Origin of the sequence: Pseudomonas sp. R5-89-07 (assembly GCF_003851685.1) — a bacterium.
In the GTDB taxonomy this organism is placed as follows: domain Bacteria; phylum Pseudomonadota; class Gammaproteobacteria; order Pseudomonadales; family Pseudomonadaceae; genus Aquipseudomonas.
In genome coordinates this window covers 2,972,492-3,084,913 of the sequence record NZ_CP027727.1, presented here as the reverse complement: position 1 = coordinate 3,084,913, position 112,422 = coordinate 2,972,492, and the positions used below count along the sequence as shown (strand labels likewise).

Annotated in this window: 110 protein-coding genes and 1 pseudogene (2 of these 111 only partly in view); 52 read left to right on the top strand and 59 right to left on the bottom strand. The window is 60.3% G+C overall.

The window, feature by feature from the left end; genetic code table 11:
* The 6 genes from modA to C4J94_RS13965 all read right to left on the bottom strand — a co-directional run.
* Positions 1-276, bottom strand: partial view of a molybdate ABC transporter substrate-binding protein gene (gene modA / locus C4J94_RS13985; RefSeq protein WP_124386708.1) — the start only. The gene continues 477 nt to the left of window position 1, outside the view; the window shows 276 of its 753 coding nt (coding positions 1-276); it begins with the start codon at positions 274-276; the stop codon falls past the left edge of the window.
* A gap of 105 nt (positions 277-381) precedes the next feature.
* Positions 382-1,440: a nitronate monooxygenase family protein gene (locus tag C4J94_RS13980; RefSeq protein ID WP_124386707.1), complete on the bottom strand. Its 1,059-nt coding sequence runs from the start codon at positions 1,438-1,440 to the stop codon at positions 382-384.
* 109 nt (positions 1,441-1,549) lie between these two features.
* Positions 1,550-2,596 carry a bifunctional DNA-binding transcriptional regulator/O6-methylguanine-DNA methyltransferase Ada gene (ada, locus tag C4J94_RS13975; protein WP_124386706.1) on the bottom strand — a complete coding sequence of 349 codons (1,047 nt, stop codon included), beginning with the start codon at positions 2,594-2,596 and terminating at the stop codon, positions 1,550-1,552.
* 75 nt (positions 2,597-2,671) lie between these two features.
* A complete protein-coding gene (gene alkB, locus C4J94_RS13970; protein ID WP_124386705.1) occupies positions 2,672-3,337 on the bottom strand; it encodes a DNA oxidative demethylase AlkB in 666 nt (221 codons plus the stop codon).
* Between the two features lie 3 nt (positions 3,338-3,340).
* A complete protein-coding gene (locus C4J94_RS27620; protein WP_164485581.1) occupies positions 3,341-3,508 on the bottom strand; it encodes a hypothetical protein in 168 nt (55 codons plus the stop codon).
* Positions 3,509-3,532: 24 nt separating this feature from the next.
* Positions 3,533-3,835, bottom strand: coding sequence for a DUF1883 domain-containing protein (locus C4J94_RS13965; protein WP_003173824.1), 303 nt, complete (start codon positions 3,833-3,835; stop codon positions 3,533-3,535).
* A 213-nt stretch (positions 3,836-4,048) separates the two neighbouring features.
* Between C4J94_RS13965 and C4J94_RS13960 the strand changes: the two genes are divergently transcribed.
* From C4J94_RS13960 to C4J94_RS13945, 4 genes are all read left to right on the top strand, one after another.
* Positions 4,049-4,399, top strand: a complete 351-nt coding sequence (locus tag C4J94_RS13960; RefSeq protein WP_124386704.1) for a hypothetical protein — start codon at positions 4,049-4,051, stop codon at positions 4,397-4,399.
* 190 nt (positions 4,400-4,589) lie between these two features.
* Positions 4,590-5,237: a c-type cytochrome gene (locus C4J94_RS13955; RefSeq protein ID WP_124386703.1), complete on the top strand. Its 648-nt coding sequence runs from the start codon at positions 4,590-4,592 to the stop codon at positions 5,235-5,237.
* Positions 5,234-6,145 carry a c-type cytochrome gene (locus tag C4J94_RS13950; RefSeq protein ID WP_124386702.1) on the top strand — a complete coding sequence of 304 codons (912 nt, stop codon included), beginning with the start codon at positions 5,234-5,236 and terminating at the stop codon, positions 6,143-6,145. The genes C4J94_RS13955 and C4J94_RS13950 overlap by 4 nt, the downstream gene beginning before the upstream one ends.
* 78 nt (positions 6,146-6,223) lie before the next feature.
* Complete coding sequence (locus tag C4J94_RS13945; RefSeq protein WP_124386701.1) at positions 6,224-6,454, top strand: hypothetical protein; 231 nt, start codon at positions 6,224-6,226, stop codon at positions 6,452-6,454.
* A 9-nt stretch (positions 6,455-6,463) separates the two neighbouring features.
* Here the strand turns inward: C4J94_RS13945 and C4J94_RS13940 are convergent, their stop codons facing one another.
* Together C4J94_RS13940 and C4J94_RS13935 are read right to left on the bottom strand one after the other, a co-directional pair.
* Positions 6,464-6,745, bottom strand: a complete 282-nt coding sequence (locus tag C4J94_RS13940; RefSeq protein WP_124386700.1) for a hypothetical protein — start codon at positions 6,743-6,745, stop codon at positions 6,464-6,466.
* Positions 6,746-6,884: 139 nt separating this feature from the next.
* Entirely contained in the window at positions 6,885-7,070 is a 186-nt protein-coding gene (locus C4J94_RS13935) for a hypothetical protein (RefSeq protein WP_017528082.1), read from the bottom strand.
* A gap of 300 nt (positions 7,071-7,370) precedes the next feature.
* On the opposite strand from C4J94_RS13935, the gene galU reads away from it, so the two are divergent.
* Both galU and gorA read left to right on the top strand, forming a co-directional pair.
* Positions 7,371-8,210, top strand: a complete 840-nt coding sequence (galU, locus tag C4J94_RS13930) for a UTP--glucose-1-phosphate uridylyltransferase GalU (protein ID WP_003173830.1) — start codon at positions 7,371-7,373, stop codon at positions 8,208-8,210.
* A gap of 105 nt (positions 8,211-8,315) precedes the next feature.
* A complete protein-coding gene (gorA, locus tag C4J94_RS13925; protein WP_124386699.1) occupies positions 8,316-9,674 on the top strand; it encodes a glutathione-disulfide reductase in 1,359 nt (452 codons plus the stop codon).
* On the opposite strand, the gene C4J94_RS13920 is transcribed toward gorA, so the two are convergent.
* Positions 9,675-10,682, bottom strand: coding sequence for a DNA-binding protein (locus C4J94_RS13920; protein WP_124386698.1), 1,008 nt, complete (start codon positions 10,680-10,682; stop codon positions 9,675-9,677).
* Positions 10,683-10,853: 171 nt separating this feature from the next.
* On the opposite strand from C4J94_RS13920, the gene C4J94_RS13915 reads away from it, so the two are divergent.
* The 3 genes from C4J94_RS13915 to ahpF all read left to right on the top strand — a co-directional run bounded on the left by C4J94_RS13915 (position 10,854) and on the right by ahpF (position 14,172).
* Entirely contained in the window at positions 10,854-11,786 is a 933-nt protein-coding gene (locus C4J94_RS13915; protein WP_124386697.1) for a site-specific integrase, read from the top strand.
* Between the two features lie 133 nt (positions 11,787-11,919).
* Positions 11,920-12,483, top strand: a complete 564-nt coding sequence (gene ahpC / locus C4J94_RS13910; RefSeq protein WP_003191303.1) for an alkyl hydroperoxide reductase subunit C — start codon at positions 11,920-11,922, stop codon at positions 12,481-12,483.
* 123 nt (positions 12,484-12,606) lie between these two features.
* The gene (gene ahpF / locus C4J94_RS13905) at positions 12,607-14,172 is read left to right on the top strand and encodes an alkyl hydroperoxide reductase subunit F (RefSeq protein ID WP_124386696.1); all 1,566 of its coding nucleotides are present in this window, start codon (positions 12,607-12,609) and stop codon (positions 14,170-14,172) included.
* Between the two features lie 51 nt (positions 14,173-14,223).
* Here the strand turns inward: ahpF and gloA are convergent, their stop codons facing one another.
* The gene (gene gloA / locus C4J94_RS13900; RefSeq protein WP_124362964.1) at positions 14,224-14,745 is read right to left on the bottom strand and encodes a lactoylglutathione lyase; all 522 of its coding nucleotides are present in this window, start codon (positions 14,743-14,745) and stop codon (positions 14,224-14,226) included.
* A 179-nt stretch (positions 14,746-14,924) separates the two neighbouring features.
* On the opposite strand from gloA, the gene C4J94_RS13895 reads away from it, so the two are divergent.
* A complete protein-coding gene (locus tag C4J94_RS13895) occupies positions 14,925-15,461 on the top strand; it encodes a DUF4946 domain-containing protein (protein WP_124388980.1) in 537 nt (178 codons plus the stop codon).
* A 103-nt stretch (positions 15,462-15,564) separates the two neighbouring features.
* Here C4J94_RS13895 and C4J94_RS13890 read toward each other — a convergent pair whose 3' ends face one another.
* Together C4J94_RS13890 and C4J94_RS13885 are read right to left on the bottom strand one after the other, a co-directional pair.
* On the bottom strand, positions 15,565-15,930 hold the full coding sequence (locus C4J94_RS13890) for a histone-like nucleoid-structuring protein, MvaT/MvaU family (RefSeq protein ID WP_124386695.1): 366 nt from the start codon (positions 15,928-15,930) through the stop codon (positions 15,565-15,567).
* 198 nt (positions 15,931-16,128) lie between these two features.
* The gene (locus C4J94_RS13885; RefSeq protein ID WP_124386694.1) at positions 16,129-17,670 is read right to left on the bottom strand and encodes an EAL domain-containing protein; all 1,542 of its coding nucleotides are present in this window, start codon (positions 17,668-17,670) and stop codon (positions 16,129-16,131) included.
* Positions 17,671-18,049: 379 nt separating this feature from the next.
* On the opposite strand from C4J94_RS13885, the gene hppD reads away from it, so the two are divergent.
* Positions 18,050-19,126 carry a 4-hydroxyphenylpyruvate dioxygenase gene (gene hppD, locus C4J94_RS13880; RefSeq protein ID WP_124386693.1) on the top strand — a complete coding sequence of 359 codons (1,077 nt, stop codon included), beginning with the start codon at positions 18,050-18,052 and terminating at the stop codon, positions 19,124-19,126.
* Positions 19,127-19,197: 71 nt separating this feature from the next.
* Here hppD and rarD read toward each other — a convergent pair whose 3' ends face one another.
* The 3 genes from rarD to C4J94_RS13865 all read right to left on the bottom strand — a co-directional run bounded on the left by rarD (position 19,198) and on the right by C4J94_RS13865 (position 22,214).
* Positions 19,198-20,079, bottom strand: coding sequence for an EamA family transporter RarD (gene rarD / locus C4J94_RS13875; RefSeq protein ID WP_124386692.1), 882 nt, complete (start codon positions 20,077-20,079; stop codon positions 19,198-19,200).
* Positions 20,080-20,213: 134 nt separating this feature from the next.
* Positions 20,214-21,230: an aldo/keto reductase gene (locus C4J94_RS13870; protein ID WP_124386691.1), complete on the bottom strand. Its 1,017-nt coding sequence runs from the start codon at positions 21,228-21,230 to the stop codon at positions 20,214-20,216.
* A gap of 84 nt (positions 21,231-21,314) precedes the next feature.
* Complete coding sequence (locus tag C4J94_RS13865) at positions 21,315-22,214, bottom strand: LysR family transcriptional regulator (RefSeq protein WP_124386690.1); 900 nt, start codon at positions 22,212-22,214, stop codon at positions 21,315-21,317.
* A gap of 100 nt (positions 22,215-22,314) precedes the next feature.
* Here C4J94_RS13865 and C4J94_RS13860 point away from each other — a divergent pair, with 100 nt between their 5' ends.
* Positions 22,315-23,019 carry an SDR family oxidoreductase gene (locus tag C4J94_RS13860; protein ID WP_124386689.1) on the top strand — a complete coding sequence of 235 codons (705 nt, stop codon included), beginning with the start codon at positions 22,315-22,317 and terminating at the stop codon, positions 23,017-23,019.
* A gap of 60 nt (positions 23,020-23,079) precedes the next feature.
* On the opposite strand, the gene C4J94_RS13855 is transcribed toward C4J94_RS13860, so the two are convergent.
* Positions 23,080-24,390, bottom strand: coding sequence for an MFS transporter (locus C4J94_RS13855; protein ID WP_124386688.1), 1,311 nt, complete (start codon positions 24,388-24,390; stop codon positions 23,080-23,082).
* A 160-nt stretch (positions 24,391-24,550) separates the two neighbouring features.
* Here C4J94_RS13855 and C4J94_RS13850 point away from each other — a divergent pair, with 160 nt between their 5' ends.
* Positions 24,551-25,651 carry a sugar diacid recognition domain-containing protein gene (locus C4J94_RS13850; RefSeq protein ID WP_124386687.1) on the top strand — a complete coding sequence of 367 codons (1,101 nt, stop codon included), beginning with the start codon at positions 24,551-24,553 and terminating at the stop codon, positions 25,649-25,651.
* A 97-nt stretch (positions 25,652-25,748) separates the two neighbouring features.
* The gene (locus C4J94_RS13845; protein WP_124386686.1) at positions 25,749-26,891 is read left to right on the top strand and encodes a glycerate kinase; all 1,143 of its coding nucleotides are present in this window, start codon (positions 25,749-25,751) and stop codon (positions 26,889-26,891) included.
* Here the strand turns inward: C4J94_RS13845 and C4J94_RS13840 are convergent.
* The 4 genes from C4J94_RS13840 to C4J94_RS13825 all read right to left on the bottom strand — a co-directional run bounded on the left by C4J94_RS13840 (position 26,888) and on the right by C4J94_RS13825 (position 31,138).
* Complete coding sequence (locus tag C4J94_RS13840; RefSeq protein ID WP_124386685.1) at positions 26,888-28,000, bottom strand: class II histone deacetylase; 1,113 nt, start codon at positions 27,998-28,000, stop codon at positions 26,888-26,890. The two genes, C4J94_RS13845 and C4J94_RS13840, sit on opposite strands and share 4 nt — an antisense overlap.
* Positions 27,997-29,166 carry an MFS transporter gene (locus C4J94_RS13835; protein WP_124386684.1) on the bottom strand — a complete coding sequence of 390 codons (1,170 nt, stop codon included), beginning with the start codon at positions 29,164-29,166 and terminating at the stop codon, positions 27,997-27,999. Before C4J94_RS13835 ends, C4J94_RS13840 begins: the two co-directional genes overlap by 4 nt.
* 20 nt (positions 29,167-29,186) lie before the next feature.
* A complete protein-coding gene (locus C4J94_RS13830; protein WP_124386683.1) occupies positions 29,187-30,062 on the bottom strand; it encodes a transporter in 876 nt (291 codons plus the stop codon).
* Between the two features lie 104 nt (positions 30,063-30,166).
* Positions 30,167-31,138, bottom strand: coding sequence for a helix-turn-helix transcriptional regulator (locus C4J94_RS13825; protein WP_124386682.1), 972 nt, complete (start codon positions 31,136-31,138; stop codon positions 30,167-30,169).
* A gap of 229 nt (positions 31,139-31,367) precedes the next feature.
* Here C4J94_RS13825 and C4J94_RS13820 point away from each other — a divergent pair, with 229 nt between their 5' ends.
* Positions 31,368-31,880 (top strand): GNAT family N-acetyltransferase, encoded by a 513-nt coding sequence (locus C4J94_RS13820; protein ID WP_124386681.1) that lies wholly within the window; start codon positions 31,368-31,370, stop codon positions 31,878-31,880.
* Here C4J94_RS13820 and C4J94_RS13815 read toward each other — a convergent pair.
* A complete protein-coding gene (locus tag C4J94_RS13815) occupies positions 31,877-32,569 on the bottom strand; it encodes an aspartate/glutamate racemase family protein (RefSeq protein WP_124386680.1) in 693 nt (230 codons plus the stop codon). The genes C4J94_RS13820 and C4J94_RS13815 overlap by 4 nt on opposite strands.
* A gap of 333 nt (positions 32,570-32,902) precedes the next feature.
* Here C4J94_RS13815 and C4J94_RS13810 point away from each other — a divergent pair, with 333 nt between their 5' ends.
* The 4 genes from C4J94_RS13810 (at position 32,903) to C4J94_RS13795 (ending at position 37,299) form a co-directional block, all read left to right on the top strand.
* Entirely contained in the window at positions 32,903-35,134 is a 2,232-nt protein-coding gene (locus C4J94_RS13810; protein ID WP_124386679.1) for a cytochrome P450, read from the top strand.
* Positions 35,131-35,928, top strand: a complete 798-nt coding sequence (locus C4J94_RS13805) for a trans-aconitate 2-methyltransferase (RefSeq protein WP_124386678.1) — start codon at positions 35,131-35,133, stop codon at positions 35,926-35,928. Before C4J94_RS13810 ends, C4J94_RS13805 begins: the two co-directional genes overlap by 4 nt.
* 75 nt (positions 35,929-36,003) lie before the next feature.
* Complete coding sequence (idi, locus tag C4J94_RS13800) at positions 36,004-36,537, top strand: isopentenyl-diphosphate Delta-isomerase (RefSeq protein WP_124386677.1); 534 nt, start codon at positions 36,004-36,006, stop codon at positions 36,535-36,537.
* A gap of 90 nt (positions 36,538-36,627) precedes the next feature.
* Positions 36,628-37,299: a DUF3313 domain-containing protein gene (locus C4J94_RS13795; RefSeq protein WP_124386676.1), complete on the top strand. Its 672-nt coding sequence runs from the start codon at positions 36,628-36,630 to the stop codon at positions 37,297-37,299.
* 65 nt (positions 37,300-37,364) lie between these two features.
* Here the strand turns inward: C4J94_RS13795 and C4J94_RS13790 are convergent, their stop codons facing one another.
* A complete protein-coding gene (locus tag C4J94_RS13790) occupies positions 37,365-38,765 on the bottom strand; it encodes a DUF1254 domain-containing protein (RefSeq protein ID WP_124386675.1) in 1,401 nt (466 codons plus the stop codon).
* Between the two features lie 107 nt (positions 38,766-38,872).
* On the bottom strand, positions 38,873-39,229 hold the full coding sequence (locus C4J94_RS13785) for a response regulator (protein WP_124386674.1): 357 nt from the start codon (positions 39,227-39,229) through the stop codon (positions 38,873-38,875).
* Between the two features lie 235 nt (positions 39,230-39,464).
* On the opposite strand from C4J94_RS13785, the gene C4J94_RS13780 reads away from it, so the two are divergent.
* The 5 genes from C4J94_RS13780 (at position 39,465) to C4J94_RS13760 (ending at position 46,032) form a co-directional block, all read left to right on the top strand.
* On the top strand, positions 39,465-42,962 hold the full coding sequence (locus C4J94_RS13780) for a response regulator (protein WP_124386673.1): 3,498 nt from the start codon (positions 39,465-39,467) through the stop codon (positions 42,960-42,962).
* Positions 42,963-43,793 carry a protein-glutamate O-methyltransferase CheR gene (locus tag C4J94_RS13775; RefSeq protein ID WP_372240830.1) on the top strand — a complete coding sequence of 277 codons (831 nt, stop codon included), beginning with the start codon at positions 42,963-42,965 and terminating at the stop codon, positions 43,791-43,793.
* Positions 43,790-44,389 carry a chemotaxis protein CheB gene (locus C4J94_RS13770; RefSeq protein ID WP_124386671.1) on the top strand — a complete coding sequence of 200 codons (600 nt, stop codon included), beginning with the start codon at positions 43,790-43,792 and terminating at the stop codon, positions 44,387-44,389. Before C4J94_RS13775 ends, C4J94_RS13770 begins: the two co-directional genes overlap by 4 nt.
* Positions 44,383-45,576 carry a hybrid sensor histidine kinase/response regulator gene (locus tag C4J94_RS13765; protein ID WP_124386670.1) on the top strand — a complete coding sequence of 398 codons (1,194 nt, stop codon included), beginning with the start codon at positions 44,383-44,385 and terminating at the stop codon, positions 45,574-45,576. Before C4J94_RS13770 ends, C4J94_RS13765 begins: the two co-directional genes overlap by 7 nt.
* A gap of 78 nt (positions 45,577-45,654) precedes the next feature.
* Positions 45,655-46,032: a response regulator gene (locus C4J94_RS13760; RefSeq protein WP_124386669.1), complete on the top strand. Its 378-nt coding sequence runs from the start codon at positions 45,655-45,657 to the stop codon at positions 46,030-46,032.
* Positions 46,033-46,177: 145 nt separating this feature from the next.
* Here the strand turns inward: C4J94_RS13760 and C4J94_RS13755 are convergent, their stop codons facing one another.
* The 3 genes from C4J94_RS13755 to C4J94_RS13745 all read right to left on the bottom strand — a co-directional run bounded on the left by C4J94_RS13755 (position 46,178) and on the right by C4J94_RS13745 (position 50,547).
* Positions 46,178-47,848 carry a response regulator gene (locus C4J94_RS13755; RefSeq protein WP_124386668.1) on the bottom strand — a complete coding sequence of 557 codons (1,671 nt, stop codon included), beginning with the start codon at positions 47,846-47,848 and terminating at the stop codon, positions 46,178-46,180.
* On the bottom strand, positions 47,845-49,347 hold the full coding sequence (locus C4J94_RS13750) for an ATPase domain-containing protein (protein WP_124386667.1): 1,503 nt from the start codon (positions 49,345-49,347) through the stop codon (positions 47,845-47,847). Before C4J94_RS13750 ends, C4J94_RS13755 begins: the two co-directional genes overlap by 4 nt.
* 141 nt (positions 49,348-49,488) lie before the next feature.
* Positions 49,489-50,547, bottom strand: a complete 1,059-nt coding sequence (locus C4J94_RS13745) for a HEAT repeat domain-containing protein (RefSeq protein ID WP_124386666.1) — start codon at positions 50,545-50,547, stop codon at positions 49,489-49,491.
* 203 nt (positions 50,548-50,750) lie between these two features.
* Here C4J94_RS13745 and C4J94_RS13740 point away from each other — a divergent pair, with 203 nt between their 5' ends.
* The 5 genes from C4J94_RS13740 to C4J94_RS13720 are packed head-to-tail and all read left to right on the top strand — an operon-like array spanning position 50,751 to position 56,307.
* Positions 50,751-52,400 carry an AMP-binding protein gene (locus tag C4J94_RS13740; RefSeq protein WP_124386665.1) on the top strand — a complete coding sequence of 550 codons (1,650 nt, stop codon included), beginning with the start codon at positions 50,751-50,753 and terminating at the stop codon, positions 52,398-52,400.
* A 21-nt stretch (positions 52,401-52,421) separates the two neighbouring features.
* Positions 52,422-53,189: an SDR family NAD(P)-dependent oxidoreductase gene (locus C4J94_RS13735; protein ID WP_124386664.1), complete on the top strand. Its 768-nt coding sequence runs from the start codon at positions 52,422-52,424 to the stop codon at positions 53,187-53,189.
* Positions 53,190-53,200: 11 nt separating this feature from the next.
* Positions 53,201-54,385, top strand: a complete 1,185-nt coding sequence (locus tag C4J94_RS13730; RefSeq protein WP_124386663.1) for an acetyl-CoA C-acyltransferase — start codon at positions 53,201-53,203, stop codon at positions 54,383-54,385.
* 9 nt (positions 54,386-54,394) lie between these two features.
* Positions 54,395-55,522, top strand: coding sequence for an acyl-CoA dehydrogenase (locus tag C4J94_RS13725; protein ID WP_124386662.1), 1,128 nt, complete (start codon positions 54,395-54,397; stop codon positions 55,520-55,522).
* 11 nt (positions 55,523-55,533) lie between these two features.
* The gene (locus tag C4J94_RS13720; RefSeq protein WP_124386661.1) at positions 55,534-56,307 is read left to right on the top strand and encodes an enoyl-CoA hydratase; all 774 of its coding nucleotides are present in this window, start codon (positions 55,534-55,536) and stop codon (positions 56,305-56,307) included.
* A 320-nt stretch (positions 56,308-56,627) separates the two neighbouring features.
* Here C4J94_RS13720 and C4J94_RS13715 read toward each other — a convergent pair whose 3' ends face one another.
* From C4J94_RS13715 to arnC, 12 genes are all read right to left on the bottom strand, one after another.
* On the bottom strand, positions 56,628-57,779 hold the full coding sequence (locus C4J94_RS13715) for an acyl-CoA dehydrogenase family protein (RefSeq protein WP_124386660.1): 1,152 nt from the start codon (positions 57,777-57,779) through the stop codon (positions 56,628-56,630).
* 3 nt (positions 57,780-57,782) lie between these two features.
* A complete protein-coding gene (locus C4J94_RS13710) occupies positions 57,783-58,886 on the bottom strand; it encodes an enoyl-CoA hydratase/isomerase family protein (RefSeq protein WP_124386659.1) in 1,104 nt (367 codons plus the stop codon).
* A gap of 131 nt (positions 58,887-59,017) precedes the next feature.
* The gene (locus C4J94_RS13705; RefSeq protein WP_124386658.1) at positions 59,018-59,725 is read right to left on the bottom strand and encodes an HPP family protein; all 708 of its coding nucleotides are present in this window, start codon (positions 59,723-59,725) and stop codon (positions 59,018-59,020) included.
* A gap of 165 nt (positions 59,726-59,890) precedes the next feature.
* Positions 59,891-60,106 (bottom strand): type VI secretion system contractile sheath small subunit, encoded by a 216-nt coding sequence (locus C4J94_RS13700; RefSeq protein WP_372240829.1) that lies wholly within the window; start codon positions 60,104-60,106, stop codon positions 59,891-59,893.
* A 243-nt stretch (positions 60,107-60,349) separates the two neighbouring features.
* A complete protein-coding gene (locus C4J94_RS13695) occupies positions 60,350-61,972 on the bottom strand; it encodes a glycosyltransferase family 39 protein (protein ID WP_124386657.1) in 1,623 nt (540 codons plus the stop codon).
* A 3-nt stretch (positions 61,973-61,975) separates the two neighbouring features.
* Positions 61,976-63,355: a UDP-glucose/GDP-mannose dehydrogenase family protein gene (locus C4J94_RS13690; RefSeq protein WP_124386656.1), complete on the bottom strand. Its 1,380-nt coding sequence runs from the start codon at positions 63,353-63,355 to the stop codon at positions 61,976-61,978.
* Complete coding sequence (gene arnF / locus C4J94_RS13685) at positions 63,352-63,765, bottom strand: 4-amino-4-deoxy-L-arabinose-phosphoundecaprenol flippase subunit ArnF (RefSeq protein WP_124386655.1); 414 nt, start codon at positions 63,763-63,765, stop codon at positions 63,352-63,354. Before arnF ends, C4J94_RS13690 begins: the two co-directional genes overlap by 4 nt.
* A complete protein-coding gene (arnE, locus tag C4J94_RS13680; RefSeq protein ID WP_124386654.1) occupies positions 63,762-64,109 on the bottom strand; it encodes a 4-amino-4-deoxy-L-arabinose-phosphoundecaprenol flippase subunit ArnE in 348 nt (115 codons plus the stop codon). The genes arnF and arnE overlap by 4 nt, the downstream gene beginning before the upstream one ends.
* Positions 64,106-65,761 (bottom strand): lipid IV(A) 4-amino-4-deoxy-L-arabinosyltransferase, encoded by a 1,656-nt coding sequence (arnT, locus tag C4J94_RS13675; protein WP_124386653.1) that lies wholly within the window; start codon positions 65,759-65,761, stop codon positions 64,106-64,108. Before arnT ends, arnE begins: the two co-directional genes overlap by 4 nt.
* Positions 65,758-66,642 (bottom strand): 4-deoxy-4-formamido-L-arabinose-phosphoundecaprenol deformylase, encoded by an 885-nt coding sequence (gene arnD, locus C4J94_RS13670; RefSeq protein WP_124386652.1) that lies wholly within the window; start codon positions 66,640-66,642, stop codon positions 65,758-65,760. The genes arnT and arnD overlap by 4 nt, the downstream gene beginning before the upstream one ends.
* A complete protein-coding gene (arnA, locus tag C4J94_RS13665; RefSeq protein ID WP_124386651.1) occupies positions 66,642-68,633 on the bottom strand; it encodes a bifunctional UDP-4-amino-4-deoxy-L-arabinose formyltransferase/UDP-glucuronic acid oxidase ArnA in 1,992 nt (663 codons plus the stop codon). Before arnA ends, arnD begins: the two co-directional genes overlap by 1 nt.
* On the bottom strand, positions 68,630-69,664 hold the full coding sequence (gene arnC, locus C4J94_RS13660) for an undecaprenyl-phosphate 4-deoxy-4-formamido-L-arabinose transferase (RefSeq protein ID WP_124386650.1): 1,035 nt from the start codon (positions 69,662-69,664) through the stop codon (positions 68,630-68,632). Before arnC ends, arnA begins: the two co-directional genes overlap by 4 nt.
* A 412-nt stretch (positions 69,665-70,076) precedes the next feature.
* Here arnC and C4J94_RS13655 point away from each other — a divergent pair, with 412 nt between their 5' ends.
* The gene (locus C4J94_RS13655) at positions 70,077-70,889 is read left to right on the top strand and encodes a M949_RS01915 family surface polysaccharide biosynthesis protein (RefSeq protein WP_124386649.1); all 813 of its coding nucleotides are present in this window, start codon (positions 70,077-70,079) and stop codon (positions 70,887-70,889) included.
* A 108-nt stretch (positions 70,890-70,997) separates the two neighbouring features.
* Entirely contained in the window at positions 70,998-71,912 is a 915-nt protein-coding gene (xerC, locus tag C4J94_RS13650) for a tyrosine recombinase XerC (protein WP_124386648.1), read from the top strand.
* A gap of 3 nt (positions 71,913-71,915) precedes the next feature.
* Here xerC and C4J94_RS13645 read toward each other — a convergent pair whose 3' ends face one another.
* Positions 71,916-73,112, bottom strand: a complete 1,197-nt coding sequence (locus C4J94_RS13645; RefSeq protein WP_124386647.1) for a multidrug effflux MFS transporter — start codon at positions 73,110-73,112, stop codon at positions 71,916-71,918.
* A 106-nt stretch (positions 73,113-73,218) separates the two neighbouring features.
* On the opposite strand from C4J94_RS13645, the pseudogene C4J94_RS28155 reads away from it, so the two are divergent.
* A pseudogene (locus C4J94_RS28155) lies at positions 73,219-74,028 on the top strand (MCP four helix bundle domain-containing protein); the annotation flags it as partial.
* On the top strand, positions 74,023-74,886 hold the full coding sequence (locus C4J94_RS28150) for a methyl-accepting chemotaxis protein (RefSeq protein ID WP_372240898.1): 864 nt from the start codon (positions 74,023-74,025) through the stop codon (positions 74,884-74,886). The pseudogene C4J94_RS28155 and the gene C4J94_RS28150, both read left to right, overlap by 6 nt.
* 73 nt (positions 74,887-74,959) lie before the next feature.
* On the opposite strand, the gene C4J94_RS13635 is transcribed toward C4J94_RS28150, so the two are convergent.
* Both C4J94_RS13635 and C4J94_RS13630 read right to left on the bottom strand, forming a co-directional pair.
* Positions 74,960-75,820: a hypothetical protein gene (locus C4J94_RS13635; protein WP_124386645.1), complete on the bottom strand. Its 861-nt coding sequence runs from the start codon at positions 75,818-75,820 to the stop codon at positions 74,960-74,962.
* Positions 75,813-76,457: a hypothetical protein gene (locus C4J94_RS13630; protein WP_124386644.1), complete on the bottom strand. Its 645-nt coding sequence runs from the start codon at positions 76,455-76,457 to the stop codon at positions 75,813-75,815. The genes C4J94_RS13635 and C4J94_RS13630 overlap by 8 nt, the downstream gene beginning before the upstream one ends.
* 151 nt (positions 76,458-76,608) lie before the next feature.
* Between C4J94_RS13630 and C4J94_RS13625 the strand changes: the two genes are divergently transcribed.
* Positions 76,609-77,670 carry an SDR family oxidoreductase gene (locus C4J94_RS13625; RefSeq protein WP_124386643.1) on the top strand — a complete coding sequence of 354 codons (1,062 nt, stop codon included), beginning with the start codon at positions 76,609-76,611 and terminating at the stop codon, positions 77,668-77,670.
* A gap of 42 nt (positions 77,671-77,712) precedes the next feature.
* Here C4J94_RS13625 and C4J94_RS13620 read toward each other — a convergent pair whose 3' ends face one another.
* Entirely contained in the window at positions 77,713-78,072 is a 360-nt protein-coding gene (locus C4J94_RS13620) for a response regulator (RefSeq protein WP_124386642.1), read from the bottom strand.
* Positions 78,069-80,252, bottom strand: a complete 2,184-nt coding sequence (locus C4J94_RS13615; protein ID WP_124386641.1) for a PAS domain S-box protein — start codon at positions 80,250-80,252, stop codon at positions 78,069-78,071. Before C4J94_RS13615 ends, C4J94_RS13620 begins: the two co-directional genes overlap by 4 nt.
* A 254-nt stretch (positions 80,253-80,506) precedes the next feature.
* Between C4J94_RS13615 and C4J94_RS13610 the strand changes: the two genes are divergently transcribed.
* Positions 80,507-81,094, top strand: coding sequence for an acyl-homoserine-lactone synthase (locus C4J94_RS13610; RefSeq protein ID WP_124386640.1), 588 nt, complete (start codon positions 80,507-80,509; stop codon positions 81,092-81,094).
* Between the two features lie 47 nt (positions 81,095-81,141).
* On the opposite strand, the gene C4J94_RS13605 is transcribed toward C4J94_RS13610, so the two are convergent.
* Positions 81,142-81,867 (bottom strand): autoinducer binding domain-containing protein, encoded by a 726-nt coding sequence (locus tag C4J94_RS13605; protein ID WP_124386639.1) that lies wholly within the window; start codon positions 81,865-81,867, stop codon positions 81,142-81,144.
* A 405-nt stretch (positions 81,868-82,272) separates the two neighbouring features.
* Between C4J94_RS13605 and C4J94_RS13600 the strand changes: the two genes are divergently transcribed.
* The 7 genes from C4J94_RS13600 to phzG are packed head-to-tail and all read left to right on the top strand — an operon-like array spanning position 82,273 to position 88,557.
* Positions 82,273-82,764 (top strand): PhzA/PhzB family protein, encoded by a 492-nt coding sequence (locus C4J94_RS13600; protein ID WP_124386638.1) that lies wholly within the window; start codon positions 82,273-82,275, stop codon positions 82,762-82,764.
* 25 nt (positions 82,765-82,789) lie between these two features.
* Entirely contained in the window at positions 82,790-83,278 is a 489-nt protein-coding gene (locus C4J94_RS13595; RefSeq protein WP_124386637.1) for a PhzA/PhzB family protein, read from the top strand.
* 23 nt (positions 83,279-83,301) lie between these two features.
* Positions 83,302-84,504 (top strand): 3-deoxy-7-phosphoheptulonate synthase, encoded by a 1,203-nt coding sequence (locus C4J94_RS13590; protein WP_124386636.1) that lies wholly within the window; start codon positions 83,302-83,304, stop codon positions 84,502-84,504.
* Positions 84,505-84,519: 15 nt separating this feature from the next.
* A complete protein-coding gene (locus C4J94_RS13585) occupies positions 84,520-85,143 on the top strand; it encodes an isochorismatase family protein (protein ID WP_124386635.1) in 624 nt (207 codons plus the stop codon).
* A 20-nt stretch (positions 85,144-85,163) separates the two neighbouring features.
* A complete protein-coding gene (locus C4J94_RS13580) occupies positions 85,164-87,053 on the top strand; it encodes an anthranilate synthase family protein (RefSeq protein WP_372240897.1) in 1,890 nt (629 codons plus the stop codon).
* A gap of 2 nt (positions 87,054-87,055) precedes the next feature.
* Complete coding sequence (locus C4J94_RS13575) at positions 87,056-87,892, top strand: PhzF family phenazine biosynthesis protein (RefSeq protein WP_124386633.1); 837 nt, start codon at positions 87,056-87,058, stop codon at positions 87,890-87,892.
* Positions 87,889-88,557 carry a phenazine biosynthesis FMN-dependent oxidase PhzG gene (phzG, locus tag C4J94_RS13570; RefSeq protein WP_124386632.1) on the top strand — a complete coding sequence of 223 codons (669 nt, stop codon included), beginning with the start codon at positions 87,889-87,891 and terminating at the stop codon, positions 88,555-88,557. Before C4J94_RS13575 ends, phzG begins: the two co-directional genes overlap by 4 nt.
* Before the next feature lie 47 nt (positions 88,558-88,604).
* Here the strand turns inward: phzG and C4J94_RS13565 are convergent, their stop codons facing one another.
* Both C4J94_RS13565 and C4J94_RS13560 read right to left on the bottom strand, forming a co-directional pair.
* Positions 88,605-88,820, bottom strand: a complete 216-nt coding sequence (locus C4J94_RS13565) for a 2-hydroxymuconate tautomerase family protein (protein ID WP_124386631.1) — start codon at positions 88,818-88,820, stop codon at positions 88,605-88,607.
* A 19-nt stretch (positions 88,821-88,839) separates the two neighbouring features.
* A complete protein-coding gene (locus C4J94_RS13560) occupies positions 88,840-89,580 on the bottom strand; it encodes an SDR family NAD(P)-dependent oxidoreductase (protein WP_124386630.1) in 741 nt (246 codons plus the stop codon).
* Positions 89,581-89,701: 121 nt separating this feature from the next.
* On the opposite strand from C4J94_RS13560, the gene C4J94_RS13555 reads away from it, so the two are divergent.
* Complete coding sequence (locus C4J94_RS13555; RefSeq protein WP_124388978.1) at positions 89,702-90,613, top strand: LysR family transcriptional regulator; 912 nt, start codon at positions 89,702-89,704, stop codon at positions 90,611-90,613.
* Between the two features lie 62 nt (positions 90,614-90,675).
* Here the strand turns inward: C4J94_RS13555 and C4J94_RS13550 are convergent, their stop codons facing one another.
* Positions 90,676-91,833 carry a cytochrome P450 gene (locus C4J94_RS13550; RefSeq protein ID WP_164485580.1) on the bottom strand — a complete coding sequence of 386 codons (1,158 nt, stop codon included), beginning with the start codon at positions 91,831-91,833 and terminating at the stop codon, positions 90,676-90,678.
* Positions 91,834-91,907: 74 nt separating this feature from the next.
* Here C4J94_RS13550 and C4J94_RS13545 point away from each other — a divergent pair, with 74 nt between their 5' ends.
* Positions 91,908-92,618: a helix-turn-helix transcriptional regulator gene (locus C4J94_RS13545; RefSeq protein ID WP_124386629.1), complete on the top strand. Its 711-nt coding sequence runs from the start codon at positions 91,908-91,910 to the stop codon at positions 92,616-92,618.
* Between the two features lie 15 nt (positions 92,619-92,633).
* Here the strand turns inward: C4J94_RS13545 and C4J94_RS13540 are convergent, their stop codons facing one another.
* Genes C4J94_RS13540 through C4J94_RS13520 form a run of 5 tightly spaced genes read right to left on the bottom strand, consistent with a single transcriptional unit; the run spans position 92,634 to position 97,872 of the window.
* Positions 92,634-94,052 carry an aldehyde dehydrogenase family protein gene (locus C4J94_RS13540; RefSeq protein ID WP_124386628.1) on the bottom strand — a complete coding sequence of 473 codons (1,419 nt, stop codon included), beginning with the start codon at positions 94,050-94,052 and terminating at the stop codon, positions 92,634-92,636.
* Between the two features lie 41 nt (positions 94,053-94,093).
* Entirely contained in the window at positions 94,094-94,870 is a 777-nt protein-coding gene (locus C4J94_RS13535) for an alpha/beta fold hydrolase (protein ID WP_124386627.1), read from the bottom strand.
* 22 nt (positions 94,871-94,892) lie between these two features.
* A complete protein-coding gene (locus tag C4J94_RS13530; RefSeq protein WP_124386626.1) occupies positions 94,893-95,402 on the bottom strand; it encodes a cytochrome P460 family protein in 510 nt (169 codons plus the stop codon).
* 14 nt (positions 95,403-95,416) lie between these two features.
* Positions 95,417-96,490, bottom strand: a complete 1,074-nt coding sequence (locus C4J94_RS13525) for an alpha/beta fold hydrolase (protein ID WP_124386625.1) — start codon at positions 96,488-96,490, stop codon at positions 95,417-95,419.
* 59 nt (positions 96,491-96,549) lie between these two features.
* The gene (locus C4J94_RS13520; RefSeq protein ID WP_372240884.1) at positions 96,550-97,872 is read right to left on the bottom strand and encodes an epoxide hydrolase family protein; all 1,323 of its coding nucleotides are present in this window, start codon (positions 97,870-97,872) and stop codon (positions 96,550-96,552) included.
* A gap of 303 nt (positions 97,873-98,175) precedes the next feature.
* Between C4J94_RS13520 and C4J94_RS13515 the strand changes: the two genes are divergently transcribed.
* The gene (locus C4J94_RS13515) at positions 98,176-98,916 is read left to right on the top strand and encodes a response regulator (protein WP_124386623.1); all 741 of its coding nucleotides are present in this window, start codon (positions 98,176-98,178) and stop codon (positions 98,914-98,916) included.
* Complete coding sequence (locus tag C4J94_RS13510; protein ID WP_124386622.1) at positions 98,913-100,256, top strand: HAMP domain-containing sensor histidine kinase; 1,344 nt, start codon at positions 98,913-98,915, stop codon at positions 100,254-100,256. Before C4J94_RS13515 ends, C4J94_RS13510 begins: the two co-directional genes overlap by 4 nt.
* Here C4J94_RS13510 and C4J94_RS13505 read toward each other — a convergent pair whose 3' ends face one another.
* On the bottom strand, positions 100,257-101,468 hold the full coding sequence (locus tag C4J94_RS13505; RefSeq protein ID WP_124386621.1) for a cytochrome c biogenesis protein DipZ: 1,212 nt from the start codon (positions 101,466-101,468) through the stop codon (positions 100,257-100,259).
* 145 nt (positions 101,469-101,613) lie between these two features.
* A complete protein-coding gene (locus C4J94_RS13500) occupies positions 101,614-102,231 on the bottom strand; it encodes a dTMP kinase (protein WP_124386620.1) in 618 nt (205 codons plus the stop codon).
* 159 nt (positions 102,232-102,390) lie between these two features.
* On the opposite strand from C4J94_RS13500, the gene C4J94_RS13495 reads away from it, so the two are divergent.
* Positions 102,391-102,618 (top strand): hypothetical protein, encoded by a 228-nt coding sequence (locus C4J94_RS13495; protein ID WP_124386619.1) that lies wholly within the window; start codon positions 102,391-102,393, stop codon positions 102,616-102,618.
* Positions 102,619-102,639: 21 nt separating this feature from the next.
* Here C4J94_RS13495 and C4J94_RS13490 read toward each other — a convergent pair whose 3' ends face one another.
* A complete protein-coding gene (locus C4J94_RS13490; protein WP_124386618.1) occupies positions 102,640-102,870 on the bottom strand; it encodes a hypothetical protein in 231 nt (76 codons plus the stop codon).
* A gap of 195 nt (positions 102,871-103,065) precedes the next feature.
* Between C4J94_RS13490 and C4J94_RS13485 the strand changes: the two genes are divergently transcribed.
* Together C4J94_RS13485 and C4J94_RS13480 are read left to right on the top strand one after the other, a co-directional pair.
* Complete coding sequence (locus C4J94_RS13485; protein ID WP_124386617.1) at positions 103,066-103,326, top strand: metallothionein; 261 nt, start codon at positions 103,066-103,068, stop codon at positions 103,324-103,326.
* A gap of 118 nt (positions 103,327-103,444) precedes the next feature.
* Positions 103,445-104,350 carry a LysR family transcriptional regulator gene (locus tag C4J94_RS13480; protein WP_124386616.1) on the top strand — a complete coding sequence of 302 codons (906 nt, stop codon included), beginning with the start codon at positions 103,445-103,447 and terminating at the stop codon, positions 104,348-104,350.
* Between the two features lies 1 nt (position 104,351).
* Here the strand turns inward: C4J94_RS13480 and C4J94_RS13475 are convergent, their stop codons facing one another.
* The 3 genes from C4J94_RS13475 to C4J94_RS13465 form a co-directional block, all read right to left on the bottom strand.
* On the bottom strand, positions 104,352-105,284 hold the full coding sequence (locus tag C4J94_RS13475) for a cupin (protein WP_124386615.1): 933 nt from the start codon (positions 105,282-105,284) through the stop codon (positions 104,352-104,354).
* A gap of 144 nt (positions 105,285-105,428) precedes the next feature.
* Complete coding sequence (locus tag C4J94_RS13470) at positions 105,429-106,751, bottom strand: LLM class flavin-dependent oxidoreductase (protein ID WP_124386614.1); 1,323 nt, start codon at positions 106,749-106,751, stop codon at positions 105,429-105,431.
* Between the two features lie 23 nt (positions 106,752-106,774).
* Entirely contained in the window at positions 106,775-107,731 is a 957-nt protein-coding gene (locus C4J94_RS13465; RefSeq protein WP_124386613.1) for an ABC transporter substrate-binding protein, read from the bottom strand.
* Between the two features lie 286 nt (positions 107,732-108,017).
* Between C4J94_RS13465 and C4J94_RS13460 the strand changes: the two genes are divergently transcribed.
* From C4J94_RS13460 to C4J94_RS13450, 3 genes are all read left to right on the top strand, one after another.
* Complete coding sequence (locus C4J94_RS13460; protein WP_124386612.1) at positions 108,018-108,887, top strand: oxaloacetate decarboxylase; 870 nt, start codon at positions 108,018-108,020, stop codon at positions 108,885-108,887.
* Between the two features lie 71 nt (positions 108,888-108,958).
* On the top strand, positions 108,959-109,339 hold the full coding sequence (locus C4J94_RS13455) for a RidA family protein (protein WP_124386611.1): 381 nt from the start codon (positions 108,959-108,961) through the stop codon (positions 109,337-109,339).
* A gap of 194 nt (positions 109,340-109,533) precedes the next feature.
* Positions 109,534-111,513 carry a U32 family peptidase gene (locus C4J94_RS13450; RefSeq protein WP_124386610.1) on the top strand — a complete coding sequence of 660 codons (1,980 nt, stop codon included), beginning with the start codon at positions 109,534-109,536 and terminating at the stop codon, positions 111,511-111,513.
* Between the two features lie 73 nt (positions 111,514-111,586).
* Here the strand turns inward: C4J94_RS13450 and C4J94_RS13445 are convergent, their stop codons facing one another.
* Positions 111,587-112,422: the 3' portion of a DMT family transporter gene (locus tag C4J94_RS13445; protein ID WP_124386609.1), read on the bottom strand. 73 nt of this gene lie beyond the right edge of the window; the window shows 836 of its 909 coding nt (coding positions 74-909); the start codon falls outside the window, past its right edge; its stop codon occupies positions 111,587-111,589.

The following is a 112,422-nucleotide window of genomic DNA, read 5'->3' as shown; positions in this document are numbered from 1 at the left end:
GGTCTCGCCTTCGGTTTCGAGTTTTTGCGGGGTGGTGTCGTCGGCACTGAGGAACACTTCGAACGGCGCGCCATTCTTGATCTGGGTATAGAACTGCCCGGTAGCGCCGTACGCCGCGATCAGCTTATGGCCGGTGTCTTTCTCGAAGTCGGCGGCAATGGCCTGGATCGGCGCGGTAAAGTTGGCGGCAACGGCTACCTGCACCTCATCGGCATGCGCCGAACCCAAGGCAAAGACAGCGAGCAGGGGGGCCAGGCGTGAGGCGCGGATCATCATGAAGCAACTCCTTGAGGGTGTACGGCTTAGTACCGCTATGTAGGAGAATATATAGCGGTTGTGTGTTGCCGGTACAGTGCCATGTTGCTGAAAACGCTGATGCTCCTAGCGCAGTTTGGCTAACGTCTGTTCAGCCAGCTGGCGGGTCAGGTCATAAGTTGAACGTTCCTTACCCAGGCGCAGGGCCTGGCCTGCCCACAGGTTGCTGAAACCCGCTTCGTCCTTGGCCTTGAGGGGCATCAATGCGCCTCCCGCCCTTGGAAACGCCGGTGCAGCGGGGTGGATCGCACCCAGCTCACGCATTACGCGATTGATAATGCCCCGCGCCGGGCGCCCGGTGAACAGGTTGGTAAGCGCCGTTTCACTGGCCTGGGCATGTCGCAACGCATGGTGATGGGAAGCGCTGACGCTGGCTTCGGGGGTAAACAGATACGCCGTGCCGATCTGCACCGCCGAGGCCCCCAGGGCAAAGGCTGCGGCCATCCCGCGTGCATCAGCGATACCACCGGCCGCGATCACCGGCACGCTGACGGCATCGACGATTTGCGGCAGCAGCGCCATCAAGCCGATCTGGCTGTTGAGGTCGTCACTGAGAAACATCCCGCGGTGCCCACCGGCTTCAATGCCCATTGCAATCACGGCGTCACAACCGTTTTCTTCCAGCCAGATTGCTTCCTCCACTGTCGTGGCCGATGACAGCACCTTGGCACCGGTGGCTTTTACCCGGTCCAGCAAGGACTTTTCCGGCAGACCAAAGTGGAAACTGACCACCTCAGGGCGAAAGGTTTCAACCACTTCACACGCCGCCTCATTGAAGGGGGCACGATTGGATAGAGGGGTTGGCGCATCAAAATCGGCGCCCAGTTCGCGGTAGTAGGGTTCCAGCAAGGCTTTCCAGCGGCGGTCGCGCTCTTCATCGGCTCCCGGCGCCTGATGACAGAAAAAGTTGACGTTGAGTGGCCCTGTGCTGGCTTGGCGGATGACGGTCAACGCCTCGCGCAGTTGCTCGATGCTCAGCGCCGCTGCGGGCATGGAGCCCAGCGCGCCGGCCTGGCTGGCGGCGATGACCATGGCGGTGGTGGTGGCTCCCGCCATGGGGGCCTGGATGATGGGCAGGTCGATGCCCAGCAGGTCGAGAATGCGCGTGTCTGGCCAGGTGCTCATGGGATGCGTCTCCAGCGTCAGTAAGGCTTTTCGCTGTTTTAGCAGGGCACTGGGCACCCGGCCAGTCTGTTTTATTCACTGGACGAGGGCAGTGCTTTGTGCAACGGGTTCAACCCGGTGTTTCGCGCTCCAGCAACGTACGCTTGCGCTCTACGCCCCAGCGGTAGCCAGACAGGGCGCCATCGCTGCGCACCACGCGGTGGCAAGGGATTGCCACCGCCAGGCGGTTGGCGCCACAGGCCTGGGCCACGGCGCGCGAAGAGCCGGGCGCGCCGATACGCTGGGCAATCTGCGCGTAGCTGGCGGTGCTGCCCACCGGAATCTCCCGTAGCGCCAGCCATACCCGCTGCTGGAAGGCCGTACCGCGCAAATCCAGCGGCAAATCCAGGCCCAGGCCGGGGGCTTCGATAAAACCCACGACCTGGGCGATCAGGTGTTCGAAATTGCGATCTGCGCCCACCAGTTCGGCTTTGGGGAACTGGTCCTGCAGGTCCTGCACCAGGGTTTCCGGGTCATCACCCAGCAAAATTGCACACACGCCGCGCTGACTCTGTGCCACCAGAATCGCCCCGAGCGAGCATTGGCCTACGGCAAAACGTATCAGGTTATTGGCGCCGCCGGCCTTGTAATCGCGCGGTTTCATGCCGAGCAATTGCTCAGCCGCTTCATAAAAGCGGCTGTTGGAATTGAAGCCGGCGTCGTATAGCGTCGCGGTGACCGACTGCGCGCCCTTGAGGCCATCACGTACCTTGCGCGAGCGCAGGGCGCTGGCGTAACCCTTGGGCGTGAGGCCAGTGACGGCTTTGAACACGCGATGGAAATGGAACGGGCTCAGGCCGGCCTGGCGGGCGAGGGCCGCAAGGGCAGGGGGTGTTTCGGCCTGTTCTATCTGGCGGCACGCATCGGCTACCAGCTGGCCATGGTGCGCGGCCAGTTGGGTCTGGTCGCCGGTGGCGCGGCGGCTGGGGCGATAACCCGCCGCCTCGGCTTGTGCCGGGGTGTCGAAGAATTCGATGTTTTCCGGGCGCGGCAAACGTGAAGCGCTGCTGGGGCGGCAATACACACCGGTGGTTTTCACGCCGTAGACAAACAGGCCATCGGCCTTGGCATCCCGGGCGACAATGGCGGCCCAGCGCGGGTCTAGTGGGTTGTTCATGGCCAGCACTCCTGAACGGACATCGACAGGTTAACCCTGCGGGCCACTCTCGACACTCCGAAGCTTGCGGTCAAATCAGCCGGCGGTGCGAAAGGTCAAGTTGATGCGTTGCGGCCCCATGACCGGGTGCACGCCTTCCTGAATGGGCATTACCCCATGGTAGCGCAGGCGATCCACACCGCCCCAGACCACCACATCACCGTGGAACAGCGAAATTTTTTGCGCCTTGTCACTGCGCTGGTGGCCGCCGAACAGGAAGATCGCCGGCAGGCCGAGGGACACCGAGACCACTGGCGCGTCGTAGCGCCGCTCGTTCTTGTCCTGGTGCAAAGACATTTTCGCGGCGGGCACATAGCGGTTGATCAGGCAGGCGTCCGGCGAGAAATCGCTGAAACCTGCAGCGGTTGCCGCAGCGATGGCCAATTCGCGTAACGCGTCCGGCATCTGCGGCCAAGGTTGCTGGCTACGCGGATCAAGGGGACTGTAGCGATAGCCTGCCGCGTCGGTCGTCCAGCCCAGCGCGCCGCAACTGCTCAGCGCGGCCGACATGGTAAAGCCGCCGGGCGTGACCATCTGCCGAAACGGCGATTGGGCCAGGACGCGGCGCAACTCAGGCAGTAAACGCTCAATCCAGGGCAGGGCGAAGCCCCTCAGAACGTAGGACTCTTCGCCTATCTGTTCGCGCCTTGCCGGCTGTTGCAGTGCGTCAGCGGAGAACAGATCAGCAGTAGTGCCCGGCATGACTTACAGGGCCTTGCTCACGTTGATATCGGTAATTTCGTCGCTGGCATCGTGGATTTTCGCCAGCGCTTGCTTGGCTTCCTCGATGCTGTTGCTGGTCAACTGGGCAAATTCGAAGCGACGTTCGCCGTTGAGCTTGTACTTGATGACGTATTTGGTCGTGGTATTCACAGCTTTTTCCTTGCGGGATCCGGGTCAGCTCAGCTTGGTGCTGGTGCGACGAACGATGCGAATCTTGTGGGACAGTGCAGGTTTGCGGGTAACGCTGATGGCGCGGCGCGTGACCACATCCAACGTAATGTTCCAGAAACCGGTGCTGGGTGCGGTGATCTTGGCCGGGAATTTGTCGAACGCGCCGCCGTGGTAGGTATGGCGGCCGCCGTTCTTGAAACTACGAAAATTCGCATCGCTCATCAGACGAATATTACAGGTCTGCGAGCATTCGATGACAACAATGTCTCCCTCGTTAAGGTGCTCACGCTGGTGGATAAATTTCATGGGGGTGTCTCCAGAAGGGCTTTTTCTGAAAAATCAGAACGATACGTAGGTTAAGATGGAGTTTATCAGCCCCAGCGCGTTTATTATCGGGTCGTCGTCAACGACATCGACAATTTAAAACAGTTATTTACCCTGTAATCAGAGATAAATCCTACATTGGCGGGAGAAATTTCCTGTGCCCGCTGTCGTAGGGTCTTTATCGGAGGTTTTAGTATGAAGTGGAGTGTGTTGGTGCTGGCCTTGGCGATAGGTGGGTGTGCTTCGGTTGCAGATATCAAGCAGACCCCACCCACGTTGGTGGTCATTTCCGGGAAAAAGCCGCAGGAATATGCTGCGTGCGTAGTGCGCAAACTGGAGGCGACACGTCGTCCGCCACAGATCGAACCTCATAAAGACGGTATTCAAGTGATCGTGCCGCAGAAGTTCTCGGCAGATCCGTCGGCAATCTTTGAAATCGAAGACCGCTCCAGTGGCAGCAGCATCAAACTCTATGAAAGCATGTCCAACGTGCCGATCCGGCCGGGCGATGTGAAGAAAGCCGGGGAAGACTGCATTTCCGGCTAAGCCAAGGCGTAGGCCTCACGCACTGCATCCGATAAAAGCCCCACCCTGTAGGAACGAGCATCTTCGCTCCTGCAGGGTGGGGCTTTTTTTTGACAGTTTTTTGGGTGTTGTAGCGAGTAGCTAATTCCCATACCATTCGCATGGTTATGCTTTTATTGCCTAAGCTTATAACTATAAACATGGAGCTGTGATGAAGTCTCTGGAACGAGCACTGGTGGGAGGCGCGTTATGGTTGTTGTTGGGTAACGCCTATGCACTCGATGGCAACAAGATTTTTACTGATGGCGGTTCGCGGCCCGGTGCAATGCCCTGTGTTGCCTGCCATGGCGCTGATGGACTGGGGCTTGCCGCAGCAGGCTTTCCCAGGCTGGCGGGTTTATCGGCGCAATACGTAAGCAAGCAATTGGCAGACTTTGCCAGTGGAGCGCGAAGTAATGCGGTGATGCAGCCGTTGGCCAAGGCGCTCACTGAGGCAGAAATCGCAGCGCTCAGCGACGCCGTCGCCGTAATGCCTGCACCACTTACCGCTAAGGCTCCCCGCAGCTTAATGCCTGAAAATCCGGTCGAAAAGCTGGCCCTGCAAGGCGCATGGGAACGACAGATTCCCGCGTGCGCCAGTTGCCACGGCCCCGGCGGTGTCGGCGTGGGGGATGCATTTCCACCGCTGGCCGGCCAGCCGGCTGCCTATCTGGCAGCGCAATTGAACGCCTGGCAGAACGGCGCGCGGCGCAATGACCCCAATGACCTGATGGGGCATATCGCCAAATCCATGACTGCGGATGAGGTGCAGGCCGTGGCCCGCTACTTCGCCTCATTGCCCGTGGAGGCCAAGCCATGAAAGCGATCATATTGATGACGATACTGATTGCATTGCCCACCCATGCGGCAACGATCACCATGGAAGACCAATCGCAATTGCACGCCGCGCCGCATCCCGATGCTTCTGCCTTCGAGCCCCCTCAAGAAAGTGAGTTGCCGGACAATGCCTACGGCAAGATGGTCAGGCAGGGTTACGCGCTGTTCGTGGACACCAAGCGCCTGGCACCGCAGTTTGTGGGCAACGGCCTCAACTGCAGCAACTGCCACTTGGATCAAGGCCGCATGGCCAACTCGGCGCCATTGTGGGGCGCGTACCCCATGTACCCGGCGTATCGCAAGAAAAACGACAAGGTCAATACCTTTGCCGAGCGCTTGCAGGGCTGTTTCCAGTTCAGCATGAATGGCGGTACACCTCCGGCGGCGGACAGCCCCGAGATAACGGCGCTGTCGGTGTATGCCTACTGGCTCTCAAGTAAAGCGCCCTTGGGGGTCGAGTTGCCGGGGCGTGGCTATCCCGAGGTAACGCAACCGGCCAAGGGTTACGACCTGGCCCAGGGCGCGCAGGTGTACACAGGGCAATGTGCGGTATGCCATGGCGCTGAAGGGCAGGGCCAGAAAGTCGGAGAGGCGTATGTCATGCCGCCGTTGTGGGGCAAGGATTCCTACAACTGGGGCGCCGGCATGCATCGGATCAACACGGCCGCCTCCTTCATCAAGCACAAGATGCCATTGGGCAAGATCGGCAGCTTGAGCGATCAGCAGGCGTGGGACGTTGCGGCGTACATCAACAGTCACGAGCGACCACAGGACCCGAGGCTGGTTGAGGGGTCGATAGAGAAGACCCGCATCAAGTTTCACGCCAATGATGGGGTCAATCTCTATGGCCAGACGGTAGACGGCGTGTTGATTGGGCAAGGCATCCGCTAAACTGTCGGTCATTGCCTACAAAAATGCCGCTCAAACCCTTGAGTCTGAGCGGCATTGCCCTGCCTGGAACAGCCGATTATGAAGCGAGAACATGTCAAAGCCCGCCATGCTGAAGGCCAGATCACGGCGACCCACGTCATCCAGAACCCTGCCGACTTGGGCGAGTGGATCGTTTTTTTCAAGAAGAGTGGCGGTCGCAGTTACTTCCTGGTGGACGATCAGGACGAAGTCGAGTCATTCCCGCGCCTGGACGATTTGATCGAAACCCTGCGCAGCCTGGGGATCAAGTTCGCCGAAGTTCATCTGTAGCGTCACGCCTTACTTGCACACCACCACGACGCTGCGGCTTTTGAAGTTACCCACGTCCTTGCCCAGCGTCTGTTCGCTTTCCTTGAGTGCCGGGGTTCCGTCAGTACCGACGATACGGTAGCCGGTACCTGCACAGGAGGCATCGGCTTTCTCGTAGCAACTGGCCCATGAGTTGGCTTCGCCCGAGCAGTCGATGGTCAGGCCTTGTTCGCCGTTTTTCAGGTAAGTGTCCGACGTGGTGGTGCAGCCGGCCAGCGCCAGAACCGCAGTGAGTGCCAGGATCTTGTTCATAGAGTCGTCTTCGATGGTGTTGAGGGGAGCGCTGACACTGTCGTGGGGCGTTGGCTGAAGATTATAGCGAACTGCCATCTAGGTACAGACAAACACAAAAAAGCCCCGCTTGACGGGGCTCTAGGCCGGGCGGTGTGGCTTACTTGCCCTTGGGCCGCTTGCTCGACGCATGGCCTGCTTCATCCACAAACACTTCGGCCACGGCAATCGCCATGCTTTCGGTCTCGAAGACGCCTGCAACGCTGTCGCCGTGGAAGTTGATCAGGTGCCAACCGTCTGCACGTTTGGTGATCAGGTAGCCGTTTACGCCTTTTGGTTCTGACATCTAATTAGCAATCTCGTAAGCTGATTCAAGGGTGCAATGATAGCCCCAAATACCTGGGGTTTGCCCAAGTAATTCAAGCCCGGTGCCGTGCTTTGAAAAGCGTGCTACAAAGGATCAAGGTCTTTGAAACATCAAGACGCGAGCGCCGGTGAGTCTGCCTGTTGAAAGATCAGCGGAACTTACGCCGACAATTTTTCTCTATGATGACATCGCGGCGCCAGCAGGACCCCATTGTAAGGTGACTGCGGCCTGATTAGACTGCGCCGAATTCCGTACGCACAGCCCTTTGTAAGGACTCATATGATCAAGAAATGCTTGTTCCCAGCAGCCGGTTACGGCACTCGCTTCCTGCCAGCGACCAAAGCCATGCCCAAAGAGATGCTGCCGGTGGTGAACAAGCCACTGATTCAGTACGGCGTCGAAGAGGCACTGGATGCCGGCCTGAACGAAATTTCCATCGTGACCGGCCGTGGCAAGCGCGCGCTGGAAGACCACTTCGACATCAGCTATGAGCTGGAAAACCAGATCAAGGGCACCGACAAGGAAAAATACCTGGTCGGCATTCGCAAGCTGCTGGACGAATGCTCGTTCTCCTATACCCGTCAGACTCAGATGAAAGGCCTCGGCCACGCCATCCTGACCGGTCGCCCGCTGATCGGCGACGAACCGTTCGCCGTGGTACTGGCCGATGACCTGTGTGTGAACCTGGAAGGCGACGGTGTGCTGACCCAGATGGTCAAGCTCTACCAGAAATACCGCTGCACCATCGTCGCGGTGATGGAAGTCAACCCGACAGAAACCAATAAGTACGGCGTGATCGCCGGCGACGACATTGGTGATGGCCTGATCCGCGTGCGTGACATGGTCGAGAAACCTGCGCCGGAAGATGCACCGTCGAACCTGGCGATCATCGGTCGTTACATCCTGACCCCGGACATCTTCAAGCTGATCGAAGAAACCGAGCCAGGCAAAGGCGGCGAGATCCAGATCACCGACGCCCTGCTCAAGCAAGCCAAAGACGGTTGCGTGATTGCCTACAAGTTCAAAGGCCAGCGTTTCGACTGCGGTGGTGCTGAAGGCTACATCGAAGCCACCAACTTCTGCTACGAGCACTTCTACAAGACTGGCAAGGCTTACTGATTCAACCCTGCTGCTCTGTTTCAAGCGAAAGCCACCTTCGGGTGGCTTTTTCGTTTTTCAGCCCCATGTAAGTCGGTATGCTGGTGTCCTGCCGAGGAGAGTGAAATGGCCTACGATTTTGACCTGTATGTAATTGGCGCCGGTTCCGGCGGTGTTCGGGCGGCGCGCTTTGCCGCAGGCTTTGGTGCCAAGGTGGCCGTGGCGGAAAGCCGCTACCTGGGCGGTACCTGTGTGAACGTCGGCTGCGTGCCGAAGAAGTTGCTGGTGTACGGCGCGCATTTTGCCGAAGACTTCGAGCAGGCCAGCGGATTTGGCTGGTCGTTGGGCGAGTCGAATTTCGACTGGGCAACCTTGATCGCCAACAAAGACCGCGAGATCAACCGTCTTAACGGCATCTATCGCAACCTGCTGGTCAACAGCGGCGTGACCCTGCACGAAGGGCATGCGCGCCTGGTGGATCCTCATCAGGTAGAAATCAACGGCGAGCGCTTCACCGCCAAACATATCCTGATCGCCACTGGCGGCTGGCCGCAGATCCCCGAGATTCCAGGGCGGGAACACGCCATCGGCTCAAACGAGGCGTTCTTTCTCAAAGAGTTGCCCAAGCGCGTGCTGGTGGTGGGCGGTGGTTACATTGCCGTTGAGTTCGCGGGTATTTTCCATGGCCTGGGCGCGCAAACTTCCTTGCTGTATCGCGGTGACCTGTTCCTGCGCGGGTTCGATGGCGCGGTGCGCAAGCATTTGCAGGAAGAGCTGACCAAGCGTGGCCTGGACCTGCAATTCAACGCCGATATCGAACGCATCGACAAGCAAGCCGATGGGAGCCTCAAGGCCACGTTGAAAGATGGTCGTGTGCTGGAAGCCGACTGCGTGTTCTACGCCACTGGCCGCCGTCCAATGCTGGACAACCTGGGATTGGAAAATACCGGCGTCACCCTCGACGAACGCGGCTTTGTCAGCGTGGATGAGTTGTACCAGACCGCCGAGCCGTCGATCCTGGCTATCGGTGATGTGATCGGCCGCGTGCAACTGACCCCGGTGGCCCTGGCCGAGGGCATGGCGGTGGCGCGTCGTCTGTTCAAGCCCGAGCAGTATCGCCCCGTGGATTACGCGATGATCCCGACCGCAGTGTTCAGCCTGCCCAATATCGGCACGGTCGGCCTCACGGAGGAAGAGGCGAAGAAGAATGGCCACAAGGTACAGATCTTCGAAAGCCGTTTCCGGCCGATGAAGCTGACCCTGACGGACTGCCAGGAAAAGACCCTGATGAAGCTGGTGGTCGACGCCGACACCGACAAGGTGCTGGGCTGCCACATGGTGGGGCCAGACGCCGGTGAAATCGTGCAGGGCCTGGCGATCGCGCTCAAGGCTGGCGCGACCAAGCAGCATTTTGACGAGACCATTGGCGTGCATCCTACGGCGGCGGAAGAGTTCGTCACCATGCGCACGCCTGTGTCGAGCTGATCAGGTCTCGGCCGTTGCCTCTGGCGCCGTTGCAACGACGGCGGCCAGACGCAACGCTTCAATGTGCGCCTGGGCCTTGATCAGGTCCAGTTCCAGCGCTTTGTTGGCCTGTTGATGTTCAGCCAACGCCGTCTGGCGTGTCTGGCTTTCCAATAGCGCAACCCGCAGGCGCTCCTGCAGCAGCGTGCGCTCGCTGTCGACCTGGCTGATCTTCTCGTTCAACTCGATGCGCAAGGCCTGATCTTTGCGCACTTGCTCCTGCAGTGCGTTCAGCTCCTTCGCAGTTACCCGATGCTCGATCAACAAGCGTTCGTTGTCTCGATGCAGCTGGGTGATCTCATCCTGACGCGCCAGTGCGCTCTGCTGGGCCTGGCGCAGTTCGGCCTGCACCTGCTGCAACTGACCTTCATGGCGACGCTGTTCCTGCTCGCGCTGATCCTTGACTGCATTGCGGTAGTGCTCAAGCGCATCGCGGGCGTGCAGGTGCTTGTCTTCCAGGGAGCGGATCTGTTCGTCCTTGTCGCTGATCCTCAGTTCGTAATCACTGCACGCCTGGCTTAGCCCGGCATTGCGCGTTTGCTCGGTCTGCAGACTGGTGCTGGCGGTTTGCAGGGCGGCGCTTTCCTCGGCGAGGGCGCTGGCCTGGATATCGAACTGCTGCTGCAACAGGTCATGGGTTTCCTGCAGCGCTTGAAGCTGGGTGAGCAGGGCGCTTTTCTGCTGCTCAAACTGCGCCAGGGCGAGGTCGATGGGCTCCTGGGCCTTTTCTTTCAGGCGCTGTGCGAGCCGTGCCACCAGTTCACCCAGCTCATCGTCGATGGGCGCTTCGGTGATGGTTTGCCGGGTTTCGCTTTCGTCCAGCTCCTTCAGGTAGCGATGAATGGTGGTTTTCGAGCCGGTATTGCCCATCTCAATGCGTACGGCATCGATGCTGGGGTTTTCGCCACGAGCGAGGATCGCCAGGCGTGCCGTCTGAACTACTGCTTTGTTTATGCCGCCGCGAGCCATGGGGTCTCCGTCGATTTAGTACTGTGGTACATGGTATGTATATACATACTATATCACAGCTAAATATTCCTTTAAATTCATCATTTAACAGATGGGATATTGGCGTATTATCCCGTGTCATGAGCGTTTTTAGCGTCGCCGCAGGCGTGCGCAGTACGAATGGGCCCTGTCATGAGTGAACTCGATCGCTACCTTAATGCCGCCACCCGCGATAACACGCGCCGCAGCTACCGCGCGGCTATCGAGCACTTCGAAGTCAGTTGGGGCGGGTTCCTGCCTGCCACTGCCGATAGCGTGGCGCGCTATCTGGTGGCCCACGCGGGCGTCCTGGCCGTCAACACGCTGAAGTTGCGGCTCTCTGCGCTGGCGCAGTGGCACATCAGCCAGGGGTTTGCCGACCCGACCAAGGCACCGGTGGTACGCAAGGTGCTCAAAGGCATTCGCGCCGTGCACCCGGCGCGGGAACGCCAGGCAGAGCCATTGCAGCTTCAGCACCTGGAGCAGGTGGTTGCGTCTCTTGAGAATGAAGCCAGTCAAGCCGCTGAAAACCAGGACCAGCCCCGATTGCTGCGCGCCAAGCGCGACACCGCGCTGATCCTGTTGGGGTTCTGGCGAGGCTTTCGCAGTGATGAGCTCTGTCGCTTAAGCATCGAGCATGTCCAGGCCGTGCCGGGTGCCGGCATCAGTCTGTACTTGCCGCGCAGCAAGAGTGACCGCGACAACCTCGGCAAGACCTACCAGACCCCGGCACTGCTGCGCCTGTGCCCGGTGCAGGCCTATAGCGAATGGCTCAGCGCCTCGGCATTGGTGCGGGGCCCGGTGTTTCGCGGGATCGACCGCTGGGGCAACCTGGGGGAGGACGGGTTGCACCCCAATAGTGTGATTCCCTTGCTGCGTCAGGCACTCGAGCGCGCCGGCATCCCCGCCGAGCAGTACACCAGCCATTCCCTGCGCCGAGGCTTCGCAACCTGGGCCCATCGCAGCGGCTGGGATTTGAAGTCGCTGATGAGTTACGTCGGTTGGAGCGACATCAAATCGGCCATGCGCTATGTTGAAGCGACGCCCTTTCTCGGCATGACCTTGGCGACCCAACCGCTGTTGTGAGATTTCTTCTATTAATACAGCGACCTGATAGTGAAAACCAATCGTCAGCATCAGGTTTGCCAATGAGCCATCGCCGGGAAGAGTGGGTAGGATTCATCTCATCAACTTCTTAACCCCTGACGGAGAGTCAACGATGCCTATCATCAACAGCCAAGTAAAACCGTTTAAAGCCACCGCTTTCAAGAACGGCAGCTTCGTCGATGTGACTGACGCTGACCTGAAAGGCAAGTGGTCGGTAGTGTTCTTCTACCCAGCCGACTTCACCTTCGTTTGCCCAACCGAACTGGAAGACCTGGCTGACAACTACGCCGAATTCCAGAAGCTGGGCGTCGAAATCTACAGCGTTTCCACCGACACTCACTTTGCCCACGCGGCCTGGCACAACACTTCGCCAGCCATCGGCAAGATCCAGTACACCATGATCGGCGACCCAACCCTGACTATCTCGCGCAACTTCGACGTGCTGATCGAAGAAGCCGGCCTGGCAGACCGCGGTACGTTCGTGATCAACCCGGAAGGCCAGATCAAGATCGTTGAACTGAACGACGGCGGTGTTGGCCGTGATGCTTCCGAGCTGCTGCGCAAGATCAAGGCTGCTCAGTACGTGGCTGCCCACCCAGGCGAAGTGTGCCCAGCCAAGTGGAAAGAAGGCGAGGCCACCCTGGCTCCGTCCCTGGACCTGGTCGGCAAGATCTAAGTCTGTGAAGTCTCAAGGGCGGGTATCCGCACCTACTCAGTAAGCTGCAACCGCCCTCAAAAACGCCCGGGCGAGATTCGCTCGGGCGTTTTTTTATACCCGCAATTATAGGAAATCGCCCGTATGTTGGACGCCAATCTTAAAGCTCAGTTGAAATCTTACCTGGAGCGGGTCACCCAGCCGATCGAGATCGTTGCCTCCCTCGACGACGGTGCGAAATCCCAGGAAATGCTCGCTCTTTTGCAGGATGTAACCAGCCTCACCACGCTGATTACCCTGAACACCGATGGCAATGATGCGCGCAAGCCGTCGTTCTCCATCAACCGCCCGGGTGCCGATATCAGCCTGCGTTTCGCCGGTATCCCCATGGGGCATGAATTCACTTCGCTGGTGTTGGCCCTGCTGCAAGTCGGTGGCCACCCGTCGAAGGCCAGTGTCGAAGTGATTGAACAGATCCGCGCCTTGAAAGGCGAGTTCAGCTTCGAGACGTACTTCTCGCTGTCGTGCCAGAACTGCCCGGACGTGGTCCAGGCGCTGAACCTGATGGCCGTGCTCAACCCCAACATCCGCCACGTAGCCATCGACGGTGCGCTGTTCCAGGCCGAGGTCGATGAGCGCCAGATCATGGCGGTGCCCAGTGTCTACCTCAACGGTGTGAACTTCGGTCAGGGCCGCATGGGCCTGGAAGAAATCCTCGCCAAGCTCGACACCAGCGGTATCGAAAAAGCCGCTGAGAAAATCAGTGCCAAAGACGCCTTTGATGTACTGGTTGTCGGCGGTGGCCCGGCCGGTTCGTCGGCCGCGATCTACGCTGCGCGCAAAGGCATCCGTACCGGTGTGGCCGCCGAGCGTTTTGGTGGCCAGGTTCTGGATACCATGTCCATCGAGAACTTTATCTCGGTACAGGAAACCGAAGGCCCGAAACTGGCCAGCGCCCTGGAAGCCCATGTGCGTCAGTACGACGTCGACATCATGAACCTGCAGCGTGCCAGTAGCCTGGTGCCGGCCAAAAATACCGGTGAGCTGCACGAAATTCGCTTCGAAAGCGGTGCGACGCTCAAGTCCAAGACGGTAATCCTGGCGACCGGCGCGCGCTGGCGAGAAATGGGTGTGCCAGGCGAGCAGGAATACAAGGCCAAGGGCGTATGCTTCTGCCCCCACTGCGATGGCCCGCTGTTCAAGGGCAAGCGCGTGGCGGTGATCGGTGGCGGCAACTCCGGCGTCGAAGCAGCCATCGACCTGGCCGGCATTGTCAGCCATGTGACCTTGCTCGAGTTCGACAGCAAGCTGCGCGCCGACGCTGTGTTGCAGCGCAAGCTCCATAGCCTGGCAAACGTTGATGTGATCACCAGCGCGTTGACCAGTGAAGTCAAGGGCGATGGCCAGAAAGTCACCGGTCTTGCCTACAAGGATCGCGACAGCGGCGAGTTCAAGACCATCGACCTGGAAGGCATTTTCGTGCAGATCGGTTTGCTGCCGAACACCGACTGGCTCAAAGGCACCGTGGAACTGACACCGCGCGGCGAGATCATCGTCGATGCGCGTGGCGAGACCTCACTGCCGGGTGTGTTCGCCGCCGGTGATGTGACGACCGTGCCGTACAAGCAGATCGTCATCGCCGTGGGCGAGGGCGCCAAGGCTTCCTTGAGTGCGTTCGACCACCTGATCCGCACTTCCGCGCCAGCGTAAAATCCAGCGCGCACATGAAAAACCCCATGAGCGATCATGGGGTTTTTTGTTTTACAGCGGTGCTGGCTGAATGATCTCAACCCAGTACGCGTCCGGGTCCTTGATAAAGGCCAGGCTTTTCATGCGGCCATCGCTCAGGCGCTTCTGGAAATCGCAGCCCAGGGCCTCGAAGCGTTCGCACGCGGCGACGATATCCGGCACCGAAATGCAGATATGGCCAAAACCACGTGGGTCGGTGTTGCCATTGTGGTAGGCGAAGTCGGCGTCGTTTTCGGTGCCGTGGTTGTGAGTCAGTTCCAGGATGCCTGGGATCGACTTCATCCATTGGGTGCGCTCGGCAGCGTCAGCCGGGATCTGGGCCTTGTCCACCAAGGCCAGGAAATACAGGCTGAATTCGGCTTCCGGGAAGTCGCGTTTTTCAACCAGGGAAAAACCCAGTACGCGCGTGTAGAAATCCAGGGACTTGGTGATGTCCTTGACCCGCAGCATGGTGTGGTTGAACACGAAGTTCGTGGTGGCGGTGTCAGGTTGGGCGGTGACGCCGGGGAAGGTGTTCAGTTCGTGCAGGCTCATGGGCCCTCCAGAAAAAAATGGGGCAAAGCGGTCCCTTGGCTTGCGGCAAGCATCCGTGCAGCCGAGCCATGATACGCAAGGCCTGGTGATCGCGCCAAATGAAAAAGCGCATGCAGCCCTTGCGAGCTGTGGGTCTCGGGCCGCAAACTTTGGTGCTGGAACCTTGGATGCTTTTTGCAATGATCGAGTTTCGTAAACCGCTGTTGACTACGTTGTGCTTAGTGCTTGGCAGCCCGTTCGTACTGGCGGCCGACCCCGAGATTCATTGGCCCAGCGGCTGGCAGGTCGAGGAGGTTGAGTCCGATGGCAATGCGCCCGACAAACCCCAAACTGTGTCGCGGCAGCGCGCGATCAAAAATGATGAAAATGGCAAGACGCTAATGGTGATGGAATTGACCGGTACACCCATCGAGGCCGGCCATAATGTCAATCTTCAAGGCGTCTTGCTGGAAATGCGTAAATCCATCCAGAAAGATTTCGCCCAGGGTGGTTATCAAAGTGTATGCACCAAAATGCATCCCGCTAAATTGAGCCGCCTTGAGGCGCTGGAAACTACTTGTGTAATTACCGAGAACGGCCGGCATGTGCTATCGCAGACACTAGTGGGGGCGGTGGATACGGATAAAGCCTACGTGTTTTCATATGCAGGACAGGCGCAAGCGTACGAGGCCAGCCAGGATGAAGTCAGTTCGGTGCGTGACAGCCTCAAACTTTGAATGGGTGTATGTGAACAAATGTGAACTTAAATTTAAGTTCGTTTACGAATCCAGATACGAAAAAAGCCCCGTCTAAGCGGGGCTTTCAGTTAGTGCATGTTTATCAACCGCGAAGCCAGGAATCTACAGTGTCTGCGCCGTACTCTTCTTTCCAGGCTTTCAGGCCGCGGTGGTTGCCGCCTTTGGTCTCGATGAGTTCGCCGGTGTGCGGGTTCTGGTAGACCTTGACCACGCGTGCGCGGCGCTGTTTTGGCGCGGCGGCGGCTGAGGCACCCGACTTGCCCGGGTTTGGATCAAGGATGGAGATCACATCGCGCAGGCTTTTGTCATAGCTGCCCATCAGCTTTTTGAGCTTTTCCTCGAATTCGATTTCTTTCTTCAGCCCGGCGTCGTTTTTCAGGGATTCCAGCTGGGCAAGCTGCTCTTGAAGGGCTTTTTCTGCTGCGCGAAATTCGGCGAGTCTGGACAAAATCTGTACTCCAATGGTGTAGTTAGCTGATATCTACTGCGGAGAAAGCCTTAAACCAAGAGGATTAAGCTAACTCAACGAAAACACCGCTCAATGCGTGTATCGCCAGCAGGAAAAATTGTAGTAGTTAATCCACTTCGAGTAAATCATGTCTTTTGTCTAAATAACATTCTTTCATCTGCGCGAGTACACGGCTGTTCAATGGCGGGTCAGCGACTTAATGAACTCATCGCACGGTAAAGGACGGCCAAACAGGTAGCCTTGCAAAAAGCCCACGCCTTGGGCGACAAGGTAATCGCACTGTTGGGCTGTTTCCACGCCCTCTGCCACGATACCCAGGTCGAGCTTGGCGGACAGTTCAATGATGCTGTCGAGAATATGCCGTGAAAGCGCATCCGCGCCGATCATGGCGACGAAGCTTTGATCGATCTTCAAGTAATCCACATTGAAGTTGCGCAAGTAACCCAGGCTGGAATGCCCGGTACCGAAGTCGTCTATTGCAATCATCACACCCAGTTCGTGCAGCGCGTCGAACAAGCGGCGTGTGATATCGGTGGGTTCGATCAGCTCACGCTCGGTCAACTCCAGTACCAGGGTGACCTGGCCGGGCGGGAAGGCCGCAAGGAACTCCCGGCAGTCGTCCACCAGGTCCAGATCCTGGCAATGACGCGCGGTGATGTTCACACCGATATGAAAGCCCGGGCTGAAGCGCTCGGCATGTGGCGCCAATTGCGCGGCGGTTTGGCGCAGCAAAGCGCGCGTCATGGGCACAATCAGTCCCGAGTGCTCGGCCAGGGGGATGAACAGATCCGGCCGCACCAGGCCCTCTTTTGGGTGTTTCCAGCGCATCAGTACTTCGCAGCCCGCCCATTGGCGAGTGTCACCGCGCACTACCGGTTGGAAATACGGAATGAATTCGTTGGCGCCCAGGGCACGTTGCAACTCGTGGGTAGGCGCCGAGGAGCGCATCTGCAGCCAATGGGCCAGGAGACCGGCGAGCACGCCAAAAAACACCACCAGACTGAACACCGCCGGATAACGCGCCTGCATATAACGCCAGACCTCACCCTCGGGCATGCCCACGTCAACGCTGTACGGATAGCGGCTGGAGGTCAAAAAGTGATGGGCCACGTCAAACGCCGGCGGCGTGCCGGTATGGACCTTCCCTTCGGCGTCCAGCCAATGAGGGCCTACTTTCAGCACCAGGAATGCGTAGCGGCTGATCAGGCGCAAGGCATTGGTGAGGTGATAGCCGTCAATGGAGGCGAACGCGGCCCGATCACCGTCGACCAAACGGTAAACCAGCAGCGCGGTATCCGGCGTGACGGGGTTGCCGTTCATCAACCACAGATTGCCGTCAACGTAGTCGTCCGGGTTGACCGGCGACTGATAACTGCTGCCAAACAACGAACTGCAATAAATGTTTTTCTGCCAGGACAAGGTGGTCGCGCGCACGAACGGCCGACGGGTGACCTGCTCACGCAGTGCCAGCTTCGCGGATTTATCACACGGCAAGCCGGCCAGCGGTAATAGGGCTCGGGCGGCGAGGGCGGTGTTATCGAGCATCAAGTCGAACTGACGCACTGCCTCCTGTGCGGTTTGAGCGGTACTTTGCTCAAGCGTGCGCTCGGCCTGCCAATAAAGAATCACAACCCCCAGTAAAACCGGGAGCAGGCCGCAGATTGTGCTGAAAAAATAGCGGGCGACTCGGCTTCTTTGGCCTTTGGTGGTCAGGGGCATCGAGGGGGCAGCCATGCAGAAAAGAGGGGACTATGCCGATGATAGATGGCATTGCGAAAAGGCGCTCGGCAAAACGTAACAACATCTACCTGTCTGACAAATCCCTTGCGCGAGGCAAGCCAATGGGGATTTGATAAGAGTACGGACAAACAGTGTTACGCTGTGTAGAATCGATTTACGCATACAAGAATATGACTTGCGCTCACGCAAGCCTCGGCCGTCAGAGACTGATGACACCATGAAGCAACTCGGTTCGCCCCTCATCTTTGGTGACTTCCTCGCCCGCAGTGTGCGAGGCCTTTCCTGTGCGCCACCTGCTGACCTCATCCCTGCTCGCAAATAACTATTTGTTTACTCCAAGCATGATGAGGCACCGAACATGACCGACCAATACGAAAACCCGATGGGCCTGATGGGCTTTGAGTTCATTGAATTCGCCTCGCCGACCCCGGGCACCCTGGAGCCGATCTTCGAGATCATGGGCTTCACCAAGGTGGCGACCCACCGTTCCAAGAACGTACACCTGTACCGCCAGGGCGAGATCAACCTGATCCTCAATAATGAGCCCAACAGCCTGGCCTCCTACTTTGCGGCGGAACACGGCCCGTCGGTGTGCGGCATGGCGTTTCGCGTGAAGAACTCCCAGGAAGCCTACCAGCGTGCGCTGGAACTGGGCGCCCAGCCGATTCATATCGAAACCGGCCCGATGGAGTTGAACCTGCCGGCGATCAAAGGCATCGGCGGGGCACCGCTGTACCTGATCGACCGTTTTGGCGAGGGCAGTTCGATCTATGACATCGACTTCGTCTACCTCGAAGGCGTAGAGCGCAACCCGCAAGGTGCCGGCCTTAAGGTCATTGACCACCTGACCCACAACGTCTACCGCGGGCGCATGGCTTATTGGGCCAACTTCTACGAGAAACTGTTCAACTTCCGTGAAGCGCGCTACTTCGATATCAAGGGCGAATACACCGGCCTGACTTCCAAGGCCATGAGCGCGCCGGATGGCATGATCCGCATCCCGTTGAACGAAGAGTCGTCCAAGGGCGCAGGCCAGATCGAAGAGTTCCTGATGCAGTTCAACGGCGAGGGCATCCAGCACGTGGCGTTCCTCACCGACGACCTGGTCAAGACCTGGGACGCGTTGAAGAAGATCGGCATGCGCTTCATGACCGCGCCGCCGGACACCTATTACGAGATGCTCGAAGGCCGTCTGCCGAACCACGGCGAACCGGTGGATCAACTGCAGGCACGCGGCATTTTGCTGGATGGCTCCTCGATCGAGGGCGACAAGCGCCTGCTGCTGCAGATTTTCTCGGAAACCCTGATGGGCCCGGTGTTCTTCGAATTCATTCAGCGTAAAGGCGACGATGGGTTTGGTGAAGGCAACTTCAAGGCGTTGTTCGAGTCCATCGAGCGCGACCAGGTACGTCGCGGTGTATTGACCACCGACTAAGCAATAATCCCTGACACAACAGCGATCAAATGTGGGAGGGGCAAGCCCCCTCCCACATTTTTGCCTGCGATTCAGGCCTTGCGCTGACGCACCAAGTGCTTGAACCCTTCATACACCAGCACCATCACCGCCAACCAGATCGGGATATAGGTCAGCCATTGCCCGCCCTTGATGCCCTCGCCCAGCAGTAGCGCCACTGCCAGCAGCAACACCGGCTCCACATAACTGAGCAGGCCGAACAGGCTGAAGGCCAGCAAACGACTGGCGATGATATAGCTCACCAGCGCCGATGCGCTGATCAAGCCCAGCATGGGAATCAACGCGTAGAGCCTGGGCTGCGCATCCAGTACCGCAACGCCCTGTTCGCCGCTTTGCACAAACCACCAGGCCACTGGCAGCATTAACGCCATGTCCAGCCACAAGCCGCCCAGATGGTCGGTGCCCAGGTATTTACGCACCACGAAATACACCGGGTAACCGATGATCACCACCAGCGTCGCCCAGGAAAAACCGCCGGCCTGGTACAACTCGTTGAGCACCCCTAACGCTGCAAATACCACGGCGATCTGCTGCAAGCGCGACAAGCGTTCGCCATAGACCAGGCGCCCGGTCAGCACCATGGTCAGCGGCAACAGGAAATACCCCACCGACACATCCAGGCTGCGCCCGTTCAGCGGCGCCCACATGAACAGCCACAACTGCACGCCGAGCAGGGCGGACGACAGCAGCACGCCACCGATCACGCGCGGATTGGCCGCCAGCATCCGCAGCAACTCCCACACCCGCCGCCATTCGCCGCTGACCGCCATGAACACGGTCATGCAGGGCACGGTCAGCAACATGCGCCAGCCGAAAATTTCCAGGCCACTCAGGGGGGTGAGCAGAGACGTGAAGTAATACATCACGGCAAACAACACCGAGGCCAATACTGATAACACAACACCTTTAGACACGCTGTCCTCGCGAAAGCCGATTCATATCCCATTTCAGCAGGATTATGGTGCTTTTAGCGTTAAAGCGCTGCGCTGTTTTGGGGCGGGTTTGCCTAATGCACGGTTGACGCGTTCCAGCGGGCAGCGAGAACGCTTCATTGCGACGAACGCATCACTCGGCCCGATACGAAATGCCCTATGTCGTTGAACCCCGGTGTGGACGAATGTCCCGGCGTCACCAGTGAATCTATGAACGCTTCATCCTGCGCCGTGATCTCTACGGCCAACGCCCCGGTATACGCATCCCACTGCGCCTCGGTGCGCGGGCCAACGATCGCCGAACTCACCGCCGCGTTGTTCAGCACCCAGGCAATCGCGAACTCGACCATTCCCACGCCACGGCCCTGGGTGTATTGCTGGATCTGCTGGGCAATGCGCAGCGATTCCACCCGCCATTCGGTTTCCAGGATGCGTTTGTCCTGGCGTGCCGCACGACTGCCGGGTTCTGGGGTGAGGTCGGGAGCATACTTGCCGCTGAGCACGCCGCGCGCCAACGGGCTGTACGGCACCACGCCCAGGCCATAGGCGGCAGCGGCGGTGATCTGCTCGACTTCAGCCTGGCGATTGACGATGTTGTACAACGGTTGGCTGATGATGGGCCGATCCACGCCCAGGCGCTCGGCCACGCGAATGACCTCGGCGATACGCCAGCCGCGATAGTTGGACAACCCCCAATAGCGCACTTTGCCCTGGCGGATCAGGTCGCCCATCGCCGATACCGTGACCTCCAGCGGCGTGTCGTGGTCCTCGCGGTGCAGGTAATAGATGTCCAGGTAGTCGGTGTCCAATCTAGCCAGGCTGGCATCCAGCGCATTGAACATGCGTTTGCGGCTCAGGCCACTGCGGTTGGGCACGCCATCCGCCGGGCCGAACCCGACCTTCGAAGCCACCACCCAGTCCTGGCGGTTGCGCGCGATGGCCTCGCCGACGATCTCTTCGGAACGCCCGCCGGTGTAGACGTCGGCCGTGTCGATAAAGTTGATGCCCTGGCCCCAGGCCTTGTCGATGATACGTAGCGAGTCTTCGGTGCTGGTCTGTTCGCCAAACATCATGGTGCCCAGCGTCAGTGCGCTGACCTTCAATCCGGACTGGCCCAATGTGCGGTAAATCATGCAAAGCTCCTCATGGCAGGCAAACGTATGTCATGCAATACCAGACACGACCGCTCTGGAACAAGCCCTGTGCGTGTTTCTTCATCAACTCAGCAACGTCTGGCAGCGCTCCTGCAAAAAACGCTGCAGCGCTTTTACCCGTTCCGATACCTGCAGGCGGTGCGGGCACATCAGGTTGAACGGCGCCGGTTCGCCTTGCCACCCCTCAAACAAGGCCACCAGTCGGCCGGCGGCAAGGTCGCCCACTACATCGAGTCGGGCTTTATAGGCGATGCCGTGGCCGGCCAGGGCCCAACGGCGCACCACTTCGCCGTCGTCGCTGAGAAAATCTCCACTGACCTCGACCTCTTCAACCTGCGCGCCCCGGCAAAAGCGCCAGGTTTTGCTGACTTGGCCCTGGCGCATGTAACGCAATGCGCTGTGCCCTGACAGCTGCATCGGCTGCTGCGGCGTACCGTGGCGCGAGAGATAGGCCGGGCTTGCGCAGGCGACGCGATGGTGGTCCGAGGCGATGGGCAGGGCGACCAGGCTTGAGTCCCGCGGCACGCCAAAACGCAGGGCAATGTCGACCGTGTCCCGAAACAGGTCGGCGTTGCTGTCGTTGAGCATCAGTTGCAGGCGGATGTTCGGGTGTTCGGCCTTGAATGCGTCCAGCCAGCCCAGCAGCACATTGCGCCCGAAATCCGAGGGCGCCGCCACTTGCAGCAAACCGGTCAGGCCCTGGCTTTGCTGCTTGAGCGCCTGCTCACCCTCGTTCAATGCGGCCAGCGCAACGCGCACGCTGTCCAGATAACGCCGGCCTTCCTCTGTCAGGCGCATGCTGCGGGTGGAGCGGGCGAACAAGCGCAGGCCGAGGCGGGTTTCCAGGCGCTTGAGGGCGATGCTGGCGGCGGCCGGGGTCAAGCCAAGCCCGCGTGCCGCGCCAGACAGGCTGCCCGTATCGGCGGTGCGCACGAACACTTCAAGGTCCAGGATCGAACTCATTTGTAAAATTCCTTTAAAGATCTTGTCGTTTTACCCGGATTTTTCTCCGATTACCAAGCGTGGAAGATGAACGCTCACTTTCTCACCCAGGAAACCTTCCATGACGACGTCTCTCAACGGCAAAACCATCATCGTGATCGGTGGCAGCAGCGGCATCGGCGCGGCCGTCGCCAAGGCCGCGGCAGAGCGCGGTGCAAACGTGGTGGTGGCGGGGCGCCGCCTGACCTCGGCGCTGCACGACGGCATCCGCAGCGAGCCGGTGGATGTCAGCGACAGCGCATCCTTGCAACGCCTGTTCGAAACAGTGGGGCGCTTTGATCATCTGGTTTACACATCAGGTCCTTCGGTCAACGCCAAAACTCTGATCGACACCGATCTGGACGAAGCCCAGGCCAACTTCAACGTAAAACTCTGGGGCGCGTTGCGCACAATTCAACAGGCATTGCCGTTCCTGCATGAGCGCGGCAGCATCAGCCTGACCTCCGGCCAGTTGGGGCGCAAATTGGTGCCGGGGCAGTTCATCAAGATTGGCATCAACGCCTCCACTGAAGCGCTGGGCAAGCAGTTGGCCAAGGAACTGGCGCCGCGCCGCGTTAACGTAATCAGCCCTGGGGTGATCGACACACCGGCTTATGCCGGGCTTGGTGAAGAGCAACGCTTGGCGATGTTTGCCAAGGCGGGCGCAGCCTTGCCGGTCGGGCGCGTCGGGCAGGCGCAGGAAGTGGCGGCGGGCTATGTGCTAGCGATGGAGAACGGCTACATGACCGGTGCCGTGATTGATATCGACGGCGGCGGCCTGTTGTAACAACACCCAGTTGTAGGGAGGGAGCCCCTCCCTACAGCAAGCCCGCTCAGCTGGGCCGCTTTATACTTTCAGGGTGCGCGTCATCCGCAACGCCAGCACACTGCCGGCGACGATAACCGCTGCCAGCAAGTACAGCGCCACGTCCGTGGAGCCCGTCGTATCTTTCACGAACCCGACGATGTACGGGCTGAGAAACCCGGCCATCTGGCCCATGGAATTGATCAAGGCCAGTCCGCCAGCCGCTGCACCCGCGCTGAGCATCGCGGTGGGCACCGGCCAGAACATCGGCAGGCCGGTGAGGGCGCCCATGGTGGCGATGGTCAGTCCGAGAATGGCGATCGCTGGGGTGGTGGCGAAATTCACCGCGATCACCAGGCCAATCGCGCCCATCAACATCGGCACCACCAAGTGCCAGCGACGCTCCTTGCGCAAGTCTGCGGAGCGGCCCACCAGCAACATGAACACCGCGGCCAGCAGGTACGGGATCGCACTGAGCCAGCCAATCACCAGGTTATCGCTGAAACCCAGGTTCTTGATGATCGACGGCAGCCAGAAGTTGATCGCGTAGACGCCGCTCTGAATGCAGAAATAGATCAGGCCGAACGCCCAGATCGCCGGGTTCTTGAACACCTCGGCCAGGGAGTCGGTGGTGGTTTTTGGTTTGTTCGCAAGGTCCGTGGCCTGGTCAGCTTCCAGCACCGCGCGTTCGTGGGGCTTGAGCCATTTGGCGTTGGCGAAGCTGTCGCTGAGCAGGAAGTAGGCGAGGGCGCCGAGGATCACGGTGGGGATGCCTTGCAACAGGAACATCCACTGCCAGCCGGCGAGGCCGCCTTGCCCTGCCGCAAAGTGGTTGAGAATCCAGCCGGAGAACGGGCTGCCGAGCAGGCCGGAGACCGGAATCGCCGACATGAACAGCGCCATGATGCGGCCCCTGCGGAATGTCGGGAACCACTGCGAGAGGTACAGCACCACACCGGGAAAGAAGCCCGCTTCGGCGGCACCGGTAAACAGGCGCAAGGTGTAGAAATGCGTCGGCGTGGTCACGAACAGCAGGCACGTGGACAAGGTGCCCCACACAATCATCATCAGCGCAATCCAGCGCCTGGGCCCGAACCGGGTCAGTGCCAGGTTGCTCGGCACGCCACACAACACGTAGCCGATAAAGAATATCCCGGCACCGAGGCCGTACACGGTTTCACTGAATTTCAACGCGTCGAGCATCTGCAACTTAGCAAAGCCAACGTTCACCCGGTCAAGGTAGTTGAACAGGTAGCAGATAAAGATGAAGGGGATCAGGCGCAGGGTAACGCGCTTGTAGATGGCGTTTTTATCGTCATCGGTGGCCAGTGCTGCAGCGGCGCTCTGTGACATGGGGAGTCTCTCTTTATTATGATTTTTCGCGATGCGAGGGTAACGTTGATCGCCCAAACAGTCTCGGTGACGCGATGGGCGACTGTCTTTGTGCTTGCGCACAGCCAAGCCCGCTTTGCGCTGTGCCGGCGACCAACTGTCTTCGAAGGAAAAGAGCGCCATGTTCGAGCTGGATCATGAGTTGGCACAGGATATCGTCGATCGCACCATGGCGATCCTGCCCTACAACGTCAACGTCATGGACAGCCAGGGCCTGATCCTCGGCAGCGGCGAGCCGGAGCGCATCAACACCCGGCACGAAGGCGCCCAACTGGTGCTGGCGAACGGGCGTGTGGTTGAAATCGATGGGCAGACCGCCAAGCACCTCAAGGGCGTGTTGCCGGGCATCAATTTGCCGCTGATGCATGATCAGCGCCTGATCGGTGTGCTGGGTATCACCGGCGAGCCGGAGGGCCTGCGCACCTACGCGGAGCTTGTGCGCATGACCGCCGAGATGCTGGTCAGCCATCGGCATCAGCAGGCCGAGCAGCAGTGGCGCCGCCAGCGCTGCGATGACTTGCTGGCATTGCTGTTGGCCGATGCGGGGGACTCGCCGCGCCTCGTCGACGAAGCCCAGCAACTGGGGCTCAAGCCGCAACTGGCGCGTACGCCTTACCTGTTCGAACTGGGCGCGGGGCAGTCGGCCGAGGCCCTGAGCGCCTGGCTGACGTCGCGTTACCCCGACAGCTGGTGCGTGAGTTCGGCGCAGTTTTCGCTGTTGTGGTGTCGCCCGACGTCCGTGCAGGTCGATAACCTGCGCCTGCTGGAAAAGCTCGATGGCCTGGGCTGGAATGTATTGCGGGTCGCCGTGGGCGGGCAGGCGGACGGGTTGGCCGGGTTGCGTCGTTGCTATCGGCGTGTCAGTGATTTGCTCGCCTACGGTCGCGATATCCTGCCGCACTCGCGCCTGTTGATCCTCAACCGCTATCGTCTGCCGGTCATGCTCTGGCGCCATCGCAACGACGATGCCCTGGACGAATTGCTCAACCCGTTGCGCAAAGTCCTCGCCAGGGACAGTAATGGCCAACTATTGGCCACGCTGCGCAGTTGGTGCGAACACGACGGGCAAAGCCAGGCCTGTGCCGACGCGCTAGGGATCCACCGCAACAGCCTGCGTTACCGCATGGAAAGAATCGCCGAACTGAGCGGCGTCGACCCGCTGACCCTGGACGGCATGCTGGCGTTGTACCTGGGTGTGCAGCTGTTGCCCCAGGCTTTGTAAAAATGAACAACAATCCTCAGCCGCACTTGTGCATCGGACCGGCGTCATCGGCAGTGCCAACTGGCAGCATGGGCGTTATAAAAACCGGAGAAAACCCATGAAAATCATCATCGCCCCCGACTCGTTCAAGGACAGCCTGAGTGCCGAAGGGGTTGCCCAGGCCATTGCGCAAGGGCTGGCTCAGGTCTGGCCGGACGCACAGCTGGTGCAGTGCCCGATGGCGGACGGCGGTGAAGGTACGGTCGAGGCGGTGCTCGCTGCGTGTAACGGCCAGTTGCGCGGCCAAACCGTGCAGGGGCCCCTGGGCGATACGGTGCAGGCCCACTGGGGCTGGTTGGCCGACAGCCATACCGCGATCATCGAAATGGCCGAGGCCAGTGGCTTGCAACTCGTTGCGCCGGGCCAGCGCGATGCCTGCTCCAGCAGCACGTTTGGCACCGGTGAGCTGATCCGCGCCGCGCTGGATCAAGGCGCCCGGCGCATTATCCTGGCGATTGGTGGCAGTGCTACCAACGATGGCGGGGCCGGCGCGATGCAAGCGCTGGGCGTGCAACTGTTCGATGCCCAAGACCAGCCCCTGGCACTCGGTGGCTTGGCGCTCGGCGGCCTGGCGCGGGTTAGCCTGGACAACCTTGACCCACGCCTGGCGCGGGTCAGCTTCGAGATCGCGGCGGATGTGAACAACCCGCTGTGCGGCCCCCATGGCGCCTCGGCGATATTCGGCCCGCAAAAAGGCGCCAATCCTGATCAGGTTCACCAACTGGACACGGCGCTTGGGCATTTTGCCGACCACTGCGCCAAGGTGTTGCCCAGGGACGTTCGCGACGAACCCGGCAGCGGCGCGGCCGGCGGCCTGGGTTTCGCAGCCAAGGCGTTCCTCGGCGCACAGTTTCGCGCCGGCGTTGACGTGGTGGCCGAACTGGTGGGCCTAGACGCTGCCGTGCGCGGCGCCGACCTGGTCATCACCGGCGAAGGCCGCTTCGACGCCCAGACCCTGCGCGGTAAAACCCCGTTTGGCGTGGCGCGTATCGCTCGACGGCACAAGGTCCCGGTGATCGTGCTCGCCGGAACCCTGGGCGAAGGCTACGAGCAGATGTACGCCCACGGCGTGGATGCCGCGTTTGCGTTGCCCTCGGGGCCGATGAGCCTGGAACAGGCATGCAGCGAGGCTCCGCGCTTGTTGCGTGAGCGGGCCTCGGATATTGCGCGGGTATGGCGCCTGGCACGGCCTGCCGCTTAATCGATAACCTGCTGCGCCAACTGTTCGACCCATTGTTTCTGGAACGCCAGCAGCGCCGCCGTGGGCTGCTGCAACTGGACAAACTCAAGCATAGGGTCCACGACCGCCGTGCGCACGCCGCTCAATTCCTCGACCGTCGCCAACCCGCAAAACGGCACATAGGCTTCGCTGTAGCCGCCCTCATGCACCAGCACCAGGCGGCCTTGGCAGAGACGTTCGGCAGCCTGGCGCAACGCGCGGGTCATCAGTCGGAAGGAATCACTGTGCAGCAGCATGCGCGCCAGTGGGTCGACGGCGTTGGCGTCATAGCCGCAGGCGACGATGATCAACTCCGGCTGGAAACGTTCGAGCGCCGGCACCACGATGCGCGCCACGGCATGCAGGTAAGCCGCGTGTCCACTGCCCGGTAGCAAGGGAATATTGATGTTGGCCCCCAGGCCGGCACCTACGCCACGCTCCTGCGCGCCGCTGTAGCCCGGCGGGTAGCAACCGTCCTGGTGCAGCGAAATCGTCAGCACATCGCCACGCGCTTCGAAAATCGATTGGGTGCCATTGCCGTGGTGCACGTCCCAGTCAATCACCGCGATCTTGCCCAATCCGCTTCGAGCCTTGGCGGCTTCAATGGCGATGGCAATGTTGGCGAGAAAACAGAAGCCCATCGCGCCGTCCGCCAGGCAGTGGTGCCCCGGTGGGCGCGACAGCGAGTAGGCATTGTGCGCCTGGTCGCTGAGCACCTGGTTAACGGCGGCAATGGCCAGGCCGGCCGAGAGCCGGGCAATTTCGAAACTGCCCGGCCCTATCGGGGCCTGGGGACCCAGCTCACCACCGCCGGCATCGCTTAACGCTTTGAAACGTTGCAGATAGGCGCGGCCATGCACCCGCAGCAGGTCTTCCTCACTGGCGGGGCCAGCGCTGTGCAGCTGCAACTGGCGGCTCAACCCGGACACATCCAGCAGGCTTTTGAACCGTCGCTTGGTCTCCGGTGACTCGGCATGCCCAGCGCCGGCAGGCGGCTGCACCCAGCCGCCGACGGGCAGGGTCAGCGCATGCGCACCGGCGCTGTGCCACAGGGTCATTTCATCAAAGAAAAACGCGGTGGTTGGGTTCATACGGGCTCCAGTTCAGCGGGGTGTCGAGGGCGACTGCCCAGGATCATCGTCAGCGATAACAGGGTGGTAACCGCGCCACCGAGCAGCAGCGCGCTGAACCCGGCGCTGGCTTCGATCAGCCGGCCAGCGATGGCGGGGCCGATGGCCAGGCCACCGCCGATCACCAGGTTGGATGTGTTCATCAGCTTGCCGCTGTGATCCAGGTCTGCCAGGCAAGCGAGGATCAGCGGCAGGATGAAGGTCCAGGCGAACTTGAACAGCAGCGCCGCCAGGGCAAACCGCAGCAGCCCCGGCTGCCCGAGCAGAAGCAGCACCGCCGCGGCCATCAGTGCGTAGCCGGCGAGCAACAGCACCATGCGCGACAGGCGCGCCCCCACCAGCGAGGCACTCGCGGCGCCGGCAATGCCCATCACGGTCGCGATGGCGAGCACCTCGCCGCTGTGTTGCGCTGAGATGCCGGCACTGGCGCCGAGCGCGCCGATAAACGTCCAGACACCGCCGAGGCTGATGTAGAACGCCAGCACCGCGCCGATCCCCAGGGCAGCTTTCCAGCGTGAGCCTGGCCACCCTGCGCCTGCGCGGGTGTGTGGCGACGGGCTGGCGCTGGGGAAGGCGCGGGCCAGGGGTAATAACAGCGTCATCAGCCCGGCCAGGATCAAATAGCAGGCATTCAGCCCAAAGCGCTCGAACAAGGCAGGAAGCACGGCTAGGCCGACGGCACCGACCACCAGTTGGCCCATCACCCATAACCCGTAGACCCGACTGGGGTTGGCGGTAGTGGCGGCACTGGCCAGGCAGAGGATCATCAGGGAACCGCCCGCCAGCGCACTGGCAAAGCGCAAAGCCAGCAACAGCGGGTAGGTGTCGGCGAGCATCGACGTCCCGTTGGCCGCGATGAACAGTAGCGCGGCAACCCGTGCCGCCATGCGCCAGTCGATGCGTTTGAGCCACCAGAAGGCGGGCAGGGTCGCCAGGCTCATGGCGCCCAGTTCGACGAAAAACAAATCGCCGATCTGTGTCGGGCTCAGTTGCCACTGGCTGGCCAACTGCGCGGCCACGGCGGGAGCGGTCATCAGGAGGGTTGGCGTGATGGCGGCGAACAGCACGATAGCGGCCAGGCGTTGCCAGGACAGCGATGAGGTTGGGGTATCGGTTTGAGTAGGCATTTTCAAGCTCCGCGAAAGGATCAGAACACATGCACCAGGCGCAGCAGCGCGTCAGTCCCGGCATAGCCGTTGGACGTGGCAACGTTTTGCGAAAGGCTGAACATCAGTTGGTTCTGCTGATCGAGCCAATGCCCGACTTCAAAACCGACCTGGGTGTAGCGCTTGTGGGTGTCATCGATCTGCCGATCGTTGATGCGCAGCGCGCCGCCATCAGCCTGGATCAGGCGCAGCGCGCCGTAGGTTGAAGGGCTGAAGTCATAGGAGGCGAACGCTTGCAGGCGATACAAGGGCGCTTGTTTGAGTTCGCTGCCAAAGTAGTCGTCATTGCGTGCATGGAACTGGGCTTCCAGGTTCGCTTCCACCACCCAGTTTTCACCCAGACCACGGGTGTAGTTGTAGACAAACGTGGCGCCCCAGCGATTGGCACCGGGGGACACGTCCGGGTTCTGCGGGTGGTACTCGCCCACCGGCACCGTGATCAAACTCAAGAGCCCGCTGTAGGTGCGCGAAGCCGGGTCGTTGACGAAAAACACCGTGCCGCCCACTTGCGGATCACCCAACCCCCTTTCGCCGGTGCGCTGGCTGGCGCCGGGCAAGCGTGCGCGGATGTCGGCGAAAGGCAGGATCAATTGCGGCGTGCACAGGGTGGCGCAGGCATCGGTGAAAAATACCTGGCGGTAGGCCATGGCGTTGACGCGCAGGTCGGCCTTGCCGGTGCGGTCGGCCGGGCCATGGAAATCTCCGGCGCGGGTGGCAGGCAGGTACAGCACGCCCAGGGTGGTACCCGGCGGTGCGCCAAAAAAATCCCGTGCGTTGAGGTCGGCAGCCTGGCTGTCCAGGCATAACAGTGTTCCACCGAGCAACACCGTCAGGTTACGTAGACTTGTTGGAGTCATGGCAAGGCGCCTCTTGTAATGGGCGAAGGGCAGAAAAATGCGCAAACGCAGCCCGTGACCGTCAAAACGACAGGCTGCAACACGTAGCGGGATAACGAGGGGGATCAGTCGGGCGGAGCGTGCATCAAGTGCGCGATGCGCGCCTTGTCCTTGACCCCGAGCTTGGAGTAAATAACGCGAAGGTGATGGCGCACGGTGTTGGGTGACAGGCCCAGGTCGCGGGCGACTTCCTTGTAGGTCTTGCCCTCGCCGAAGCCCTGGGCGACGTCGTTTTCCCGCGGGCTGAGCTGGGGCAGGGCACGATTGACACGTGCCGCCAACAGTAACTGATCGCCCACCGTCGACACCTGGAGGTGGATCTGTTTGCCCTCATGCCCACGCTCATCCAGCGGTACCGGCAGGGTAGGGCCGCTCCAGTGTGGCCATTCACTGAGCAGCAGATCGATGAAGCCGCGCTCGGCACATTGCAGCACGCCGCGTGAATCACAGACTGCGAGGGCCAGGTTACGCGGGCTGGTAAGGGTTTCGCGCATGGCCACCAGGGTACGGATATGGTTCGCCGACACCGCAGTGACCAGGTGTAGCATCAGATTGTTGAGCAGCAGGCAGTCCTGGGCATTGAACCTGGGCGCAGTGGGTGTGCGGTAGAGCGTGAGGTGGTCGCTCAGGCGGGTGTGCGGGTCGATATGAATCACACACAGCAACTCGCCCAGGCCGTAACGCTCGCCCAGCCAATTCAAACCGGCCCCGCTGGCGGGGTCGCGCATGTCAACGATCACTGCCTGGCCAGGGGTCGCATGCACCCGCCCGACAGTCACGTCGATGTGCCGGATTGACTGCCAGTCGCGCAAATAGTCCGATGGCAGTTGGTACAGGCAGCTGCTGTGTTCTTCCGGCAGGCCGTCGATCAGCGCTGCGCGGCCCCACCAGGCGTAATCGAAGGCCAGCAACTGGCTGACGCGCCGCAACGCGTGGTGCTGGAAATGTTCGATGTCCTGCTGGCGGGCCAGGCGTTGCACGTCGAGGGTCAGGGTGCTGAAGGCCTGCAGCAGGCCCAAGGGATCAACACGGCTCATGGGGGTTCCTCTGTGGGACCTTTTTTGTTGTTCTGGTCACAGGGTTAAAGGCCGGAATGTGGGTTAGACGGAGCAGGGCCTGGGCTCAGTATCCGCGCTGATAAGCCTGATCGCTATCGTTCAGATGCAGGATGGTGCCGGTGGTTACGTGGGAAAGATCCGGGCTCGTCAGATCAACGGCTTTGCTCCTACACTGGGCGGCCATTTGTCTTTCAAAGGATGAAATACGATGCACACGCCTGAATCCTCTATCGTGATCCAGCGTTTCACCGAGGCCCATCTTGAGGGCGTCGCGGCGCTCTATAACGAACCGGCCGTATGCCGTCAGGTGCTGCAAATGCCTTTCCAGTCAGTAGAGGCGTGGCGCAAGCGCCTGGTGATGGATAACGAGCGCCGACTGCAGCTGGTGGCGGTGCACGGCGGCCAAGTGGTGGGTCAACTAGGGTTGGAACAGTACTTGCGCGTGCGCCAGGCGCATGTGGGCTCGTTCGGCATGGGGGTGGCGACGGCCTGGCAGGGCAAGGGCGTCGGTTCGAAGTTGCTGACGGCCGCGCTGGACGTAGCCGATAACTGGATGAACCTGCACCGTGTAGAACTCACGGTGTATGCCGACAACGAAGCCGCGCACAACCTGTACCGCAAATTCGGCTTTGAGGTCGAAGGCCGCTTGCGCGACTACGCGCTGCGTGACGGAGTGTTCGTCGACACCCTAGGCATGGCGCGGCTGCGCAAGCCCGTTTAATCCTCCAGCGCAAACGCCACCGCAGCCCGCGCATGCAGCTCGGTGGTGTCCAGCAGCGGCAGGTCGCTGTGCTCGGGCTTGATCAGCAGGCTGATTTCCGTGCAACCGAGAATCACCGCCTGGGCGCCGCGTGCGGCCAGGGATTCGATCACCCTTTGATAAATCGCGCGTGATTCGGCGCTGATCATTCCCACACATAACTCCTCATAGATGATCCGGTGCACGTCCTTGCGTTCGCCCGCGTCCGGCACCAGCACGGTCAGGCCCTGTGCCTCCAGGCGAGACTTGAGGAAGTCCTGTTCCATGGTAAACGCGGTCCCGAGCAAACCGACAGTCAGAGTGCCGGCTTCCAGGGCGGCGGCTGCGGCGGCGTCGGCGATATGCAGGAAGGGAACCGATACCGCCGCCTCAATACGTGGCGCCACCTTATGCATGGTGTTGGTACACAACACCACACAGTCGGCACCTGCGGCTTGCAGGCGGCGTGCGGCATCTTCGAGAATCAGCGCGGCATCGTCCCAACGCCCGGCATGCTGGGCCTGCTCCACCGGGCCGAAGTCCACGCTGTACATCAACAGTTGCGCCGAACGCAGCGGGCCGAGCCGGTCGCGCACATGCTGGTTGATGATGCGGTAATACTCGGCGCTGGACTCCCAGCTCATGCCGCCGATAAGGCCGATGGTGCGCATGCGATGCTCCGGACAAGGAAATATGACTTCACCTTAGCCACCGAAGGCGGAAGAGTCATTGGCAGTTGCCAGGCAATTGACCAGCACAGTTCAAACGCGGTTGCTGACCGGACTCGTTCATACCTGTAAGAAGCGACAGTATTTTTTGAACTTGATGATCTCTAATCTGTGCCAACGATCGATCACTGCCTGAGTGCCCACAAGGGTGATAGACCTTTGCCTACTCTGCAGGTCTATCGTGGCTGTGTGATGGTCAGACACCCCTCACATCCTGAGTGTCTGGTTTTCGATAAGGTCCGGTCTTATTGAAAGTTCATTCAAGAGGAGCCCATCATGGCACCGCCACACCGCGAGGGCGATCCCGCCCCCAGCCAGAAAGATCGTCCACCGCCGCCGCCTTTTACCCTCCCCGAAATCGAGTTTCCTTTCGCCGCTGCGCCACCGCGTTCCGACAGTGAACAGTTGCGCGCGAATGCCCTCGCATGGGCGCAGCGATACGGCTTGATCGGACGCCGCGGTGCGCAGCGGTTGAGCACCACTGCGCTGCTCGATCTGGGGATGGCGTTATGCGGCAAGGCGCCCACGCACCGAGCGGAGATTCTGGTGTGCTGGTACCTGTGGGCGCTTACGCTGGATGACCGTATCGATGACGGACCCTGGGCGGAAAACGGCGCGTTGGATCGTTTCATCAGCTCGGTGCAGGCGTTGACCGAGAGCGATGGTGCCGATACATCAGCTCAAAACAGTCGATTCGAAGACCCGATGCTCGCCGTTCTGGTCGATGATCTTTGGCCTCGGACCCGGTGCTGGGGCGGTGAACATTGGCGGGGCAGGCTGGTGCAGCATCTGATCGAGCATTTGCGTGCGCAGGCGACTCTGGTGCGCCTGCGGGAAAACGACACGGCGCTCACCCTGGCCGAATACCTGCCGCTGCGCCGGGATTCGTTCGGCGCCCTGTTCTTCTTTGACCTCATCGATGGGGCCGAAACCCTCGACCCGTACGAGGCGCCAGCGGATGCTCAAGCATGGAACAGGTTACGTGAGCACGCCGCCGATATGATTGCCTGGACGAACGATATCCATTCGGTTGCCAAAGATGTGGTATGTGGTGAGCGCTTCAACCTGGTGTCGATACTCGCGGACGCCGCTGGCATGGATTGGCCGGTCGCGCTCGAATCCGCCCATCAGATGGTAAACACGGCAGTTGTGCAGTTCACTGCGGTCGCGGTCGCTGCCGAGCCGGCGAGCCACCAGCCGGGCGCGGCGACCGACCCGGACCGGCTGCGTCAGGTTGTGCGAGCGGCAGGCGACTGGCACCGTAGCGTCTCTCGCTATCACCTGCATACCGCCGACTCTGCGGCCCCGAGCAAGCGGCAAGTGGACCTGAAACTTACTGCGCCGACGCTGAAGTCCCGGCAGTTCGAAATCGACCCATACCCGCTGTATGAGCAGTTGCGTACCACACTGCCGATCGCTTACGACGAGCCCACCGATGTGTGGCTGGTCAGCCGGCATGTCGACGTCAAAGCCGCCTTGACCCATCCGGGTGCAAGCAACAATAACTACAGTTGGCAGATCGGACCGCTGCTGGGCCACACCATTGTCACCATGGACGGGTGTGAACACGCCCAGCACCGAGCGCTGCTGAGTCCTGCGTTTCGTGGCAAGGCCCTCGCGATACTTGAAGCCTCCATCACCTCGGTCACCAAGGACCTGCTGGCGCGCATGCACGGGCGAGGGCAGGTTGACCTTATCGCCGATTTCACCGCAGCACTGCCGGTGCGCGTGATGGCTCATGCCCTGGGGCTGCCGGCCCACACCCGGGAAGAGGTGGAGCAGTTGAAGCGCTGGTGCGCCATCGGCTTCGCGTACATGGGCAACTATCGTCAGGACCCAACGCTGCTGAGCGGTGGATTATCCAACCGAGACAGTTTCTACGACTTCATTCAGCCACACATCGACGCGCGCCGGGCCAACCCCGCAGACGATCTGATCTCGCAGCTCCTGGCCGCACGGCTTGACGGTCAGCCGTTGTCCGAGACGTTCGTGCGTGCTTACTGCGCGATCCTGATGACGGCGGGCAGCGAGACCAGCCACGGCGCGCTGGCAAACCTCATTGTCAACCTGCTGAGCGAACCTGGCGTCAAAGAGGCGGTGATCGCCAATCCAGGCCTGATGGATAACGCCCTCACCGAAACCCTGCGACGCAACCCGCCTTTGCAGCTCGTCCTTCGAGAGGCCCGTGAATCGCTGCAACTGCCCTCGGGAACGATACCGGCCGGCGCGACCCTGGCTTGCCTTATCGGTTCGGCCAACCGTGATCCGGCCCAATTCAGCGACCCGGATACGTTTGATCTGTGCCGCGCCGAACAGGCGACCAGTCATTTTGCCTTCGGTGCGGGACGCCATTTTTGCCTGGGCTCGATGCTGGCGCGGATGGAGATCACGATCGGCGCTCGCCTGCTGCTGCTGGCCTTTCCAAACCTGCGCTGGGCGCCGGGGTTCAAGCCGATCGAGCGCGGGTTCCTCAATCGCTGTCCCGAGCGGCTGGAGGTCGTACTATGACCAGCATTGTCGACGTCCAGCCGCCCGGCTACACCAGCAGCTATCTGGCCGACCAGCACGCTGGCCAATTGGCACGGCTGCGCACCCTGGAACGTGCGTTTGATCCGTTGAGTCATGCGGTTTTTGATCAATTGGCGCTTGCTGGCAAGCCCGCCATCCTCGATCTCGGCGCCGGTGCCGGATCGCTCGCCGGCTGGCTGAGCCGGCGATATCCGCAAGCGACCATTACCGCCACGGACATCGACGCCCGATTTCTTACCGATATCCCCGGTATTCAAGTGCTTACCCATAATGCCGTGACTGATGAGTTTCCTCCTGCCGCCTTTGACGTGGTGCATGCCCGGGCGCTTCTGTGTCACCTCGCCGACCGCGAGGAAGTATTGACGCGAGCCATCACCTGGCTGCGCCCGGGTGGCTGGCTAGTGATCGAGGACGTAAGCCTGGAACCCAGCCTGAGAACGGCGAACCCGCTGTTTCGAAAAGTGGCCCAGGCCGGGATCACCCTTTTGGAGCAATCCATTGGGTCCGACATGCTTTGGGCCTCGACGCTTGCGGACCGATTGCGTGATCGCGGGCTCGCCAACGTGAGGCATCGCACGCTTGAAGGCCGTATAGGCGACAACAGCCCCGCCGACACCTTTTGGGCCTCCACCACGGCACAAGCCGGGCCGGCGTTACTGAAGCTCGGATTACTCACACAAGAGGACCTGGATGAGATGACTCATCTACGTGCCGATCCAGCGTTCACCGACGCAGCGTTGACCTTCGTCAGCGCCTGGGGGCAAGTCCTTTGACGTCGAATAAAGCGCGCCCTTGTACCGGGAAGGCGGTATGGGGCGTGCGTAGCATGCCATCGAAGGAAATACGCAATGACCAATGAAGTCGTGTTAGTCGATGCACAAGACTTACCAATCGGCGTGTGTGACAAACGCGAAGCGCACCTGGGAGCGGGGCAACTGCATCGCGCATTTTCGGTGCATTTGATCGACAGTCGCGGGCGTCATCTACTTCAGCGTAGTGCGCAGGGGAAAATGCTTTGGCCAGGTTTCTGGTCGAATGCTTGCTGCAGTCATCCGGCCCCTGGCGAGACTATCGTGGAGGCCGGGTCTCGCCGGTTGCGCGAAGAGTTGGGCGTTCAGGCTTCCTGTCGCGCGCTCTACAGTTTTGAATACCATGCCTGCTTCGGTTCGATCGGCGCAGAGCATGAATTCTGTCATGTGCTGGTGGCTCGATCTGACGCTGGGGTCTTACCCGATCCTGACGAAGTCAGCGATATCGAATGGCTGACGCGCGCCGAAATATCAGCCCGGCTTGTTGAGCCGCAAGCGCAGTTCACGCCCTGGTTTCGACTGCAATGGCGTCGTCTTTTATTGGAGCATCCTTCGTTCGATACACACCAATAGTTGCTGACACCGCGTTAATTAGGTGTATTCCCCAGAATTGTCTATACCTACAGCTCATTCTTACGATGATGGTCGCCAGGGAGTTCACTGATGAAACTTAGGCTAATGGTCAGCGCGCTGTGCATTGCCTCCATCGGCATGGCCGGTTGCGCCAGCAAGGTCACGCAACCGGACGAGTATTCGGGCTTTCTGTCGGACTACAGCCGACTCAAGCAAGCCAAATCGCCCTCCGGCGCCGAAGTGATGCGCTGGGTCGACCCCAAACTGGACCTGAGCCGCTACAGCGCGGTGTACATCGAACCCACGCAGTTCTATCCCAAGCCTCAAGCGACCACGCGGATTCCAGACAGCACCCTGCGTGGCATCAATGACTATTACACCCAGGCGCTCAAGCGTGAGCTGGCCGGCTCACTGCCGCTGGCCAACGGCCCGGGCCCAGGGGTGATTGTGGTGCGCGCGGCGATTACGGCCGTCAGCAGTAAAACCGAAGGTCTCAAGCCCTACGAATACATCCCTGTGGCGTTCGTCGCTGCGGCAGTGAGTACCGGCACCGGGATTCGCGACCAGGAAACCACCTTGGGCACGGAAGCGCAGTTCCTCGATGGCGCCAACGGAAAAGTGATTGCCCAGGTGGTGCGCAAAGGCACAGGAAAGCCGTTGGCAAACGACAGCCAGGTGATGAAGGCTGACGATGTAAAAAGCGTCATCGATGGATGGGCGTCCGACCTGCATCAGTCTTATCTCAAGCTGAAAAAGCACTGACATATGCGCGGCGCGGCGGGAGACCGGTGTGAGCCGTCACCCGCCGCGCATGGGCTTCCGTGCGATTACTTGAGCGGCGTCAACGGCGGCAACTGCCATTGGCCGTTACTGACTTCAGGCTTGGGCAGGTAGATGCGCAGCACCGCGAAGAACGGACCGGTCGGAGCGGGCAACCAGTTGCTCTGTTCGGCTTTCGGTGGCTCGTGATGTTGCAGCGCCAAGGTCAGCCCGCCGTCGGCGTCCAGCTTCAAGTCAGGCAGCATCCGGGAATTGATCAGGTAGCGTTTCTTGTGGTTCGGCACCAGCAACTTGGTCTTGGCGTCGTACATGGTCAGCGACCAGAACGCATCGGCCGGCGGCAGTTGACCCTTGGCAAAATGTACGGTGTAGCTGCGGCGCGCGCCGTTGGCCGGTTTGCCTTCGCTATCATCGAAGTAGGTGAAGTAAGCGGCTTCGTCGGTGGAATTGCCGAAAATACCCAGGTTGGCGCCGGCATACCGGTACAGGTAGTTGTTTTTCAGGCGGTCACGGCTGCCGAACAGCTCCCCGCTGGACACTTGGTGGGTGTCGATCCTGTCTTTCTTGAACGTGGCGAACTCCGCCTTGCCGTCAGCAATGCCATCTTCCAACGCTTTGCGCTGTTCGACAGTCAACTGGCTCAGCTTGAACGGCGCGCCGGGAGCGATGCCGATTTTGGCGAAGCGTGCGAGCAGGTCTTTTTCACTGTCCTGCGGCGCAGCAAAAGCCAGCATGAAGTTCAAGTAGCGGAACAACTGTGGGCTGTCGCTCATGTTCGCCATCGGCTTGGGCCACTCCACCTTCGGCACTTTGGCCGGGGCCGCCTGTTTTACATAGCTGCTCAGCGGCTGCACTTTATAGCCGCTCTGGATTTGCTTGACCTTGCCCAGGTCTTTTTCGTCGAACAACTGGGTGCGATACAGTGCGTAGGCGATATTGCTTTCGCTGTAGACCACGCGGTCGATGTCGACCGGCTGCTGCCCCTTCCAGTCAGGCCCTGCGATCATGTAGTGACCGCCATTGTTGCCGGTGCTGCGGGTGCCCAGGTAGGCGATGTTCTGGGTATAGAGGTCGATCAACTGCACCGAGTAGTAGCGGTTGTCTTCGACCTTGGGCAGGGTCAGCACCAAGGGCTCCTTGCGCAGGTCCATCCAGACGAAGGAGTAGGGCGTGTCCGAGTTCGGGGTCACGAACGCGGTGTCCTTGGGGGTAAAGACCTGCGCGGTATTGCCGATGTGATTGAACCCTGCCTTGAAGTTGGCCCCACCTTTATCAACGGCTTGGGTGTAGAGCGTCTTGTACATCTCCACCACGGGATAGCCGTATAAATAGGCTTCCTTGGCGATGGCCCGTGCTTCAGTCGGGGTCGCCGTGAAGTCGGCCCAGGCGCCGGTGCTCATGAGTATCGAGAGGCTCGCCAACACCAGGCGCGCAGGTTGTCCAATCATGTTGTTGCGTCCTTCCAGAGTTCGTTTGACTGACGGGGAGATGAAGGCGATGAGTTTCCAGTTTTATTTCCCGGACGTCACGTTAAAACCTGCAAAAGGACAAGGGATTACGCGGGCAACATTGATTTGACCTTATCGCGCAACTGATCGATCGAGAATGGCTTGGCAATGACCTGCATGCCGGCGGGAACGTCGATGTTTTCGGCATAGCCGCTAGCGAACAGGATGGGCAGCGCAGGGCGCAGTTCGCGCACCTTGGTTGCCAGTTGCTTACCGTCCATATCCGGCAGGCCGACGTCGGTCATCATCAGATCGATCACCGTGTCTTGGGCTTCGACGATCTTCAGCGCTTCTTCGGCATCGGCGGCCTCAAGCACGGTGAACTCCAACTCCTCAAGCACATCGACGATCAGCATGCGCACGATAGCGTCATCTTCGACAACAAGGATGGTGGAGGTAGACATAATAAGGCGTTCCCAAAAAAGACGAGTTTTTACCAGTGGCCATTCTGACCGACCTGTTACTTGAGTAAGCGCAGGCTATCGACAAGTTCCGTCGGACGGTAAAAACGATAGAAAAGACCAGCCAGAATAGCCTGTTATTTCGTAGGAATCTGTACCAAATCACTTCAGAAAAATGGTCTTGATCGTTACTTTGGGGCAAACTCGCGATTTTTCCGCACTTGGCCAAGGCATGCCCATGACTCCCGCGTCGTCAGTTGATGAAAAGAGCTTCCGTAAACTCCTGAGCCGTAACGTGGCGCTGCCATTGGGGGTAGGCGTGCTCAGCGCGGTGTTTTTCGTGTTCCTGATCACTTATTTACTGTCGGTGATCCAATGGGTGGAACACACCGACCGGGTCATCAACAACCTCAATGAATCGTCCAAGCTGACGGTCGACCTGGAAACCGGCATGCGCGGCTTCCTGATTACCGGTGACGAACATTTTCTCGACCCCTATGAAGTGGCCAAGCCGCGGATCATTGCCGACCTGCGCAATCTGCAGGAACTGGTCGCCGACAACCCGCAGCAGGTCGACCGCCTCAAGCGTCTTGAAGCGCTGCAGGTGGAGTGGAACAACTATGCGCAGTCGATGATTGAATTGCAGCGCAGCAGCGGAGACTTCCGCGGTGCGGTCAAGGCGGGCCGGGGTAAGCGCCTGACCGATGAAATTCGCAAGGAATATGAAGACGCGGTGGCGATGGAACAACAGTTCCGTATCACCCGCAATGAAGAAGTGACCCGCACCACGGTGGTCAGCGTTACGCTATACCTGACGTTCGTACTCGGGCTCAGTGGTTTTCTGGCGTATGTTGGCCGAAAAAATTTGCTCGAACTTTCAAATAGTTACAGCGCAACCCTCGCGTCACAAAAGAAGATCGCCAAACGCTTGGAGCAGCAGGCCTGGCTACGCAACGGCCAGACCGAACTGGCCGAACAAGTGCTGGGCCAACTGACCTTGAACCTGTTGGGCCGCAACATCCTGCAGTTTTTTGCCCAGTACATGGGCTCGGCCGTTTCTGCGCTGTATGTACGCGAAGAACACGGTGGGCTCAAACGCGTGGCCACCTACGGCTTTTCCCGTGAGCAGGCACAGCTGGAGCAGGCGATCTACAGCGACGAAGGCATTGTCGGGCAGGCCGCCCAGCTCGATCGCCTGATCCGCCTGGATGACGTACCGGTGGACTATTTCAAGGTCAGCTCGGGGCTGGGCGAGGGCAGTGCCCGCAGTGTATTGGTGGTGCCAACCAGCGATGACGACCGCGTCAACGGCGTGATCGAGCTGGGCTTCCTGCGCCCACTGGAGGAACGCGATGTCGAACTGCTGGAGCTGATCGCGGGCAATATCGGTACGTCCATCGAAGCTGCGCGTTATCGCCAGCGCTTGCAGGAAGTCCTGGCCGAAACCCAGCAGCTCAACGAAGAGCTACAAGTGCAGCAGGAAGAGCTCAAGACTGCCAACGAAGAGCTGGAAGAACAGTCACGCATCCTCAAGGAATCGCAGGCCCACCTGGAAACCCAGCAAGCGGAGCTGGAGCAGACCAACGAGCAGTTGGCCGAACAGACCCAGACCCTGGCCGAACAGCGCGATGCCATGGACCGCAAGAATATCGAACTCAACAAGGTCCAGCTGGAACTCGAAGACCGCGCCGATGAGCTGCAGCGCTCCAGCAAATACAAGTCCGAATTCCTCGCCAACATGTCCCACGAGCTGCGCACGCCGCTGAACAGTTCGCTGATCCTGGCCAAGCTGCTGGCCGAGAACCCCCAGGAAAACCTCAGTGCCGAACAGGTCAAATTTGCCGAGTCGATCTACTCGGCCGGCAATGACCTGCTCAACCTGATCAACGACATCCTCGATATTTCCAAGGTAGAAGCCGGCAAACTGGAAGTGGTTCCAGAAAATTCCAGCGTCGAGCGCCTGGTAGACGGCCTGCGCGGCATGTTCGAGCCGCTGGCCAAAGATCGCAAGCTGGGCTTTCAGATCGACGTGCAGCAAGGCGCGCCGTCCTTGCTGTTCACCGATCGCCAGCGTCTGGAGCAAATCCTCAAGAACCTGCTGTCTAACGCGATCAAGTTCACCGAGCAGGGCGACGTCAGCCTGTCGGTGTCCCGCGCGCCGGGGGAGGGCGTTGCCTTCACGGTGCGTGACTCGGGTATCGGTATTGCCCAGGATCAACAGGAAAGCATCTTTGAAGCCTTCCGCCAGGCCGATGGCACCACCAATCGCCGTTACGGAGGTACCGGCCTGGGCCTGTCCATCTCCCGTGACCTGGCTACCCTTCTGGGTGGCTACATCAGTGTGACCAGCGAACCGGGCAAGGGCAGCATTTTCACGCTGGTATTGCCGGAGCAGTACGTCGAACGCGCCGAAGATGCCGCGCCGATCCAGGCCCCACGCCAGGCCGTGGCGGCGCCGGCCCCTGAGCCAGTCAAGGTTGCGCCGCTGCCAGTGGCCGATGCCGAGCCGATCCCACGCTTTGCAGATGACCGTGACAAAGCCCCGTTCACCACCCGCTGCATCCTGGTGGTGGAAGATGAGCCGAATTTTGCACGCATCCTCTTCGACCTGGCCCACGAGCTGGGCTACAACTGCCTGGTCGCCCACGGCGCCGACGAAGGCTACAGCCTGGCCGAAGAGTTCATCCCCGATGCTATCCTGCTCGATATGCGCCTGCCGGACCACTCAGGGTTGACGGTGCTGCAGCGTCTCAAGGAGCACGCCAACACCCGCCACATCCCGGTGCATGTGATTTCCGTGGAAGACCGCGTCGAAGCCGCCATGCACATGGGTGCCATCGGTTATGCGGTGAAACCCACCACCCGTGAAGAACTCAAGGACGTGTTCGCGCGCCTGGAAGCCAAGCTCACGCAAAAGGTCAAGCGGGTGCTGCTGGTGGAAGACGACGACCTGCAGCGCGACAGCATTGCCCGCCTGATCGGCGATGACGACATCGAGATCACCGATGTCGGCTACGCCCAGGCCGCATTGGACCTGCTGCGCACCCATGTCTACGACTGCATGATCATCGACCTCAAGCTGCCGGACATGCTCGGTAACGAGCTGCTCAAGCGCATGGCCACCGAAGATATCTGCTCGTTCCCGCCGGTGATCGTCTACACCGGGCGCAACCTGACTCGCGATGAAGAAGCCGAACTGCGCAAGTATTCGCGCTCGATCATCATCAAGGGCGCCCGTTCTCCGGAGCGCCTGCTGGATGAAGTCACGCTCTTTTTGCACAAAGTCGAATCCCAGCTGTCCCATGACCGCCAGAAGATGCTCAAGACCGCCCGCAGCCGCGACAAGGTGTTCGAGGGGCGCAAGATCTTGCTGGTGGACGACGACGTGCGCAATATCTTTGCCCTGACCAGCGCTCTGGAGCATAAAGGCGCCGTGGTGGTGATCGGGCGTAACGGCCGCGAAGCCATCGACAAGCTCAATGAGGTCGATGATATCGACCTGGTATTGATGGACGTGATGATGCCGGAGATGGACGGCTACGAAGCGACGGCGCTGATCCGTCAGGACCCGCGCTGGAAAAAGCTGCCGATCATTGCCGTGACCGCCAAAGCCATGAAAGACGACCAGGAGCGTTGCCTGGCCGCAGGTTCCAACGATTACCTGGCCAAACCGATTGATCTGGACCGTCTGTTCTCATTGATTCGTGTATGGCTACCGAAGATGGAACGCATTTAAGTGGAGCGAAGTTTCTTGGACAAAAGCAGCGACATCGAGCTGCGCCTGTTGATCGAGGCGATTTACCTCAAGTACAGCTACGACTTTCGCGACTACTCCGGTGCGTCGGTCAAGCGGCGGGTGGCCCATGCCTTGCGCCAGTTCGACTGCGCGACCATTTCCGCGCTGCAGGAGCGGGTGCTGCATGACCCGGCCGCGTTCATGCAATTGCTGCAGTTCCTGACGATTCCCGTGAGCGAGATGTTTCGCGACCCCTCGCACTTCCTCGCGATTCGCCAGGAAGTGGTGCCGCTGCTCAAGACCTATCCGTCGATCAAGATCTGGATCGCCGGCTGCAGCACCGGTGAGGAGGTTTACTCCATGGCGATCCTGCTGCGTGAAGAAGGCTTGCTCGAACGCACCATCATCTATGCCACCGACATCAACCCGGCATCGCTGGACAAGGCCAAGCAGGGCATCTTCTCCCTGGAGAACGTGCGCGCCTATACGGCGAACTATCAGCAGGCCGGTGGCCAACGTTCATTTGCCGACTACTACACCGCGGCTTACGATAACGCGATCTTCGACAAGACCCTGCGCGAGAACGTCACGTTCGCCGACCATAGCCTGGCCACCGACAGCGTATTCTCAGAAACTCAATTAATTTCATGTCGCAACGTATTAATTTATTTCAATAAAAAGTTGCAAGACAGGGCGTTTGGGTTGTTTCATGAGTCGCTGTGCCATCGCGGCTTCCTGGTGCTGGGCAGCAAGGAAACCCTGGATTTTTCCGCCTACAGCAAGCAATTCGAACCCTTGGTCAAACAGGAACGGATCTACCGCAAATCATGAGCGACGCTGCAATCACCCCGCTTGTCGGGATTGAAGCCATCGTCGTCGGCGCCTCCGCCGGCGGTGTGGAGGCGTTGCTGAGTATTTTTAGCGGGTTGCCGGACACGTTCGGCCTGCCGATCATTGCCGTGCTGCACCTGCCCGATGAACGTCGCAGCCAACTGGCGGACGTCTTCGCGCGGCGCTTGCGCATTCCGGTGAAGGAGGCGCGGGACAAGGAGTCGATTGAGGCGGGCACCTTGTATTTCGCCGGTCCCGGCTATCATCTGTCAGTGGAACAAGACCGCAGCCTGTCCCTGAGCCAGGAGGACCGCGTGCACCATTCCCGACCCTCCATCGATTTTCTCTTCGCTTCGGCCGCTGACGCCTATGGGCAAGGCCTGCTGGCGATCCTGCTGACCGGGGCCAACCAGGACGGCGCACGCGGGCTGGCCCACGTCAAGCAATCGGGCGGCACCACCCTCGTACAAGACCCCGCAGAGGCCCGGATTGCCGTGATGCCCCTGGCAGCCTTGGCGCTGCACACACCTGACCATATTCTTTCCTTGAGCCAGATTGGCTCATTGCTGGCTTCCCTGGAACCTTCCCCATGTTAAGTACTGTCCAGGCCAAACTGCTGATCGTCGACGATCTGCCGGAAAACCTGCTGGCCCTCGAAGCGCTGATCAAGCGCGAAGACCGCCAGGTATTCAAGGCATTGAGTGCCGACGAAGCGTTGTCCCTGTTGCTGGAACATGAATTCGCCATGGCGATCCTCGACGTGCAGATGCCTGGCATGAACGGTTTCGAGCTGGCCGAACTGATGCGCGGCACCGAAAAGACCAAGAACATCCCGATCGTCTTCGTCAGCGCCGCCGGCCGCGAACTCAATTACGCCTTCAAGGGCTATGAGAGCGGCGCGGTGGACTTCCTGCACAAGCCGCTGGATATCCACGCGGTGAAGAGCAAGGTCAATGTATTCGTTGACCTGTACCGCCAGAGCAAGGCGATGAAGCTGCAGGTCGAAGCCCTGGAGCGCAGCCGCCGCGAGCAGGAACTGCTGCTGACGCGTCTGCAGGCCACCCAGGCCGAACTCGAGCAGGCCGTGCGCATGCGCGATGACTTCATGTCGATCGTCGCCCACGAAGTGCGTACGCCGCTGAACGGGCTGATCCTGGAAACCCAGCTGCGCAAGATGCACCTGGCCCGTGACAACGCCTCGGCGTTCACGCTGGACAAGATGCACGCGATGGTCGACCGCGACGAGCGCCAGATCAAGAGCCTGATCCGTCTGATCGAGGACATGCTCGACGTGTCGCGTATTCGCACCGGCAAACTGTCGATACGCCCGGCGCGCTTTGACCTCACGCAGTTGGTGCGCAACCTGGTGCATAACTTCGAACCGCAGGTCGCGGCCGCCGAATCGTCGATGCAATTGGTGGCAGATGAGCCGGTGGAAGGCCATTGGGACGAGTTCCGCATCGAGCAGGTGGTCACCAATCTGCTGACCAACGCCTTGCGCTACGGCGCCAAGAGCCCGGTCGAAGTGCGGGTTTACGCCGAGCACGGCGAAGCGCGCATAGAGGTACGTGACCACGGCATCGGTATCAGTGAGGAGAACCAGAAGCGCATTTTTCAACAGTTCGAGCGGGTTTCCGCCAACCATGCGGCAGCAGGCCTGGGCCTGGGGCTGTTCATCTCCGAACAGATCGTCGCTGCCCATGGCGGTACCATCGAGGTTGAAAGCCAGATAGGCGAGGGCGCGTTATTCCGGGTTTGTCTGCCGCTTCAGGCGACGGCATGAAATCAATCGTCACCTGGACGCAACCTCTACGTGACCCGATGGTCGTAACACCAGCAATTGACCGGACAAAGGCTTCCCATGAGTGAAGATGCGCAAGATGTCGTACTGATCGTCGAAGACGACGAATCCATTATGTTTGTGCTGGGCGAATACCTGGCTGGCCTGGGCTATCGGGTGTTGAAAGCGATCAATGGCAAAGAAGCCTTTGAAATCCTCGCGAGCAAACCGCACCTGGACCTGATGGTCACCGATTATCGCCTGCCAGGCGGCATTTCCGGTGTGCAGATCGCTGAGCCTGCGCTCAAGGTGAGGCCGGAATTGAAGGTGATCTTTATCAGCGGCTACCCGCAGGAAATTCTCGACTGCAACAGCCCGATCACGCGCAATGCGCCGATCCTGGCCAAGCCGTTCGATCTTGACAGTTTGCAGGAGCACATCCAACGGTTGCTGGCCTGATACGTTACAGGCATGGCTCTCACTTCGTGTTCACGCCCAGCAGCACCTTGAGTGCCAATGTACAACGGCTGGCCCCTGAGCGAGGAGCTAGCCTGCGTGCAATGAACCAAGGCAAGGAACGCCTTCGTTCATCTGAGTAACAGCATCAGGAACCCACCATCTCGCGCACTTTCGCCGTCAATAAATCAAAGGTGAAAGGCTTGGTGATCAACTGCATGCCAGGCTCCAGGAAACCACCCCGCACGGCTGCGTGTTCGGCATAGCCGGTAATGAATAACACCTTGAGGTCCGGGCGTATCTGGCGACCGATCTCCGCCAGTTGCCGGCCGTTCATACCGGGCAAGCCCACATCGCTGATCATCAGGTCGATGCGCTGCTCGGATTCGATAATCGGTACGGCGGTGTCGGCATCGCCCGCCTCGACGAAGGCATAGCCCAACTCTGTCAGCACGGCACTGACCAGCACCCGCACCGCCGGGTCGTCCTCCACGATCAGTACGGTTTCTCCGTCATTGGCGAACGGCAATTGGGCGGGGTTAACGGCTTCAGCCGCGACCATTTCCCCGATAAACCGCGGCAGGAACAGACTCACGGTGGTGCCCTTGTCGACAATGCTATGGATGGTGACATGCCCGCGGGATTGGCGGGCAAACCCGTAGATCATCGAAAGCCCCAGGCCTGTACCCTGGCCGATGGGCTTGGTGGTGAAGAAAGGGTCGAATACGCGGCCCAGCAGATGCTCGGGAATACCGCAACCGGTATCGCTGACGCTCAGCTCGACGTAGTCGCCTGGTATCAGGGTGCCGTAGGCGGCGGTAAATACGGTGTCGAGGTGACGATTGCTGGTCTCCACGATAAGGCGGCCGCCTCCAGGCATCGCATCCCGCGCGTTGATCACCAAGTTGAGGAGGGCGCTTTCCAGTTGGTTGGGGTCAGCTTCGGCGGTCCAGAGGGAATCGGTCAGGCGCATGTCCAGGGTGATACTTTCATTGATACTGCGCTGCAGCAGCTCGCCCATGGATACCACCAAGCGGTTGATCTCGACGGGTTTGGGGTCCAGGGATTGACGCCGGGAAAACGCCAGCAGGCGATGCGTGAGCCCGGCGGCGCGGTTGGCCGAGGTGACGCCCAGGTCGATCAGGCTGTCCAGATCGTCCAGCCTGCCCCGCGCAACACGTCTGCGCAGCAGTTCCAGGCTGCCGATGATCCCGGTCAGCATATTGTTGAAGTCATGGGCGATGCCGCCGGTCAACTGGCCGACAGCTTCCATTTTCTGTGACTGGCGCAGGGCCTCTTCATTACTGCGCAATTGCGCGGTACGTTCTTCCACTTGCTGCTCGAGGGTTTCCAGGGTGCGTTGCAGACGCAGTTCGCTGGCACTCAGATCGATCAGGCGGTCGCGTGCATCGTACTGCCGTCGTCGTCCACGCAGGGCGGTACTGACCAGGCTGATCAGGGTCACGGGATGAAAGGGGCGCTCAAGGAAGGTGACGTTACCTAACAGCCCGCTCAGGTGCGACGAGCCATTTTGCTCGCTACCACCGTGGTGGGTCATCAGCACGATGGGCAAGTCGGACCAGGCCGGTTGTTGGTGCAAATACTCCAGCAAAGGCTCCATGTCCACGCCGCGCAACGCTTCAGCCGCAATGATGAGCACGCCGGCGCCCTCGTGCAACGCTTCGCACAAGTGGGTGAGGCTACCGGCAACCACGCCATGGTAGCCGGCCTCATTGAGCATCATCAGCGCCAACGAGCTGTCGCGGCCCAACGGCGCAAGAATGATGGCCCGTTCATTGACTGGGGAGAGCAGCGTCACACTTCCTCTTCCTTGAGCAGAGGCGAGCCGGCGCCCATGTAGATTGGAATGCCGCGCAGCACGCCCTGGAAATTATCCAGGGGTTCGCCAACGGTCATGCCGCGACTGCTGATGCGGTACTCGCGGATCGTCGACTCATGGGTGCCGGTGCGTTTCTTGATGATCGAAATGGCCCGCCGTACCTTGCCCAGCGCTTCGAAATAGCGCAGCAGAATCACGGTATCGGCCAGGTAGGTGATGTCCACGGGGGTCTGCATATCGCCGACCAGGCCATGCTGGGCGACGGTCATGAACGTCGCGGCGCCACGCCGGTTGAGATACAGCAGCAGTTCGTGCATATGCAGGATCAGCGCGTTCTCTTCCGGCATCGCCGCCTGGTAGCCGTTAATGCTGTCGATGACCACGGTTTTGATGCCGCCTTCGTCCACGCAACGCCGTACCCGGTGCGAAAATTCGCCAGGAGACAGCTCGGCCGCGTCGACCTGTTCGATCAACAGGTTGCCGGTGGCTTGCATTGCAGCCAGGTCGATGCCCATGTTCTTCATGCGCTCGAACAGCAGGCCCATCTCTTCATCGAAGATGAACAGCGCAGCTTTTTCGCCTCGCTCTACGGCGGCGGCGGCGAAGATCATTGAAATCAGCGATTTGCCGGTACCCGCCGGGCCAAGGATCAGGCTGCTGGAGCCGGTTTCGACGCCGCCGCCCATCAGGGCATCGAGTTCGGGGATGCCGCTGCTCATGGTCTGGCGCGTATAACCGCCGCGATGTTCGGCGGCCACCAGGCGAGGGAACACGTGGACACCGTCTGCCATGATGGTGAAATCGTGGAAGCCACCCCGGTACTTCTGGCCGCGGTACTTCACTACACGCACACGGCGGCGTTCGGCACCGTAGTTGGGCGTCAGTTCTTCCAGGCGGATCACGCCGTGGGCCACGCTGTGCACGGTTTTGTCGAGGGATTCGGTGGTCAGGTCGTCAAGCAGCAGCACCGTGGCGTCATACCGCACGAAGTAGTGCTTGATCGCCAGGATCTGCCGGCGATAGCGCAGCGAGCTCTGCGCCAGCAGGCGGATTTCCGACAGGCTGTCGACCACTACCCGGGTCGGCTTGACCCGTTCCACCACTTCGAAGATCTGCCGCGTGGCTTCGCCCAACTCCAGGTCGGAGGAATACAGCAGGCTCTGCTGGTGCTCTGCGTTGAGCAGGCTTTCCGGCGGGGTCAGCTCAAAGATATGGATGTTGTCGTCCAAGTCCCAACCATGAGACGTGGCGCCTTGGCGCAGTTCATGTTCGGTCTCGGACAAGGTGATATACAGCGATTTTTCACCGCTTTTCGCTCCCGCCTGCAAGAAGTGCAGGGCGACGGTAGTTTTACCCGTACCCGGCTCGCCTTCGAGAAGGAACAAATGGCTGCGCGATAGCCCCCCGGAAAGAATGTCGTCAAGACCATCGATGCCAGTGGCTGCCTTTTCACTTAAAAGCGAATTAGATGTAGACAAGAAGTGCCCTCAGGTCACGTACAAGTTCAGTGCGCGCCGCTGGGCGCGCCATATTCACTTGACCATCTCGACCTGTGGCGGTTCAACGTTTTGGAGTATTTGTACGAAACCTGTCGACTTTTACAGGTTTTAGAAGCGTGGTTATAAACCCTGTTGCAGCGCCGGATCGTCCGGGTTCTGTTGCTCAAGTTGTGCCAGCAGCACTTGGACGTTCTGCAATTGGCCGCTCTCTTTCCAGTAATTGACCAGCAGCACGCGCGCCTTCCGATTGGCTGGGTGGCGCTGGACGATTTCTTCCAATTGCCGCTGGGCGGCTTCGAGTTCGTCCTGATCGTGCAGCGTGGTGGCCAGGTCGAAGCGGTAATCCTGATTGTCCGGCTCAAGCTCCACCGCCTTGGACAGGCCGAGCAGGGCATAGGCGCGCTCGCCATGGTGCAGCAGCCACATGCCCAGGGCGTGTTGCAGGTAGGCCGATTCCGGATGCGCCGCCAATTGCTGCGCCAGCAGTTGGCGCGATTCGTCGGTCTTGCCCTGTTTATCCAGCAGCTCGATCTGCGCCACTACCGCCTGCAGGTTGTCCGGTTGCAGGCGCATGGCCTGCTGCAGTGCATGTTGCGCATCCGGCAACAGGGCGCTATGGATATCCAGGCGCGCCAATTGAATCCAGCCTTCGGCGGTCTCGGGCTGGGCCTTGAGGGTTTTCGCGAATTCGTCGAGCACTTGTTGCAGCGGGCCGAAGTACAGGCCCAGGGTGTCCGGCGACAGGCCGAGCAAAGCATTGGCGGCAGCAAAGCGCACCTCCTGCTCGGGATCATCCAGCACCGGGCCCAGCAGCAAGGTGCGCTGGCCGGTAGGCACCAGGCCGACAATGCTGTGGATCGCCGCTTCACGCACCAAGGGCGACTCATCGGCCAGGTCTTTGTCTGCCAGTTTCAACGCCTGGGGGCTGGGGTAGTTAGGCAGCTCGGCATGCAGCGCAGCACGCCGCTCGGGTGAAAGGTCCGGCCGCCCCAATTGCTGATACAACACTCGCGCCGCGCCCGGCTCCCCGTTGCGCGCCTGCTTCAAGGCCTTTGAATAACCGTGGGCAATCGCCGGGGGCACGGCTACTGGCGTTGCGCGGGAAAAAAACCAGGTGATCAATAGGATCGACAGCAGGGCGCACAGGCCGATGATGGAGTAACGGCGTGACTTTGACATGCGGGTGTCCGAAGGCAGGGTACGGGTACAAAGTCTCAAGCTTCGGCCAGTGCAGGGCCAGTGTCAAACCGGATTGGCCAAACCAGTCAGCCATATTGGCGGCTTAGACCATTGCTGGCGACAGGGCTCCAGAGCGACTATTTGAGCGCGATTGACCTCCTGAAAAGTGTCCTTAAAACAAAAACACACAAGGAACTGAAGCGATGCGTGATTATTTGGCCGTTACCACCGAGTTCGATTACCAGCACACCGTCGAGGCCACCCTGGCCGGCAACCTGCAGGCGCTCAACGCGTGCGTGGAATGCTGTGATCGCTACGCATTGCCTGGGCGTATCGCGCTGTTCTGGGAGGGCAAGGATGGTCGCAGCGCCACAGCCACCTTTACCGACTTGCAGGACCAGGCGTCACGTTTCGCCAACTTCCTGCTGGCCCAGGGCGTCAAGCGCGGTGATAAGGTCGCCGGGCTGTTGCCGCGTACGGCCGAACTGCTGGTGGTGGTTTTAGCCACCTGGCGTATCGGCGCGGTCTATCAACCGTTGTTTACTGCGTTCGGGCCCAAGGCCATCGAGCATCGCCTGAACAGCTCCGGTGCCGCGCTGGTCGTCACCGATGCCGTGAACCGGCCCAAGCTCGCCGAGGTGGAGGGCTGCCCGACCATCGTGACGGTCAGCGGGGCCAAGGGCGAAGGCCTGGTGCGCGGCGATTTCAGCTTCTGGGCCGAACTGCCCAACTACTCGAACGTCTGCGAGCCGGTGCTGCTGGGGGGCGACGAGCCGTTCCTGCTGATGTTCACCTCGGGCACCACCGGGCCATCCAAAGCCCTGTCGGTACCGCTCAAGGCGATTGTTGCGTTCCAGAGCTATACCCGCGACGCGGTGGACCTGCGCCCGGAAGACGCATTCTGGAACGTGGCCGATCCGGGCTGGGCCTACGGGATCTATTTCGGCGTGACCGGGCCGCTGTCCATGGGGCATCCGATCACCTTCTACGACGGCCCCTTTACCCTGGAAAGTACCTGCCGGGTCATCAATAAATACGGCATCACCAACCTGACCGGCTCTCCCACGGCCTATCGCTTGTTGATTGCCGGTGGCGAGCAGTTTGCCCGCTCGATCAAGGGCAGGCTGCGCATCGTCAGCAGCGCCGGCGAGCCGTTGAACCCCGAGGTAATTCGCTGGTTTGCCGACAACCTCGGCGTGACCATTCACGATCACTACGGGCAGACCGAACTGGGCATGGTGCTGTGCAACCACCATGGCCTGGGGCATCCAGTGCACGTCGGCTCGGCGGGGTTCGCTTCGCCCGGGCATCGCATCGTGGTACTGGACGACAATCACCAGGAGTTGCCGGCCGGTCAGCCTGGCATCCTCGCCATTGACCGCGAGCAGTCGCCGATGTGCTGGTTCGCGGGGTATGACGGCGTGAAAACCAAAGCCTTTGTCGGCAAGTACTACCTCAGTGGCGACACCGTGGAGCTCAACCCGGACGGCAGCATCAGTTTTGTCGGGCGCAGTGATGACGTGATTACCACCTCCGGCTACCGCGTGGGCCCGTTCGACGTGGAAAGTGCCCTGGTCGAACACCCGGCGGTGGTCGAAGCCGCTGTGGTCGGCAAGCCCTGCCCGGAGCGCACCGAACTGGTGAAAGCCTTTGTGGTGATCAATGAGCAATACCGTGCGACCCCGGAACTGGCCGAAGAGTTGCGCCTGCATGTGCGCAAGCGTCTGGCAGCCCATGCGTACCCGCGGGAAATCGAATTCGTCAGCGACTTGCCCAAGACCCCCAGCGGCAAGCTGCAACGCTTTATTTTGCGTAATCAGGAAATCGCCAAGGCCCAGGCGGCCGTGGCGTGACCCGTTCAAAAGGAAACAGTGATGCAGATTGAAAACAAGGTATTCCTCATCAGCGGCGGCGCTTCGGGCCTCGGTGCAGCCACCGCCGACATGCTGGTCGCGGCGGGCGCCAAGGTCATGCTGGTGGACCTCAACGCCGAGGCCGTTGCCGCAAAAGCCACGCAGCTGGGCGACAACGCCCGCAGCGCCGTGGCCGATATCAGCCAGGAAGCGGCTGCCGAAGCGGCGGTGCAAGCCACCGTTGCTGCCTTTGGCGGTTTGCATGGGTTGGTCAACTGTGCCGGCGTGGTGCGAGGCGAGAAAATCCTCGGCAAAAACGGCCCGCATGCCCTGGCCAGCTTCGCCCAGGTGATCAACGTCAACCTGATCGGCAGCTTCAACCTGTTGCGCCTGGCTGCTGCGGCTATCGCTGAAACCGAAGCGAATGCCGAGGGTGAACGCGGTGTGATCATCAATACCGCCTCGGTGGCGGCGTTTGACGGGCAGATCGGCCAGGCTGCGTACGCCGCATCCAAGGGCGCGATTGCCAGCCTCACGTTGCCGGCCGCCCGTGAACTGGCGCGTTTTGGTATCCGGGTGATGACCATCGCCCCGGGCATTTTCGAAACCCCGATGATGGCCGGCATGACCCCTGAAGTACGCGAATCCCTCGCCGCTGGCGTGCCGTTCCCGCCACGCCTGGGCAAACCCGCCGAATATGCGGCGCTGGTGCGGCACATCATTGAAAACAGCATGCTCAATGGCGAGGTGATCCGGCTTGACGGCGCCTTGCGCATGGCGGCCAAGTAAGGAGGAATTTCATGAACGATCCTATTGTTATCGTCAGCGCCGTGCGCACGCCCATGGGCGGGTTCCAGGGCGACCTCAAGGGCCTGACCGCGCCGCAACTGGGCGCCGCCGCGATCCGTGCGGCGGTCGAGCGGGCCGGTATCGCCACCGACGCCGTGGATGAGGTGCTGTTTGGCTGTGTGCTGCCCGCGGGCCTCGGCCAGGCGCCGGCTCGCCAGGCCGCGCTAGGCGCCGGGCTAGATAAGTCGACTCGCTGCACCACCCTCAACAAGATGTGCGGCTCCGGCATGGAGGCGACGATTCTGGCGCACGATGCGTTGCGCGCCGGCAGCGTCGACGTGGTGATCGCCGGCGGCATGGAAAGCATGTCCAATGCGCCGTACCTGCTCGACCGCGCCCGCAGCGGCTATCGCATGGGCCACGGCAAGGTGCTCGACCATATGTTCCTCGACGGCCTGGAAGACGCTTACGACAAAGGCCGCCTGATGGGTACCTTTGCCGAGGACTGCGCTGAGCACAACGGTTTTACCCGGCAAGCCCAGGACGATTTTGCGATTGCCTCCCTGACGCGCGCCCAGGAAGCCATCACCCACGGCAGTTTTGCCGCCGAGATTGTCCCGGTACAGGTCACCGTCGGCAAAGAGCAAAAAACTATCCTGCATGACGAACAGCCGCCCAAGGCCCGGCTGGACAAGATCGCGAGCCTGAAACCAGCGTTCCGCGAAGGCGGCACGGTAACCGCAGCCAACTCCAGCTCGATCTCCGATGGCGCCGCGGCGCTGCTGTTGATGCGTGAGTCCGAGGCGCGGCAGCGCGGCCTCAAGCCCCTGGCGGTGATTCATGGGCATGCGGCGTTTGCCGATGAGCCGGGGCTGTTTCCGGTGGCACCTGTCGGGGCGATCCGCAAGCTGATGAGCAAAACCGGCTGGAACCTGGAGCAGGTCGACCTGTTCGAGATCAACGAAGCCTTCGCGGTGGTCAGCCTGGTTACCATGAGCAAGTTGGAGATTCCCCACAGCAAGGTCAACGTGCACGGCGGCGCCTGTGCCCTGGGCCACCCGATCGGCGCCTCGGGGGCGCGCATCCTGGTGACCCTGCTCTCGGCGCTGCGCCAGAAAGGCCTGAAGCGTGGCGTCGCCGCGATCTGTATCGGCGGTGGTGAAGCCACGGCCATGGCCGTTGAATGCCTGTATTAAGGACTGACCATGCTGCCTAATGACGAACACCTGCAAATCAGCGACGCGGCCCGGCAGTTTGCCCAGGAACGTTTGAAACCGTTCGCCGCCGAATGGGACCGCGAGCATCGCTTTCCCAGAGAAGCCATCGGTGAGATGGCCGAACTGGGCTTTTTCGGCATGCTCGTGCCGGAACAATGGGGCGGCTGCGACACGGGTTACCTGGCCTACGCCATGGCCCTGGAAGAAATTGCTGCCGGCGACGGGGCATGCTCCACCATCATGAGCGTGCACAACTCGGTGGGTTGCGTGCCGATCCTCAAGTTCGGCAATGACCAGCAGAAGGAACAATTCCTCGAGCCGCTGGCCAGCGGGGCCATGCTCGGCGCCTTTGCGCTGACCGAGCCCCAGGCCGGTTCCGATGCCAGCAGCCTTAAAACCCGTGCGCGCCTTGAGGGTGACCATTACGTGCTCAACGGCTGCAAACAATTCATCACCTCCGGGCAAAACGCCGGCGTGGTGATTGTGTTTGCGGTCACTGACCCGACGGCGGGCAAGCGCGGCATCAGTGCGTTTATCGTTCCCACCGATTCACCGGGCTATACCGTGGCGCGGGTCGAGGACAAGCTGGGGCAGCACGCCTCGGATACCTGTCAGATCCTGTTTGAAGACGTGAAGGTGCCGCTCGCCAACCGTCTGGGCGAGGAGGGCGAGGGCTACCGGATCGCCCTGGCCAACCTTGAAGGCGGGCGCGTGGGCATTGCCGCGCAATCGGTGGGCATGGCCCGCGCCGCGTTTGAAGCGGCCCGCGACTACGCCCGCGAGCGGGAAAGCTTCGGCAAGGCCCTGATCGAACACCAGGCCGTGGCCTTTCGCCTGGCGGACATGGCCACGCAAATTGCCGTGGCCCGGCAAATGGTCCATTACGCGGCCGCCCTGCGCGACAGCGGCAAACCGGCGCTGGTCGAGGCCTCCATGGCCAAGCTGTTCGCGTCGGAAATGGCCGAGAAAGTCTGCTCGGCCGCCTTGCAAACCCTGGGCGGTTACGGTTACCTGAGCGACTTCCCGTTGGAGCGGATCTACCGCGATGTGCGGGTCTGCCAGATTTACGAAGGCACCAGCGATATCCAGCGCATGGTCATCTCACGCAATCTTTAAGGAGCCGATACATGAGTTACGAAACCATTTTGCTCGAAGTCCAAGGCCGCGTCGGGCTGATTACCCTCAACCGCCCGCAGGCGCTGAACGCCTTGAACGCCCAACTGGTCAGCGAGTTGAACCAGGCGCTGGACGGCCTGGAAGCCAACCCGCAGATCGGTTGCATCGTGCTGACCGGCTCGAAGAAAGCCTTCGCCGCCGGTGCCGACATCAAGGAAATGGCCGATCTGACCTACCCGCAGATCTACCTGGACGACCTGTTCAGCGACAGCGACCGCGTGGCCAACCGCCGCAAGCCGATCATTGCGGCAGTCAACGGCTTTGCCCTCGGTGGCGGCTGCGAACTGGCCTTGATGTGCGATTTTATCCTGGCCGGTGACAGCGCCAGGTTCGGTCAGCCGGAAGTCAACCTGGGCGTATTGCCAGGCATGGGCGGCACTCAGCGCCTTACCCGTGCGGTAGGCAAGGCCAAGGCCATGGAAATGTGCCTGACCGGGCGCTTTATCGACGCGGTAGAAGCAGAACGTTGCGGGATCGTCGCGCGTATCGTGCCGGCGGACGAACTGCTGGACGAAGCGTTGAAAGTGGCCACCCTGATCGCCAGTAAATCGGTACCGATCAGCATGATGGTCAAGGAAAGCGTGAACCGCGCGTTCGAAGTGAGCCTGTCCGAAGGCGTGCGTTTTGAACGTCGTGTGTTCCATGCAGCGTTCGCGACCCAGGATCAGAAGGAAGGCATGGCCGCGTTCGTGGCCAAGCGGGCACCGGAGTTCAAGGACAAGTAAGCAGGTCCTTCACAACACTGAGATCCAAATGTGGGAGGGGGCTTGCCCCCGATGGCGGTGTGACAGTCGACAGAAATATTGACTGATCTACCGCCATCGGGGGCAAGCCCCCTCCCACAGTTACTTATGGTGTGTCAGTTAGAGCGGGCAATGCTTCAACCAGTTGGATCAGCAGGTCGGCCTCTAGCACCAACCGCACTGAAGTTCCAAATGTGGGAGGGGGCTTGCCCCCGATAGCGGTGTGACAGTCGACAGAAATATTGACTGATCCAGCGCCATCGGGGGCAAGCCCCCTCCCACAGTTACTGACGGTGTGTCAGTCAGAGCTGGTAGTGCTTCAGCTCCCTGGCAATCACCATTCGCTGGATCTCGCTAGTGCCCTCGTAAATCTGGGTGATCCGGGCATCCCGGTAGTAACGCTCCACCGGATAGTCTTCCAGGTAGCCATACCCACCATGTATCTGCATCGCCTTCGAGCAGACCTTTTCGGCCATTTCCGAGGCAAACAGCTTGGCCTGGGACGCTTCCGACAGGCACGGCTTGCCGGCGCTGCGCAGGCGGGCGGCGTGCAGGATCAGCAGGCGCGCCGCGTTCAGCTGGGTTTGCATATCGGCCAGCAGGTTAGCCACGCTCTGGTGTTCGATGATGGCTTTGTCAAACTGCACCCGGTCACGGGCATAGGCCAACGCCGCTTCAAAGGCGGCCCGGGCGATGCCAAGGGCCTGGGCGGCGATACCGATACGCCCGCCCTCCAGGTTGGACAGCGCGATGGCCAGGCCTTTGCCGCGCTCGCCCAGCAGGTTGGCTTCGGGCACCGTGCATTGGTTGAACGTCACGGCGCAGGTGTCGGAGGCCCGAATGCCCATTTTGTGTTCGGTGCGGTCGACCACGAAGCCCTGCGTATCCGTGGGTACCAGGAATGCCGAAATGCCTTTCTTGCCCAGCTCCGGGTCGGTCACCGCGAACACAATGGCCAACTGCGCGCGCTTGCCATTGCTGACAAACTGCTTGGCGCCGTTGATCACCCACTGGCCGTCTTGCAGTTCGGCACGGGTGCGCAGGTTATGAGCTTCGGAACCGGCCTGGGGCTCGGTCAGGCAAAAGCAGCCGATGGCCTGGCCGCTGGCAAGCGCGCCCAGCCAGGTGTGTTTCTGCGCTTCTGTGCCGTAGTTGAGGATCGGGCCGCAACCCACTGAATTGTGGATACTCATCAGTGCGCCCGTGGCGCCGTCGCCAGCGGAAATTTCCTCTACGGCCAGGGCATAGGCCACGTAGTCAACGTAAGTGCCGCCCCATTCTTCCGGCACCACCATGCCAAGCAGGCCCAGTTCGCCCATTTTGGCCACCAGCGCGTCGTCGATCCAGCCGGCCTTTTCCCAGGCTTGGGCATGGGGCGCGATTTCGCCACGGGCAAAATCACGGGCCATGTCGCGGATCATTACTTGTTCTTCTGTGTATTCAAGATCTTGCATGGCTTAGTTCTCAATCTGCGCGAAGTCGCGAAAAAAGCTTTCGACATGGTCGGCGTCCAGTCTCTGCAGAGTGGGTGGGTTCCACTGCGGGTTCTTGTCTTTATCGATGATCAGCGCGCGAACCCCTTCGATCAGGTCTCCGCGGGCAAACCATTGGCGGTCCAGGTGCAGCTCCAGGGCAAAGCATTGTTCAAGCGGCAGGTGGCGACCACGGCGCAGCATGTGCAGGGTGACGGCCATGGCCAGGGGCGAGCGGGTCTGCATCAGGTTGGCGGTGGTCAGTGCCCATTCGTGGCTGTCGGCGACGGTGACCTGCTGCAGTTGCTCGACAATGCTCGGTACGTCCGGGAGGGCGAAGAAATGGTCGATGGCCGGGCGCAAGGCCGCCAGCGGGGCATCGGGCAATTGCTGTACGGCCAGCTTGGCGAGCACACCTTGCAGGTCCTTGAGGGGAGAATCGCCCCATGACAGGCTATCAAGCTTGTGCGCAAGTTCTGTCAGCTTGGCGCTGTCGAGGTACCAATCCGCCAGACCGCAGTAGAGGGCATCCGCCGCGCGGATCTGCACCCCGGTGACGCCAAGGTAAATCCCCAATTCCCCAGGGATACGCGGCAGGAAATAGCTGCCGCCCACGTCCGGAAAATACCCGATGGCCACTTCCGGCATCGCCAGTCGACTGCGCTCGGTGACCACACGCAGGTCGGCGCCTTGTACCAGGCCCATGCCGCCGCCAAGCACGAAGCCGTCCATCAAGGCCAGGACCGGCTTAGGGTAATGGTGAATGGCCAGGTCAAGGGCATATTCCTCGACGAAGAAGTCTTCATGCAGGGTGTGGCCACCCTTGAAACTGTCGTACAGGGAACGAATATCGCCGCCTGCACAGAAGGCCTTGTCGCCGGCACCGCGCAGCACAACGGCGTAGACCTGCGGATCATCGGCCCAGGCCTGTAGCTGCGCGGTCATCGAGCGCACCATGTCCAGCGTGATGGCATTCAAACCGGCGGGCCGATTGAGGGTGAGGTGACCGATGTGGTTACGCACCTCACTCAGTATTTCTTGCTGCTGAATATCGGCGTGGCTTGCTTCGGAGGACACCTGAGCAGTCATCACTAACTCCCTGCTTTTATTGTTCTTTATCAAGATGTTCGCGCACGAACCATCGCGTGATCGTACCAGTGCAAATTTGCCGCATACAACCCGGAAACCTGCAGGTCGTTGTTGCATTTATGCAGAGTAGGTCAAACCACGCGGCTGGCCAGGACCTCACCGATACTGCGACGCCGCGCGTGGCCTTCGGCGGCATGAATCAATTGCTCCAGTGCCGTGGGCTCGACGTCGAAGAACTGCTCCATGTCGGCCAATGCCAGCTTGAGGTCGGCGGCGGTGATGGCTGGATCGGTTACGGGCGCAGCGCCGATCACGACCGGCGTCGGCTCGGCCAACCCCTTGGGATAACGGGTGCGGGTGGCGTTGTTATAAGCCAAGGCGCTGGTCAGCAGCACGCCGGCACCCAGCATGACCGGGGCCAGCGCGTGCCAGCCGAGGGCAATGGAGGCGGGATCGGCCAGTACCAGCGTCATGGCCAGGCCACCGGCCGGTGGGTGCAGGCAGCGTAGCCAGCAGATCAGCACCACCGTCATGCCCGCCGCCAGGCAAGCGCTGCCCAGGGTGCGCCCCAACACCCGCGCCACGAGCAATGCCACTACGCCGGCGCACAGGTAACTGCCGATAATCGACCACGGCTGTGCCAGTGCTCCCGACGATACCGCGAACAGCAGCACCGCCGAAGCTCCCAGCGGGCCAAGCAGATGGAGGGCGACTTCCATGCCAAACACCTGGGCACACACCCAGACGCTGAGCATTGTGCCTAACGCCATGCCGATAGCGGCGCGGCTCCATTCAGTGGGGCGGGTATTGATGGCAGCGGGTAACCAGCGAGCGAGCATTGAAAAGCGGTCCTTAAACGGGAGACGAAAAAAAAGGCCTGCCTGGTTGCCCGGAAAAGCCCTCTGAAGATTCCAACATTGGGGGAAGGAACGCGTGCAGTGTGCCAACTGGTTTGGAACAACACCAATGCATATTAATGAAGTTTGAATGCAGATTTTATGTATTCAAGCCGACGGAATATGCCCGGCGCTATGGGGGGCCGGGGTGCTGAGCTTGCCCAGTACAAGCGTGTCGACCTCTTCGTTGATCAGGCGTTTTTGCAGGTTCTCCTGCATGCCTGGCTCCTCGGCCAGCGGGCCCTTCAGCGCCACCAGTGCATCGCGCAGCCCCATCAACCGATCAAGTCTTGGCACCGCCACAGGTAATCCATTCTCTGGCACGGCATTGCCCTCCTTGTTGTTATGCAGGGTCGCTGACCGAAACTGGCCCAGACAGAACCTGATGTGGGTGGTAAATAATTAATGCAGTTGGCAACGAGTCTACAGTTGGGTTCCAGGCGTCGGAAGGCAAAGTGCACTGGTCCTTACGCAAAGTACTGTAGGTGTTTTCTCGATGATTATGATGAAAAACGCCCACGGGATTATGCGTGGGCGCTTTTTCGTACAGGGCAGCTGGAAACACATTCAAGGAGGTGGAATTTTCTCCAAATGCAGCAACACGTACGGGTTCTTGTCGAACGCTCCAGTGAGCGTCGGCGTGAGCGAACGCAAGCGTGGGTCAGTCAGGTTCTCGAAATCTGCCTGGCTCATCACCAGCCAGGCCGGCGCCTGTATAGGCTGGAGTTCGGCGGGTAACTGGGTAAACAGCGGGACCTTGTCACAATCGAAGTTGACCATGAACTTGATGGCTTTCGCGTCTTTGCCCAAGGCGTGCAGTACCAGCGGCGCCGGTTGTTGCTGGGTCTGGGCCTTGACTGCGAGGGTAAAGGTGCGCGTGTCGTAAAGGCTGCGCTCCAGGGGTTCGACCACCATGATGTAAGTCGTCCAGACCGCCACCACCGCAGCGAATGCCGGACCAACCCAGCGCAGTCGAGCGCTGAACAGTGCCAGTACCGCCAGCACTTGGAGCAGCGTCAATACGCCGAAGATCACCCCGAGATCGGCCAGCGGTTCCGGGTAGCGTCGCCGCGCAACGATCAGCCCGACCACCAGCAGCGTGGGCAACAGCGTCCACACCACCAGCATCAGACCGCGCAGCAGGCCGAATAGACGACCCTGGGCCACCTGAAACGGATACGCAGCGATGATTGCGGCCATCGGCAGCATCGGCAGGATATACCGCGCCTTTTTCGCTTGGGGCACCGACAGGCCAAGCATCACCAGTACCGCCGCCGCCGCGCAATACAGCACCAGCTTCAATGCCGGATCGGGCGCTCGGCGGCCGCCGCTGATCACGGCCAGCAGCACCAGAAGCGCTACTGGATAGGCCAGCGCATAGTTGCCGAGGGAGCTGGTGAAGTAATACAGCACGCCGCCAGAGCCTTCGCTGCCATCCATGCGCCCGAGAAACTGCATGCGGATCACGTCCTGCATGAAGTCTTCGCCACCGCTGAGCTTGGCCAGCAGCAACAGCAGGCCGATACACGCCGCCAGCAAGGCCAGCGCCAGCAGCCCGAAGCTGAACAACTGGCGCCATTGACGGTTGATCAGGTAATAGCTGCACAGCACCCCGGTAGGAATCACCAGGCCAATCGGCCCGCGAATCGCAAACCCGAGGATTAACAGCGCAAACACCCAGTGCATCCGCTTGGCCGCAGCAAAGTGTTCATGGGCATAAGCCAGGTAAAACACCGCCAGGGTCACGGCCGCGAGCATCTGGTCCAGGGAGACGGCGCGGGTTTCGCTGATAAAGGTGCTGCTGAGCAACAGCATTGCAATGCTCAGCAAGCCCCAGCGTGGGGAATAGGGCGCGGTAAGTCGATACACCAGCACCACGATGGACGCCGAAGCGATAGCGGTGGGCAGCCAGGCCGTGAGGCTGTTGACCTGGCCAAATGGCAGAGACAACAGCCAGGTCAGCAGGGTCGAGGTGGCCAGGTAGTCGGCATACGGCTGGCCGTAGGTGGTGGGAAAGAAACTCGGCCCGTGGCGCAGCATTTCCTGGGCAAACAGCACGAAGCGCGAGTCGAAGCCGATAATTGCCTGGTGCCAGTTACCGGTGATAAACAGCAGCAGAGCCAAAAGCCCCAAACCCAGTGACTGTCGACGGATCGTTGGGCTGAGCAGGGGCGGGTGAGCCTTGTTCACTGATCAGCCTGCCTTGGCCTGCGGCACCCAGTTTTGCTGGGGGATCGGCAACTCGCAGGAATCGCCACGGCCGATCGGGAAATATTTGAAGCCTTTGCGCGTCAGGCGCTCGCCGTCGTACAGGTTGCGACCGTCGAAGATCACCGGAGTTTTCAGGCGCTGGTGGATCAGGTCGAAATCCGGTGCCTTGAATTGCTGCCACTCGGTGCAGACGATCAGCGCGTCGGCACCGCCCAGGGTGGACTCCGGCGTGCCCATCAGCATCAAGCGTGGGTCGTCGCCGTAGATGCGCTGGGTTTCCTGCATGGCTTCGGGGTCGAACGCACGTACGTTCGCGCCGGCGGCCCACAATGCCTCCATCAGCACGCGGCTCGGTGCGTCGCGCATGTCGTCGGTGTTGGGCTTGAACGCCAGGCCCCACAAGGCGAAGGTCTTGCCGCGCAGGTCACCCCTGAAGAACGCGTTGATGCGCTCGAACAGCTTGCTTTTCTGCCGCTGGTTGATGGCTTCCACGGCTTCCAGAAGGTCGCTGGAGCAGTTGGCCTGCTTGGCGCTGTGGATGAGCGCGCGCATGTCCTTGGGGAAGCACGAGCCGCCGTAGCCGCAACCTGGATAAATGAAGTGATAGCCGATGCGCGAGTCGGCACCAATCCCCAGGCGGACGGCTTCGATGTCGGCACCCAGGTGTTCGGCCAGCTCGGCGATCTGGTTGATGAAGCTGATCTTGGTGGCGAGCATGCAGTTGGCGGCGTACTTGGTCAGCTCGGCGCTGCGCACGTCCATGAAGATGATGCGGTCATGGTTGCGGTTGAACGGGGCGTACAGGTCGCGCATCACTTCACGCACTTCTTCGCGCTCGCAGCCGATGATGATGCGGTCCGGGCGGCGGCAGTCGGTTACAGCCGAGCCTTCCTTGAGGAATTCCGGGTTGGAGACGATATCGAATTGCAGTTCACGGCCCGCTGCGTGCAGCTTTTTCTGCATGTGATCGCGCAGGGTGTCGCCGGTGCCCACAGGCACGGTGGATTTTTCCACCAGGATCACCGGCGCCACGCGATGGCGGGCTACCGCATCACCCACCGACAGCACGTATTTGAGATCGGCCGAACCGTCTTCGTCCGACGGTGTGCCCACTGCAATGAACAGCACTTCACCATGTTCGACGGCGAGTTTTTCGTCATAGGTGAAACGCAGGCGCCCGCTTTCCAGGTTTTCCTTGACCATGGCCGCCAGGCCCGGCTCGAAGATCGTCACGTGGCCCTTTTGCAGCGACTCGACCTTGTGTCGGTCAACGTCCATGCAAATAACATCGTGACCGACTTCGGCTAATACGGTGGCCTGTACCAGGCCGACGTAACCACTACCAAATACACTGATTTTCATGGGGTATTCCTGGGACTTGAGGTGCTAGCACGACGAGAGTTGATAACCAGTACGCCGAGGATGACCAAGGCCACCCCCAGGGTTTTTGAGAACGAAAAATGTTCGTTGAAGACCGGCAGGCAGGCCGCCAGCAGGTACACCAGCGCGTAGCTGATGCTGAGCAGCGAGTAAGCGCGCCCAAGGGGCAAGTGCTTCAGCGCGCCGAGCCAGCAGAGCATCGACAGTGCGTAGGCGAGGATCGCCAAGCTCACCACGCCCAGCGCGCTCAGGTCGATGCTGCCGGCACTCACGGCGCTCAGCCATTCATTCGGCAACGGCAGGCGCGTCATGCTCCAGCGCATGCCCAACTGGGCGGCGCTGACCAGGCCGACGCTGCCCAGGGCCAGGGCGAAACCGCGCATCCGGCTCATACCTGGCGCCCCAACAGCACAACGCCAGCAATCACCAGCGCCACGCCCAGCCAGTGACGGCCATCGATGTGTTCAGCAAACACGAAGCGCGCCACCAGCGTGACCAATACGAAGTTCAGGCTGAGCATGGGGTAGGCAATGCCCACTTCCAGGCGCTGCAGCACCAGCAGCCATACCAGCAAGCCGAGGCCCAGGCACACCAGCGCTGACCATAACCACGGTGAGCGCAGTTTCAGCGCCCAGCAGCCGGGCAACTCGCGCCAGCTTTCCACGGCGAACTTCTGCGAGACTTGCCCCATGCACGTGAGCAAGCAGGCCGTGAGCAATAGAAGCAGGGTGATCATTGCGCGACCTGCGGGAAAATCAGGATCACGATATTGCCTTGGGCGTACCGCTTGCCATCCGGGGGCAGCAGGGCGAGTTCTTCCTTCTCGCCCTGGCTATTGACCCGCAGCACTACGCCTACGGCGCCGCTGCGGCGGGTTTCTGCCATCCAGGCCTGGATACCATTGCGGTCGACCAGACGCTGGGTGGTATCGGCATACGCCAGGCCGTATTTCACCTCGCCAGAGGTGTTGTACAGCGTGATGTCGGGCCGTTTCAGGCGCCATGACAGCGCTGCGGATGCGCCCAGGTCGTTGCTCAGCAACGCGACGGAGGGCTTGAGTTCCTCGGCATGATCGATGATGAACTGATCCGGGGTTTTGTTATAAACCACTGAATGAGGCAGCGCGGCGGGCACCAGGGCAACCAGCAAGCCGCTGCCGATCATCGGTGCGGCCCAGGCTTTCAACGGGCGCAGCGCCGGCAGCAGGTTGGCCAGGATCCAGCCGAACAGACAGGTCAATAGCAGCACCAGGCTAAGGGTTTCTTCGCCGGGTTCGTACACCGGTTTCTTCAACTGGAACCAGATAAGTGCCACCAGGGCGAGCACGCCGATCACCAGGTTCAGCCAACCGTTGATGCGCAGCACGCGGCCACGCCCTTGAGCGAGCTTGTCACTCAGGGTCGAACCCATCAGCAAGGCCAGAGGCAGCAGGCACGGCATGATGTAGGAGGGCAGCTTGCCTTTGGCCAGGCTGAAAAACGCCAGGGGCATCAGTAACCACAGCAGCAGGAACCCGCTCTTCGGCAGGCGTCTGTCCAGCCACGCCTGCTTCAGGCTGGACGGCAGCAGCGCAACCCAGGGCAGCGCGAATGCCACCAGCAACGGCAGGTAATACCAGAACGGTTCGGCGTGCTGGGCATCCTCACCGGCAAAGCGCTGGATATGCTCATGCCAGAAGAAGAAGTGCCAGTAATCCGGCTCCTGCAGGTGGACCGCCAACGCCCATGGCAGGCTGACGAGGATCGCCACAGCCACAGCCACCGGGCCGAACTTGAACAATTCAACCGAACGTTTCTGCCAGAGGGCGTAGGGCAGGGCGATCAGCACCGGCAGCAACCAGGCCAGAAAGCCCTTGGTCATGAACCCCATGCCACAGGCCAGGCCCAGCAGGGCCCAGGACCACAACCGCGCACGGCGTGTATTGCTGTCGAAGCAGAACCACAAGGCGACGCCGGTCAAGTTGACCCAGAAGGTAAATTGCGGGTCCAGGTTGGCGTAGCCGCCGAGCATCGCCACGCTGACGAAACTCATGTACAGCACGCTGCTGACCAGGCTTTTCTGCGGGTCGTTCCACAGCCTGCGGGACATCAGGTATACCAGCAGGATGCTCAAGCCGGTGCTCAAGGCCGACGCAAAGCGCACGCCGAACAGGTTCTGGCCGAAGATCGCCTGGCCCAGCGCGATCATCCAGTAGCCCGCTGCCGGTTTTTCGAAGTAGCGAATGCCCATGAAGTGCGGCGAGGCCCACTTGCCGGTCAGCAGCATCTCCTGGCTGATTTGTGCGTAGCGGGTTTCATCGGGAATCCACAGGCCGTGGGTCGCCAGCGGTAACAGGTAAAACACGCCGAACGCCAACAGGAGCAGGGGCAATGCCCAGCGCCGGATCATGCCTGCTGCACTCCGAGCCAACCCTCGCGGCCGCTCAACGCGCCGCGCACCAGCTGTTGCTGGGGCAGGGTGGTCACATCGGCGGGCAGCAGCTTGCCCAACGGGGTGAAATCGATGCCGCGCTGCCCTGCCTGGGCGAGCAACTGGCGAAAATCATTGGCCATCAGAATCCCTTCTACTTCTGCGTGGATGGTGTAGACGTTCAGCTTCGACGCGTTGAACCGGTCAAGGATGAAGGTGTTGAAGTCTTTGGCAGCCACTACCGGCCCGACGACTTCGTCGAAGGTCGGCAGGTCTACCGGAATTTGTGGGGTCCCCGCGCTGCCATCGGCCAGGGTCGGTCGAAACAGGCTGGTGCCCCGGCAATCGCTGTTGTAGCGAAAGTTGAAGGCTTGCTTGGCTTGCACCACGCGTTCATCGGCGCGCCAGCCGGCCGCCGCTGAACAGTCGATACGCTCACCGAGGATGTCGCTCAAGGTGTCTACGCCGCGACGGATCTGCTCGACCAGCTGTGCGTCACTCCAACGCCCGGTGTTGGCCTGCCAGCCGTGGTGATCCCACGCGTGCAGGCCCACTTCATGCCCGGCAGCCTTGGCCTGGCGCATCAAATGCCCCAGGTCGCGGCCAATCGGCTTGCCCGGCCAGGCGGTGCCGGCCAGCAGGATGTCCCAGCCATACAGGCCGGCGGCGTTGGAGCGCAGCATTTTCCACAGGAACTGCGGGCGGATCAGGCGCCACAGGTGGCGCCCCATGTTGTCCGGCCCGACGCTGAAGAAGAACGTCGCTTTGATCCCGGCTTCGTCCAGGGACTCGAGCAGCCGCGGCACACCTTCACGGGTGCCACGGTAGGTGTCGACGTCGATGCGCAGGCCTGCCTTCATTACTTTTTGTCCGCGATTTCAAGCATCGCTTCACGCAGGAAGAAATCCAGCGTGTTGCCGATGGTCTCGCTCATCTGCACGCTCGGCTCCCAGTTCAGCAGGCGCTTGGCGTTTTCGATACTCGGCTTGCGGTGTGCCACGTCCTGGTAACCGGTGCCGTAGAAGGCCTTGCTTTCCACGTCGCGGAAACCGGCGAACGGCGGGAAGTTGCCGCGCAGCGGGTGAGCTTCGAACTGACGCAGCAGCTCTTCGCCCAACTGACGGATGCTGGCTTCGTTTTCCGGGTTGCCGATGTTGATGATCTGGCCGTCACAGACGCCCTTGTCGTTATCGATGATGCGCGCCAGGGCTTCGATGCCGTCGGCGATGTCAGTGAAGCAACGCTTCTGCTCGCCACCGTCGAACAAGCGGATTGGCGTGCCTTCCACCAGGTTCAGGATCAGCTGGGTGATTGCCCGGGAACTGCCGATGCGCGCCGAGTCCAGGCGGTCCAGGCGTGGCCCCATCCAGTTGAACGGGCGGAACAGGGTGAATTTCAGGCCCTTGTCGCCGTAGGCCCAGATCACGCGGTCGAGCAGCTGCTTGGAGACCGAGTAGATCCAGCGTTGCTTGTTGACCGGGCCCACCACCAGGTTGGAGGTGTCTTCGTCGAAGTACTGGTCCTGGCACATGCCGTAGACTTCGGAGGTGGATGGGAAGATCACGCGCTTGTTGTACTTGACGCAGTAGCGCACCAGCTTGAGGTTTTCTTCGAAGTCCAGCTCGAACACGCGCAGCGGGTTGCGGGTGTATTCGATTGGCGTGGCGATGGCCACCAGCGGCAGCACCACGTCGCATTTCTTGATGTGGTACTCGATCCACTCGGTGTGGATGCTGATATCGCCTTCCACGTAGTGGAAGTTAGGGTGGCTGCGCAGACGCTCGATGGCGTCGGAGCCGATATCCAGGCCGTAGACTTCATAGCGGTCGTCGCGCAACAGGCGCTCGGACAGGTGGTTACCGATAAAGCCGTTCACCCCCAGGATCAGCACGCGGGTACGGCGCGGCTTGCGGCCCGACTCGGCGCCGCGCAGCACGGAGCCGTCCACCAGGCCCAGTTCATCGGCCAGGGAGGGACCGGCCAGGTACAGGCCGTTGTCGTTGCGCTGGCCGAACTTGACCACCAGCGAGTCTTCACCACACGCGATGCGCAGCGGGTTGACGCTGATCACGCGGCCAGGCGCCAGGCCTTCGTTGCCCTTGACCACGTCGGCCTGCCAAACGATGAGCTTGTGCTCGCCCACGGCGCAAAAGGCGCCCGGGTAGGGCTGAGTCACGGCACGCACCAGGTTGAACAGCTCTTCTGCGGGCTTTTTCCAGTCGATCTTGCCATCGGCGGCGGTGCGGCGGCCGAAGCAGGTGGCCTGGCTTTCATCCTGGGCTACTTCAGCCAGTTTGCCCTGGGCCAGTTGCGGCAGGGCGTCGCGCAGCAGGTGGCTGGCGGCCTCACGCAGTTTGGCGTGCAGGCTCAGGCCGGTGTCGCTGCGCTCGATGCTGACTGTGTGCTGGGCCAGGATCGCGCCGGCATCAGCACGCTTGACCATGCGGTGCAGGGTCACGCCGGTTTCGGTTTCACCGTTGACCAGCACCCAGTTGGCCGGGGCGCGGCCACGGTATTTGGGCAGCAGCGAACCGTGCAGGTTGTAGGCACCTTGGCGGGCCAGGGCCAGCAAAGGTTCGCTCAGCAGGTTGCGGTAGTAGAACGAGAAGATGAAATCCGGGTTCAGCTTGGCGATGCGCTCGACCCACAGCGGGTGGTTGGCGTCTTCCGGGGCGTGCACCGGGATGCCGTTGCGGGCGCACAGTTGGGCGACGGAGCCGTAGAAGTTGTTTTCCTTGGGGTCATCGGCATGGGTGAACACGGCGGCAATGTCGTAGCCGGCCGCGAGCAGGGCTTCAATACCTGCACAGCCAATATCGTGGTAGGCGAATACAACGGCTTTTGAACTCATGACTGAACCTGATCGGAAGAGGAAGTAGACGAATGGGAAGAGGCCAGGCCATCAACGATGACCACGGGAGCCGGTGCTGTCGGTTGGTTGCGCAGCACTTTTTCAATGAAGAAACGCGGGCGGGCGCGCACATCGCTGTACATGCGCCCCAGGTATTCACCGAGCAGGCCCATGCCAATGAACTGGCCGCCGGTAAATACGAACAGCACCGCAAACAGTACGAACAGGCCGTCGCCCGCCCAATCGGCACCGAAGGCCAGGCGCATGACGATCAGCGCAAAAGCAAACAGCACACCCAGCGCCGCGAGGCTGAAGCCGACGATGGACAACAGGCGCAACGGCGTGGTGGTCATGCACGTGAGCAGGTCGAACATCAGGCTGACCAGGCGCATGGCGCTGTATTTGGACTCGCCGTGCTCACGCTCAGCGTGGTGCACCAGGATTTCCGTGGTGTGACGGGCAAAACCGTTGGCCAGGATCGGAATGAAGGTGCTGCGCTCGCGGCAGGCCAGCATCGCGTCGACGATGGTGCGGCGGTAGGCGCGCAGCATGCAGCCGTAATCGGTCATGGCCACGCCGGTGGAGCGTTGCACGGCGAGGTTGATCAGGCGTGAAGGCCAGCGGCGGAATGCCGAATCCTGGCGGTTGTTACGCACCGTGGCGACCACGTCGTAGCCCAGGGCGGCTTGTTCCACCAGGCGCGGGATTTCTTCGGGCGGGTTTTGCAGGTCGGCATCGAGGGTGATGACGACTTCGCCACGGCACTGCTCGAAACCCGCCATGATCGCGGCGTGCTGGCCATAATTGCGGTTGAGGATCACCGCCACCACGTTGCTGCCGTCTTCAGCGGCGGCGTCTTCCAGCAATTGCGCCGAATTGTCACGGCTACCATCGTCCACCAGGATGATTTCGTAGTCGTAAGCCAGCTGTTTGCAAGCTGCCGTGGTGCGGCGCAACAGTTCAGGCAGGCTTTCTTGTTCGTTGTAGACCGGGATAACGATCGATACGCAATGAATAGGGTAGGGTTTCAAAGATTCATGACCTCGGGCTGGAGCAACTTGGAGCGCGAAAACAGCAGCGATTATTGGGCAAAACCACTGCCCGCACATTACAAAGCAGCGCTAAAGATGAAATGTAATCAACAGGTTAGTCGATAAACCAAGGATTGCTCTGAAGTGTTGGGTACAAGGTTAAGCGCAAAAATGTTCAACGAATATGAAAGGCGGATGAAAAACTCGTTTATTTGACAGGCAGACAGCTAGGGTTCAGCTAGGTGGCCAAGGTGTTAAACACGGTGATTTTCAGCGAGATAGGAGCAGGCCGCGAGGTGTTCGGGCTAGTTGAACAAGGCAGGCGATGGCTGCGCTGCATCTATTCAACAATCTTCTCTGCATTGCCCTTCAAGTGCCGGTAAAGTAAGCCATCTCTTGCCAGGGTACTCGGATGAATAGCGTGCAGCTTTTACGCGGCCAGTTGCGGCCGGTGTTGATGGGATTGTTGGTCTGCGTTGCGTGTGTGGCAACGGTGCGAGCCGACGAGGGCGTGGCCCTGGCCAGCATTGATCAGGTACCCGATGGCGTCGAAGTACGTGGCAAGCAGATCGCCGCCTATACCTGGGACGACCGCCAAGGCAAGAACCTGCTGGTGCTGGCCGAACAGGTCAGCGAGCGCGACGACGATGGCACCCAGTCGGCCTTTGTCTACGCAGCCCAGTATTTGCTGGCAGGTGAGCATCCCAAGCGCGTGTGGATGCTCTACGACGACGTGCGGCACTGCGAATTCGACGCCGGGCTGCACTTCGACACGGCGGCCACCAAGGTCACTGACCTTCTGCGCGATGGCAATACCCAGGCGACGGTGGGCTACTCGCGCACCTGTACCAGCGATGTCAGCCCAAATGAATTCAAGCTGATCATGCATGTCGGCAAGTCCGAGAAGTATCGCCTGCGCGGCGTCGACCGTTACGGCGCAGCCTGGTGGGACGAGGATGCCGGTGCCCTGCGGGGCATGCCGTTGCCCACAGATTGCAGTGTGGCCGCGCAGCAGGCGCTGGTCAGCCAGTACAAGGAGCAGGGCACGGAGCTGCCGCTGCCAGGCTGCTACAGCGACGAGAAGGATTTTGCCAAGGCACCGGACAGCTACCTGACCTTCATGCGCCAGCACTGGTTTGCACTGATGCGTAAACAGGATGCTGATTGGAGCCAATCCCAGACCCAGCCCCAGCAGCCCACGGAAGAGGATGACGTGGCGCCGTGATTTGATGGCAGCGCCGAGACTTTGCTAGACTCGACGCTCGCCAATTCAATAAATATCGCGATTAATCAATAGATTGCTCGTGGTATTTAATCCAAAGGCTGATCTCCCTTGACTGAGTCCATCCGCAACCCGCTGACCCTCTACCTCACCCGCCTGGCGCCCTCCAGCCAACTGACCATGCGTTATGTGCTGCAAGACGCGGCCGACCGTCTGGGCTTTGAAGACGTCAACCTCGAAGACATCGACTGGCACCTGCTGCAACCCGAACAGGTGATCGCCCTGGTCGCCGCGTTGCGCGAGGACGGTTATGCGCCGAACACCTCATCGCTGTATGTGAATGCCGTGCGCGGCGTGATGAATGAAGCGTGGCGCATGAGCTTGATCAGCCAGGAGCACCTGCTGAAGATGCGTTCGGTCAAGGCCGCATCCGGTACGCGCCTGGGGCAGGGGCGCAACCTGCGCCGTACGTTGATCCGCGAAATGATGGAAGTCTGCGCCGCCGACCCACGCCCCCAGGGCCTGCGCGATGCCGCTGTGATCGGCATCCTGTACGGCTCTGGCATGCGCAAGTCGGAGTCGGTCAACCTTGACCTGGCGCAGGTCGACTTCGAGCAACGCAGTTTGCGCGTGATCGGCAAGGGCAATAAGGAACTGGTCAAGTACGCGCCGGGCTGGGCTTTCGCCAAGCTGCAGGCTTGGCTGGAATTTCGTCGCGGGCAGCTCAAGGAAGGCGAGCAGGACGACCCGTTCCTGTTCAACCGCATTCGTCGCGGTAGTCATATCACCCGTGAACGCATCACCAAGCACGCGATTTATTACATCGCGCGCCAGCGCGGCGACCAAGTGGGCGTGAAGATCATGCCCCATGACTTCCGCCGTTCCTTCATCACGCGGGTGATTGAGGAGCATGACCTGTCGATTGCGCAGAAGTTGGCCCACCACACCAATATCCAGACCACCGCCAGCTATGACGTGCGCGATGACAACGAGCGGCGGCGGGCGGTGGATCGGTTTGATCTGTAGGCATCAAGCGCTTGCCAGGTGTGGCGGCAACCGGCGCAGCGTCCACACCACTATGAGCATGGCGGCAGCCGCGCACAGCGCGATGCCTACCAACATCGGCGCAGGCGTATGGTCGGCGAACAGCCCTACCAACGTCATCGACACTGCAGCGGTAACCATCTGAATCGCGCCAAGCAGGGCAGACGCCGAACCTGCCACGGCGCCATGATCTTCCAGCGACAACACCCCGGCGGCCGGTAACAACAGGCCAAGAAAACCGAAACCGATGAACAGCAGCGTCATCATCAAGGCCAGGTTAATACCCCACAGCGTCGTGGCTGCCAGCAACGCCATCACAGCCGCCACGGCCATTACCGACCAGCGAATCAGCGGCGCCAGGCCAAAGCGGGCGCTCAGGCGTGCCGTCAGTTGGCTCATGGCAAAAAACGACGCCGCATTCACTGCAAAGCACAGGCTGAATTGCGTGGGGGTCAGGCCGAAGTATTCGATGTACACAAAGGGCGCGCTGCCGATAAACACGAAGAACGTGGCCAGGCCAAACCCGCAGACCACCGACAACCCGCTGAACACCGGATCGCGGAGCAGGGCGCCGTAACTGCCGAATGCGTTGCCCAGGGTCTTGCCCAACCGACGTTCCACCGGATGGGTTTCCGGCAGTTGCACGACCGTCATCACCAGGCACAGCAGCGCCACCACGGCCAATAGCGCAAACACCTCGCGCCAGCTCCAGATCGAAATCACCAGGCTACCGGCCAATGGCGCAAGGATTGGCGAAACGCTCATCACCAGCATCAACAAGGCCATCAGGCGCGCTGCCTCGTGGCCGGTGTACAGGTCGCGGACAATCGCCCGTGGAATCACCATGCCCGCGCATGCACCAAATGCCTGCACCGCGCGAAAGCCGATCAACACTTCGATGGTCGGCGCCAGTGCACAGCCAATGCTACCGACGGTAAAAATCACCAAGCCGACGTAAATCGGCATTTTTCGGCCAAACACATCACTGATCGGGCCGTAAAACAGCTGGCACACCCCAATGATCATGAAGAACACCGTCAAGCTCATCTGCACGGCAGCCGGCGAAGCGTGAAGGCTGGCGCCCAGGGTTGGCAACGCCGGCAAATAGCTGTCGATGGCAAACGGGCCGACGGCGGTGATCAAGCCCAACAGCAGGGCGAGGTGGGCGACGCTTCGAGGCATGGGCAGGTCCGGGCAGGGCAGGGCAAAAGACGCCCAGCTTAAGGGATTCGCGCAGATCCGCAAACTTAGGCTTCACTAACGGATACCGGTGCCGATAACGGTACTAATGACGCTCGAACGGTTGGCTTCCCAACCGGAGGTCCAGGTGTGGGGATACCAGATGACGATCAAATTACGCTTGATGCTGTTGATTGCGACCGGGCTGGCAACCGCCTTGATCATGAGCCTGGCAGGCTACCTGGGAAACACCCGCATGGGCGCGGCGGTGCAAGACAACGAAGTCAGCATGACTGTGCTGCGCAATCATATGGAAGCCGACATGATGCACGACGCCCTGCGTGCCGATGTGTTGTCCGCCATGTTAGTGGGGCTGGGCAAAAGCACGAATACACCTGCCGAGGTCAACGCGTCGCTCAAGGAGCATGCCGAGCATTTCCGTCAGATGCTGGCGGATAATTTCAAGCAGCCGTTGGATGACACGACCAAGGCCAGCCTGGAAAAAATCAAACCCAGCCTCGACACCTACATCAGCGCCGGCGAGCGCATCGTTGCATTGGCCCTGACCAATCCCGAGGCCGCGCGCGTAGAGATCGAAACCTTCAACGCTGCATTCAGCCAGCTTGAAGATCAAATGGCCGCGCTGAGTGAACTGATCGAAAGCCATACCCTGGGCACCAGCGCCGGTACACGACAAGCCATCAGCAACGCCAACTGGGTCCTCGCCGGGGTCTTGATCGCCAGCCTTTTACTGTTGTTGGCACAAGGCCGCTGGGTAATCCTGAGCATCATGGGGCCGTTGCAAACCGCCAGCCGCATTGCCGATAGCATCGCCCATGGCAACTTGAGCCAACCGATTGTCGAGCCCAAGAACCAGGACGAAGCCAGCACGCTGATTCGCAGCCTGGCCACGATGCAGCGTGATTTGCGCAGCATGATCGAAGTGGTGCGCAGCAATGCCCATGGCGTCAATGGCATGAGCGAGCGACTGAGCCAGGGCTGCCATGAAGTGGCGGGCAGCAGCCAGCAGCAAAGCGCGGCCGCCAGTACCATGGCCGCCGCCGCGAGTGAAATGACCGCCAGCATCGAAGAAATCACCCGCCATGCCGGGCACGCGCTGGACATGGCCAACCAGGCGCAAACCCTGGCCAAGGACGGCGGCCGGATCATTCATCAAGTGGTCAGCGACATGGACGGCATCGCACGCTCGGCACAGCAATCGGCCCAGGTGATTCGCACGCTGGACAAAGAATCCGAGGCCATCTACAGCATCATCCAGGTGATCAAGGGCATCGCTGACCAAACCAACCTGCTGGCCCTGAACGCCGCCATTGAAGCCGCCCGCGCCGGCGAGCAGGGCCGTGGCTTTGCCGTGGTGGCCGATGAAGTACGCAGCCTGGCCGGACGCACTAGCGCCTCGACCCAGGAAATCGCCAGCATGGTCGGGCGTATTCAGCAGAACACCCGCGAAGCGGTGACCAGCATGGAGGAGGGCGTTGCTCAAGTGGATAAGGGCATGGCCGTGACCGCCGACGTGGAACGCGCGATTCGCGAGATCCTCCAGGCCACGCTCAACACCACGGAACTGGTAAACGATATTTCCCGCACCATCAGCGAACAGAGCCTGGCCAGCAACGAGATCGCCCATCAGGTGGAGATGATTGCGGGAATGTCGGAAAGCAATAGCCGCGTGATTGCGGGCACGGCGTCGACGACGGATGAGCTGTCGAGCCTGGCGGGGAAACTGTCGCAGTCGGTGGATCGATTTAAGATGTAATGCGCTGATATAGCTCAACTAAATAGTCATTTAGTTGAGCTATATATTATTAGACATTAACGCCTGCAGGGGATTATGCATAGCTGCTTTGCTGCGCTTCTTTGAGTAACTCGTTGTTCAGGCGCAAAATAATACGTTCAATAATGCAGGCCGAAACATTATAGGATTCAACGCTTGGGTGTGCAGCAATCCAGCCGTTATCCTTGAACCTATGCATCAGCTCATCCAAGGTCATCGCTTGACCTTCGAACGCCACCCGCGTGTTTTTTTCCGATTCGAAGAGTGCTTCAAGCGTCTGGGTACGACCTTCATTCCAGTAAACGTTCGGCGTGTCTGTCGGTCCTTTCAGTTCCTTCTTTATGATTCTCTCCTGCGGCAGCACTGTATTACGGTTGTTTTTACTCAAGCCCAGTTCCTTGCTCATTAACATGTCTTCGCCGCCTGCGACCATGTAAGGCGGGTAAATGCCGTCTTCCAGTTTCTTACGGAACGGAGCGGTAATAGATACATACTGCTCCGCCGGCCCGTCCAAATCCGACGATTGGGGCGGCGGGGTATTGCCAAAAGGGGCAGGTGGGCGCTGTCGCTCTGGATAGCCTATGCCGTAACCCACGATCGGCTGATGTGTAGTCCGGTGCAGATTCTCCACTGTGGTGCGCACGGTTGGATGGGTGTGCCGGGTCTGTTCGGTCTTCACAACATCTTGATCGATCATCATCACGCGTTCAGGGCGATACGGGAGTGTGTCGACAAAGGCGATGGCCGATGCTCGGGCAGCGCCAAACCCGGTGAGCTTTGCGCCATCCCAGCCGACAAGGTGCAGATTTGGATACCGTTCAAGTACCTCTTTCATTGTTGTCGCATAGGTTGGGTAATCCAACCGGTGAACAAGAAGGTAGACGGGCTCTGCCTGAGTGCGTTGCTTATTAGTCATATTCTTCGGATGCCACGCCAGGCTGTAATCCGTGCTGAGATCCGCAGCGAGTCTGCTGGCACTTCCCGCCGCTGATGACAACGGCCGGAACCGTTTCTTTATTCAGATGTGGCTCATGACGCAAGGCGCCTCTGAGGAATGAAAACCAACTACCGCCGCGGGATGTTCCGCGATCCATGGAGAGCTCTCTGCAGGTGTCGATCCGGTTATCAAGCACCGCTCGCATGCTGTTAATCGACGCTTTCCGGGGGCTATTTATCGCGTCGTCATGCGGTAAATCTCCGACTTTAACCGGCGAGTATTTACACGCAGACCTCGTTTCAGGGTTTACCCAGCGAGGATTACGCTCGATGGCGATGGGCGTCTCGTTTATTCTGTTTTTCGCAGAATTGTCCATGGCGAGCGTCGCTGACCGCGTGTTGTACGCAAAAACACTGGCGTTGGGTAAGTTGGATTTCTTCTCGGGTGGATTGTCATTCTCAGACAGTCCAAGAGCTCGACTAGCAGCCTGCAAGGTGGGTAGCGAATGACTCGAAGTCAGCATTGTATTTTCCTCCTGCCTGGATGAGTTTTGCAGTGGTCGTAGTGGCTTATATCCACAGTTGAGTTCCTGCAGGGTCAGCAGCAGCGAACTCACGGAGTGTCGAGTGCTCGTCGGGCAATCCATGTATTCGCATAATGTATATTATGTTAAATTACGTATTTGCCCAATCAGCAGCCTGCCTTCCACTTTAGGTTGAACCTCCTTCGCTCAGGTGAACTCCCAAGTTTGAATCCAGGAGAAACCTATGAGCCAAACAGCTTTAGTCGTAGGCGCCAGCGGCATCGTCGGCAGCGCCATCACTCAGTTACTGATCGACAACAACTGGCAGGTCGCCGCGCTGTCGCGGCACCCTTCGCAAGTACAAGGCGTTATCCCTGTCGCGGCAGACCTTCAGGATCCGGCTTCGCTGGAACATGCGCTGGCGGATTTGAAACCCACTCATGTATTCATTACTACGTGGTCACGACAAGCCACGGAGGCCGAGAACATTCGCGTGAATGCCGCCATGGTACGCAACGTGCTCACCGCCGTTCGCCCGGCCAAGAGTGTTGAGCACGTAGCGCTGGTGACAGGCCTGAAACATTATCTCGGCCCGTTCGAAGCGTATGGCAAGGGCAGTCTTCCGCAAACACCGTTTCGCGAAGAACAAGGTCGTCTGGATATTGAAAATTTCTACTACGCCCAAGAAGACGAACTATTCGCCGCCGCTGAAAAGGACGGCTTCACGTGGAGCGTTCATCGCCCGCATACCGTCACCGGGGTTGCGGTCGGCAACGCGATGAATATGGCAACCACCCTCGCCGTCTATGCCTCGATTTGCAAACACACCAATCGGCCCTTTGTGTTTCCTGGATCAAGGGTGCAGTGGGAAAGCCTCACCGATATGACGGACGCACGGCAGTTGGCGAAACAACAACTGTGGGCGGCAACCACGCCGGCTGCGGCCAATCAGGCATTCAATGTGACGAATGGCGATGTATTTCGTTGGAAATGGATGTGGAGCCAAATTGCCGAATATTTCGACTTGCCTGCTGCCGATTATCCCGCGACGCTCTCCCCCCTTGAAGAGCAGATGAGTAACGACCAAGTCGTATGGTCGCAAATGGCTGCCGATCACGGCCTGAAAGAACCCAATATAGATCGCCTGGTGTCCCCGTGGCACACCGATGCCGACCTCGGCCGACCCATCGAAGTTGTCACTGATATGTCAAAAAGCCGTGCAATGGGCTTCACTGCCTACCAGGCGAGCGATCAAGCATTTTTTGATGTGTTCGACAAACTACGCGACATGCGCTTGATACCTTAAGTTGTTCTAGAACCGCTATGCTCGTCCGCCCCAGCCTGACTGTCACCCCAATGTCTGTGCGATCTTCAACGTAAGATCGCTTTGCGCAAAGGGCTTATGCAAGACCGGGCAGTCAGCAAACTCCTTCGGCAGGCCGCTGACGCCGTACCCCGTGCTGAATAAAAACGGAATGTTGCGCGCGCGCAGAACGCTGGCAACCGGGAAGACGCGTTCTCCGGCCAGGTTCACGTCCAGAATCGCCAGGTCTGCGTCGAGCACATGTGCCACGTCGAGTGCCTTCGCAAGCTGGGCCACGGAGGCGACTACCGTGCATCCGAGGTCCTCGAGCATTTCCTCGATCAACATCGCGATGGCGCCTTCATCTTCAACCAGGAGCACCCGGATGCCTGGAAACGAGGTCATGGTGTGTTCTCATTGACCATAAACGAGAAGCGGCAGTGAACGCCCTCATGAGCGAAGGCAAGCTCAAAAAAACCGACTAAATCACGCTCGATGCAGCGCTGCATCAAACGCGAACCCAAGCCTTTGCGCTGCGGCGTAAAAACCGGGGGGCCGCCCTCCTCGCGCCAGTCCAGGGTGAGTAGCGCTCCGTCCGGTTGGGGTTGAACGCACCAGTTCAGGCAAAGTGTCCCGGTCTCGACAGACATCGAACCGTATTTAAGGGCGTTGATGGCCAGCTCATTGAGGGTCATGGTGAGGCTCAGGGCGATGCGGGTGTCAACATCGATGGCATCACCGGCGATCACGATGCGGCCAGGTTCATCGCCAAACACCGGCATTAATACTTCATGGGCCAGTACGCTCAGCGGAGTGTGGCCCCAATGCCGTTTGGTCAGCAGGTCGTGGGCACGTGACAAGGCGAGCAGCCTGGCTTCGAACCGCACATATCCTTCGTTGGCATCCTGCGCGCTTCGCGCTGTTTGTGCCGCGAGGGACTGTACCGTCGCCAGGGTGTTCTTGACCCTGTGATTGAGTTCATCGATCAGGTTTTTCTGTCGGTCTTCTGCCTGCTTTCGCTCAGTAATGTCCACGAGCATGTTGATCGCACCGATCAGGTTTCCATCGGCATCGTGCAGAGGGGTCGGATACGGCGCAAAGGATACGCGGGTGCCATCCGGGCGCTCCGCAATGGCCTCGACGCCCCGTATGGGCCGATTTTCCCTGAGCGCCACGGCCATCGGGCATTGGTCGTGAGGCAGATAAGTGCCATCGGTGTTGAATAATTTCCAGGTGACACACCACAGATCGCCCAGTTGCGGCGTTCGCCCCGACAACTCGACCGCCGCGTCGTTATAGAACGTGATGCGCCCTTCGGCGTCGGTGGTGTAGACGGCCGCCGGCAGCGCCTGCAGGAGATTGCGCATGTGTCGCTCGCTTTCCCGCACGCGGTTTTCCATCTCTCGGGCCAGCGTGACGTCCTGGATGACCCGCACACCATAGCGGAACCTGCCATCGGCAGCCCTTACCGACGAGCTGGAAACATCCAGATAAAGCGGCTGGCCATCAGGCTTTACGGCCCGCTTGCGCAACATGTAGTTCTCCAGTTCGCCGGCCACCTGCCGAGCGTACAACGCCGCATCCTGCTCAATACTGTCTGGATGGGTATAGTCCAGAAAGGTCATCGCCAGCAGTTGCTCGCGAGACCGACCGAGCATGGTGCAAAGGGCGTCGTTCACCCGCAGCAGGCGACCGTCCTCTCCTGCCTCGGCAATGCCGATCGTCGCTGCCTCGTAAGTCGCCGCCAGCCGATCATCGCTCTCCTGGCGCTCGGTTTCGGCGTCATGCACGCGGGTTACGTCAATAGTGAAGCAACGAGTGTTGAAGAATTTCCCGTTTTCAAATCGCCCATTGGAGGTAATTGCGACATGTTTGATCGTGCCGTTTTTGGTTCTCAGGCGCGCCGGGTAGCTGTTCAGGCAATCACCGCTTCCAAGCTTGTTGAGGATGTCGCCGATGACGGGCTCATCCATATGAAATTCGCTGATATGACGGCCAACGTATTCGTCGGCAGAGTAACCCAGCAGCGACAACTCCGCTTTGTTGGCTCGCAGGATGATGCCTTCGCCGCTGACAATATGAAGGCCCACGGCGCTGTTTTCGAAAAAATCTTCAAGATCGGAGCTTTTGCGCCGCAGTTCCTCGGCGATAGCGTGGTGCGCCGAGATATCCTGAAAGCAATTGATCGCGCCCTGGATGTGGCCATGCCGGTCTCTAAGCGTGCGGATACTCATGAGCGCCACGAACCGCGATCCGTCCGGGCGCTCAATCAGCACTTCCTGGTTACGCGCACACAGGCCCGCGTTGAGGGTGGAGGCCATCGGACATTCGTCAACGGCCAACGGCGTGCCTTCTATTGAATAAAGCCGATACGAACCGCAAAAACGCTCTCCGCCCTCCCCCAGCGCGGGTGTTCGTCCCCACAACTCGACTGCTTCGCTGTTGAACCTGACGAGCCACCCGTCGCGGTCGCACAGGTAGATAGCGCCGGGAATGGCATCGAGTGTGCGAGTTCCCATCGCGACCAGGCTTTCGTACTCGCTGGGCTCGTGCGCGTCCCTGGGGCGCTCTTCAAAATTCAACATCGTTCCTCCCTCAAACACCTGACTTGGAACGCATCTGTCCACCGTCTTTGGTTCTACTCTGCCTGAGACGGCGTTCCACTTCAGATAAATCTCATTTATGACTCAGACGCTGCGCGCGTCCCTGGAAAATACCGGATGCGGCGGCCAGGCGATACCCTCCAGCATAGAGCGAACTACAAGATCTTGTAGTCGCTAAGCCCGTACAAGTCCTCTATAAAAATCCGCACTTGCCCATCCCCAAGGAACACTTTGCCATGCACATGGAAGAGCACACACTCAGCGCAATGAGCGACGAGCTTAAGCTCATGCTCGGTCGCTTTCGGCACGAGCAATTCGTCGAGAAACTCGGATGGCGATTGCCTATCCAGCCGCACCAGGCCGGTTGTGAATGGGATCAGTACGACACCGAGCACGCCCGTTACCTCCTGGCCTTCAACGAGCACCGTGCCATCGTAGGCTGCGCGCGTCTGATACCGACCCTATTCCCCAACCTGCTGGAAGGCGTCTTCAGCCATACCTGCGCAGAGACGCCACCCAAGCATCCCACCATCTGGGAAATGACACGTTTCACCACCCGCGAACCGCAGTTGGCCATGCCTTTGTTCTGGAAAAGCCTCAAGATCGCCAGCCTGGCGGGCGCCGAAACCATCGTTGGAATCGTCAACAGCACGATGGAGCGCTATTACAAGATCAACGGGGTCAACTACGAACGCCTGGGCCCGGTTACCGTGCACCAGGACGAAAAACTCCTCGCTATCAAACTCTCGGCTCACCGTGAACACCACCGCGGCGTCCGCATACCTTCAGCCTTCACCTCCGAGCCAATGGAAGAGACGGCGTGATACCGGCCGAGTCGTCCTTCTGGTCGACTCGGCACAGTAGATGAATTTCAGATATAGCCCAGCGCGACGGCGTAAGACACGGCCTGCACGCGGTTGCTGGCGCCGATTTTGCGCTGGATGTTGCGGTGGTGGTAATTCACGGTGTCGGTGCACACGCCCATGATCACGCCTATTTCCTCCGAGGTCTTGCCGTCGGCGGTCCAGCGCAACACATCGCATTCGCGCTCGCTGAACTCCACGTCTGTGTTGAACGCACGGACGTCACTCTCCAACTCGGAAATTTTCTCGAAGGCCGCAGCGGCAAACGCCTTGGTCACCGGCTTCAAGGCTTCGAACTCCTGAAGACTGATGACCTTGTCCTTGCGTGCCAGGCTCAACATCCCGACACGGCCCTGGGTGTTGAATGAAGGTTGTGCCAGGCCGTGGCATAGATTTGAATCGTTGGCTTCAGACCACAATTCAGGGCAGCCCCGGAACAACTCATTGCTCCACAAAATGGGCGCTGAGGAAACTTTGCTGTGTTGTACCGTGGGGTCGATCATTGCGTAATTGGCTGCTTGATAACGCTGTATCCAGTGCTCGGGATAATTGCTGTACATATAGGTCTTGGGCCGCATGAACGGCGTTACGCTGCACATGCCATAGGCAAAGAAATCAAACCGCAGTTCACGCAAGGCTCTCAATGCGACAACCGTGAATTCCTCCATGTTCATGGTTTGCGCAAAGATACTGTAAAAATAGGCATCCCATCCCAACAGCTGTCCTAATTCCATTTTGAACACCCATGACGCTCCAAAGAAGTCGTGAGACTAAACCAACCTGAACGCCTGTCAACACACAAAACTCAACTGTCATAGATTGCTTCGCACTAGCGCAAGATTTTTTATGTCTAACTCAACTAACTAGCCATAGGCCACTGTTTCCGAAGCGACGAATGAACCAGTGCATTCATGACAATGCAATAACTCATCCGACGAATCGCAGCCCTCCTCCACTCCTCTTCGAGCCACTACAAGATCTGGTAGTTCCAAGTCCAAGAAATGCGGGTGTATAAACAACACCGCTCAGAACCGTCAAGCAGGTAAATAGTTAAACAAGTTTAACTTCCGCCCCGTGCAATTAACTAAATATTTACTTGATTTTTAAAAAGTCCAATCCAGTTAAGGAGAACACTGCCCATGCCCGCTTCGCATTCCCCTGTCGGCTTTAATGACCAGCTTGAACTTCGCCGAAAAAACCGGGCCACTGTTGAACAGTACATGCGCACCAATGGCAAAGATCGCCTGCGGCGGCATGAGCTGTTCACGCAAGACGGCAGTGGCGGCTCCTGGAACACCGAAACCGGTGAACCCGTTGTATTTAAAGGCCACGCAAAACTCGCAGCCCTCGGCGTGTGGCTGGAAAAATGCTTTCCAGACTGGCAATGGCACAACGTCCGGGTGTTTGAAACCGACAATCCCAACCATTTCTGGGTGGAAAGTGATGGCCGCGGTAAAGCCCGGGTTCCCGGTTACCCGGAGGGTTATTGCGAAAACCATTACATCCATTCCTTCGAACTGGATAACGGCAAGATCACGCAGAACCGTGAATTCATGAACCCCTTCGAACAACTTCGCGCCTTGGGCATTCCGGTTCCACGCATCAAGCGTGAAGGTATCCCCGCCTCATAAACCCTTTATTCATTGGAGATTGAGCATGCCTACTAACGCCGCCCAACAACTCACCACGCCTGCTACTGAACTACGTCGCAAGAACCGCGCCACGGTCGAACAATACATGCGTACCAAAGGCCAGGACCGCCTGCGTCGTCATGAACTATTCACCGAAGACGGTTCAGGCGGGTTGTGGACCACCGACACCGGTGCCCCCATTGTAATCAGTGGCAAAGCCAAATTGGCCGAACATGCTGTTTGGTCTCTCAAGTGCTTTCCGGATTGGGAATGGTACAACGTCAAGGTATTTGAAACCGATGACCCCAACCATATGTGGGTCGAGTGCGATGGCCACGGCAAGATTCTCTTTCCGGGTTACCCCGAAGGTTATTACGAGAACCACTTCCTGCACTCCTTCGAGCTGGAAGACGGCAAAGTAAAGCGCAATCGTGAATTCATGAACGTGTTTCAACAACTGCGCGCCCTGGGTATTCCGGTGCCGTCTGTCAAGCGTGAAGGCATTCCTGCCTAATCCTTCGAGAGAGTGATCGCATCATGGAAGACTTACTGAAACGGGTTCTAAATTGTGAAGCGTTCCAGCAGCCTCAATGGAGCGAACCCTCACAACTGCATGACGCGCAGGCCTACCTCAGGGACAGCGCGTCATTGATTCGCGTCGAAGACATTCTGGTTTTGCGTGCCACCCTGGCCAGGGTCGCGGCGGGTGAAGCGATGATCATCCAGTGCGGTGACTGCGCCGAGGACATGGATGAAAGCGCTCCCGAGCATGTGCCCCGCAAAGCCGCGGTGCTGGACATCCTGGCCGGGGCGTTCCGGCTGGTGACCGAGCAACCGGTGGTGCGCGTGGGGCGGATTGCCGGGCAGTTTGCCAAGCCTCGCTCCAACCACAGCGAACGCGTCGGCGATGTCGAGTTGCCGGTGTATCGCGGCGACATGGTCAACGGCCGCGAGGCGGTCCCCGGCCATCGCCAGCATGATGCGCAACGCCTGGTTCGAGGCTATCGCGCCGCGCAGGACATCATGCGGCACCTGGGATGGAAAGAACCGGCCGGCAAGGAGCAACTCACCGGCTCGCCTGCCTGGACCAGCCACGAGATGCTGGTGCTCGACTACGAACTGCCGCAAGTGCGCCAGGACGAACAGGGCCGGATATTTCTCGGCTCGACCCACTGGCCGTGGATTGGCGAACGGACCCGCCAGTTGACGGGCGCTCATGTGGCGCTGCTCAGCGAAGTACTCAACCCGGTGGCCTGCAAGATCGGCCCGGACATCACCCAGGATCAGTTACTGAGCCTGTGCGAGCGCCTGGACCCCAGGCGCGAACCCGGCCGGTTGACCCTGATTGCCCGCATGGGTGCCCACAAAGTTGCAGACCGCCTGCCCCCGCTGGTTGAAGCAGTGCGCCAGGCCGGCCACAAGATCATCTGGCTCAGCGACCCGATGCATGGCAACACCATCGTCGCGCCCTGCGGCAACAAGACCCGCATGGTGCAGACCATCACCGAAGAAATCGCCGCCTTCAAGCATGCCGTGATCTCGGCCGGTGGCGTGGCCGCCGGCCTGCACCTGGAAACCACGCCCGATGACGTCAGCGAGTGCGCCTCCGATGCCGCCGGCCTGAGCCAGGTGGCCAGCCATTATAAAAGCCTGTGCGACCCGCGCTTGAACCCCTGGCAAGCCATTACTGCGGTGATGGCCTGGAAAACCCTGCCCTCCTCCCCCCTTGCCTCCCTTTGACTGGAGTTTGTCGCCATGACCGGCATCCCATCGATTGTCCCTTACACGCTGCCGACTGCCCGCGACCTGCCCTCTAACCTCGCGCAATGGCACATTGACCCCAAGCGCGCCGTGCTGTTGGTGCATGACATGCAGCGTTACTTCCTGCGGCCCTTGCCGGATGCGCTACGTGATGAAGTCATCAGCAATGCTGCACGCATCCGCCAGTGGGCTGCCGACAACGGCGTACCGGTGGCCTATACCGCCCAGCCGGGCAGCATGAACGAGGAGCAACGCGGGCTGCTCAAGGATTTCTGGGGCCCAGGCATGAAGGCCAGCCCGGCCGACCGCGAAGTGGTCGACGCCCTCACCCCCCAACCCGGTGACTGGCAGCTGACCAAGTGGCGCTACAGCGCGTTCTTCAACTCCGACTTGCTGCAACGCCTGCACGCCAGCGGGCGTGATCAATTGATCCTGTGTGGCGTGTATGCGCACGTCGGGGTGCTGATTTCCAGCGTGGATGCGTACTCCAACGATATCCAGCCCTTCCTCGTTGCCGACGCTATCGCCGACTTCAGCAAGGAGCACCACTGGATGGCCATGGAATACGCCGCCAGCCGTTGCGCGATGGTCATCACTACCGACGAGGTGGTGCTATGAACCAAGCCGCCGCCCGCCTGATGGAACGCATTCTGCAACCGGTGCCCGAACCGTTTGCCCTGTTGTATCGTCCGGAATCCAGCGGCCCCGGGCTGCTGAATGTGCTGATGGGCGAGATGTCGGAGCCACGACTGCTGGCCGACATCGACTTGCCTGCGCCCTCGATCGGTGCACCTCGCCTGGATGTACTGACGCTGATTCCCTATCGCCAGATTGCCGAACGCGGTTTCGAGGCGCTGGACGATCAGTCGCCGCTGTTGGCGATGAAGATTACCGAGCAGCAATCCATCGGCATCGAGCAGTTGCTGGCGCTGCTGCCCAACGTTCCGATCCAATTGAACAACGAACGCTTCGACCTCAGCGACGCCCGCTATGCCGAGATCGTCAGCCAAGTGATCGCCAACGAAATCGGCTCCGGGGAAGGTGCCAACTTCGTGATCAAGCGCACCTTTCTAGCGGAAATCAGCGAGTACGGCCCGGCCAGTGCGCTGTCGTTCTTTCGTCACCTGCTGGAGCGAGAAAAAGGCGTTTATTGGACCTTCATCATCCATACCGGCAACCGCACCTTCGTCGGCGCATCCCCCGAGCGCCACATCAGCGTCAAAGATGGAATCGCGGTCATGAACCCCATCAGCGGCACTTACCGCTACCCACCCGCGGGCCCCAGCTTGAGCGAAGTCATGGATTTTCTGGCCGACCGCAAGGAGGCCGATGAGCTGTACATGGTGGTCGATGAAGAACTGAAAATGATGGCGCGCATTTGCGAAGACGGCGGTCACGTCCTAGGTCCTTACCTTAAGGAAATGACCCATTTGGCCCATACCGAATACTTCATCGAAGGCAAGACCCGTCGCGATGTGCGCGAAATCCTGCATGAAACCCTGTTCGCCCCGACGGTCACCGGCAGCCCGCTGGAAAGCGCCTGCCGAGTGATCCGGCGCTATGAGCCGCAAGGACGGGCGTACTACAGCGGTATGGCTGCACTGATCGGCAGCGACGGCAAGGGCGGACGTTCCCTGGACTCGGCGATCCTGATTCGCACCGCCGACATCGATAACAGCGGGCAGGTGCGCATCAGCGTGGGTTCGACCATCGTGCGGCACTCCGAGCCGATGACCGAAGCCGCCGAAAGCCGGGCCAAGGCCGCGGGCCTGATCGCCGCGCTGAAAAACCAGGCGCCCTCGCGCTTCGGCAACCACCTGCAGGTACGCGCGGCATTGGCCAGCCGCAATGCCTACGTCTCGGATTTCTGGTTGATGAACAGCCAGCAGCGGCAACAGACCCAGGCCGACTTCAGCGGGCGCCAGGTGCTGATCGTCGACGCCGAAGACACCTTCACCTCGATGATCGCCAAGCAGCTGCGGGCCCTGGGCCTGGTGGTGACGGTGCGCAGCTTCAGCGACGAGTACAGCTTTGACGGTTACGACCTGGTGATCATGGGCCCTGGGCCTGGCAACCCGAGCGACGTGCATCTACCGAAAATCAACCACCTGCACGTGGCCATCCGTTCCTTGCTCAGCCAGCAGCGACCGTTCCTCGCGGTGTGCCTGAGCCATCAGGTGCTGAGCCTGTGCCTGGGCCTGGAACTGCAACGCAAGGCCATTCCCAACCAGGGCGTGCAAAAACAGATCGACCTGTTCGGCAATGCCGAACGGGTGGGTTTCTACAATACGTTCGCGGCCCGCAGCTCAAGTGACCACCTGGACATCGACGGCATCGGCAGCGTCGAGATCAGTCGCGACAGCGAGACCGGCGAAGTCCATGCCCTGCGTGGGCCGTCGTTTGCCTCCATGCAGTTTCATGCCGAGTCGCTGCTGACCCAGGAGGGCCCACGCATCATCGCCGACTTGCTGCGCCACGCCCTTATCCACGCACCTGTCGACAGCACCGTTTCGGCGGCCGGGAGATAACCATGCACCACTACGTCATCATCGACGCCTTTGCCAGCGTCCCGCTGGAAGGCAACCCGGTCGCGGTGTTTTTTGACGCCGATGATTTGCCGCCCGCGCAAATGCAACGCATCGCCCGAGAGATGAACCTCTCGGAGACCACCTTCGTGCTCAAGCCACGTAACGGTGGGGATGCGCTGATCCGGATTTTCACCCCTGTCAACGAACTCCCCTTCGCCGGGCACCCGTTGCTCGGGACGGCCATTGCCCTGGGTGCGCACACCGACAACCACCGGCTGTATCTGGAAACCCGAATGGGCACCATCGCCTTTGAGCTCGAGCGCCAGAACGGCAGCGTGATTGCCGCCAGCATGGACCAGCCGATCCCGACCTGGACAGCCCTGGGCCGCGACGCGCAATTGCTCGAGGCCCTTGGCATCAGTGACTCGACCTTTCCCATCGAGATCTATCACAACGGCCCGCGCCATGTGTTCGTCGGCCTGCCGAGCATTGAAGCCTTGTCGGCCCTGCACCCCGACCACCGTGCACTGTCGAACTTCCACGACATGGCGATCAATTGTTTTGCCGGCGCAGGACGGCATTGGCGCAGCCGGATGTTCTCCCCGGCCTACGGCGTGGTCGAGGATGCGGCCACAGGCTCGGCTGCCGGGCCATTGGCGATCCATCTGGCGCGCCATGGCCAGATAGCGTTCGGCCAGCCCGTGGAGATTTTGCAAGGCGTGGAAATAGGTCGCCCGTCACTGATGTTCGCCAAGGCCGAGGGCCGCGCCGAGCACCTGACGCGCGTCGAGGTCTCAGGTCATGGCGTCACGTTCGGACGCGGGAGCATCGTGCTATGAACAGCTCAATACAGGGTACGCCGCTGTTGGGTAAAGGCCTGTCGGAATCCCTCACCGGCACACTGGATGCACCGTTTCCCGAATATCAAACGCTGCCTGCCGACCCCATGAGCGTGCTGCGCAACTGGCTGGAGCGTGCGCGACGCGTGGGTATCCGCGAACCCAGGGCACTCGCGCTGGCCACCGCCGACCGCCAGGGCCGGCCCTCTACGCGAATCGTGGTGATCAGCGAGATCAGTGACGCCGGGGTGGTGTTCAGCACCCATGCCGGCAGCCAGAAAGGCCGTGAACTGGCCCACAACCCATGGGCCTCGGGGGTGCTGTATTGGCGCGAAACCAGTCAGCAGATCATCCTCAATGGCCAGGCCGTGCGCCTGCCGGATGCCAAAGCTGATGAGGCGTGGCTCAAGCGTCCGTATGCCACGCACCCTATGTCATCGGTGTCGCGCCAGAGTGAAGATTTAGAGGATGTGCAGGCCATGCGCAACGCTGCCCAGCAATTGGCCGAGGTGCAAGGCCCGCTGCCGCGTCCCGAAGGGTATTGCGTGTTCGAGTTGCGGCTTGAATCGCTGGAGTTCTGGGGCAATGGGCGGGAGCGGTTGCATGAGCGGTTGCGCTATGACTGTAGCGATACGGGATGGAGGGTGCGGCGTTTGCAGCCCTGAAAAGCGTTCGGCCAACTCATTCTCCGAACGCAGGCGCTGCTGGAAGGCTATTGCTTGGGGGCGTTTTCCTTCGCTCGCAGCGCCGTGATCGTCTCGCCGGCAACGCCCCAGTTGTCGGTGGGCACCTCATCAATCACCACGAAGGTCGATGTCGGCGGTTTGTTCAGCACGGTGTGCAACAACGTCGTGACACCCTCGATGAGTTGACGCTTATGCTCAGCGGTCACGCCTTCCTGAGTCACTTTGATGTTTACGTATGGCATGTTCCGACCCTCCTATGGTTCACCATGTTCCGGCAGTAGAGCCGCCGTCCACGGGGAGGATCGCGCCGCTGACGAACGAGGAATCGGTCAGATACAAGACCGCATCGACCACATCCTGAGGCGACCCGATACGGCCACTCGGGCTCATGCCCCTAAGTGAAGTGTGGTGCTGTTCATTGTCGCCGTGCATCGGCGTGTTAATAATGCCCGGAGCCACCGCATTGACTTTCACCTGCGACGCCGCCAGCTCAAGGGCGAGCCCTTGCACCGCATGATTCAGGCCGCCCTTGATCAGCACCGGCAACAGCGCCGGGACTTTGATATTGGGTTGCATGGCTATGGATGCCGTAATCGCAACAATGTGACCGCTTTGGTTGGCGGCCATATGTCTGGCCGCCAGTTGGGCCGGGTAGAAAAAGCCCTTCAGATTAGTGTTGATCATGGCGTCCACATCGGCGTCGGTATATTCACCTATCGGCTTGGGAATGAAGATACCGGCATTACTGATCAGGATATCGACTTTGCCGAAAGCAGCCACCGCCTGATCGAACAAGGCCTGTGCGGTTTCCGGTTTGGCGATGTCGCCTGCCACAAGGACGAAATTGGACGGGTTGCCCAGACGAGCAGCGGCTTCCTGCAGCCGAGCATGGGTGCGAGCGTTGCCGACAACGTTGTCGCCACGTTGAAGATAGGCCTTGGCAATCGCAAACCCCAGGCCGCTGGAGGCGCCGGTGACGATGACAGTTCGTGCTGCTTTCATGATTGCTCCGCCTGTTGAGGCATTCAATGTGAGTGAAGCGCCAATCTAAATGACAAGCCGACGTTGAAAAATGGCGTAGAAAGCACTTCAATTGATACTCCATGTAATGAATAAGGACGTCATGAGCCGCTATTTTGATGACATCCAGCTGGGCAGTATCGAGTTGTTCTGCCTCACCGCAGAAAGTGGCAGCTTCACCGCAGCCTCCATCAAGGCAGGCTTGAGTCCGGCGGCGGTGAGCCGCTCGATCGCACGGCTGGAGGCGCGCCTGGGCGTGGTGTTGTTTGTGCGCACCACGCGGCAAATGCGCCTGACGGAAGGCGGCCGCGCCTACTATGAGCAATGTCAGCAGGCTTTGACCCAACTGATAGAGGCTGAACGGACAATTACCGGTGCCCAGGATGCACCGTCCGGGCGAATACGCATCAGCGCGCCCACTCCCTATGCGCACTACCGGCTGCTGCCTTTGCTGCCGAGCTTTCGCCAGCGATATCCCGACGTCAAAATTGACGTCCACGTAAGCAATCGCAACATCGATTTCATAGAAGAAGGTTTCGACCTCGCCATCAGAGGACGGCAACCGGACGATTCCGGGTTGGTCGCCAGGCGTCTTGAAGACACGGAATTGTTAGTGGTCGCCACTCCCGATTACCTGAAACACGCCGGTATACCGCAGACTCCGGCAGACCTGAAGGACCATGAATGCATCCAGTTCGAAATGCCCAGCAGCGGGCGCAGGTCGCTATGGGCGTTTAACGTCAACGGCCAGAAAGTGGAATTGGAAACCTCGGGCAACTACACCTGCCAGAGCGATTTCCTCGCCACGGCAACCCTGGCCAAAAGCGGCGCGGGCCTGATGCAGGCGTACCGTTTTACGGTTCAGGAAGAGTTGGATAGCGGCGCCATGCAAGCGGTGCTGACGGAGTACGGTGGTACTACCCGGCCATTTTTCCTGATATTTCCGCAAAAAAGGCACCTGCCGCTGCGCGTCAGGGTGTTTATCGACTACTTGGCGGACCATCTGACGCGTTGAATGTCATGCCAGGCAAGGCGATTACACCTCGTGCGGCCATGCTTCACAAATAACTACGATCACTACTGAGTTTCACTATCAAGATAAAACCTGGGGATACGGCTATTGATAGAGGGTAAATAGCTCCACTGATAATGAGGATCAGACGAGGCTGGTTTGCGATGTAGCCATACCGAAATCGCCTCGGAGGCGATCGTCAATGCAAGTTGCTGGCCTGGGCATTCATGTCTTCCAGTGCCGAAGCTGAAGGTGCGCCGCTCAATGCGTTTGAGCAAAAAGCTATCGGGGTCCGGGTTCGCACAGGAATCCCTGTTCGCTGAAGCGAGTAACACGAGAACCGTATCGCCCGCCTCCAAAACGCTACCCTCGATGGTGCATCGTTTCGCAACGAATCGACGGGTGTTTTGCACGGGCGCGTCGTAGCGCGCGACCTCTTCTACCAAGTCTGCAACGAGCATTGGCGTAGATTCCAACTGTTCAAGCAGATCAGGGTTACGATTGAGCGCTACGAGGGTATTGCCGATCAGGCCTGCGGTGGCTTCGCAGGTCTGTGACAACAGGCCGATCAGGTTAGCGATCAATGCCTCTTGATCTCTCCAGGCGGCGGCTTCGCATCCGCTCCTGACATGGCTCAAGAAGCAGCCACTTTCATCGTCGGTACCCAGCAGCTCGCTGAATAATTGACTTAGCCGAGCGGCCGCAGAATTGGATTCACCGAGTTGAATGGCGTCGCTTAACGGTGACAGGCAGGCCACAAAGTCCCGTGTAAGCCGCGCTACGTCCCGTAGCCGCTTGGATGGAAGGCCTAACAAGGTCGCAACGACAGAAACGGGTAACGTGAACATCAACTCATCGGGGTTTTCGACCTGGCTATCGGAGGCCTCGATCACGCGTGACACGACGGCTGCGATGCTTTGCGTCTTTACAGAAGCCAAGGCGGGTGCGATAGCCTTCTTGGGGCACAGGTGCTGCGGGCCCTCATTCATGCGCATCAAACGACCGAAAATCATGCCTGCCGCGCCCTGTGCAATGGCAGGCGGAATCGGCTCGTCTAGCGGACGCACCCGACAATCTGGATGCTCCAGAATGGCTTCAACCGCTTTGGCGCTGCTTGCGATCCATAAACGAGAATCTGCATCGAATAGCAGACCCAGTTGTTGCCTGAGGCCCGCATAATAATCGTAAGGATCAGCATGGGTAGCTGCTTCAAAAGGTGTCATTCCAAAAATCCTGTTCACAAAGAACAGCTACTATCGAACACCCTTCATGGCGACGATTCGCTCAGGAACGAAATATGGATGCTCAAAGCAATGACACCGCGATTTCTCGGGTAGCCGGTGCGATAGCCGAGCCTGCGAGGACGAAAATGCTTTGTTCGCTGATGGACCGCCACGCCCGTACCAGTACTGAAATGGCCGTCATCGCCGACGTGAGCGCATCCACCGCGAGCGCGCATTTGGCGAGGCTAAAAGAGGACGGTTTGGTAAAGCTGCACACCCAAGGCAGGCATCGTTACTACAGTCTGGCTGACGCGCAAGTGGCCCAGGCTATTGAAGCGCTCATGGTGATCAGCCAAAACGCCGATAAACGATATATATCCACGACCCCGACCCGATTGCAGTTCGCGCGCACCTGTTATGACCACATGGCAGGAACACTGGCTGTACAACTGCACGACCATTTCATGGCGTCAGGCTGGTTAACCGTGCCGGTTTCTGGGGAAGGTTTGTATCAGCTTACGATAAGCGGTGAAAAAGCCTTCACCGGTCTCGGTATAGAGATAAAAAAGCTAAGAGCACAGCGACGCCGTTTCGCCTGCTCCTGCCTGGACTGGAGCATGCGCCGCCCTCATCTTGCCGGAGCCCTCGGAGCGGCTTTTTTACAGACAGTCATAAGCCGCGAGTGGGTAATTCAGGACCTTGATAGTCGGGCACTCGCCGTGACACCGAAGGGACAGAAGGAACTCTCTGGCCGGTTCGGGCTTGCTGAGTTCAGCCCGATGTGAGAAAGACTCTGCCGCCTAACCCGACACCACCGATTTAGCCTCCAGAAACGCTTCCAAACCTGACACGCCAAACTCTCTGCCTATCCCTGACTGCTTCACTCCGCCAAAGGGTGCGAGTAATTCTGGAGCGGCACGATTGATCAAAACGGTACCCGCCTCAAGCTCACAAGCCATACGATTGGCGCGGTCGTGATCGTTACCGAAGATATAGGCCTGCAATCCGTAAATGGTGTCGTTGGCAATCTCGACGGCCTGTTCCTCGCAGTCGTAGGTCATGATTGACAGCACCGGCCCGAATATTTCTTCCTGCGCGATCGCCACCGAGCTTTTCACTTCGGAAAATACCGTGGGTTTGACAAAGTAGCCTCTGTCGATGCCGTCCGGGCGCCCTGCCCCGCCAGCGACGAGTCGAGCGCCCTGTTCCAGGCCCTGGCGAATGAACCGCTGGACTCGATCAAACTGCGCTGCACTGGCCAGCGGCCCCAGGCTGGTATCAGGACGCCATGGATCGCCAACGACCAGCGTATCGACAAAGGCTTTCACGGCAGCGATGACCTCAGCTGCCCGCTGGCTCGGCACCAGGAGTCGCGAGCCAGCGACACAGGCCTGGCCGTTGTTCATGAACGCGGCATTCACGATCAGCGGGATGGCGCTGGCTAAATCTGCATCCTCCAGCAGAATCGAGGCGCACTTGCCGGTCAACGACAGGCTCACCCGCTTCAGGCTGTCGAGGCCTGCACGCGCAATCAGCTTGCCGGTTGGAGTAGAGCCTGTGAATGAAATCTTCGCCACTTTTGGGTTTGTACTCAGTTCATCCCCAACGTCTCGCCCTCTGCCCAGCAAGACATTGAACAGTCCATCCGGTAGCCCCGCGCTGTGAAGCGCCTCGGTGATCACTTGGGTCTGAACGGGGCTGAGTTCGCTGGGCTTGATTACAGCGGTACAACCCGCAGCGATGGCCGAGGCCAACTTGCTGCAGACCGTTCCAGCGACACTGTTCCAGGGCACGATCAGCGCTGCGACACCCACCGGCTCCATTGACACCCGCGCCGCGCCGATTGTTCGAGTCAGGGGGTAGTCTTCAAGCGTCTGGACAGCATTCGCAAAGCACTGCGAGACGTACTGGCTTACCCATTGGGTACGCGAATAGGCCCCGCCGTATTCCTCAATGGCAGAGTCGCGAATGTTATCGGCGCTCCTCAGCACCGCGGCTTGCAGCGCTCTGAGCAGGTCAATGCGCTGCGCTTTAGAGCTGCGGGCAAACGAACGCTGTGCCCGCGCGGCCGCGTCGATGGCCAGCACCGCATCTTCGCGGTTTGCCAGCGTGACCATCCCCAGAACGTTCTCGGTCGTAGGAGAAATAATCGGCAAGCGCTCCGTGCCCCGAACCGGGACGAACGTGCCGTCTATGTAGCTCGTGCTGATGCTGTGCATGGGCTTCACCTAGGCATTGGGTTGGATGAGCAGGATGCTGCTCATTTCGCCGTCGCGGCTCTCTCAATCAAGCGAGCCACGGGCGCTGGATTTGAGACCATCACCACGTGGGACGCGCCCTTCACCACCTCCACGGCTTTAGCGTCCGCTCGCTTGGCCATGAACGCCAGTGCCTGGGGCGGGATGTTCTTGTCCTGGTCGCCGTAGATCGACCAGCTCGGGATGTGCTTCCAGGCCGGCGTGCCAAATGGCTCGTTCAGCGCGGCGTCGGTTACCGGGCGCTGGGTTGCGGCCATCAATGCGGCTTGTGCGGCAGGAACGTCAGCGGCGAATTGGTCGTGGAATTTGCTCTGCTGGATGTACAGGTCTTTTCCTCCATCGCTCAATGGCACCGGCGCTGCGAGGGTTGGCCCCAATGTGCTGCCGGGAAACTTGCCGGCCAGACCGGCGACGGTTTCGCCGGTGTCGGGGGCGAAGGCGCTGACATACACCAGCGCCTTGACGTTGGCCTGGTCATTCGCCGCTGCACTGATGACGTTGCCGCCGTATGAATGGCCCACCAGCACAACCGGCGACTTGATGCTGGTGATCAGTGATGCGACGGAGGCGGCATCACTTTTCACGCTGCGCAGCGGGTTGGCTGCAGCGATCACGGTGTAACCGTCCTGTTCGAGAATGCTCGCCACCCCGTTCCAGCTCGAGGCGTCGGCGAAGGCTCCGTGAACAAGCACGATGGTGGGTTTTTCGGTCTGGGCGAACGCGGTGGTACCGGCAAACAGGCAGGCTGCGACGGCCAGCGAGGCAAGGGTTTTTTTCATGTGAAACTCCGTTGAGTCTGGGTTAAGGGGCGTACCGTGTGAACACGAAATCATGGTTTTGAACGCGTGCTTGATGGCAGGCAAAACAGGTCTCGTGCTGCGCCTGATCGACAGCCTTGCCGTTGATAAAACGTCCAAAGCCCCAGCCGCCGGTCGCGGCGTACTTGCTCGAATCCTTCACCATCACTTGAACCGTTGTGGCTGCGCCGGGTATGGAAGCCGGCTCGAATTCGGGCGATTGCACGTGTTTCCAGGCAAGCTTCACCAGCACCGTGCCCTCGGGAAAAGGTAACGCTGAGTCCTGGTAGGCCTTGACTGCTAGGTCATTGCCGACCACGGCGCGCAATTCGTCCAGGGGAGCGGCTTCCTGCGCTGGGGCGATAAGCGCCCACTTGCGATAGCCTTCGGGAATTTTCACGCCGTAGATCGGCGAAGCGTCGCCGTCAGCGCTATCGCCCATTGCGGCACCCGTGAAGGTGAGCGCAACCGCTGCAACAGCCCCGGACAAGACGGCCAGATGCATGAATTTCATCGTGACTCTCCCTGTCAGAGGTGATCAGCGTCAATCACCGCCTGGGCGAACGCCTGCGGTGCTTCTTGAGGCAGGTTGTGCCCGATTCCACCGCTGATAAGGCGGTATTCATACTTACCGGTGAAACGTTTTGCGTAAGCCTCAGCGGGCGGGTGAGGCGCGCCATTCGCGTCGCCTTCCATCGTGATAGTCGGCACGCTGATGGAAGGAAATGCCGCCAGCTTCTGCTCGATCGCGTCGTATTTAGGCTCCCCTTTGACCAGATCCAGGCGCCAGCGATAGTTGAAAATCGACACGGCCACGTGATCCGGGTTTTGCAGGGACGCTGCGCTGCGATCAAACGTGGCGTCGTCGAAATTCCACTTCGGCGAGGCCAGCTTCCAGATGAGCTTGGCGAAGTCATGGGTGTTTTTCTCGTAACCCAGGCGGCCGCGCTCCGTCGCGAAGTAGAACTGGTACCACCACTGTAATTCGGCGGCTGGCGGCAGCGGCGCCTTCCCCGCCTCCTGGCTGCCTATCAGGTAGCCGCTCACCGCGACCAGGGCTTTTACGCGTTCCGGCCACAGTGCTGCGACGATATCGGCAGTGCGGGCGCCCCAGTCAAACCCACCCAGCACGGCTTTTTTGATCTTCAGCGCATCCATGAAGTCGATCAGGTCGGTCGCCAGCGCAGCAGGTTGGCCATTGCGAACGGTCTTGGTCGAGAGAAAATGCGTGTCGCCATAACCACGGGCAGAAGGGATCAGAACCCGATAGCCCTTGTCCGCCAAAGCAGGAGCAACGTCAGCGAAGGCGTTGATATCGTAGGGCCAGCCGTGCAGCAAAATCACCACCGGGCCATCGGCCGGGCCGAGTTCCGCGTAGGACACGTCCAACACGCCTGCCTTCACATGCTTGAGCGCACCCAGTGAAGTGTTGGCGCCCGGCGTGATAGAACCTACGGTGGAAGCCGGTATGTCGGCAGCGCTGGCTTGGGAAATACCTACCGCCACTGCGGTAAATTGCAGTAACGCGGCGGCCACAAGCGTTGGGGCAAAAGCCCGCAGGCGCCAGGTTTTACTTGGGTTGTTGAGCAAGGCCATATCCATCGTATTTTCTCCGTGGCGGGCCCGCGAGTAACGGCCCGGTGTGTTGACGTGCGTATGTGTCACTGCGCGGTCTTGGTTGCGCCCAGCTTGACGCGCAGCGGCCGGAAGGCTTCACGCAACTCTTCGCTGAACAATTGCGGCTGTTCCCAGGACGCGAAGTGGCCGCCCTTGCTCACCTGGCTGTAATAGGCAAGTGATGGGTAGGCGCGTTGCGCCCAGCTTTTGGGGGCCTGATAGATCTCGTGGGGGAATACCGTGATCGCCACCGGCACCTTGATGCTTGCCGTCTTCTGCGCGGCTGCGCTGAAATTGTTGTTGTTGTTTTCCCAGTAGAAGCGCGAGGACGATGCGCCGACGTTCGTCAGCCAGTACAGGCTGATATCGTCCAGCATCTCGTCACGGCTAAGGACCCGCTCAGGCTGACCGTCGCTATCGGTCCAGGCGGCGAATTTTTCGTACATCCACGCCGCGGTGCCGGTGGGCGAATCGGCCAGCAGGTAACCGATGGTTTGCGGGCGGGTAACCATCATTGCGCCATAGGCAGCGTTGCGGCCGAAGAAGGTGCTCAATGAATCGAACGCCTTGCGTTCAGGCTCGGCAAGCCCGGCAGGGGCCGGGTCGCCACTGTTGATCGGCTTGACCAGCTCGGGCGGGATGGTGGCCGGCATGTTCAAGTGAATGCCCAGCAGGCCAGGCGGATTCAGGCGACCCAATGCATCCGATATCACCGAACCGTGGTCGCCGCCCTGGGAAACATACTGGGCGTACCCCAGACGCTTCATCAGCACGTCCCAAGCCTTCGCGACGCGATCCGGCCCCCAGCCCAGTTCTGTCGGTTTGCCGGAAAAACCGTGCCCGGGGATCGACGGGATGATCACGTCGAATGAGTCTTCAACCTTGCCGCCGTAAGCCACCGGATCCGTCAGCGGGCCGATGGTCTTCAGGAACTCGAACTGCGAGCCAGGCCATCCATGGGTCAGCAGCAGCGGCATCGCGTTGGGGTTGCGTGAGCGGACGTGGATGAACTGAATATCCACGCCGTCGATGGTCGTGATGAATTCGGGCAGCGCATTGAGCTTGGCCTCGGCCTTGCGCCAGTCATAGCCTGTGCCCCAGTACTTCACCAGCGCCTGGACCTGGGCCAACTGCACGCCCTGCGAGACGTCATTGACGGTCTCTTTGTCTGGCCAGCGGGTTGCGGCGATGCGCTGTTTCATATCGGTCAGTTGAGCTTCATCGACGTGAATTCGGTAAGGCCGAATCGATTCGGATTGGGTCGAAGCCGCGCTGGCAGCTGACGCATCGGCAGCCCAGGCACCCCCGCTCCCAGCTATCAGGGCCAACCCAAACATGCCCCGCTTCACAGGGTTTTTCCAGTCCATAATGGGATCTCCGTGCATCAAATGAGTCATCGCCAGGAGAAGGCGTGTGCCTTCTCGATGGGTTCATTTAACGCCCGGCAGGTATCCGGTTTGTGTCACCCACCGGCAGGAAATGAATCACTGTGTATCCAGTTGCGCCACAGATACAAAACCCTACAAACCGACCACGCGTAGACCTGCGCCGGGTGGCAACCTGGGCACGTACGCTGAAAAGGGTTCCCCGATGGGAGCCGGCACCTGGATATACTCGACGGCGCCTTCTTGTTAACAAACAACAACAGCCAAGGGCTAAAGGTGGGTCAAGTGGAGCACGTAGATCACATTCTCATCGTCGACGACGATCGCGAGATCAGAGAGTTGGTGGGCAATTATCTTCAGAAAAACGGACTGCGCACGACGGTGTTGGCGGACGGCCGCCAGATGCGTGCCTTTCTGGAGTCCACGCCGGTCGACCTGATTGTGCTGGACATCATGATGCCCGGAGACGACGGGTTGGTGCTGTGTCGGGAACTGCGAGCAGGCAAGCATAAAGCTACACCGATTCTGATGCTCACCGCGCGCAATGACGACACAGACCGCATCATCGGCCTGGAGATGGGCGCCGATGATTACCTGGTCAAGCCCTTCGTCGCCCGGGAGTTGCTGGCGCGAATCAACGCCGTGCTGCGCCGCACACGCATGTTGCCGCCCAATCTTGTCCTCACCGAAGCGGCCCGGCTCCTCGCCTTTGGCAAATGGCGGCTGGATACCACGGCCCGGCATTTACTGGACAGTGAAGGCACCATCGTGACGTTAAGCGGCGGTGAGTATCGGCTGCTTCGCGTCTTCCTCGACCACCCGCAGCGCGTCCTCAACCGCGATCAGTTGCTCAACCTCACCCAGGGCCGCGACGCCGACCTCTTCGACCGGTCGATTGACTTGCTTGTCAGTCGGCTGCGCCACCGGCTGCAGGACGACGCGCGAGCCCCTGCCTACATCAAGACGGTTCGCAGCGAGGGCTACGTATTGACCTACGCCGTGGAAGTCTCCGGAGAGCGGCCATGACGATGGGTTGGCCACGCACGCTGGCCTCGCGGTTGGCACTTATCTTCCTGGTGAGTCTGGTGCTAGCTCATGGGATGTCGTTCGGCCTGCAGTTTTATGAGCGTTATCAAAGCGCCAAGACCTTGATGCTGGATAATTTCGAACAAGACCTGGCCACCTCGGTAGCGGTACTGGAGCGCTTGCCGGCCGATGAGCGTGAGGCCTGGCTGCCCCGTTTCGAACACCCGAACTACCGATACGCACTGGAGCAAGGCCAGCCGGGTTCGCCAATGCACATGGCCACGGCGCCTGTATCCGTGCGCTCCATGCAAGCGACACTGGGCCGAGACTATCAACTGAGCTTCACCGACATTCCGGATGTGCGCCCCCACTACCAGGCCCATTTGCGCCTGAAGGACGGCAGCCCACTGACCATTGATGTGCGGCCATCGGTAATGCCGCTATCACCGTGGCTACCGGTTGTTCTGGTTGCGCAACTGTTGCTGTTGTTCATCTGTACCTGGCTCGCCGTGCGCACGGCCATACGCCCATTGACGCGGCTTTCCCAGGCGGTAGACGGGCTTGATCCGAATGGCCAGGGTGAACCGCTCAAGGAGGACGGGCCAGTGGAAGTGGCCTACGCTGCCGTCGCTTTCAATACCCTGCAGGAGCGCATCGCCACTTACGTCAAGGAACGCATGCAGCTATTGGCGGCTATTTCCCACGACCTGCAGACCCCCATCACACGCATGAAGCTTCGCGCCGAGTTCATGGAAGATTCGCTTGAAAAGGACAAGCTCTATAAGGACCTGGATGAAATGCAGCACCTCGTCCAGGAAGGCGTGGCCTACGCGCGCAGTATGGCCGGTTCCAGTGAGCCAAGCCGGCGCGTGGATGTCGACTCCTTTCTGGAAAGCCTGGTGTTCGACTACCTCGATACGGGCAAGGACGTCGCGTTGGTGGCGAACGGCGGTGTAGCCATCGACACGCGCCCCCATGCGCTGCGCAGGATTCTGGTCAACCTCGTGGATAATGCGTTGAAGTTTGGTTCAGCGGTCGAACTCAACGTACAGCGCCAACCGGAAGGTGGGTTGCTGATTCAAGTGCTGGACCGTGGCCCCGGCATACCTGAACACCAACTGCCCGAAGTGTTAAAACCTTTTTATCGCGTCGAGAACTCGCGAAATCGGGAAACCGGTGGAGCAGGACTGGGCTTGGCGATTTCACAACAACTGGCGCTTACACTGCAGGGCTCCCTGCGCCTGGTGAACCGCGACGGCGGCGGCCTGTGTGCGGAGTTGACACTGCCGCCCACGCTCAAACTTTCCGCCAAGACGCCCGTGGATCATCCCCCGCGATAATCACCCCTTGTTCTTCGCTTCGGCCAGCAACTGCTGGATCACTTGTTCCTGGGCGTCATAACTGCCTTCGCCAAAATGGGTGTAGCGGACCTTGCCTTCGGCGTCGACGATGTAGTGCGCGGGCCAGTACTGATTGTCGAAGGCGCGCCAGATCGCATAATTATTGTCGATGGCGATCGGGTAGTTCAGGCCCAGCTTCGCTACGTTTTTGCGCACGTTGTCGACCACCCTCTCAAACGGATACTCCGGCGTGTGCACGCCGATGACCACCAGCCCGTCCTTTTCGTATTTCCTCGCCCACTCCTTCACGTACGGAATGCTGCGCTGGCAATTGATGCAATCAAACGTCCAGAAATCCACCAGTACCACCTTGCCTCGCAACGATTCCTTGCTCAGCTCCGGTGAGTTCAGCCACTGGACGGCCCCCGACAGCGACGGCATTTCACCCTTCACGCTCATCTCAGGCGTGGTCGCGGCCTTCACAGTGTCCACCAGGGAATCAACGATCCTGGGTACCCCGCTCAGCAGCGATTGCTCCACCCTCGCCGCCCCCTCGGATGAAGTGCCCGCGAGCAGTTGGCTCTGTGCGCCACTGGCGACCACCACCGCCGCCACAAGCGTGGCCAGGCCGGCACCACGCCGTAGCCAGGCGGTGACCGGCAACGACAATTTCAACCGAGACATCAGGCCTCGGCCGGCGAAAATCAGCACGCCCAATGAGAGAGCGCTGCCCAAGCCGTAGGCCAACAGCAGGAAGCTGGTCTGAGCGCTGGGGCCTTGCAGCATCGCGCTGGTCAGTATTATGCCGAGGATCGGCCCTGCGCAGGGCGCCCACAGCAGTCCGGTGGCGACCCCGATCAGCAGCGATGCGCCGGGTCCTGACAACCTGCGCGTTGCAGGATCGAGGCGATTACCCAGCGCCGTTAACGGCCGCATCAGCCAGTTGCCGACCCTGGCGGACAGCAACGACAGGGCGAACAGCACCAGCACCACCAGCGCCACCTGGCGACCGATACCGTTGGCCGTCACCACCCAGTCACTGCTGACGACGGCGAGGCTGGAAACCAGGGCAAACGTCAGCGCCAGGCCGAGCAGGGTCCACACCACTGATGAGGGCGAGCGATCGGCTCGGGCGAATAGAAACGGCACGACGGGCAGAATGCACGGGCTGAGCACCGTGACGATACCGCCGAGGAATGCGATCAATAACATGGCGCCACCTGCTGTTGGTTTGGCCGAGGTGAAGTCCCTCGCTGGCGCCAATTGAACCGCGTGGAGGTATCGCGAGTGTGTCGGTAAGGCGCTCTATTGAATCGGCAAGTATCCGAGCGGCCCTTGGATACACTGCGGTACGGAGCTAGCGTGCGCTCAACACGCCATTAATCTCGCAAACCACCTGCCTGGTCGCTTGCTCGATGGTGCCTTCATTGCGGCATAGAACCCAACCGTGATCGGCGACCGCTCGCTCGAACGCCTGGGTGCAAGCGACGTGTTCTTCCAACGTATGCAGTACCGTACTGCTCAGCCCACGCCGTCGCGCCGCCGCCCTCGCCCAGGACAGTTCAGCGTCGGTAACCACCCCGACATGCAGGTCGGGCACTTGCACGTTGCGTTCGATGTTCAACTGTAGAATCTGCGCAAACGGAATCAGCCGACGAAACGCCGCGTCGGACGGGTACCAGCGGTCGATCAGAATGATGCTGTCCGGTGGCTGCTTAGGCAGTACATGCCTGGACATCCAGCTGCGGCTCTCAGCGAAACGCTCACACACCGCCCGCTCCAACGCGCGGCTGGGGTGCCTGACAAGCTGGTTGACCAGTGCCATGGTTTCACCCCGATGGGGATCGCTCTTTTTCTCGCACAGCCGGATCACTTTTTTATTCTCGGCCCTGAGTGCCGACGTCACCGCTTCCAGCAGCGTGGTCTTGCCGGTGCCCTTGGGCCCGTCCAGTGAAACGAATAGCGCGCGGCTCATTGACCAGCTCCCATGGCGGACATAGCGATCGGTGTGTTGTCCGCAGGGCGAATCGAGCCTGAAGAACTTCTGATTTTTTCTGAATCACCGCGCCGTCCAGTCCTCAAACGATCACGCCCTGCACGGGTACCACGTGTTGATTGTAATGGAGGAACGCCCATGTTCGATAAGCCGCACTACCTGATCAGTTTCATTCTGGACAACCAGCCACAAAGCCGCACGCTCGAATACGAAGGCGATGAGCTGGACCCGCAGCTCGCACAATCCCTGCTCAGGCAGCGCTTTGCCGAGCTCAAGGATGCGCAATTGAGTGACGTCCAAGTACAAAAGCGTACCAAGCCGAGTGACGAAGGCCATGACATTCCGGGGCATTACAAGCAGCCGTGAATGGCCCTGGCCTGGTGGGCCTCAGTCAATCGGGCCAATATTGATCGTACGATCAGCGCCCAGCCCCTCGACCTTGGCGAGGACATCGCTGGGCGTGTCTTCGGAGAACGTCAGCACATAGCCCATGCCGCTGCCGTCCTCTTCAACCGAGGTCACCCACAACTCCACCTCATCGAAAGCCAGGCCTATGGCGTCGCCGATCAAACGGTTGCGTGCTTCAAAATCGGTGTCGCCCGCGGGGTAATGGTTCATTGGCAAACCTCCTCTTTGCTGTGTCGACGTTGTTATCAACATAGACGCCGGACCCACTGACGCGTTCGTTTTTTTGCCGCGCAAGCGCGGGGCCACCGCTCATCAGCCCGAGCTGCGCTTTTTTTAAACTCGTGGCTTTTCGATGATCCAAATCAGGTGTGGACTATTCAACCATGACGGACAATCGGAGGACTCATGAACCACACCACCCCGGATTTGCCATGTGCCTGCCCAGGCTGCAGTTGCCAGGTCAGCGATGCCGCCCGCTATGAACGCGACGGCAAAGCGTACTGCAGCCAGGCCTGTGCCGACCTGCATCCGCGCGGCCAGGCGTGCCCCAGCGCCGAATGCCATTGCGAGTCGAATGTGCAGGTGCAAGACCGTGCGGTCAGCGACAGCCAGCTCGACGAAGCGATCGAAGAAACCTTCCCGGCCAGCGACCCCATTTCCCCCTGAGCGTGGAGATCCACCTGTGGGAGCACGCCTCCTGCAGGTGGGTCTGCTTCAGCAGTTGACAGGATGCCGCCACCCTCCCCACCCTGCTGGTCTGTCCGCCCTGCCCCGAGGCCGTCTTTTGGACTATTTCGCTGCCCTGACCGCCTTCGTCGAAGCCGCCGATGGCAACAATTTTTCCCGCGCCGCCGAGCGCCTGGGCATCAAGGCCTCGACCGTCTCACGCTATGTGAAGGACCTCGAGCAGGACCTGGGCATCGCGCTGTTCAATCGCTCCACGCGCACCCTGCACCTGACCGAAGGTGGTCACACGTTCCTGATGCACGCCCGCACCGTGCTCGATGAGCTGGAACACGCCAAGGCGGCTACGTCTGCGTTGAACCAGCACCCGCGTGGGTTGTTGAAGCTCAACCTGCCGCCAGCCTTCGCCCGTCATCATATCCTGCCGGCGTTGAATGACTTTCGCCTGCGCTACCCGCAGGTCAGCCTTGAGTTGATGCTGGATAACACCCAGGTCAATCTGATCCACGCGGGTGTCGATTTGGCGATTCGTGTCGGCGCCCTGGCCGATTCCACGTTGAAGGCGCGCAAGTTGTGCGACGGCCATTACCGCCTGGTGGTCAGCCCGGCCTTTGCGATGCAACACCCGCCGCCGTCCACGCCAACCGATCTGGCCCATGTGCCTGCGGTACTGAGCACTCGTCCCGTCAGCGATTTCACCTTCGCAAGCCAAAGCCGTGTATTGCCGTTGGTGCATGGCGACTGTATCCGTATAAACGACCTGGACGCGCAACTGATCGCCGCACGCCAGGGCCTGGGGTTTGCGCTGTTGCCAGACTGGCTGGTGGCGCAAGGCATCAGGGCCGGCGAGCTGGTGGTGTGGTTGCCGCAATGGCGGATCCAGGGGGTAGAGCGCGAGTTTGCCGTGTGGTTCGTCTACCCGCCCAAGCGCATCGTGTCGTCCAAGGTCCGCTGTTTTATTGACTTTATGGTTGAGCGCCTGGGCGAGACACCGGACTGGCATTGACTCAACTGAAGCGAATATCCAGGGCACGCAGGTAGGTCTGCAGCCCCGCATCCTGAATCGGGATCAGGAACGCCTCGCTATCGGACTCATTGAAGTGCGCATGCCAATACCCCGGCGGCGTGACGAATGCCAGGCCAGGCGACCAGTCGACCCGCACCGGGTTGCGGATCTGCCCATCGCTGTCCAGCTCGGTGCCTACCAGGGAGTAGCAACCTGGCGGGCAATCGATGATGAAATCCAGGGCAATCGACTGATGCCGGTGGGGCTTTTGCACCGACCCGGCCGGCAGAATTCCGTACATCGCCCATAGTACGTGGGTCACAGTGCGCGTTTGCGGGAAGTGGCGGTTGCCCAGCAGGATACTGATGCGGCTGCGGTCCTGGGCGCGGGGGTCATCCGCCGCTTCGCGCAGCTTCGTGTTGGCCAGTTCCGCCGGGTACAGCGTCGGGGTAAAGCGGTCTGCGCTGCGTGTCACCCCCAGGTAGCGCAACAACGGCTCATCGTGCACATAGTAAAGTCGCGCATCCGCGCTGGCACTGAAGTGCGCCGCGTGCAATCCCGGCAGCGCGATAAAACAGCCGGTGGACCATTGAATCTCATGCTCGGCCTGGGTCACGCTGCCCGCCCCGGCAATCACGTAGAACACCTGGGAGGTCGCGTTGGGTTGCAGGGTCAATGTGTCGCCACGGTTAAGGCGCATGAAGTTCGCGCACAGGCCGGGGCCTGTGGCCGGGCCTTCACAGCCCAGGGCCTCGCTGAGGTCCAGCGGCACGATTCGCGAAGGGCCGCTGGCATACAGCGAGGCAGGAAAGCTGTGGTAGGGAATGCGCGGTATGAGATTGGCACTGATGGGGTTGGCGGCCTTGCTGTACTCGAAGTACTCGGCGTCCACTTGGTAGGTATCGGCCAACGCGGGGTTCAATTCACGGTTCATCAGGCTCACCTCAGTCTGCGACGGGTATGCGCGGCGCCGTTGAGTGCGCTGCGCGGGTGAGTGGACTATAGGCATAAGCGCGCCGGCGGATTAATCCCTTGATCCGCACAGCAGTTGTGCCAAACGGGTAAGCAACCGTTCGGCTTAACGGTGCGCAAACGCCGGAATGTCCAGCCCCAGGCTGTCGCGCAAGGTCTTGCCTTCGTACGCGGTGCGGTAGACGCCGCGCTCCTGCAGCAACGGAATGACCTCCCGAGTGAACCGGGCAAATTGCTCCGGGTGCCCGATGTAGATGTTGAAACCATCCACGGCCCGCGCCTGCAGCCAGTCCGCCATTTTCTGCGCAACCGTGTCGGCCGTGCCGGTGAAGGCCCCAGGCCGCAGCTGTCGGCCAAATTCCACGGCCTGACGCAAGCTGAAACCCTGCTCGCGGGCCTGATCGGCGATGCGTTTGGCCGCAGTGAAGAAGCTGCTGCGCGCCGCCTCCAGGCTCTGCTGGGGGAACGGCGCGTCGAGGTCGTACTGGCTGAAGTCATGCCAGCCGAAATTACGCCCGAACTCTTTGAGCGCAAGCTCGAAGCTATGATCGGTCTGGTGGTAATGGCGCTCGATTTCACGGGCGTGCTCATCGGTGTCGCCGACATACACCTCCGCACCCGGCATGATCAACAGTTGCTCCGGATCGCGGCCTGCGACTACTGCCCTGTCCTTTATATCCCGGTAGAACGCCTGGCCCTGCTCGATACTGGTCGCATGGGTGAAGATCACGTCGGCGGTCGCGGCGCCCAGGTCGCGGCCTTGCTCGGAATCCCCGGCCTGGAAGATCACCGGCTGGCCCTGGGGTGAGCGCTGGATGTTCAGCGGGCCGACCACCGAAAAGTGTTCGCCCTGGTGATTCAGGCGATGCAGTTTGCTTGGGTCGAGAAACTGCCCGGTGGCGCGGTCGCGCACGAAGGCGTCGTCCTCGTAAGAGTTCCACAGCCCCTGCACCACCTGCACATGTTCGGCGGCGCGGCTGTAGCGCGTGGTGTAGTCGTAATGCTCGTCAAGGCTGTAATTGCCGGCAGTGCCCGCATCGCCGCTGGTCACCACGTTCCAGCCGACGCGGCCTTTGCTGATCAAATCCAGTGAAGCCAGGCGCCGTGCAACGTTATACGGCGCGTTGTAGGACGTGGTCAGCGTACCCACCAGGCCGATATGCCGCGTGCTCACGGCCAGTGCCGACAGCAGGGTCAATGGTTCCAGGCGATTGAGGTAATGGGAGGGTGAACCTGGGGTGATGAACTGGCTGTCGACGATAAAGATCAGGTCGAACAACGCCGCCTCGGCCTGGCGTGCGATGTCGATGTACCAGTCGATGTTGACGCTGGCGTCGGCCGGCAACTGCGGGTCGAGCCACAGGTTATGGCGGCCCGGGCCACCGCACCCCATGGTCAGGGCGCCCAGTTTGAGCTGTCGTTTGGTCATGTCGGATGAATTCCTTGGCGTATTCAGGGCTTTTGCTGCGCGACGGCGGGCTGCAGGGCCGCGCTGAATGACGGGTCGAACAGGCTGGCGGCCGGGTAAGACTTGACCAGCCCTTGGCTGGCGAAAAAGTCCACGGTCTTTTGCGCCTCGACAGGCGCCTGGGCGCTCAGCGGTTCGACCGTGGTGCGGGCCCGGGCAAACCAGACGCGGGCGATTTCGGCGTCGGCGCGGGTGCGTTTGGCCCACGCGTCGGCGTAGGCGTTGGTGTTGGCCGGGTTCTGGCGCGCCCAATCGCGGGCTTTTTTCAGGCGCTGGAGGAAATCGCTGATAGGCGCACGTTTGCTGTCGATCGCCGTGGCGTTGGCAGCGATAAAACTCTGCGCCGGAATCAAGCCCTCGGCCGTCGCAAGCACTCGCGCTCCCTGGCGTTCCTGCTGGGTGACATAGGGCTCCCAGGTGGCGATGACATCCACCGAGCCGCCTTCAAGCGCATGGGAAGCATCCAGTGCGCTAAGGTAGCGCAGCTCCAGCGAATCGCGGGCAACGCCGGCTTTATCCAAGGCGCTCAGCAGCAGTTGCTGGCTCCAGGAGCCCTTCCAGATGGCTGCGCGCTTGCCCGCAAGGTCCGCCAGGCTGTGAATCGACGAATCCTGCCTGACCAGGATGGCCACCCCCGCCAGGTTTTGCCGGCTGACCGCAATCACCTTGATCGGTGCGCCCAATGCGCCCAGGAACAACACCGGCGCGTCGCCGAGCAGGCCGATATCCAGGCTGCCGACGTTGAGCGCTTCGGCCACCGGCGATCCGGCCGTGAATTGCTTCCACTCAAGGGTATAGGGCAAATCTTCAAGCACCCCCGCCGCTTCCATCACCGCTTGGGCGTTATAGCTTTGATCGCCCACCACCAGCGTTTGCGCGTGAGCGCTCAGGCACAGCAATGCGGTGGCCATCCCGGTGACCAGTTTTTTCAGGTAACGCACGTTCGTCTCCAGATGCCGTGAGGCACTTCAAGTCGATCCGCGCGTGCGGTCTCGGTAAGGGTTGTAAGGGACTACGATGCGGTTATAAGCAAGACATGTAAAATATTTATATTGCATAACGTAATTCGATAAAAATGCACATATTGCATTTTGCTGGCACGTTGCCGCGCAAGACCTGTCTCCCACGTTCAAACGTCATAAACCCCTGCCCGTCTGCGTGGTAATCTCACGCCACCACGAATAGACATTGATCGTCACTTGACGATGACCAAAGCCAGGAAAGAACATGCCCAAGATCTCTCACTCAGCGTTGCGCCGTAACTTCCGCGAACTGCTTGCCAAGCCCATCTGTGTTGAAACTGCCTCTGTTTTCGACCCCATGTCCGCCCGGATCGCGGCTGACCTGGGCTTTGAGGTGGGTATCCTCGGCGGCTCCGTCGCCTCCCTGCAGGTACTGGCCGCTCCTGATTTTGCGTTGATTACCCTGAGTGAGTTCGTCGAACAGGCCACCCGTATCGGCCGCGTCGCGCAGTTGCCGTTCATTGCAGACGCCGACCACGGCTACGGCAATGCCCTCAACGTGATGCGTACGGTTGAAGAGCTGGAACGCGCCGGCGTCGCCGCGCTGACCATTGAAGACACGCTGCTGCCAGCGCAATTCGGGCGTAAATCCACCGACCTGATCTCCGTCGAGGAAGGCATCGGCAAGGTCAAGGCGGCGCTCGAAGCGCGTGTCGATCCTGAACTGTCGATCATTGCCCGCACCAACGCTGGCGTTTTGCCGACCGAAGACGTCATCGCCCGCACCCAAGCCTATGAAAAGGCCGGCGCCGACGGGATCTGCATGGTCGGGGTCAAAGACTTCGACCACCTGGAGAAAATCGCCGAAAACCTCAGCGTGCCGCTGATGCTGGTGACTTACGGCAACCCACAACTGCATGACAGCGAGCGCCTGGCGAGCCTGGGCGTGCGCATCGTGGTGGCTGGGCATGGCGCGTACTTTGCCGCGATCAAGGCCACTTACGACAGCCTGCGTGCGCAACGCCAGTTGACCCACAGCACCTCAAACCTCAGTGCCACCGAGCTGACGCACACCTACACCTTGCCGGAAAGCTATGTAGCGTGGGCTGCAGAGTTCATGGACGTTAAAGAGTAAACCGCTGGTTTGCCCCTGCTGGTTTTTTCAGGGACTATGGCGCCTTTCCGTTCTGCCAACCAGAGGCGCCCATGGCCAACCACGACCTGCACTTCACACCTGATCCGGATGCCGATTCGATCTCCTCCGACGTGATCGGCTTCAACGGCATCCTGGTCTCCACCCAGATTCCAACCCATGCCGACGGCAGCCTGGAACTGGGCGATATCACCCTGCAAAGCGAATGCACCCTGCAAGCGCTGAAAGTCGCGCTGGAAAAAGCCGGCAGCTCCCTGGACCGGGTGATGCACCTGACCATCTACCTCACCGACATGGCCGAGCGCGCCGCGTTCAACGAAGTCTACAAGCGCTTTTTCGCCAAGCCATGGCCGGTACGGGCGGCGGTGGGTGTTGCCGCGCTGGCTGTAGAAGGCATGCGTGTTGAAGTGACGGCGATGGCTGCCAAGGCCTGACTCGGTCAAAAAAATGTGGGAGGGGGGCTTGCCCCCGATGAGGGAGTGTCAGTCAGTGCATGTAGGGCTGACCCACCGCCATCGGGGGCAAGCCCCCTCCCACATTGAGTCCATAAGCCCTGTGGTAGATGCCGGTAAGACTTTTCGCAGCTACAATGCGTGCCTCGACCGTGACAAGCCTGACTAAAAAAACTATGTCCCTGCCCAAGCATCACCTGGAATTGCTCAGCCCCGCCCGCGATGTCGCTATCGCACGCGAGGCGATCTTGCATGGCGCCGACGCCATTTATATCGGCGGGCCGAGCTTCGGCGCCCGTCATAATGCGTGTAACGAGGTGAGCGATATCGCTCAGCTGGTGGAATTCGCCCGGCGTTACCACGCTCGCGTCTTCACCACCATCAACACCATTTTGCATGACAACGAGCTGGAGCCGGCGCGCAAGCTGATCCACCAGCTCTACGACGCCGGTGTCGATGCGTTGATCGTGCAAGACCTGGGCGTGATGGAGCTGGATATTCCGCCCATAGAGCTGCATGCCAGCACCCAGACCGATATCCGTACCCTGGGCCGGGCCAAGTTTCTCGACCAGGCCGGTTTCTCCCAGTTGGTACTGGCCCGCGAGCTGAACCTGCAAGAGATCCGCGCCATCGCCGACGAAACCGATGCCGCCATCGAGTTCTTCATCCACGGCGCCTTGTGCGTGGCGTTCTCCGGGCAGTGCAATATTTCCCACGCGCAGAACGGCCGCAGCGCCAACCGTGGTGACTGCTCGCAGGCCTGCCGCCTGCCGTATACCCTCAAAGATGACCAGGGCCGCGTCGTCGCCTTTGAAAAGCATCTGCTGTCGATGAAAGACAACAACCAGAGCGCCAACATTCGCGCGTTGGTCGAGGCCGGCGTGCGTTCGTTCAAGATCGAAGGCCGCTACAAGGACATGGGCTATGTAAAGAACATCACCGCCTATTACCGCCAGCGGCTGGATGACGTGCTTGAAGACCGCCCGGACCTGGCTCGCGCGTCCAGCGGGCGTACCGCGCACTTCTTCCTGCCAGACCCGGAAAAAACCTTTCACCGTGGCAGCACCGACTATTTCGTCACCGACCGCAAGGTCGATATCGGCGCCTTCGACACCCCGACCTTCACCGGCCTGCCGGTGGGTGTGGTGGAAAAAGCCGGCAAGCGCGACTTGCAGGTGGTCACCCATGAGCCGCTGTCCAACGGCGACGGCCTGAATGTGCTGGTCAAGCGTGAAGTGGTGGGTTTTCGCGCCAACATCGCCGAGCCTAGAGGCGAGTTCGAAGAAGACGGCGAGAAGCGCTACCGCTACCGCGTTGAGCCGAATGAAATGCCGGCCGGTTTGCACCAGCTACGCCCAAACCATCCGCTGAACCGCAACCTGGACCACAACTGGCAACAGGCGCTGCTCAAGGCCTCGTCCGAGCGTCGTATCGGCCTGACCTGGGCGGCTCGTCTGCGCGAAGAACAGTTGGTAGTCACCGCCACGAGCGAAGAAGGCATCAGCGCCAGCGTCACCCTGCCCGGCCCATTCGGCGTGGCCAACAAGCCGGAGCAGGCGCTGGAGACCTTGCGCGACCTGCTTGGCCAACTGGGCACCACCGAATACCACGCGACCGACATCCAAATGGATGCGCCGCAGGCGTTCTTCATCCCCAACTCGCAGCTCAAGGCCTTGCGCCGTGAGGTGATCGAAGTGCTGACCGCTGCCCGTGTGGCCGCTCACCCACGCGGTGGACGCAAAGCCGAAACCACGCCGCCGCCGGTTTACCCGGACGCGCACCTGTCGTTCCTGGCCAACGTCTACAACCAGAAGGCCCGTGATTTCTACCACCGTCACGGCGTGAAGCTGATCGACGCCGCCTTCGAGGCCCACGAAGAAACCGGCGAAGTGCCGGTGATGATCACCAAGCACTGCCTGCGGTTCTCCTTCAACCTGTGCCCTAAACAGGCCAAGGGCGTGACGGGCGTGAAAACCAAGGTGGCGCCAATGCAGTTGATCCATGGCGACGAGGTGCTGACGCTGAAGTTCGACTGCAAGCCGTGCGAGATGCATGTGGTGGGCAAGATCAAGGGGCATATCCTTGGCTTGCCGCAGCCGGGCAGCGCGGTGGAGCATTTCAACCCGGAAAACATCATCTTCCAGGGCACACACTGACCCTCTGTAGGAGCGAGCTTGCTCGCGAAAAACCTGAGAACGCCGCGTGTTAACCCGATGAGCTGCGTTATCGTTAGCGTTCTTCGCGAGCAAGCTCGTTCCTACCGAAGCTACGGGGCCACCACCAGCCCCGCTGCAACCCCGCCGCCGCCAGCAAAATCGCCGCCACACCCAACCATTGCAGCCAGCCAAGGCGATGCCCGAAGGCAATCCAGTCGACGAAAATCGCCGCAATCGGGTAGATGAACGACAATGCGCCGGTCATCGCAGTCGGCAGTTTCTGAATCGCCCCGTACAACAACACATACATCAAACCCGTGTGCACCAGGCCAAGGGTCGCCAGTGCCGCCCAGGCGTCGGTCGACACGGGTAAGCGGTCCCAGGGCACCAGCGGCGCCAGCAACACCGCGCCGGTCGCTACCTGGATCAAGGCCATCAAATGCGGTGGCACCGCCTTGAGCTGCTTGATGATCAACGCGGCTACCGCGTACAAAAACGCCGCGCCCAGGGCCAGTGCGATGCCGGTCAGATAATCCCCGCCGCTCGGTTGGCCGCCATGGGCCGTGACAATCGCCAACATGCCCAGGAACGCCACGCTCAACCAGGTGATTTTCCGCAGGGTGATTTTCTCACCGAGAAACACCGCCGCCAGCATCACCAACAGAAACGGTTGCACGTTATAGACCGCCGTACTGATGGCAATCGACGCGCGCGAGTAGGATTCAAATAGCAACAGCCAGTTGCCGACAATGGCCACGCCGCTGAGCACCGCCAGCCCTAACCTGGCCCAACTGAGCAGATCCAGCCTCAGGTAGCCGAGCCATGCGCACACCAACAGCAGCGTCAGCGCCCCGATCACGCAACGCCAGAACACCACTTCGATCACCGACACGCCAGATACCAATACAA

Coding starts and splice junctions, on each gene's coding strand:
- arnT (WP_124386653.1), bottom strand. CDS start 65,761: ATGATCCGGCGCTGGGCATTGCCCCTGCTCCTGTTGGCGTTCGGCGTG.
- C4J94_RS28150 (WP_372240898.1), top strand. CDS start 74,023: ATGCAGCGTGATTTGCGCAGCATGATCGAAGTGGTGCGCAGCAATGCC.
- arnA (WP_124386651.1), bottom strand. CDS start 68,633: ATGAGTTCAAAAGCCGTTGTATTCGCCTACCACGATATTGGCTGTGCA.
- C4J94_RS13785 (WP_124386674.1), bottom strand. CDS start 39,229: ATGTCTACCTCCACCATCCTTGTTGTCGAAGATGACGCTATCGTGCGC.
- C4J94_RS13935 (WP_017528082.1), bottom strand. CDS start 7,070: ATGTCAGAACCAAAAGGCGTAAACGGCTACCTGATCACCAAACGTGCA.
- idi (WP_124386677.1), top strand. CDS start 36,004: ATGACCAATGAAGTCGTGTTAGTCGATGCACAAGACTTACCAATCGGC.
- C4J94_RS13610 (WP_124386640.1), top strand. CDS start 80,507: ATGCACATGGAAGAGCACACACTCAGCGCAATGAGCGACGAGCTTAAG.
- C4J94_RS13810 (WP_124386679.1), top strand. CDS start 32,903: ATGGCACCGCCACACCGCGAGGGCGATCCCGCCCCCAGCCAGAAAGAT.
- C4J94_RS13615 (WP_124386641.1), bottom strand. CDS start 80,252: ATGTTGAATTTTGAAGAGCGCCCCAGGGACGCGCACGAGCCCAGCGAG.
- C4J94_RS13870 (WP_124386691.1), bottom strand. CDS start 21,230: ATGATTTACCGCACATTGGGCCAGTCCGGATTGAAGGTCAGCGCACTG.
- C4J94_RS13840 (WP_124386685.1), bottom strand. CDS start 28,000: ATGAACCCAACCACCGCGTTTTTCTTTGATGAAATGACCCTGTGGCAC.
- C4J94_RS13505 (WP_124386621.1), bottom strand. CDS start 101,468: ATGTTATTGATCGCATTCCTCGGCGGTATCGTCACGGTGCTCAGCCCG.
- C4J94_RS13500 (WP_124386620.1), bottom strand. CDS start 102,231: ATGAGCCGCGCGCTATTCGTTTCACTGGACGGGCCCAAGGGCACCGGC.
- C4J94_RS13495 (WP_124386619.1), top strand. CDS start 102,391: ATGTTCGATAAGCCGCACTACCTGATCAGTTTCATTCTGGACAACCAG.
- C4J94_RS13600 (WP_124386638.1), top strand. CDS start 82,273: ATGCCCGCTTCGCATTCCCCTGTCGGCTTTAATGACCAGCTTGAACTT.
- C4J94_RS13835 (WP_124386684.1), bottom strand. CDS start 29,166: ATGCCTACTCAAACCGATACCCCAACCTCATCGCTGTCCTGGCAACGC.
- C4J94_RS13740 (WP_124386665.1), top strand. CDS start 50,751: ATGCGTGATTATTTGGCCGTTACCACCGAGTTCGATTACCAGCACACC.
- C4J94_RS13795 (WP_124386676.1), top strand. CDS start 36,628: ATGAAACTTAGGCTAATGGTCAGCGCGCTGTGCATTGCCTCCATCGGC.
- C4J94_RS13690 (WP_124386656.1), bottom strand. CDS start 63,355: ATGAAAATCAGTGTATTTGGTAGTGGTTACGTCGGCCTGGTACAGGCC.
- arnF (WP_124386655.1), bottom strand. CDS start 63,765: ATGAGCCGGATGCGCGGTTTCGCCCTGGCCCTGGGCAGCGTCGGCCTG.
- C4J94_RS13945 (WP_124386701.1), top strand. CDS start 6,224: ATGAAGCGAGAACATGTCAAAGCCCGCCATGCTGAAGGCCAGATCACG.
- C4J94_RS13565 (WP_124386631.1), bottom strand. CDS start 88,820: ATGCCATACGTAAACATCAAAGTGACTCAGGAAGGCGTGACCGCTGAG.
- C4J94_RS13590 (WP_124386636.1), top strand. CDS start 83,302: ATGGAAGACTTACTGAAACGGGTTCTAAATTGTGAAGCGTTCCAGCAG.
- C4J94_RS13520 (WP_372240884.1), bottom strand. CDS start 97,872: ATGGACTGGAAAAACCCTGTGAAGCGGGGCATGTTTGGGTTGGCCCTG.
- C4J94_RS13455 (WP_124386611.1), top strand. CDS start 108,959: ATGGCCAACCACGACCTGCACTTCACACCTGATCCGGATGCCGATTCG.
- hppD (WP_124386693.1), top strand. CDS start 18,050: ATGACCGACCAATACGAAAACCCGATGGGCCTGATGGGCTTTGAGTTC.
- C4J94_RS13460 (WP_124386612.1), top strand. CDS start 108,018: ATGCCCAAGATCTCTCACTCAGCGTTGCGCCGTAACTTCCGCGAACTG.
- arnD (WP_124386652.1), bottom strand. CDS start 66,642: ATGAAGGCAGGCCTGCGCATCGACGTCGACACCTACCGTGGCACCCGT.
- C4J94_RS13955 (WP_124386703.1), top strand. CDS start 4,590: ATGAAGTCTCTGGAACGAGCACTGGTGGGAGGCGCGTTATGGTTGTTG.
- C4J94_RS13725 (WP_124386662.1), top strand. CDS start 54,395: ATGCTGCCTAATGACGAACACCTGCAAATCAGCGACGCGGCCCGGCAG.
- C4J94_RS13915 (WP_124386697.1), top strand. CDS start 10,854: ATGAGTGAACTCGATCGCTACCTTAATGCCGCCACCCGCGATAACACG.
- C4J94_RS13535 (WP_124386627.1), bottom strand. CDS start 94,870: ATGAAAAAAACCCTTGCCTCGCTGGCCGTCGCAGCCTGCCTGTTTGCC.
- C4J94_RS13490 (WP_124386618.1), bottom strand. CDS start 102,870: ATGAACCATTACCCCGCGGGCGACACCGATTTTGAAGCACGCAACCGT.
- C4J94_RS13470 (WP_124386614.1), bottom strand. CDS start 106,751: ATGACCAAACGACAGCTCAAACTGGGCGCCCTGACCATGGGGTGCGGT.
- C4J94_RS13450 (WP_124386610.1), top strand. CDS start 109,534: ATGTCCCTGCCCAAGCATCACCTGGAATTGCTCAGCCCCGCCCGCGAT.
- C4J94_RS13860 (WP_124386689.1), top strand. CDS start 22,315: ATGACGACGTCTCTCAACGGCAAAACCATCATCGTGATCGGTGGCAGC.
- ahpF (WP_124386696.1), top strand. CDS start 12,607: ATGTTGGACGCCAATCTTAAAGCTCAGTTGAAATCTTACCTGGAGCGG.
- C4J94_RS13950 (WP_124386702.1), top strand. CDS start 5,234: ATGAAAGCGATCATATTGATGACGATACTGATTGCATTGCCCACCCAT.
- C4J94_RS13580 (WP_372240897.1), top strand. CDS start 85,164: ATGGAACGCATTCTGCAACCGGTGCCCGAACCGTTTGCCCTGTTGTAT.
- C4J94_RS13830 (WP_124386683.1), bottom strand. CDS start 30,062: ATGACTCCAACAAGTCTACGTAACCTGACGGTGTTGCTCGGTGGAACA.
- C4J94_RS13760 (WP_124386669.1), top strand. CDS start 45,655: ATGAGTGAAGATGCGCAAGATGTCGTACTGATCGTCGAAGACGACGAA.
- C4J94_RS13865 (WP_124386690.1), bottom strand. CDS start 22,214: ATGAGTTCGATCCTGGACCTTGAAGTGTTCGTGCGCACCGCCGATACG.
- C4J94_RS13965 (WP_003173824.1), bottom strand. CDS start 3,835: ATGAAATTTATCCACCAGCGTGAGCACCTTAACGAGGGAGACATTGTT.
- C4J94_RS13805 (WP_124386678.1), top strand. CDS start 35,131: ATGACCAGCATTGTCGACGTCCAGCCGCCCGGCTACACCAGCAGCTAT.
- C4J94_RS13815 (WP_124386680.1), bottom strand. CDS start 32,569: ATGCGCACCATCGGCCTTATCGGCGGCATGAGCTGGGAGTCCAGCGCC.
- C4J94_RS13820 (WP_124386681.1), top strand. CDS start 31,368: ATGCACACGCCTGAATCCTCTATCGTGATCCAGCGTTTCACCGAGGCC.
- C4J94_RS13475 (WP_124386615.1), bottom strand. CDS start 105,284: ATGAACCGTGAATTGAACCCCGCGTTGGCCGATACCTACCAAGTGGAC.
- C4J94_RS13790 (WP_124386675.1), bottom strand. CDS start 38,765: ATGATTGGACAACCTGCGCGCCTGGTGTTGGCGAGCCTCTCGATACTC.
- phzG (WP_124386632.1), top strand. CDS start 87,889: ATGAACAGCTCAATACAGGGTACGCCGCTGTTGGGTAAAGGCCTGTCG.
- C4J94_RS13765 (WP_124386670.1), top strand. CDS start 44,383: ATGTTAAGTACTGTCCAGGCCAAACTGCTGATCGTCGACGATCTGCCG.
- C4J94_RS13780 (WP_124386673.1), top strand. CDS start 39,465: ATGACTCCCGCGTCGTCAGTTGATGAAAAGAGCTTCCGTAAACTCCTG.
- C4J94_RS13855 (WP_124386688.1), bottom strand. CDS start 24,390: ATGTCACAGAGCGCCGCTGCAGCACTGGCCACCGATGACGATAAAAAC.
- C4J94_RS13980 (WP_124386707.1), bottom strand. CDS start 1,440: ATGAGCACCTGGCCAGACACGCGCATTCTCGACCTGCTGGGCATCGAC.
- C4J94_RS13620 (WP_124386642.1), bottom strand. CDS start 78,072: ATGACCTCGTTTCCAGGCATCCGGGTGCTCCTGGTTGAAGATGAAGGC.
- gorA (WP_124386699.1), top strand. CDS start 8,316: ATGGCCTACGATTTTGACCTGTATGTAATTGGCGCCGGTTCCGGCGGT.
- arnE (WP_124386654.1), bottom strand. CDS start 64,109: ATGATCACCCTGCTTCTATTGCTCACGGCCTGCTTGCTCACGTGCATG.
- C4J94_RS13770 (WP_124386671.1), top strand. CDS start 43,790: ATGAGCGACGCTGCAATCACCCCGCTTGTCGGGATTGAAGCCATCGTC.
- galU (WP_003173830.1), top strand. CDS start 7,371: ATGATCAAGAAATGCTTGTTCCCAGCAGCCGGTTACGGCACTCGCTTC.
- ahpC (WP_003191303.1), top strand. CDS start 11,920: ATGCCTATCATCAACAGCCAAGTAAAACCGTTTAAAGCCACCGCTTTC.
- C4J94_RS13825 (WP_124386682.1), bottom strand. CDS start 31,138: ATGAGCCGTGTTGATCCCTTGGGCCTGCTGCAGGCCTTCAGCACCCTG.
- ada (WP_124386706.1), bottom strand. CDS start 2,596: ATGAACAACCCACTAGACCCGCGCTGGGCCGCCATTGTCGCCCGGGAT.
- C4J94_RS13595 (WP_124386637.1), top strand. CDS start 82,790: ATGCCTACTAACGCCGCCCAACAACTCACCACGCCTGCTACTGAACTA.
- C4J94_RS13885 (WP_124386694.1), bottom strand. CDS start 17,670: ATGCCCCTGACCACCAAAGGCCAAAGAAGCCGAGTCGCCCGCTATTTT.
- C4J94_RS13850 (WP_124386687.1), top strand. CDS start 24,551: ATGTTCGAGCTGGATCATGAGTTGGCACAGGATATCGTCGATCGCACC.
- C4J94_RS13525 (WP_124386625.1), bottom strand. CDS start 96,490: ATGGATATGGCCTTGCTCAACAACCCAAGTAAAACCTGGCGCCTGCGG.
- C4J94_RS13510 (WP_124386622.1), top strand. CDS start 98,913: ATGACGATGGGTTGGCCACGCACGCTGGCCTCGCGGTTGGCACTTATC.
- C4J94_RS13940 (WP_124386700.1), bottom strand. CDS start 6,745: ATGAACAAGATCCTGGCACTCACTGCGGTTCTGGCGCTGGCCGGCTGC.
- C4J94_RS13635 (WP_124386645.1), bottom strand. CDS start 75,820: ATGACTAATAAGCAACGCACTCAGGCAGAGCCCGTCTACCTTCTTGTT.
- C4J94_RS13485 (WP_124386617.1), top strand. CDS start 103,066: ATGAACCACACCACCCCGGATTTGCCATGTGCCTGCCCAGGCTGCAGT.
- C4J94_RS13645 (WP_124386647.1), bottom strand. CDS start 73,112: ATGCCTCGAAGCGTCGCCCACCTCGCCCTGCTGTTGGGCTTGATCACC.
- C4J94_RS13625 (WP_124386643.1), top strand. CDS start 76,609: ATGAGCCAAACAGCTTTAGTCGTAGGCGCCAGCGGCATCGTCGGCAGC.
- C4J94_RS13585 (WP_124386635.1), top strand. CDS start 84,520: ATGACCGGCATCCCATCGATTGTCCCTTACACGCTGCCGACTGCCCGC.
- C4J94_RS13720 (WP_124386661.1), top strand. CDS start 55,534: ATGAGTTACGAAACCATTTTGCTCGAAGTCCAAGGCCGCGTCGGGCTG.
- C4J94_RS13920 (WP_124386698.1), bottom strand. CDS start 10,682: ATGGCTCGCGGCGGCATAAACAAAGCAGTAGTTCAGACGGCACGCCTG.
- gloA (WP_124362964.1), bottom strand. CDS start 14,745: ATGAGCCTGCACGAACTGAACACCTTCCCCGGCGTCACCGCCCAACCT.
- C4J94_RS13555 (WP_124388978.1), top strand. CDS start 89,702: ATGAGCCGCTATTTTGATGACATCCAGCTGGGCAGTATCGAGTTGTTC.
- C4J94_RS13745 (WP_124386666.1), bottom strand. CDS start 50,547: ATGTCAAAGTCACGCCGTTACTCCATCATCGGCCTGTGCGCCCTGCTG.
- C4J94_RS13530 (WP_124386626.1), bottom strand. CDS start 95,402: ATGAAATTCATGCATCTGGCCGTCTTGTCCGGGGCTGTTGCAGCGGTT.
- C4J94_RS13605 (WP_124386639.1), bottom strand. CDS start 81,867: ATGGAATTAGGACAGCTGTTGGGATGGGATGCCTATTTTTACAGTATC.
- C4J94_RS13540 (WP_124386628.1), bottom strand. CDS start 94,052: ATGCACAGCATCAGCACGAGCTACATAGACGGCACGTTCGTCCCGGTT.
- C4J94_RS13895 (WP_124388980.1), top strand. CDS start 14,925: ATGATCGAGTTTCGTAAACCGCTGTTGACTACGTTGTGCTTAGTGCTT.
- C4J94_RS13575 (WP_124386633.1), top strand. CDS start 87,056: ATGCACCACTACGTCATCATCGACGCCTTTGCCAGCGTCCCGCTGGAA.
- C4J94_RS13550 (WP_164485580.1), bottom strand. CDS start 91,833: ATGACACCTTTTGAAGCAGCTACCCATGCTGATCCTTACGATTATTAT.
- C4J94_RS13845 (WP_124386686.1), top strand. CDS start 25,749: ATGAAAATCATCATCGCCCCCGACTCGTTCAAGGACAGCCTGAGTGCC.
- C4J94_RS13705 (WP_124386658.1), bottom strand. CDS start 59,725: ATGCTCGCTCGCTGGTTACCCGCTGCCATCAATACCCGCCCCACTGAA.
- C4J94_RS13730 (WP_124386663.1), top strand. CDS start 53,201: ATGAACGATCCTATTGTTATCGTCAGCGCCGTGCGCACGCCCATGGGC.
- alkB (WP_124386705.1), bottom strand. CDS start 3,337: ATGCCGGGCACTACTGCTGATCTGTTCTCCGCTGACGCACTGCAACAG.
- C4J94_RS13960 (WP_124386704.1), top strand. CDS start 4,049: ATGAAGTGGAGTGTGTTGGTGCTGGCCTTGGCGATAGGTGGGTGTGCT.
- C4J94_RS13560 (WP_124386630.1), bottom strand. CDS start 89,580: ATGAAAGCAGCACGAACTGTCATCGTCACCGGCGCCTCCAGCGGCCTG.
- C4J94_RS13735 (WP_124386664.1), top strand. CDS start 52,422: ATGCAGATTGAAAACAAGGTATTCCTCATCAGCGGCGGCGCTTCGGGC.
- C4J94_RS13655 (WP_124386649.1), top strand. CDS start 70,077: ATGAATAGCGTGCAGCTTTTACGCGGCCAGTTGCGGCCGGTGTTGATG.
- C4J94_RS13715 (WP_124386660.1), bottom strand. CDS start 57,779: ATGCAAGATCTTGAATACACAGAAGAACAAGTAATGATCCGCGACATG.
- C4J94_RS13545 (WP_124386629.1), top strand. CDS start 91,908: ATGGATGCTCAAAGCAATGACACCGCGATTTCTCGGGTAGCCGGTGCG.
- C4J94_RS13710 (WP_124386659.1), bottom strand. CDS start 58,886: ATGACTGCTCAGGTGTCCTCCGAAGCAAGCCACGCCGATATTCAGCAG.